The 110053-nt window shown below is 64.5% G+C and carries 111 protein-coding genes, 1 pseudogene and 2 riboswitches; of the genes and pseudogenes, 47 read left to right on the forward strand and 65 right to left on the reverse strand.

Annotation, left to right across the window (positions count from 1 at the left end):
- Positions 1-86: 86 nt before the first annotated feature.
- Positions 87-923 (reverse strand): NUDIX hydrolase, encoded by an 837-nt coding sequence (locus O4220_RS24125; protein ID WP_269608080.1) that lies wholly within the window; start codon positions 921-923, stop codon positions 87-89.
- A gap of 86 nt (positions 924-1009) precedes the next feature.
- Here O4220_RS24125 and O4220_RS24130 point away from each other — a divergent pair, with 86 nt between their 5' ends.
- From O4220_RS24130 to O4220_RS24140, 3 genes are read left to right on the forward strand one after another with little or no spacing between them, the layout of a single operon-like run.
- Positions 1010-2314 (forward strand): hypothetical protein, encoded by a 1305-nt coding sequence (locus O4220_RS24130; RefSeq protein WP_269608081.1) that lies wholly within the window; start codon positions 1010-1012, stop codon positions 2312-2314.
- Positions 2311-3282, forward strand: coding sequence for a glutamate ABC transporter substrate-binding protein (locus tag O4220_RS24135; protein WP_269608082.1), 972 nt, complete (start codon positions 2311-2313; stop codon positions 3280-3282). Before O4220_RS24130 ends, O4220_RS24135 begins: the two co-directional genes overlap by 4 nt.
- Before the next feature lie 7 nt (positions 3283-3289).
- Positions 3290-5728, forward strand: a complete 2439-nt coding sequence (locus tag O4220_RS24140) for a serine/threonine-protein kinase (RefSeq protein ID WP_269608083.1) — start codon at positions 3290-3292, stop codon at positions 5726-5728.
- On the opposite strand, the gene O4220_RS24145 is transcribed toward O4220_RS24140, so the two are convergent.
- Both O4220_RS24145 and pta read right to left on the reverse strand, forming a co-directional pair.
- Positions 5725-6909 (reverse strand): acetate kinase, encoded by a 1185-nt coding sequence (locus tag O4220_RS24145; protein WP_269608084.1) that lies wholly within the window; start codon positions 6907-6909, stop codon positions 5725-5727. The genes O4220_RS24140 and O4220_RS24145 overlap by 4 nt on opposite strands.
- Positions 6906-9032: a phosphate acetyltransferase gene (gene pta / locus O4220_RS24150; protein WP_269608085.1), complete on the reverse strand. Its 2127-nt coding sequence runs from the start codon at positions 9030-9032 to the stop codon at positions 6906-6908. The genes O4220_RS24145 and pta overlap by 4 nt, the downstream gene beginning before the upstream one ends.
- Positions 9033-9093: 61 nt before the next feature.
- Here pta and O4220_RS24155 point away from each other — a divergent pair, with 61 nt between their 5' ends.
- Positions 9094-9606: a nitroreductase/quinone reductase family protein gene (locus O4220_RS24155; RefSeq protein ID WP_269608086.1), complete on the forward strand. Its 513-nt coding sequence runs from the start codon at positions 9094-9096 to the stop codon at positions 9604-9606.
- A 12-nt stretch (positions 9607-9618) separates the two neighbouring features.
- Here the strand turns inward: O4220_RS24155 and fgd are convergent, their stop codons facing one another.
- The 4 genes from fgd to O4220_RS24175 all read right to left on the reverse strand — a co-directional run bounded on the left by fgd (position 9619) and on the right by O4220_RS24175 (position 11751).
- Positions 9619-10632 (reverse strand): glucose-6-phosphate dehydrogenase (coenzyme-F420), encoded by a 1014-nt coding sequence (gene fgd, locus O4220_RS24160; protein WP_032401751.1) that lies wholly within the window; start codon positions 10630-10632, stop codon positions 9619-9621.
- A 64-nt stretch (positions 10633-10696) separates the two neighbouring features.
- Complete coding sequence (locus O4220_RS24165; protein ID WP_082520879.1) at positions 10697-11029, reverse strand: YidH family protein; 333 nt, start codon at positions 11027-11029, stop codon at positions 10697-10699.
- Entirely contained in the window at positions 11026-11148 is a 123-nt protein-coding gene (locus O4220_RS24170; RefSeq protein WP_269608090.1) for a hypothetical protein, read from the reverse strand. The genes O4220_RS24165 and O4220_RS24170 overlap by 4 nt, the downstream gene beginning before the upstream one ends.
- A gap of 114 nt (positions 11149-11262) precedes the next feature.
- A complete protein-coding gene (locus O4220_RS24175) occupies positions 11263-11751 on the reverse strand; it encodes a hypothetical protein (protein WP_269608091.1) in 489 nt (162 codons plus the stop codon).
- A gap of 277 nt (positions 11752-12028) precedes the next feature.
- Between O4220_RS24175 and O4220_RS24180 the strand changes: the two genes are divergently transcribed.
- The 3 genes from O4220_RS24180 (at position 12029) to O4220_RS24190 (ending at position 15506) form a co-directional block, all read left to right on the forward strand.
- A complete protein-coding gene (locus O4220_RS24180; protein WP_420030457.1) occupies positions 12029-12496 on the forward strand; it encodes a DUF1348 family protein in 468 nt (155 codons plus the stop codon).
- A complete protein-coding gene (locus tag O4220_RS24185; RefSeq protein ID WP_269608092.1) occupies positions 12496-13062 on the forward strand; it encodes a TetR/AcrR family transcriptional regulator in 567 nt (188 codons plus the stop codon). The genes O4220_RS24180 and O4220_RS24185 overlap by 1 nt, the downstream gene beginning before the upstream one ends.
- 236 nt (positions 13063-13298) lie before the next feature.
- Complete coding sequence (locus O4220_RS24190; RefSeq protein WP_269608093.1) at positions 13299-15506, forward strand: HNH endonuclease signature motif containing protein; 2208 nt, start codon at positions 13299-13301, stop codon at positions 15504-15506.
- A gap of 11 nt (positions 15507-15517) precedes the next feature.
- Here the strand turns inward: O4220_RS24190 and O4220_RS24195 are convergent, their stop codons facing one another.
- The gene (locus O4220_RS24195; protein ID WP_269608094.1) at positions 15518-16219 is read right to left on the reverse strand and encodes a GNAT family N-acetyltransferase; all 702 of its coding nucleotides are present in this window, start codon (positions 16217-16219) and stop codon (positions 15518-15520) included.
- Between the two features lie 102 nt (positions 16220-16321).
- Between O4220_RS24195 and map the strand changes: the two genes are divergently transcribed.
- Positions 16322-17089, forward strand: a complete 768-nt coding sequence (map, locus tag O4220_RS24200) for a type I methionyl aminopeptidase (RefSeq protein WP_269608096.1) — start codon at positions 16322-16324, stop codon at positions 17087-17089.
- Here the strand turns inward: map and O4220_RS24205 are convergent, their stop codons facing one another.
- Positions 17090-17503, reverse strand: coding sequence for a GNAT family N-acetyltransferase (locus tag O4220_RS24205; protein ID WP_269608187.1), 414 nt, complete (start codon positions 17501-17503; stop codon positions 17090-17092).
- A 262-nt stretch (positions 17504-17765) separates the two neighbouring features.
- Here O4220_RS24205 and O4220_RS24210 point away from each other — a divergent pair, with 262 nt between their 5' ends.
- The gene (locus tag O4220_RS24210) at positions 17766-18245 is read left to right on the forward strand and encodes a winged helix-turn-helix domain-containing protein (RefSeq protein WP_269608097.1); all 480 of its coding nucleotides are present in this window, start codon (positions 17766-17768) and stop codon (positions 18243-18245) included.
- A gap of 3 nt (positions 18246-18248) precedes the next feature.
- Here the strand turns inward: O4220_RS24210 and O4220_RS24215 are convergent, their stop codons facing one another.
- The 3 genes from O4220_RS24215 to O4220_RS24225 all read right to left on the reverse strand — a co-directional run bounded on the left by O4220_RS24215 (position 18249) and on the right by O4220_RS24225 (position 20310).
- Entirely contained in the window at positions 18249-18773 is a 525-nt protein-coding gene (locus tag O4220_RS24215) for a permease (protein ID WP_269608098.1), read from the reverse strand.
- 480 nt (positions 18774-19253) lie between these two features.
- A complete protein-coding gene (locus O4220_RS24220) occupies positions 19254-19676 on the reverse strand; it encodes a nuclear transport factor 2 family protein (protein WP_269608099.1) in 423 nt (140 codons plus the stop codon).
- Between the two features lie 40 nt (positions 19677-19716).
- Entirely contained in the window at positions 19717-20310 is a 594-nt protein-coding gene (locus O4220_RS24225; RefSeq protein ID WP_269608100.1) for a TetR/AcrR family transcriptional regulator, read from the reverse strand.
- A gap of 107 nt (positions 20311-20417) precedes the next feature.
- On the opposite strand from O4220_RS24225, the gene O4220_RS24230 reads away from it, so the two are divergent.
- Positions 20418-21437, forward strand: a complete 1020-nt coding sequence (locus O4220_RS24230) for an aldo/keto reductase (RefSeq protein ID WP_269608101.1) — start codon at positions 20418-20420, stop codon at positions 21435-21437.
- A gap of 1 nt (position 21438) precedes the next feature.
- Positions 21439-22305, forward strand: a complete 867-nt coding sequence (locus tag O4220_RS24235) for an LLM class flavin-dependent oxidoreductase (protein ID WP_269608102.1) — start codon at positions 21439-21441, stop codon at positions 22303-22305.
- 24 nt (positions 22306-22329) lie between these two features.
- Here the strand turns inward: O4220_RS24235 and O4220_RS24240 are convergent, their stop codons facing one another.
- The 9 genes from O4220_RS24240 to O4220_RS24280 are packed head-to-tail and all read right to left on the reverse strand — an operon-like array spanning position 22330 to position 32653.
- Positions 22330-23265, reverse strand: a complete 936-nt coding sequence (locus tag O4220_RS24240) for an NADP-dependent oxidoreductase (RefSeq protein ID WP_269608103.1) — start codon at positions 23263-23265, stop codon at positions 22330-22332.
- Positions 23266-23302: 37 nt separating this feature from the next.
- Positions 23303-24427: an LLM class flavin-dependent oxidoreductase gene (locus O4220_RS24245; RefSeq protein ID WP_269608104.1), complete on the reverse strand. Its 1125-nt coding sequence runs from the start codon at positions 24425-24427 to the stop codon at positions 23303-23305.
- The gene (locus O4220_RS24250; RefSeq protein WP_269608105.1) at positions 24424-25164 is read right to left on the reverse strand and encodes a DUF1684 domain-containing protein; all 741 of its coding nucleotides are present in this window, start codon (positions 25162-25164) and stop codon (positions 24424-24426) included. The genes O4220_RS24245 and O4220_RS24250 overlap by 4 nt, the downstream gene beginning before the upstream one ends.
- On the reverse strand, positions 25161-26516 hold the full coding sequence (locus O4220_RS24255) for an NtaA/DmoA family FMN-dependent monooxygenase (RefSeq protein WP_269608106.1): 1356 nt from the start codon (positions 26514-26516) through the stop codon (positions 25161-25163). Before O4220_RS24255 ends, O4220_RS24250 begins: the two co-directional genes overlap by 4 nt.
- Entirely contained in the window at positions 26513-27589 is a 1077-nt protein-coding gene (locus O4220_RS24260) for an LLM class flavin-dependent oxidoreductase (RefSeq protein ID WP_269608107.1), read from the reverse strand. The genes O4220_RS24255 and O4220_RS24260 overlap by 4 nt, the downstream gene beginning before the upstream one ends.
- The gene (locus O4220_RS24265) at positions 27582-29180 is read right to left on the reverse strand and encodes a dipeptide ABC transporter ATP-binding protein (RefSeq protein ID WP_269608109.1); all 1599 of its coding nucleotides are present in this window, start codon (positions 29178-29180) and stop codon (positions 27582-27584) included. Before O4220_RS24265 ends, O4220_RS24260 begins: the two co-directional genes overlap by 8 nt.
- A complete protein-coding gene (locus O4220_RS24270; RefSeq protein ID WP_269608110.1) occupies positions 29177-30070 on the reverse strand; it encodes an ABC transporter permease in 894 nt (297 codons plus the stop codon). Before O4220_RS24270 ends, O4220_RS24265 begins: the two co-directional genes overlap by 4 nt.
- On the reverse strand, positions 30063-31043 hold the full coding sequence (locus O4220_RS24275) for an ABC transporter permease (protein WP_269608111.1): 981 nt from the start codon (positions 31041-31043) through the stop codon (positions 30063-30065). Before O4220_RS24275 ends, O4220_RS24270 begins: the two co-directional genes overlap by 8 nt.
- Positions 31040-32653 carry an ABC transporter substrate-binding protein gene (locus tag O4220_RS24280; protein WP_420030458.1) on the reverse strand — a complete coding sequence of 538 codons (1614 nt, stop codon included), beginning with the start codon at positions 32651-32653 and terminating at the stop codon, positions 31040-31042. The genes O4220_RS24275 and O4220_RS24280 overlap by 4 nt, the downstream gene beginning before the upstream one ends.
- Before the next feature lie 219 nt (positions 32654-32872).
- Positions 32873-32966, reverse strand: a riboswitch (SAM riboswitch).
- Between the two features lie 79 nt (positions 32967-33045).
- Between O4220_RS24280 and O4220_RS24285 the strand changes: the two genes are divergently transcribed.
- From O4220_RS24285 to O4220_RS24300, 4 genes and pseudogenes are all read left to right on the forward strand, one after another.
- The gene (locus O4220_RS24285; RefSeq protein WP_269608112.1) at positions 33046-34281 is read left to right on the forward strand and encodes a phosphotransferase; all 1236 of its coding nucleotides are present in this window, start codon (positions 33046-33048) and stop codon (positions 34279-34281) included.
- A 614-nt stretch (positions 34282-34895) separates the two neighbouring features.
- Positions 34896-36026, forward strand: a pseudogene (locus O4220_RS24290) (DUF222 domain-containing protein); the annotation flags it as partial.
- 80 nt (positions 36027-36106) lie between these two features.
- Entirely contained in the window at positions 36107-36430 is a 324-nt protein-coding gene (locus O4220_RS24295) for a hypothetical protein (RefSeq protein ID WP_269608113.1), read from the forward strand.
- A gap of 150 nt (positions 36431-36580) precedes the next feature.
- Positions 36581-36919, forward strand: coding sequence for a TfoX/Sxy family protein (locus O4220_RS24300; protein ID WP_269608114.1), 339 nt, complete (start codon positions 36581-36583; stop codon positions 36917-36919).
- A gap of 71 nt (positions 36920-36990) precedes the next feature.
- Here the strand turns inward: O4220_RS24300 and O4220_RS24305 are convergent, their stop codons facing one another.
- From O4220_RS24305 to O4220_RS24330, 6 genes are all read right to left on the reverse strand, one after another.
- Complete coding sequence (locus tag O4220_RS24305) at positions 36991-37515, reverse strand: GNAT family N-acetyltransferase (protein ID WP_269608115.1); 525 nt, start codon at positions 37513-37515, stop codon at positions 36991-36993.
- A 16-nt stretch (positions 37516-37531) separates the two neighbouring features.
- A complete protein-coding gene (locus O4220_RS24310) occupies positions 37532-38560 on the reverse strand; it encodes an FAD-dependent oxidoreductase (protein WP_269608116.1) in 1029 nt (342 codons plus the stop codon).
- A gap of 7 nt (positions 38561-38567) precedes the next feature.
- The gene (locus O4220_RS24315; protein ID WP_269608117.1) at positions 38568-39545 is read right to left on the reverse strand and encodes an ABC transporter substrate-binding protein; all 978 of its coding nucleotides are present in this window, start codon (positions 39543-39545) and stop codon (positions 38568-38570) included.
- Between the two features lie 34 nt (positions 39546-39579).
- Positions 39580-40371 (reverse strand): amino acid ABC transporter ATP-binding protein, encoded by a 792-nt coding sequence (locus O4220_RS24320; RefSeq protein ID WP_269608118.1) that lies wholly within the window; start codon positions 40369-40371, stop codon positions 39580-39582.
- Positions 40368-41333 carry an amino acid ABC transporter permease gene (locus tag O4220_RS24325; protein ID WP_420030459.1) on the reverse strand — a complete coding sequence of 322 codons (966 nt, stop codon included), beginning with the start codon at positions 41331-41333 and terminating at the stop codon, positions 40368-40370. Before O4220_RS24325 ends, O4220_RS24320 begins: the two co-directional genes overlap by 4 nt.
- Before the next feature lie 117 nt (positions 41334-41450).
- Positions 41451-41544: riboswitch (SAM riboswitch) on the reverse strand.
- Between the two features lie 103 nt (positions 41545-41647).
- On the reverse strand, positions 41648-43003 hold the full coding sequence (locus O4220_RS24330; protein ID WP_269608119.1) for an LLM class flavin-dependent oxidoreductase: 1356 nt from the start codon (positions 43001-43003) through the stop codon (positions 41648-41650).
- A 163-nt stretch (positions 43004-43166) separates the two neighbouring features.
- Between O4220_RS24330 and O4220_RS24335 the strand changes: the two genes are divergently transcribed.
- The 4 genes from O4220_RS24335 (at position 43167) to O4220_RS24350 (ending at position 46541) form a co-directional block, all read left to right on the forward strand.
- Positions 43167-43505, forward strand: a complete 339-nt coding sequence (locus O4220_RS24335) for a WhiB family transcriptional regulator (RefSeq protein WP_420030460.1) — start codon at positions 43167-43169, stop codon at positions 43503-43505.
- A 110-nt stretch (positions 43506-43615) separates the two neighbouring features.
- Positions 43616-44374: an HAD-IIA family hydrolase gene (locus tag O4220_RS24340; RefSeq protein ID WP_068053998.1), complete on the forward strand. Its 759-nt coding sequence runs from the start codon at positions 43616-43618 to the stop codon at positions 44372-44374.
- A complete protein-coding gene (locus tag O4220_RS24345) occupies positions 44374-45447 on the forward strand; it encodes an isochorismate synthase (RefSeq protein ID WP_269608120.1) in 1074 nt (357 codons plus the stop codon). The genes O4220_RS24340 and O4220_RS24345 overlap by 1 nt, the downstream gene beginning before the upstream one ends.
- 152 nt (positions 45448-45599) lie before the next feature.
- Positions 45600-46541 carry a TauD/TfdA dioxygenase family protein gene (locus O4220_RS24350; protein WP_269608122.1) on the forward strand — a complete coding sequence of 314 codons (942 nt, stop codon included), beginning with the start codon at positions 45600-45602 and terminating at the stop codon, positions 46539-46541.
- 4 nt (positions 46542-46545) lie between these two features.
- Here the strand turns inward: O4220_RS24350 and O4220_RS24355 are convergent, their stop codons facing one another.
- The 4 genes from O4220_RS24355 to O4220_RS24370 form a co-directional block, all read right to left on the reverse strand.
- Complete coding sequence (locus O4220_RS24355; RefSeq protein WP_420030461.1) at positions 46546-47760, reverse strand: O-succinylhomoserine sulfhydrylase; 1215 nt, start codon at positions 47758-47760, stop codon at positions 46546-46548.
- A 5-nt stretch (positions 47761-47765) separates the two neighbouring features.
- A complete protein-coding gene (locus O4220_RS24360) occupies positions 47766-48179 on the reverse strand; it encodes a rhodanese-like domain-containing protein (protein ID WP_269608124.1) in 414 nt (137 codons plus the stop codon).
- Positions 48180-48254: 75 nt separating this feature from the next.
- Positions 48255-48782 (reverse strand): hypothetical protein, encoded by a 528-nt coding sequence (locus O4220_RS24365; RefSeq protein ID WP_269608125.1) that lies wholly within the window; start codon positions 48780-48782, stop codon positions 48255-48257.
- A gap of 34 nt (positions 48783-48816) precedes the next feature.
- Entirely contained in the window at positions 48817-49677 is an 861-nt protein-coding gene (locus tag O4220_RS24370) for a TauD/TfdA dioxygenase family protein (RefSeq protein ID WP_269608126.1), read from the reverse strand.
- Positions 49678-49972: 295 nt separating this feature from the next.
- On the opposite strand from O4220_RS24370, the gene O4220_RS24375 reads away from it, so the two are divergent.
- Positions 49973-51391 (forward strand): FAD-dependent oxidoreductase, encoded by a 1419-nt coding sequence (locus tag O4220_RS24375; RefSeq protein WP_269608127.1) that lies wholly within the window; start codon positions 49973-49975, stop codon positions 51389-51391.
- Positions 51392-51458: 67 nt separating this feature from the next.
- On the opposite strand, the gene O4220_RS24380 is transcribed toward O4220_RS24375, so the two are convergent.
- Positions 51459-52328 carry an SMP-30/gluconolactonase/LRE family protein gene (locus O4220_RS24380; protein WP_269608128.1) on the reverse strand — a complete coding sequence of 290 codons (870 nt, stop codon included), beginning with the start codon at positions 52326-52328 and terminating at the stop codon, positions 51459-51461.
- Between the two features lie 55 nt (positions 52329-52383).
- On the opposite strand from O4220_RS24380, the gene O4220_RS24385 reads away from it, so the two are divergent.
- Positions 52384-53130: an amidohydrolase family protein gene (locus O4220_RS24385; RefSeq protein WP_269608130.1), complete on the forward strand. Its 747-nt coding sequence runs from the start codon at positions 52384-52386 to the stop codon at positions 53128-53130.
- A gap of 22 nt (positions 53131-53152) precedes the next feature.
- On the opposite strand, the gene O4220_RS24390 is transcribed toward O4220_RS24385, so the two are convergent.
- The gene (locus O4220_RS24390; protein ID WP_269608131.1) at positions 53153-53635 is read right to left on the reverse strand and encodes a DUF456 domain-containing protein; all 483 of its coding nucleotides are present in this window, start codon (positions 53633-53635) and stop codon (positions 53153-53155) included.
- A gap of 24 nt (positions 53636-53659) precedes the next feature.
- A complete protein-coding gene (gene purT / locus O4220_RS24395) occupies positions 53660-54856 on the reverse strand; it encodes a formate-dependent phosphoribosylglycinamide formyltransferase (RefSeq protein WP_269608132.1) in 1197 nt (398 codons plus the stop codon).
- A 95-nt stretch (positions 54857-54951) separates the two neighbouring features.
- Here purT and O4220_RS24400 point away from each other — a divergent pair, with 95 nt between their 5' ends.
- Positions 54952-56028, forward strand: coding sequence for a CaiB/BaiF CoA transferase family protein (locus O4220_RS24400; RefSeq protein WP_269608133.1), 1077 nt, complete (start codon positions 54952-54954; stop codon positions 56026-56028).
- Between the two features lie 81 nt (positions 56029-56109).
- Here the strand turns inward: O4220_RS24400 and O4220_RS24405 are convergent, their stop codons facing one another.
- Positions 56110-57591, reverse strand: coding sequence for a PLP-dependent aminotransferase family protein (locus O4220_RS24405; protein WP_269608134.1), 1482 nt, complete (start codon positions 57589-57591; stop codon positions 56110-56112).
- Between the two features lie 91 nt (positions 57592-57682).
- Here O4220_RS24405 and O4220_RS24410 point away from each other — a divergent pair, with 91 nt between their 5' ends.
- A complete protein-coding gene (locus O4220_RS24410) occupies positions 57683-58207 on the forward strand; it encodes a methylated-DNA--[protein]-cysteine S-methyltransferase (protein ID WP_269608136.1) in 525 nt (174 codons plus the stop codon).
- A gap of 16 nt (positions 58208-58223) precedes the next feature.
- Here O4220_RS24410 and O4220_RS24415 read toward each other — a convergent pair whose 3' ends face one another.
- The 6 genes from O4220_RS24415 to O4220_RS24440 form a co-directional block, all read right to left on the reverse strand.
- On the reverse strand, positions 58224-58709 hold the full coding sequence (locus O4220_RS24415) for a hypothetical protein (RefSeq protein ID WP_269608138.1): 486 nt from the start codon (positions 58707-58709) through the stop codon (positions 58224-58226).
- Between the two features lie 1004 nt (positions 58710-59713).
- A complete protein-coding gene (locus O4220_RS24420) occupies positions 59714-60292 on the reverse strand; it encodes a signal peptidase I (protein WP_269608139.1) in 579 nt (192 codons plus the stop codon).
- Between the two features lie 10 nt (positions 60293-60302).
- The gene (locus O4220_RS24425) at positions 60303-60938 is read right to left on the reverse strand and encodes a hypothetical protein (protein ID WP_269608140.1); all 636 of its coding nucleotides are present in this window, start codon (positions 60936-60938) and stop codon (positions 60303-60305) included.
- Between the two features lie 7 nt (positions 60939-60945).
- Positions 60946-61602: a SipW-dependent-type signal peptide-containing protein gene (locus O4220_RS24430; protein ID WP_269608141.1), complete on the reverse strand. Its 657-nt coding sequence runs from the start codon at positions 61600-61602 to the stop codon at positions 60946-60948.
- A gap of 237 nt (positions 61603-61839) precedes the next feature.
- Positions 61840-62277 carry an LGFP repeat-containing protein gene (locus tag O4220_RS24435; RefSeq protein WP_269608142.1) on the reverse strand — a complete coding sequence of 146 codons (438 nt, stop codon included), beginning with the start codon at positions 62275-62277 and terminating at the stop codon, positions 61840-61842.
- A 188-nt stretch (positions 62278-62465) separates the two neighbouring features.
- Positions 62466-63755: an adenylosuccinate synthase gene (locus tag O4220_RS24440; protein WP_032401538.1), complete on the reverse strand. Its 1290-nt coding sequence runs from the start codon at positions 63753-63755 to the stop codon at positions 62466-62468.
- Between the two features lie 201 nt (positions 63756-63956).
- Between O4220_RS24440 and O4220_RS24445 the strand changes: the two genes are divergently transcribed.
- The 3 genes from O4220_RS24445 to O4220_RS24455 all read left to right on the forward strand — a co-directional run bounded on the left by O4220_RS24445 (position 63957) and on the right by O4220_RS24455 (position 66009).
- Positions 63957-64622, forward strand: coding sequence for a hypothetical protein (locus O4220_RS24445; RefSeq protein WP_269608143.1), 666 nt, complete (start codon positions 63957-63959; stop codon positions 64620-64622).
- A 16-nt stretch (positions 64623-64638) separates the two neighbouring features.
- The gene (locus tag O4220_RS24450; protein ID WP_269608144.1) at positions 64639-65412 is read left to right on the forward strand and encodes a site-2 protease family protein; all 774 of its coding nucleotides are present in this window, start codon (positions 64639-64641) and stop codon (positions 65410-65412) included.
- 129 nt (positions 65413-65541) lie between these two features.
- Positions 65542-66009 (forward strand): pyridoxamine 5'-phosphate oxidase family protein, encoded by a 468-nt coding sequence (locus tag O4220_RS24455; protein ID WP_269608145.1) that lies wholly within the window; start codon positions 65542-65544, stop codon positions 66007-66009.
- Here the strand turns inward: O4220_RS24455 and O4220_RS24460 are convergent.
- The 3 genes from O4220_RS24460 to O4220_RS24470 form a co-directional block, all read right to left on the reverse strand.
- Positions 65999-66928: a cation diffusion facilitator family transporter gene (locus O4220_RS24460; protein ID WP_269608146.1), complete on the reverse strand. Its 930-nt coding sequence runs from the start codon at positions 66926-66928 to the stop codon at positions 65999-66001. The two genes, O4220_RS24455 and O4220_RS24460, sit on opposite strands and share 11 nt — an antisense overlap.
- A 94-nt stretch (positions 66929-67022) precedes the next feature.
- Positions 67023-68117, reverse strand: a complete 1095-nt coding sequence (locus O4220_RS24465; RefSeq protein ID WP_269608147.1) for an FUSC family protein — start codon at positions 68115-68117, stop codon at positions 67023-67025.
- A gap of 37 nt (positions 68118-68154) precedes the next feature.
- Positions 68155-68571, reverse strand: a complete 417-nt coding sequence (locus tag O4220_RS24470) for a DUF3151 domain-containing protein (protein WP_269608148.1) — start codon at positions 68569-68571, stop codon at positions 68155-68157.
- A 148-nt stretch (positions 68572-68719) separates the two neighbouring features.
- On the opposite strand from O4220_RS24470, the gene O4220_RS24475 reads away from it, so the two are divergent.
- Positions 68720-69532: a hypothetical protein gene (locus O4220_RS24475; RefSeq protein ID WP_269608149.1), complete on the forward strand. Its 813-nt coding sequence runs from the start codon at positions 68720-68722 to the stop codon at positions 69530-69532.
- Between the two features lie 98 nt (positions 69533-69630).
- Here O4220_RS24475 and fbaA read toward each other — a convergent pair whose 3' ends face one another.
- On the reverse strand, positions 69631-70671 hold the full coding sequence (gene fbaA, locus O4220_RS24480; protein WP_037190456.1) for a class II fructose-bisphosphate aldolase: 1041 nt from the start codon (positions 70669-70671) through the stop codon (positions 69631-69633).
- A 151-nt stretch (positions 70672-70822) separates the two neighbouring features.
- Here fbaA and O4220_RS24485 point away from each other — a divergent pair, with 151 nt between their 5' ends.
- Both O4220_RS24485 and O4220_RS24490 read left to right on the forward strand, forming a co-directional pair.
- Positions 70823-71563 (forward strand): VTT domain-containing protein, encoded by a 741-nt coding sequence (locus O4220_RS24485; RefSeq protein WP_371828239.1) that lies wholly within the window; start codon positions 70823-70825, stop codon positions 71561-71563.
- A gap of 73 nt (positions 71564-71636) precedes the next feature.
- On the forward strand, positions 71637-72302 hold the full coding sequence (locus tag O4220_RS24490; RefSeq protein ID WP_269608191.1) for a DedA family protein: 666 nt from the start codon (positions 71637-71639) through the stop codon (positions 72300-72302).
- 3 nt (positions 72303-72305) lie between these two features.
- On the opposite strand, the gene O4220_RS24495 is transcribed toward O4220_RS24490, so the two are convergent.
- The 4 genes from O4220_RS24495 to O4220_RS24510 all read right to left on the reverse strand — a co-directional run bounded on the left by O4220_RS24495 (position 72306) and on the right by O4220_RS24510 (position 75719).
- On the reverse strand, positions 72306-73442 hold the full coding sequence (locus O4220_RS24495) for a glycoside hydrolase family 76 protein (RefSeq protein WP_269608151.1): 1137 nt from the start codon (positions 73440-73442) through the stop codon (positions 72306-72308).
- Between the two features lie 62 nt (positions 73443-73504).
- A complete protein-coding gene (locus O4220_RS24500) occupies positions 73505-74185 on the reverse strand; it encodes a TrmH family RNA methyltransferase (RefSeq protein WP_269608153.1) in 681 nt (226 codons plus the stop codon).
- On the reverse strand, positions 74182-74793 hold the full coding sequence (locus O4220_RS24505) for a DUF6636 domain-containing protein (RefSeq protein WP_420030462.1): 612 nt from the start codon (positions 74791-74793) through the stop codon (positions 74182-74184). Before O4220_RS24505 ends, O4220_RS24500 begins: the two co-directional genes overlap by 4 nt.
- Before the next feature lie 137 nt (positions 74794-74930).
- On the reverse strand, positions 74931-75719 hold the full coding sequence (locus O4220_RS24510; protein ID WP_269608154.1) for an SDR family oxidoreductase: 789 nt from the start codon (positions 75717-75719) through the stop codon (positions 74931-74933).
- An 89-nt stretch (positions 75720-75808) separates the two neighbouring features.
- Here O4220_RS24510 and O4220_RS24515 point away from each other — a divergent pair, with 89 nt between their 5' ends.
- Positions 75809-76261: a hypothetical protein gene (locus O4220_RS24515; protein WP_269608155.1), complete on the forward strand. Its 453-nt coding sequence runs from the start codon at positions 75809-75811 to the stop codon at positions 76259-76261.
- Here the strand turns inward: O4220_RS24515 and O4220_RS24520 are convergent.
- Positions 76229-76867, reverse strand: coding sequence for a lysoplasmalogenase family protein (locus O4220_RS24520; protein ID WP_269608156.1), 639 nt, complete (start codon positions 76865-76867; stop codon positions 76229-76231). The two genes, O4220_RS24515 and O4220_RS24520, sit on opposite strands and share 33 nt — an antisense overlap.
- A gap of 131 nt (positions 76868-76998) precedes the next feature.
- Between O4220_RS24520 and O4220_RS24525 the strand changes: the two genes are divergently transcribed.
- From O4220_RS24525 to O4220_RS24545, 5 genes are all read left to right on the forward strand, one after another.
- On the forward strand, positions 76999-77598 hold the full coding sequence (locus O4220_RS24525; protein ID WP_269608157.1) for a hypothetical protein: 600 nt from the start codon (positions 76999-77001) through the stop codon (positions 77596-77598).
- Between the two features lie 82 nt (positions 77599-77680).
- Entirely contained in the window at positions 77681-78142 is a 462-nt protein-coding gene (locus O4220_RS24530; RefSeq protein ID WP_269608158.1) for a MarR family winged helix-turn-helix transcriptional regulator, read from the forward strand.
- Positions 78139-79365, forward strand: a complete 1227-nt coding sequence (locus O4220_RS24535; RefSeq protein ID WP_269608159.1) for an MFS transporter — start codon at positions 78139-78141, stop codon at positions 79363-79365. Before O4220_RS24530 ends, O4220_RS24535 begins: the two co-directional genes overlap by 4 nt.
- 274 nt (positions 79366-79639) lie before the next feature.
- Positions 79640-81490 carry a hypothetical protein gene (locus tag O4220_RS24540; RefSeq protein ID WP_269608160.1) on the forward strand — a complete coding sequence of 617 codons (1851 nt, stop codon included), beginning with the start codon at positions 79640-79642 and terminating at the stop codon, positions 81488-81490.
- The gene (locus tag O4220_RS24545; RefSeq protein ID WP_269608161.1) at positions 81477-82085 is read left to right on the forward strand and encodes a class F sortase; all 609 of its coding nucleotides are present in this window, start codon (positions 81477-81479) and stop codon (positions 82083-82085) included. Before O4220_RS24540 ends, O4220_RS24545 begins: the two co-directional genes overlap by 14 nt.
- Before the next feature lie 20 nt (positions 82086-82105).
- Here O4220_RS24545 and pyrE read toward each other — a convergent pair whose 3' ends face one another.
- The 5 genes from pyrE to clpB form a co-directional block, all read right to left on the reverse strand.
- Positions 82106-82654, reverse strand: a complete 549-nt coding sequence (gene pyrE / locus O4220_RS24550; RefSeq protein WP_032401526.1) for an orotate phosphoribosyltransferase — start codon at positions 82652-82654, stop codon at positions 82106-82108.
- Between the two features lie 105 nt (positions 82655-82759).
- Positions 82760-83338 carry a LemA family protein gene (locus tag O4220_RS24555; RefSeq protein ID WP_269608162.1) on the reverse strand — a complete coding sequence of 193 codons (579 nt, stop codon included), beginning with the start codon at positions 83336-83338 and terminating at the stop codon, positions 82760-82762.
- Positions 83339-83395: 57 nt separating this feature from the next.
- Positions 83396-84388, reverse strand: coding sequence for a hypothetical protein (locus O4220_RS24560; RefSeq protein ID WP_420030463.1), 993 nt, complete (start codon positions 84386-84388; stop codon positions 83396-83398).
- Between the two features lie 94 nt (positions 84389-84482).
- Positions 84483-85364 (reverse strand): DUF5666 domain-containing protein, encoded by an 882-nt coding sequence (locus O4220_RS24565; RefSeq protein ID WP_269608164.1) that lies wholly within the window; start codon positions 85362-85364, stop codon positions 84483-84485.
- A gap of 91 nt (positions 85365-85455) precedes the next feature.
- Positions 85456-88002: an ATP-dependent chaperone ClpB gene (clpB, locus tag O4220_RS24570; RefSeq protein ID WP_269608165.1), complete on the reverse strand. Its 2547-nt coding sequence runs from the start codon at positions 88000-88002 to the stop codon at positions 85456-85458.
- Positions 88003-88202: 200 nt separating this feature from the next.
- Here clpB and O4220_RS24575 point away from each other — a divergent pair, with 200 nt between their 5' ends.
- Positions 88203-89366 (forward strand): globin domain-containing protein, encoded by a 1164-nt coding sequence (locus O4220_RS24575; protein ID WP_269608166.1) that lies wholly within the window; start codon positions 88203-88205, stop codon positions 89364-89366.
- A gap of 17 nt (positions 89367-89383) precedes the next feature.
- Here the strand turns inward: O4220_RS24575 and O4220_RS24580 are convergent, their stop codons facing one another.
- Positions 89384-90055, reverse strand: a complete 672-nt coding sequence (locus O4220_RS24580) for a hypothetical protein (protein ID WP_269608167.1) — start codon at positions 90053-90055, stop codon at positions 89384-89386.
- A gap of 292 nt (positions 90056-90347) precedes the next feature.
- Here O4220_RS24580 and O4220_RS24585 point away from each other — a divergent pair, with 292 nt between their 5' ends.
- The gene (locus O4220_RS24585; protein ID WP_269608168.1) at positions 90348-90767 is read left to right on the forward strand and encodes a helix-turn-helix domain-containing protein; all 420 of its coding nucleotides are present in this window, start codon (positions 90348-90350) and stop codon (positions 90765-90767) included.
- Between the two features lie 14 nt (positions 90768-90781).
- Here O4220_RS24585 and O4220_RS24590 read toward each other — a convergent pair whose 3' ends face one another.
- Positions 90782-91057, reverse strand: a complete 276-nt coding sequence (locus O4220_RS24590; protein ID WP_269608169.1) for a DUF2277 domain-containing protein — start codon at positions 91055-91057, stop codon at positions 90782-90784.
- Positions 91058-91079: 22 nt separating this feature from the next.
- Positions 91080-91655 (reverse strand): TetR/AcrR family transcriptional regulator, encoded by a 576-nt coding sequence (locus O4220_RS24595; RefSeq protein WP_269608170.1) that lies wholly within the window; start codon positions 91653-91655, stop codon positions 91080-91082.
- An 88-nt stretch (positions 91656-91743) separates the two neighbouring features.
- Here O4220_RS24595 and O4220_RS24600 point away from each other — a divergent pair, with 88 nt between their 5' ends.
- Positions 91744-93141 (forward strand): cytochrome P450, encoded by a 1398-nt coding sequence (locus O4220_RS24600; protein ID WP_269608171.1) that lies wholly within the window; start codon positions 91744-91746, stop codon positions 93139-93141.
- Here O4220_RS24600 and dinB read toward each other — a convergent pair whose 3' ends face one another.
- Entirely contained in the window at positions 93142-94329 is a 1188-nt protein-coding gene (gene dinB / locus O4220_RS24605; RefSeq protein WP_269608193.1) for a DNA polymerase IV, read from the reverse strand.
- 167 nt (positions 94330-94496) lie between these two features.
- Here dinB and O4220_RS24610 point away from each other — a divergent pair, with 167 nt between their 5' ends.
- Genes O4220_RS24610 through O4220_RS24620 form a run of 3 tightly spaced genes read left to right on the forward strand, consistent with a single transcriptional unit; the run spans position 94497 to position 98445 of the window.
- Entirely contained in the window at positions 94497-96770 is a 2274-nt protein-coding gene (locus tag O4220_RS24610) for a putative bifunctional diguanylate cyclase/phosphodiesterase (protein ID WP_269608172.1), read from the forward strand.
- Between the two features lie 11 nt (positions 96771-96781).
- Positions 96782-97402 (forward strand): 5,6-dimethylbenzimidazole synthase, encoded by a 621-nt coding sequence (gene bluB, locus O4220_RS24615; protein WP_269608194.1) that lies wholly within the window; start codon positions 96782-96784, stop codon positions 97400-97402.
- On the forward strand, positions 97399-98445 hold the full coding sequence (locus tag O4220_RS24620) for a YncE family protein (protein ID WP_269608173.1): 1047 nt from the start codon (positions 97399-97401) through the stop codon (positions 98443-98445). Before bluB ends, O4220_RS24620 begins: the two co-directional genes overlap by 4 nt.
- Positions 98446-98449: 4 nt before the next feature.
- On the opposite strand, the gene O4220_RS24625 is transcribed toward O4220_RS24620, so the two are convergent.
- The 3 genes from O4220_RS24625 to O4220_RS24635 all read right to left on the reverse strand — a co-directional run bounded on the left by O4220_RS24625 (position 98450) and on the right by O4220_RS24635 (position 100552).
- Complete coding sequence (locus O4220_RS24625) at positions 98450-98962, reverse strand: DUF427 domain-containing protein (RefSeq protein ID WP_032380167.1); 513 nt, start codon at positions 98960-98962, stop codon at positions 98450-98452.
- 22 nt (positions 98963-98984) lie between these two features.
- Positions 98985-99704, reverse strand: a complete 720-nt coding sequence (locus tag O4220_RS24630; RefSeq protein WP_269608175.1) for a DUF2637 domain-containing protein — start codon at positions 99702-99704, stop codon at positions 98985-98987.
- A gap of 113 nt (positions 99705-99817) precedes the next feature.
- Positions 99818-100552, reverse strand: coding sequence for a dienelactone hydrolase family protein (locus O4220_RS24635; RefSeq protein ID WP_269608177.1), 735 nt, complete (start codon positions 100550-100552; stop codon positions 99818-99820).
- Positions 100553-100939: 387 nt separating this feature from the next.
- Between O4220_RS24635 and O4220_RS24640 the strand changes: the two genes are divergently transcribed.
- The gene (locus tag O4220_RS24640) at positions 100940-101347 is read left to right on the forward strand and encodes a GNAT family N-acetyltransferase (RefSeq protein ID WP_269608178.1); all 408 of its coding nucleotides are present in this window, start codon (positions 100940-100942) and stop codon (positions 101345-101347) included.
- Here O4220_RS24640 and O4220_RS24645 read toward each other — a convergent pair.
- Both O4220_RS24645 and O4220_RS24650 read right to left on the reverse strand, forming a co-directional pair.
- Positions 101320-101622: a WhiB family transcriptional regulator gene (locus tag O4220_RS24645; protein WP_080730720.1), complete on the reverse strand. Its 303-nt coding sequence runs from the start codon at positions 101620-101622 to the stop codon at positions 101320-101322. The two genes, O4220_RS24640 and O4220_RS24645, sit on opposite strands and share 28 nt — an antisense overlap.
- 120 nt (positions 101623-101742) lie before the next feature.
- Positions 101743-102303 (reverse strand): gluconokinase, encoded by a 561-nt coding sequence (locus tag O4220_RS24650; RefSeq protein WP_269608179.1) that lies wholly within the window; start codon positions 102301-102303, stop codon positions 101743-101745.
- Positions 102304-102383: 80 nt separating this feature from the next.
- Between O4220_RS24650 and O4220_RS24655 the strand changes: the two genes are divergently transcribed.
- Positions 102384-103127 carry a FadR/GntR family transcriptional regulator gene (locus O4220_RS24655; protein WP_269608180.1) on the forward strand — a complete coding sequence of 248 codons (744 nt, stop codon included), beginning with the start codon at positions 102384-102386 and terminating at the stop codon, positions 103125-103127.
- A gap of 59 nt (positions 103128-103186) precedes the next feature.
- Positions 103187-105739, forward strand: a complete 2553-nt coding sequence (gene otsB, locus O4220_RS24660; protein WP_269608181.1) for a trehalose-phosphatase — start codon at positions 103187-103189, stop codon at positions 105737-105739.
- Positions 105740-105985: 246 nt separating this feature from the next.
- Here the strand turns inward: otsB and O4220_RS24665 are convergent, their stop codons facing one another.
- Positions 105986-107092: a LacI family DNA-binding transcriptional regulator gene (locus tag O4220_RS24665; RefSeq protein WP_269608182.1), complete on the reverse strand. Its 1107-nt coding sequence runs from the start codon at positions 107090-107092 to the stop codon at positions 105986-105988.
- Positions 107093-107234: 142 nt separating this feature from the next.
- Here O4220_RS24665 and O4220_RS24670 point away from each other — a divergent pair, with 142 nt between their 5' ends.
- The 3 genes from O4220_RS24670 to O4220_RS24680 are packed head-to-tail and all read left to right on the forward strand — an operon-like array spanning position 107235 to position 110021.
- Positions 107235-108263, forward strand: coding sequence for a metal ABC transporter solute-binding protein, Zn/Mn family (locus O4220_RS24670; RefSeq protein WP_269608183.1), 1029 nt, complete (start codon positions 107235-107237; stop codon positions 108261-108263).
- Between the two features lie 31 nt (positions 108264-108294).
- The gene (locus tag O4220_RS24675; protein ID WP_269608184.1) at positions 108295-109128 is read left to right on the forward strand and encodes a metal ABC transporter ATP-binding protein; all 834 of its coding nucleotides are present in this window, start codon (positions 108295-108297) and stop codon (positions 109126-109128) included.
- Entirely contained in the window at positions 109125-110021 is an 897-nt protein-coding gene (locus O4220_RS24680; RefSeq protein ID WP_269608185.1) for a metal ABC transporter permease, read from the forward strand. The genes O4220_RS24675 and O4220_RS24680 overlap by 4 nt, the downstream gene beginning before the upstream one ends.
- Positions 110022-110053 lie beyond the last annotated feature (32 nt).

Raw genomic sequence — 110053 nt, forward strand, 5'->3', positions numbered from 1 at the left:
GAGCGGAAACGAGTCACACCTTCCACCTCGACGAACAACTCCAGTATCACTGAGCAGAACCGACAAGCCGGCGAACGCCAGGTTCTCTACAACCAGCCCAGGACGGTCGACGGCGTCAACACCTGCACCGAATCGGGGAGGCGGTCGCGCAGTCCGCGGTCGGCCGTGACCAGCGCCGTCAGATCTCCGTCGAGTCGGGCCTGATCGGCCAAGGTGTCGTCTCCGCTGCCGTTCGCAAGAATCGTCCGGGCACGCGGGTCGTTCACCACCGCTGTGCGGGCCTCGCCTTCGAGGACGGCGTCGATTCGGGTGAGCCAGCCGTACTGGCCGCCGGGCAGTTCGACGGTCCGCGGCAGGGTCTCGGCAATCGAGGTGAGCAGTGCGCCGGTCGATCCGGCGCGATCCTTCCACCAGCCGTTCGGTCGCGAACCGAGCACGTTGGCGGTGTCCAGCAGTACCCGCAGCGGCACGGTACGCAGCGCCGACCAGCTCGATGCGAACCCCGGGTGCAACGGGAGGTCGTCGACGGTCGATTCCGGTACCCAGCGCAGTTCGGTGCTCTCACCGTTGGGCACGGTGGTCAGTGGATGATCGGTATCGGCGACGACGGTGGTGTACGACCAGCCGCTCGCGACACTCGCCGTGACCCGTTCGCTCCGAACGCACAGCTGCTCGGCAGTGATGCCGGCTTCCTCGTGCGCCTCGCGTACGGCCGCGTGCTCGGTGCTCTCGTGAGAGTCACGGGCTCCGCCGGGCAGCGCCCACGTTCCACCCTGGTGGCTCCACAGCGCGCGGTGCTGTAGCAGTACCAGCGGTTCTCCGGTGTTCGACGGTGCGCGGAGCAGCAGTCCGGCGGCCCCGTGCTTTCCCCAGTGGCGAGAACCGTCGTCACCGATCACCCACCCGTCCCCGTCACCTCGCATGCTCACCACCCTAGGGGAACGGTCCGCCGGTAGTGACTGTGCTGTAGTGGCTGCAGTACGGTCCGCCTGCTTATATGCTCGGTGACGTGATCGCGGCCGGCATTACCCCCTCCGCTGCCGTGCCTCCGACAACGGCCACTCCCGTCGGTGCCGTTGCCGGCAAGCCACCGGTTCGCTACACGATGCGTTCGACGCCTGCGCGGTTGGTCGCGATGGGAACCGCGCTCGTGGTGTTGGCATTGACGGTCGGAAATCTGGCGTCCACGGCCGTCACCGAGCGGGTGGACACCTTGGGCACGCTGCTGGTGCGGACCGAACCGTTCGCGAACTCGGCGCAGAATCTGTACGGCGCACTGTCGGTGGCCGATTCCGCTGCCGCAACGGCGTTCATCGCCGGCGGTCTCGAACCGGCCGAGGTACGCGAGCGATACTCGCAGGCGCTCGGCGAGGCGTCGTCCGAACTGATCGCAGCCTCGGCCGGAGTGACCGAGAACGACGAGGCCACCAGCGCGGTACTGACGCAGATCGCCGCCGGACTGCCGGTGTACAGCGGGCTGGTCGAGACGGCCAGGGCCAACAACCGAAGCGGAAACCCTGTGGGCGCGGCCTACCTCGGCGAGGCGTCGACCATGATGCAGACGAGTCTGCTGCCGCTGGCCGAGAAGTTGTACACCGAGCAGGCATCACGGGTGTCCGCCGATCAGGAACGGTTCACCAGCCCGCCGTTCTTCGCGATCGGGTCGGTGGTGTTCCTGCTGATGATGACCGGCCTGGCTCAGTGGTACCTCTCGCGAACCACGCGTCGAACGTTGAACGTCGGATTCCTCGGTGCCACGGCCGCTGTCGTCGGCCTGCTCGGCTGGATGCTGGTGGTGGGACTGATCTCCTCGATCGCTACCGACCGCGCGCTCGATCGCGGTGTCGCTCCGCTCAAGTCGTACACGACGGGTTTCATCATGGCTCAGCAGGCCAGAGCGGACGAGACCCTCGATCTCGCGCGCCGCGGCGGCAGTCAGGATTACGGACAATCGTTCGACGCCAACGTCTCTCGCATGTCGGAGATGTTTCAGGGTGATACCGCGGTGATCGACGCGCTGAACACATGGTCCGGCTCGCATGCCCGAATCGATTCCGCCCTCGAAGTCGGCGACTTCAACGGCGCAGTCGCCATCGCCACCGGAACCTCGGAATCCGATTCGGCCGCCGCCTTCACTGCATTGGACAGTGTTCTGGTCGACGGAATAGAGAATGCACGAGCAGAACTACGGTCCAACATCGACCGCTCCGTTGGGGTGTTGTCCGGCTTGTCCAACGGTGCCTACGTGCTCACCGTCGTCGCCTCGGTGGCGTTCGGCGTCGGCCTGTTCCCGAGGCTGCGTGAGTACCTGTGAAACGTCTGCTCGCCGTCGGCATTCTGGCCACCGCCCTGCTGGTCGGCTGCGCTCCGTCGGAAAGCTTTGCACCGCAGGTCGATACGACGTTTTCCGAACCGCCGCTACCGGACGGCGCATCCGTGGCCGCTCGGCCGACCGAAACCTCGGCCGACGACGAGTGCGCTCGCCCCACCGCCAGCCTGCGTCCGCTTCCGAGCGGCACGGATACTCCGCCGGTACCGCAACCGACCATCGACGCACTGCGCGCGAAGGGCCGCTTGGTCGTCGGACTGGACACGGGCAGCAACCTTTTCAGCTTCCGCGATCCGATGAGCGGGCAGCTGGTCGGGTTCGACGTCGACATCGCGCGGGAGATTTCCCGGGACCTCTTCGGCGATCCGAATCGATTGGACTTTCGCATCCTGACCTCGGCGCAACGGCTGGAGGCCCTGCAGGATTCCTCGGTGGACATCGTGGTGAAGACCATGACAATCACGTGCGCTCGACGCAAGGATGTCCAGTTCTCCACCGTGTATTTCCAGGCGCAGCACCGGATTCTGGTGGTGCAGGGGTCGGGCATCCGCGGCGTCGGCGACTTGGCGGGCAAGCGCGTGTGCGCCGTCGAGGGCACCACCTCACTGCGACGACTGCAGCGAGTGCAACCCGCAGCGACCGTGGTCACGGTGCCGATGTGGTCCGATTGCCTTGTGGTGCTGCAACAACGACAGGTCGACGCGATCAGCACCGACGACGCCATTCTGGCCGGTTTGGCTGCGCAGGACCCGTACCTCGAGATCGTCGGCGACAGCCTGAGCCCGGAGCCGTACGGGGTGGGGATCAACCGAGACAGCGAAGATCTGGTGCGGTTCGTCAACGGAACACTGGCGCGCATTCGCGCCGACGGAACCTGGAATCGCATCTACAACCGGTGGCTGACGGTCCTCGGCCCCTCCCCCGGTCCGCCCACCGCGTCGTATAGCGACTAGGGACATCATGGACGACGACGAACAGCAACCTACTGCCCCAGCGGACAAGACGCAGGCAGTCTTTCGGGGCGAGTCGGGAACCGACGGAATCGAACGCACCCAAGCAGTGTCGAGAAACCCGGGTGCCCCGCGGACGACGATCGAAGATCGGACCGCACGGACGCCGGGACCCGTTTCTCCGGATGCCGGCTCGACCGAACGCGGAACAGCGAAATCGGCTGCAACACAGGCCGCGTCCACCCGCGCCAGGACGGGTAGGTCGAGATCCGGTCGATCGCGCAGCACCGGCATTCGACGTCGACTCGGCGGCGGGCTGGTCGACGTACCCCGGGTGGAGCCGGTCGATCCCGAAACTGCGGTGATGCCGGATCCTACGGTGCCGCAGCACAAGCGGTTCTGTTGGAAGTGCAACGCCAAGGTCGGCCGCAGCGAGCCGGGCGAGCCCGACATCGCCAAAGGTGTGTGCCCGCACTGCGGCACGACGTTCGACTTCACGCCCCTGCTCGAGCCGGGCGATCGAGTGGTCGGCCAGTACGACGTGCAGGGCTGTATCGCGCACGGCGGCCTGGGCTGGATCTACCTCGCCATCGACCGCAACGTCAGCGACCGCTGGGTGGTGCTCAAGGGACTACTGCACTTCGGCGACGAGGAGGCCCACGCGGTCGCGGTCGCGGAGCGTCAGTTCTTGGCCGAGGTAGCGCATCCCGGCGTCGTCAAGATCTACAACTTCGTCGAGCAACCCCGCAGCGACGGGTCGACCGTCGGCTTCATCGTCATGGAGTACGTCGGTGGACGGTCGCTGCGCGACATTCTCGGTACGTGCGACGGGGGAAGGATGCCCGTCGAGCAGGCACTCGCCTACGTCCTGGAAGTGCTGCCGGCACTGGGCTACCTACATTCGATCGGCCTGGTCTACAACGACCTCAAACCCGAGAACATCATGGTCTCCGACGACCAGATCAAACTGATCGACCTCGGCGCGGTCGCGGGTATCGAGGACTACGGCTACCTGTACGGCACGGTGGGCTACCAGGCACCGGAGATCGTCAAGACAGGACCGACGGTGGCGTCGGACATCTTCACGGTGGGCCGCACGCTCGCGGTACTGACGCTGGACATGCCCTCGAAGAACGGAAAGTATCTCGAAGGCCTTCCGTCGGTCGAAGATTCCGAAGTACTGCAGCAATTTCCGTCACTGCACCGACTGCTGCTGCGCGCGACGCACGAGAACCCCGCTCGACGGTTTCGATCAGCGGACGAATTCACGGGGCAGGCTACCGGGGTGCTGCGCGAGATTCTGGCCATCCGAACCGGCGTCGAGCGCCCCGGCCTGTCGACGGTGTTCAGCCCGCCCCGTACCACCTTCGGAACCGAGCAGTCGGTGGGTCGTACCGACACCTACGTGGACGGCACGGTGCGCCACGAACGAATGACCGCAGCCGAAGTTGTTGCAGCGCTGCCCGTTCCGCTGGTAGACCCCAACGATCCGAGCGCGCCCCTGCTCGCGGCGGCGGTACACGTCGAGCCTCGCCAGACCCTGGACTCACTGCAGCACGCCAAACGCAACGGCATCGAACGCGTCACTGCAGGCGCGGACAAGCCCAAGGAGTCCACGACTTCCTCGTCTCCTGTCGACCTGGGGGTCGAGATCACCCTCGCCGAGGTCAAAGCCAATCTGGATCTGGGAAACGTCGTCGAGGCCACCGAGATTCTGGCCAAGGTGCAGTCCGAGGACCACGCCGCCGATCCGTGGCGGGTGCAGTGGTACGCGGGCCTGATCGCCCTGCTGCATCACGAATACGACTCTGCGTACACCAGTTTCGACAACGTACTCGGCGCGATGCCCGGAGAGCTGGCCCCCAAGCTCGCTCTCGGTGCCACCTCGGAATTACTCGGTCATGTTGCGGCGGGTAAAGCCGACGAAGCCGAGAAGTGGCGGGCACGGGCCGAGGGCCTCTATCGAGCGGTCTGGCGAACCAACCGCGGCATCGTGAGCTCGGCGTTCGGATTGGCCCGTCAGTTGCAGCGGCGCGGCGATCAGACCGGGGCCATCGCCGCTCTCGACCAGGTACCGATCAGTTCACGGCACTACTCGATGGCGCGCATGACCAGTGTGCTGACGCTGCTGATGGACCGCTCGCGAGCCGAACTGTCCGAGGCCGACTTCCGTTCCGCCGCCCGCCGAGTTGCATTGCTACCCAAGGCGGAGAGTCGGGCGCTGCAGATGCGGACGCTGGTGCTCGCGATGGCGCTGGACTGGATCGTCTCCGGCCACGCCGCCACGGCCGAACGGGAGCCGATTCTCAGCGTCCCCTTCACCGAGGACGGATTGCGGCGTGGCACCGAGAAGGGGCTGCGGGCATTGGCCCGCAACGCCACCGATCGCGCGCATCGCTTCTCACTGGTTGACCTGGCGAACGCTATCCGGCCCCGTTCACTGTTCTAGTCGCGAACCAGATCGTCCGTCGCCCGAGCGATCGCCAGTTCCTCGTTGGTCGGCACCACCAATACGGCCACGGTCGACGCATCGGTCGAGATGACCCGAGCCTGCTTGCTGCGCACCGCATTACGCTCCGGGTCGATCTCGATTCCGAATCCCTCGAGGTTCGCCAGCGCGTCGGCACGCACGGCGGCCGCGTTCTCGCCGACACCCGCGGTGAACGTGACGACATCGAGTCGGCCGAGTCCGAGCATGTACGCGCCGATGTACTTGCGCAGGCGATGGATGTAGACGTCGTAGGCCAGCCGCGCGGAGGCGTCGCCGTCGTCGATCCGTTGCTGCAGTTGCCTGAAGTCGTTGACCCCGGACAAGCCGATCAGTCCGGAACGACGGTTCAGCAGGGCATCGATGTCGTCGACGCTCATGCCTGCGCTGCGGCGCAGGTGCATGATGACGCCGGGGTCGATGTCGCCGCTGCGAGTCCCCATGACCAGCCCCTCGAGCGGGGTCAGGCCCATCGAGGTGTCGACTGCCTTGCCACCGGAGACCGCCGAGGCCGAGGCTCCGTTGCCCAGGTGCAATACGATCTGGTTCAGTTCCGCGAGATCGCGTCCGAGGAACTGCGCCACCTGGTCGGAGACGTAGTGGTGCGAGGTGCCGTGGAAGCCGTAGCGCCTGATGTCGTGCTCAGCGGCGACGGCCGCATCGATGGCATAGGTCGCGGCTGCCTCGGGCAGCGAATGGAAGAAGGCCGTGTCGAACACCGCCACATGCGGGACATCCGGCAGCTGCTCCCTGGCGACCTCGATGCCCAGTACGTTCGGCGGATTATGAAGCGGCGCAAGGCTACTGAGATCGGATATCTGCTGCACGACAGCGTCGTCGATAATCGTCGGACGGTAGAACACCGTACCGCCGTGGACGACACGGTGCCCGACGGCGGTGACGTCGGCGCCCAATTCGACCCCGGCGTCGGCGAGCATCTCGAACGCCAGGGCCAGACCGGCTCCGTGGTCGTCGATGTGCTGGATTCGCTCGACACTCTCGCCCCGGTAGTCGAGTTCGACTCGACCGTCGGATTCACCGATCCGCTCGACGAGCCCGCTGGCCAGCGACTCGCCGGATCCGGGATCGACCAGTTGGAACTTGACCGACGACGATCCGGAGTTGACGACGAGGATGCTCACGATTCGCTGTTCTCCTTGGCTGCGTTGGCAATGCCCTGTGCCTGAATAGCCGTGATGGCAACGGTATTGACGATGTCCTCGACGAGTGCGCCGCGCGAGAGGTCGTTGACGGGCTTGCGCAGGCCCTGCAGAACCGGCCCGACGGCGACGGCACCGGCGCTGCGCTGGACGGCCTTGTAGGTGTTGTTGCCGGTATTGAGATCCGGGAAGATGAACACCGTTGCACGGCCGGCCACCTCGGAGTCGGGCAGCTTCGACGCGGCGACGGACGGCTCGATCGCCGCGTCGTACTGGATCGGACCTTCCACGAGCAGTTCCGGATTTCGTTCGCGCACAATCGCAGTAGCTTGTCGGACCTTGTCCACGTCGGCCCCGGAACCGGATTCTCCGGTGGAGTAGGACAGCATCGCCACCCGCGGCTCGATGCCGAACTGGGCCGCCGTCTGTGCCGAGGACACGGCGATGTCGGCGAGCTGCTCGGCCGTCGGGTCCGGCACGACGGCGCAGTCGCCGTAGGCGAGTACACGATCGGACAGGCACATCAGGAAGATCGACGACACCGTCGACACGCCCTCGGTGGTCTTGATGATCTCGAACGACGGCTTGATGGTGTGCGCGGTGGTGTGCGCCGCGCCCGAGACCATGCCGTCGGCGATTCCCTTGTGCACCATCATCGTTCCGAAGTACGAGATGTCGGCCATGATCTCGCGGGCGCGCTCGATCGTCATGCCCTTGTGCTTGCGCAGTTCGGTGTATTCGACCGCGAAATCCTCGGTGTACTCGCAGTTGTTGGGATCGAGCACAGTGGCTTTGTCCAGGTCGACACCCAGTTCCGACGCGCGTCGGCGAACAGGACCCTCCTCGCCGAGGATCGTGAGGTCCGCAACCTGACGCTGCAGCAGTCGGCCGGCAGCCCGAAGGATGCGATCGTCGCCGCCCTCGGGCAGGACGATGTGCTTGCGGTCGGCGCGTGCCCGGTGGATCAGCTGGTACTCGAACATCTGCGGGGTCGTGATGGTGGGGATGGCGATGTCGAGCCGTCCCAGAAGGGTTTTCGCGTCCACTCGCTGTTCCATCAACCCCAGTGCGGTGTCGACCTTGCGTTGCGATCCCACCGCGACACGGCCCCTGGTCTGCGCCGCGGCGGAGGCGGTGTCGAAGGTGCCGAGATCGGTGGTGAGGATCGGTAGCCGGGGGCCGAGTCCCGCCACCAGACGTGCGATGGCCGGATGGGGCTCGATGCCGCCGTTCATGATGATGCCGGCCAGCGACGGAAAGCCTTCGGCCTCATGGGCATTGACCAGTGCGAGAAGTACGTCCGATCGGTCCGCAGGCGCGATGACGACGACGCCTTCGGTGAGGCGCTCGAGGATGTGCTCGGCTGTCATACCACCTACCATGACCCGCAACGCTTCTCGCTGCAGCAGCGACGAGTCACCACTATAGAGGGTGCCGTCGACGGCGTCGAGCAGCTCGGCCATGGTCGGGGCGACGAGGAGAGGGATCTCCGGCAGGCTCCACGCAGGCACCCCGACCGAGGCCAACGCATCGGTGACCGCATCGAGATCGTCGGGGGCACAACGGTTTGCTACGATCGCGGCCAGATGAGCGTGATGCTGGCGTAGTTCGGCCTGGCACAGGGCAGCCAACTGCGCGATCTCGTCGGGTGTGCGGTCGGATCCACGCAGTGCGAGCAGCACCGGGGCACCGAGATTGACGGCGATTCGGGCGTTGAAGCCGAGCTCACTGGGGCTGCCGACATCGGTGTAGTCGCTGCCCACGATCACCACGGCGTCGCACTGAGCAGCAACCTCGTGATAGCGATTGACGATCTCGCTGAGCGCTGCATCCTGATCGGTGTGCACCTGCTCGTACGTGACGCCGAGCGACTGCTCGTACGTCAGATCTGCGGTGGTGTGCTCGACGAGAAGTTCCAGAATGTAATCGGGCTCGTCCGTGGAGCGAGCGATGGGCCGAAACACCCCAACCCGGGCGGCCGTCGCGGCGAGCATCTGCAGCACACCCAACGCAATGGTGGACTTGCCGGAGTCTCCTTCCGGTGACGCGACATAGATGCTGGAGGGATACATGTCCGACGCGTCGGTGCCGCTGGGCTCAGCCATGCCCGCCAGCCTAGTGGGTTGGGGTGTTGACACCGGGCGCGGTCGGGTTGTCCTATGAACCATGGCCGATTCACCGTTCCCGGACGTGCGCTGGGGCAGCGAGACCTCGTTCATCCGCAAGCCCGCCGTCAAGTTCGCGTCGACCAAGCCCGGTTCCTGGGTGATCAGGAATCTCGCGGGCGTCGACCGCTGGTTGTTGACCAAATCCGACGGCCGGTTCACCGTCCTCGGACCCATTGCGGCACCGGTGGTGTTGTTGACCACCACCGGCCGCAAATCCGGCAAGCCTAGGACGAGCCCGCTGCTCTACTACCGGGAGCGCGACAAGATCTATGTCGTCGGATCCAATTTCGGTCAGCAACATCACCCGGCATGGACGTCCAACCTCCTCGCCGATCCGAAGGCCGTGGTGGCCATCGGCGGCAAGAAGATTCCGGTGACGGCCACCAGAATCACCGGAGACGAAAAGGCTCGCATCTACCGGCAGTTCGACGCGATGGTCGAGGTGTACGGAGAGTACGAGACCAGGACCGACCGCGACATGCGACTGTTCGCACTCGCGGCCGATCTCTAGCCTCTCGGGAAATCAGCCGAGCTTGCGCAGGCGCGGCGCAAGGTCTTTCTCGAAGAGTTCGAGGAACCGCTTCTGATCGTGACCCGGAGCGTGGAACACCAAGTGGTTCAGGCCGGCGTCGGTGTACTGCTTGACCTTCTCCACGGCCTCGTCCGGGTCCGACGCGACGATCCACCGCTTGGCGACCTGCTCGATAGGCAGCTCGTCGGCTGCTTTCTCCATCTCGATCGGGTCGTCGATCGAATGCTTCTGCTCGGGCGTCAGCGACAACGGGGCCCAGAAGCGGCAATTCTCCAGCGCCAGTTCGGGATCGGTGTCGTAGCTGATCTTGATCTCGATCATCTTGTCGATCTCACCGGCGTCGCGCTCGGCCTTGCCCGCGCCCTCTTCCACGGCCGGAAGCAGCTTGTCGGTGTAGAGCTCCATGCCCTTGCCCGAGGTGCAGATGAAACCGTCGCCCGCGCGTCCTGCATACCGCGCGACGACGGGTCCGCCGGCCGCAATGTAGACGGGAATGCCACCTTCGGGGACGTCGTAGATCGACGCTCCCTTGGTGGTGTAGTACTCGCCCTCGAAGTCGACGCGGTCGCCGAGCCAGAGCTCGCGCATCAAGCGCACCGACTCCCGCAGCCGCGCAAATCGTTCCTTGAACTCCGGCCATTCGCCGGTGAACCCGGTCGCGATCTCGTTGAGCGCCTCGCCGGTACCGACACCCAGCATGATGCGTCCGGGATACAGGCAGCCCATCGTCGCGAATGCCTGGGCGATGACCGACGGGTTGTAGCGGAACGTCGGCGTGAGCACCGAGGTACCGAGCTGAATCGTGTTCGTCCGCTCACCGACGGCAGTCATCCAGGCGAGCGAGAACGGCGCATGCCCGCCCTCGTGCCGCCACGGCTGGAAATGGTCGCTGACCGTCGCGGAGTCCATTCCGTGCTGCTCGGCGAGAACACCGAGCTCCACCAACTCGCGCGGCCCGAACTGCTCCGCCGATGCCTTGTATCCGAGCTTGAGACCCTGCGCCACGCCGAACTCCTGTCGTTGGTCGTCCTAGTTCTTCGATTGTGCACCCGAGGTGGATGGCCTCGCGCTACTGGATCCCCAGAACTGTGACGACCGCAGCGAGTACAGCCACCGCACCGATACCGATCGCGAAGATCCACAGGTCTCGAGACTCCGGCATCGGTGCACCGTTCTCGAGGGCATCGCGAACACGCATCCAGCGCCGCAGGCCGATGATCGGTGCCGCGGCGGCGAGTGCGATCAGAATCAGACCGAGTGCCGTGCGAACCCACCCGGTACTGAAATCGGGAACCAGATGGACGATCGCGATACCGCCGGCCAGGAGCCCGAGTGAGGTCCGCAGCCACGCGAGAAAGGTGCGTTCGCTGGCGAGCGTGAACCGCTCGTCGGGGCGCGTCACTGCCGTGCGGCCATGCGCTCGCGAATCAGATGGGCAACCAGTTCAGGATCATCGGGGGTGAAAACCGGCGAGATGCGGCGGATAGTCAGCACCACTGCAGTGTCCTTCTTGGGACGCATCACGTCCAGCGGAAGCCACTGATCTACTGTCGACGCGCCCCACAGCCGCCACCGACCGTTCCAGTTGCCGGGAACGCTAGGTGTAGCCAGATATGCCCTGCCGGGGGTTCCGGGTCAGAATCCGAAGAATGAGCCGGTGGGGAGGCAGACGGAACCGGTGCAGCCCGGCGCTTCTGGTACGACCGGGACGACGAGTGTTGTCGGTTCGCGGTAGCTGTCGTCTCCGGTGTTGAACTTCGTGCCGTCCAGAACGCCGCCCGAGTTCTGAAAGCAGACCCAGTCGATGGTGTAGGTGCCGGCAGGCACGGTCGTGTCCACGACCGTGATGGTGTTGGGTGTGGCGGTCGATGCGTAGGCGCTGCCGACCAGTACGAAGTTGCCTTCACTGACGACGCTGTTGTCGACCATCATGCAGTAAGCCGGCGCGGTTTCTCCCGTGGCGGTGAAGGTTCCAGTGACGGTACTGCTCCCGCCGCCGGGGTTGGGTGTCGTAACGAACACGGCGGTGACGTCACCGGGTGCCGCTGAGGCCGGCGCGGCGGCGAGTAGAACGAGGGGTATCGCGGATGCCACGGCGAGGGCTGCGGTCAAAGATCTGCGCATCTGATCGGCTGCTTTCCGGTTCGTACGGTCCCCGACCGTCGGGGCTGATTTTGTCAGACGCGCCGGCGGTGGGGTGCGGTTTTCGCAAGCGATTCGCCGGTTGTTCGCCAGGTCGCGAGAAGGTGGACGGAGCGGGCGAGTGTCGTTCAGTGGGGGCAGCACTGCCTGTCGAGGTCGGGTGTGACAGGTCGCGGCTTAAGCTGTACCTTTCGGTACAGACTGTACCTATCAGTACAACTTGAGCCGTTCGGTACACATCTGCCCTCGAGGAGCCCTGATGTCTCGTCCTCCGCTTCCGCCGTTCACCGAGGCCACGGCCATCCAGAAGGTCCGCGCCGCCGAAGATGCCTGGAACACCCGCGACCCCGAGCGCATCTCCCTCGCGTACAGCGGAGACAGCTGGTGGCGTAATCGCTCGACCTTCGTTCACGGCCGCGCCGCGATCGTCGAGTTCCTCACCGACAAGTGGGACCGTGAACTCGACTACCGGCTCATCAAAGAGCTATGGGCGTACACAGGCGACGTCATCGCCGTCCGCTTTGCCTACGAGTATCGCGACGTCGTCGGCCAATGGTTCCGCGCCTATGGCAACGAGAACTGGCAGTTCGACAAAGACGGCCTGATGACCCACCGCCACGCGAGCATCAACGACGTCGCGATCGCGGAGTCCGATCGCAAGTTCCTCTGGGGCGCACCCGGCCCCCGTCCGGCCGACCACCCCGGCCTGAGCGACCTCGGACTGTAGTGGCCCGAACTGTCCTCGAGCGCTCGGATGCGGTTCGCGCCCTCGCCGATGTGTTCCGCAAGCGAGGTTTCGAAGGCGGCTCGCTGTCGGTCATCCAGCAGGAGACCGGGCTCGGCCGCGGCAGCCTCTACCACTTCTTTCCCGAGGGAAAGACGGACATGGCCCGCGCAGTCCTCGACCAGGTGGCCGAGTGGTTCGAGGAACAGGTCTTCGAACCACTGCGCACCACCGAGAACGCCACGAACGCGGTAGAGGCGATGTCGCGAAAGGTGGCCGACTACTTCATGTCCCGCGAAAGCGTGTGCCTGTTCGCGGCAATCACTCTTGGCCAGGAGAAGGAAACCTTCGCCGACGCGGTCCGAGGCTACTTCACGGACTGGGTCGACGCTCTCGCCGACGTACTGCAACGCGGCGGGCTCTCTACCCAGGAGGCGACAGACCGTGCTCTCGACGCGGTTGCGGCGATCCAGGGCGGGCTGATCCTGGCCCGTGCCTTCGGCGACGACTCGATCATCCTGCGGATTATCGACCGCACCCAGCAGCACCTGCTCGCCCCCGCTCCCTGAGCGGGCTCCAGCGGTAGACCCACCCGCCGTCCCCGCGGACACTCCGCGCGACCGATCGCCGGCATCGCCGCGTTCGGCGAACCGTCGTGGCCGAGCCGTCCACTCCTACCGACAGGCAAAGATCAATCGCCGGTGTCGCCGTTCGTAATGGCGGGTTTCAGAACTTGTCGGCACCCTCCGATACTGTTCTTTCAGTTCGAACATGCGTTCTTGTTTCGGCTCACCGGGGGGTGAAAATGGGTGCAGTACCGACCGTGTCGCTGGAGGCGTTGACCGCTGCCGCACAGGCAGAGAATCGACTTGCGTCTCGTAAGATTTCCGCCTGCTACGACGTCCATCGGAGCTGGATCACCCACGACACCAAGTACAAGCACTACAGCCGGTACGGGCGCACCGAGATGGCAGTGGCGTTGGGATGTTCGGCGACGGTCGCCGAGGCGTATGTCTCCGTGGGCGTCGCCTTGCATACCCGACTTCCACTGCTGCGGGCAGCATTCGAGTCCGGGGAGATCGACCTCCCCCGAGTCCGGACGGTGTGCCGGATCCTCGACAACCTTTCCGACCAGATCGTGAACCTGGTCGAGAACGAGATCGTCGAAGCAGCCCGCAGGTCGTCACCGGGCCCCCTGGAGAAGGAGATCTGGGACATCCTGCTGCGGGTCGCCCCGGAGGAAGCAGCAGCACTGCGGGAGTTCGCGAAACGATTCCGCACTGTCACCTACAGCCCCGCCGGGGAACTGGCCCGCATCCGAGCGGAATTGACTGCCCCCGAGGCCGCGGCGGCATGGCAGCTCCTCGAGGAGATGGCCGACACCCTCTGCCCGAAAGACCCTCGCGGTAAGCAGGATCGTTTGTGTGATGCGTTCATGGCCCGCATGCACGGTGAACCCCACCTGGCATGTCTGTGCCACCGTGATGACTGCCCGAAAAAAGATGCGGCATTGCCGGATCGTCGGGTGCCGTTGACGATGGTCACCGTCGATATCGCCACCCTCATCGGGTTGCTGGCGAACCCGGCGTATCTGGCCGGGCACGGATCGATCGACCCCGACCTCGCGCGTGAGTTGGCACGCAACAGTCAGTGGCAGATCCTGCTCACCGACGCAGTCACCCTCGCCGAGAAGTTGGGCCTGGCCGTGCAGAACCCGGAAACCGGGGAATGGGAGCGACGCTCGGACAGCGAGAAGGCAGGGGCTGCAACGAGACCCGAAGCGAGGGCTGGGACGGACACCGACGCGGCCGCTGATTCCGATACTGATAGTGAGGCCGGGTCGGCCACGAATTCGGGTAGGGCTGATTCCTCGACCGAACCGACTTCGGCCAGTGCACCTGCACCGGTACCGGGGAACACCTCGGCACCGGCACCAGAGCCACTGGTAGATGAGACCGGCGAGACCGGCGACGCCGAGGCGAACGACGAGTCCGGCGAGTCCACACCGATACCTGCAGCCGACCCGTCGGCAACTCCCGACCCAGGTGCCGCCGATCCCGTCCGTAAGCACGCAGCAACAGGCGCTCCGGCAGCTGCGCCTTCTGAACCCGCGCCAGCTTCACCATCACCTGCGGACCAGGCCTCGCGAGCGACTGACCCTGCACGGGCCACTTCTCAATCACACACGTACACAACACCATCCGGCTCGGCAACATCCGGTCCGACGTCAGCCGAAAGCCCAGCGCCAGGAACAGCCCCCACTGCCGCTACCGCCAGCAACGACCAACGCCGCCGTCGCCTGGGATCACTGACCTCCGCCGCGGCCTTGTTCTGCACCCACACACCAGTAGGCAAAGGACTACGGCACAGCTCTGCCCTCGACCTGTCCGGCTTGACTCTCCGAGGTGGCACGCTTGTTGGCCGTGAACTCGAAGTCCTCACAAGTCTTGCCTCACGGGGCATCTACCTCGGGAACGCCTCCCTCGCCGCAGCTCTCGAAGCCGCGATCGCCGCCGACCCCACCCTCGGAAAATCCGTCGCACGCGACCCACTGACCGACCGCGCCCTGATCTACCGACCCGACACCCTCACCACCGCCGCCGTACGCCTCCGCGACCGACACTGCCGCTTCCCCGACTGCCACCGCCCCGCCGCACACTGCCAACTCGACCACTTCATCGCGTTCGATCACGCCAACCCCCTCGGCGGCGGCTGGACGACGGTCAACAACCTCCAATGCCTCTGCGAGTTCCACCACACCGTCAAAACCGCCGGCTACTGGACAGCCGTCATGCTCCCCGGCGGCGCGATCCTGTGGACCTCCACCTCCAAGACCACCCGAATCACTCTGCCCGCCAACGGCACAGCCGTCCCCGTCATCGGCAACGACCTGAGGCCACACATCCCCACCAAACCCAGACGATCCGGCATCATCACCTACCCCCACCCACCCGGCAACCCCGAGCCGGAATCGGACGCGACGTCCGAAGACACCGACGACCCACCCTTCTAGGTCTGCGCTCTTCAGTCGGCATCCCCCGCGTTCGGTGCAGGCGTTCTCACCAACGTCAGGTGGGAGGTCCGACGCAGCTCGAATCCGATGGACAGGTAGAGGTCGATGGCGCGCACATTCGCAGCCGATGCATGCAGGAACGGCTCTTCGCCGCGGGCACGGATACCGTGACCGACCGCGCGCACCAGGTCCGTGGCCAGACCCTGCCCGCGGAATTCCGGGTCGGTGCACACCGCGCTGATTTCCGTCCACCCCGGTGGGTGCATGCGCTCCCCGGCCATCGCGATCAACGCCCCGTCGCGTCGAACACCGAGGTATGTGCCGAGTTCGATCGTTCGGGGCAGGAACGGCCCGGGCTCGGTGCGGCCGACCAGATCGAGCATCTCCGGGACGTCTGCTGCCGTGAGCGGGAGGGCATCGGCGAAAGGACGCGTCTCGAGGTGCGTGCCGACGAGTTGCACCAAACCGAAGGTCTCCACATGCGACCACCCCTCGGGCAATGCGCGTTCCGGTCCGTTCAGCGCCACCACAGTTCGGGGGCCGAACAGGGCCGCGATGTCGTCCCAGTCCTGCGGATCGAGAACGTCAGGGTGCACCAGAAACGGAGAAACTTCGGGATCCGCCCGCATGACCCGTCCGCGCCGGACCGCAAAGCACGAGAGTGCGCCGTCGAGGGAATTGCGGACGGGGTCGTCGAGTGGATGAGCAGACACAGCAAATAGAGTCGCACGAACGGTCTACGGTCGACGCACCGTCAAGCCCGACACCAATACTTATACCGGTATAGTTATTCGTCAGACGACGAAAGGCATCACATGATCGAAATTCTCCCACCCAGCAAAATCCCCCTCGCACGCAAATCGGGCGCGTTGGTCGCCGAGATTCTCGAGACCGTCCGCGAGCGCGCCACCGTCGGCACCAACCTGCTCGAGATCGACGAGTGGACCAAAGAGATCATCCTCGGGGCCGGGGCAACGTCCTGCTACGTCGACTACGCGCCGTCCTTCGGCCGCGGTCCGTTCGGCCACTACATTTGCACCTCCGTCAACGATGCTGTGCTGCATGGCCTTCCGCACGACTACGCGTTGACCGACGGCGATCTGCTGACTCTCGATCTCGCCGTGGTCCTCGGCGGAGTCGCCGCGGACTCTGCCATCAGCTTCGTCGTCGGCGAGCCCCGAAAAGAAGACACCGCCATGATCGACGCCACCGAACGGGCTCTGGCTGCGGGGATCGCAGCGGCACGGCCGGGAAACAAGATCGGCGACATCTCGCATGCCATCGGCACCGTCCTCGGCGAGGCGGGCTACCCGATCAACATGCAGTTCGGCGGCCACGGTATCGGGTCCACCATGCATCAGGACCCACATGTGTCCAATAACGGGCGGCCAGGCCGCGGCTACGGCCTTCGCCCCGGCCTGATGCTGGCACTCGAGCCCTGGATCATGGAAGACACCGACGAGCTCGTCACCGACGACGACGGATGGACTCTGCGCAGTACGACGGGATGCCGCACCGCGCACAGCGAGCACACGGTGGTCATCACCGACGACGGAGCCGAGATCATGACCCTGCGGGCCTGACTACAGGCGCTTCTCGAAGGTGTTCGAGAACGGCAGGACCTCGTAGGGAGGAAACACCGGGATTCGGGTGTAACCGCTCTTCTCGTACAGCCGAACTGCGTCGGGCTGCCTGTCCCCGGTCTGCAATATCAGCCGAGACAGGCCCTGGTCGCGGGCGGCATTCTCCGACGCCTCCAACAGGGCAGCCGATACTCCCGTGCCGCGATGGTCGGGATGAACGAACATGCGCTTGAGCTCGAGGTCGGGTCCGTTCCACCGCAGCGCTGCGTGTCCGACGGCGCGCTCGACCCCTTCCGAGTCACGGCGATACACGACGTACGTCCGATGAACAGTGCTCTCGTCGACGGCGTTCGCCTGGGTCTTCGACATCAGAGCCGCCCGGTCCGCATAGCGGGGACCCACCTCGGCTGCCATCGCCGCGCGCAGCGCTTCGGCGTCGGGATGATCCCAATCGACGGCACGGGTGAACAGGACAGCGCGGGGTCGGCATACATCGGTCACGCCCGATCGCAACACTTCGTCGGTCACCGGTCAACTGTTCCGATCACGATGAGCAGATCCCTGGCGCACGAGCCCGCCCTCGATCACCCTGTGACGGTGAACAAGAACTGTCGCTGCCCACGCTGACCAACTGCCCGGTATCCGCAGCACACCCTTGTCTCAGGAGCTCCCCGCCATGACCACCGAAGCGACCGTCGTTGTCCACATCTCCGATTCCGGCACATCATCCCTTCAGGGATTGACCCGACCGCAGTTGCACGCACTTGCCGACGCGCTTCGCAGCGCCGCCAAAAGCTATGCGCCGCATGCAAAGATCCTCACGCGATTCGATGTACGGGTCAACGATCTGAACGCTCCCCTCGTCATCGACATCCCCGCCCGTGACGTGATCCTCGGCGGCAAGAGCGTGCGGCTCAGTCACACCGAGTTCGAGATTTTCGCATATCTGGCGCAGCATCCACGCGTCGTCGTTGCGAGATCCGAACTCAACACATCCGACGGCGGACGCAGCGTCGACGTCCACCTTTCCCGAGTGCGAACCAAACTCGGGCACTTCGGTCGGCTGATCACCACGGTCCGGGGGACGGGATATCGCTTCGACCCGGAACCCGGCATCCGCGTCATCACCCAACCGACGGTATTGCGAAGCGCTTGACCGTTATTGCGGCAGAGCAGCAGTTCTGCGGCGACGGTTTCGCCGGACCACCACGAACACGAGCAGAGCAACGAGAACGACGGCGATGATCGCACCGAGTGCTGTCGCGCCGCGGAAGCCCGGCGCACTGGTGTCGAGGGTGCGTTCACCTGCGTGGGCCGCGTTGCTGGTACCGAGGACGATCGTGAGCGTCAACAGGTTCGGGATGGCGGTGACCACAGCCAGGATCACGGATCCGATGGCCAATGGCTTGCCCGCTCGACCCTTCCGGACCGACCAGGCGCTCCAGAAGAACACCAGCGGTGCGAAGGTACAGACGATGCCGAACAACAGGCCCCACAGAATGCCCTTGGTGAACGTACGGTCGGCCAGTTCTTCGACCCGAAGGCTCCACCAGCGCGGAAGAAACGCCGCCAGGACGAAGTACGCGATCAACAACAGGACGATGCCGGCTCCGACGAGGATGCCCCGCCTCTTCCAGTTCGCCGAGCTCGTCGACGGTGCGGGCGTGGTCGGATCGGCAGTCATGAGGACATCGTAGATCGTGCAGAGCGGTACCCCACTCGAGTCGATACCTGATCGTTAGCTGGACTGTCCGCAGAGACGAACAGCGTTGGGCTTCGCTGCTCCACGGGACCGCGCCGGGACCCTCGCGTGGTTGCACGGGTCGTCCTCATTCAGCTCAGGTCTGGTTCGAGACCGACGTACTGGAGGGAAACGCTCGAAGTGGCTGACACTGATCGGAACCCGAGTGCGGACGTGGTGGGATTCCTACTACCGCTGATCGTGCCTGCGTGCGGCATGCAGTGACCGACTACATCAGTTTCGACGCCTCCCAGATCACCCGCGGATGCCGAATTCGACAGCAGCATGTGTGCAGGCGGACTGCGTTCCGAGGCGATCGATGATCGCCGTCAGTCGTGTTCTGAGCCAGGTCATGGACGCGACGCTAGGCTCGCCGCCCACATAGTGCACCCGTTTCGATCACGCTGATTCGAAGGCCAGGCGCTACCGATCCTGTTTCGTCGACCTCCAGGAAGATCCGGTCTCCCGCTCGAAAGCCGGTCGCACCTCAACGGTGTCGTACACGATCGACAGTGTTGTGATGCGACCGTCGTCGTCGAGTTCGGCGACATCGACGACGTCGAACGGGGCAGCCACCCCGGAGGGTAGCCGCCAGTCGAAATGGAACCAGAAGGTGACGAGCCGTGTTCCTGCCGAGGTACGTCCCTCGGCCACACCCTTCGATGTCAGGTCGGCGCTTGCGGTATCGGTGAACAATGCCCGATAGAAGTCGAGTGCACGCATAGGACCGTACAACGGCGAATGCACGACGGCACCGGGCGCGAACAGACTCACGATCGCATCGCGGTCGGCTCGATGCAGGGCGTCGAGATACTTGTTCACCAGGTCGTCGGTGGCCGAGTTCATGTGCCCCACGCTATCCGATCGCAGCGAAAGTATCCGTCCGTCAACCGATCCCGGCAGGCTCCGTCGTGATATGCAGTCCTGCAACCAACACCCGCGCCATCTTTCGCGGGTCGTAGCGGGGATCTGTGGCACCGATACACAGGTTGCCGACCGCGCGCATCAGCTCCAGGGCGGTCTGCCCCGGTGCAATCTCCCCCGAGTCCGCAGCGGCGTCGAGCAGTGACTCGCACACGGGGATCAGCCGATCCAGGAAGTAGCTGTGCAAGGTTTCGAATCCGGCGCTGTCCGACTGCATTGCCTCGGCCAGACCATGTTTGGTGACCAGGAAGTCGACGAACCGGTCGATCCAGAGCACCAACGCGGCGTGCGGTGATTCGCGGCCCGCGAGAAGCTCCTGACCCGCGACAGCGCACGCCTCCACCTGATGCCGGAAGACGGCAACGACGAGATCACCACGCGTTGGGAAGTGCCGATAGATGGTGCCCACGCCGACGCCGGCCCGACGGGCAATCTCGCGCACCGGTACCTCTATCCCCGAGTCGACGAACGCAGTTGCAGCCGCGTCGAGCAACGTCGCTTCGTTCCGCCTCGCATCCGCTCGCTTCCTGGGCTGCTCGGATTCGGCCTCGGTCACTGTCCCTCCAGGCATCGACAAACGGAACGATGTTCCGTATGTTGGGTTACGGAACGTTGTTCCGCTTACTCACACAGTAGCCCCATAACGGCCAAGAGGAGATCACCATGCAGTACCGCACACTGGGACGAACCGGCGTCCAGGTCAGCACGCTCTCGCTCGGCGCGATGAACTTCGGAGCTATCGGGCGCACCACGCAGGACGAGGCCACCGCAATCGTCGATGCTGCACTGGAGGGCGGCATCAACCTCATCGACACCGCGGACATGTACAGCCAGGGGCAGTCCGAGGAGATGGTCGGCAAGGCGATCGCAGGTCGGCGGGAGAACGTCGTGATGGCCACCAAAGTCTTCAACCCGATGGGCGACGAACGCAATCATCAGGGCAGCTCCCGCCGCTGGATCGTCACCGAACTCGAAAACAGCCTGCGCCGACTCGACACCGATCACGTCGATCTTTACCAGATACACCGCTGGGATCCCACGACGAGTGACGAGGAAACCCTCTCCGCCCTGACGGATCTGCAGCGAGCCGGGAAGATTCGCTACTTCGGCTCCTCCACCTATCCGGCTTACCGAACCGTGCAGGCGCAGTGGGCCGCGAAGGAACACCATCTCGCACGGTTCGTCACCGAGCAGCCGCCGTACTCGATCCTGCAGCGCGGCATCGAATCTCATGTCCTTCCCGTCGCCCAGGAATACGGAATGGGCGTACTCGTGTGGAGCCCCCTGGCCGGCGGCTTCCTCTCCGGTGCCATCCGCGCAGGACAAGCCGCCACCTCGAACCGCGCAATGATGATGCCCGAGCGCTTCGGAACCGACACTCCCACCGGCCAGGCCAAACTCGACGCTGTGGAGAAACTTGTCGCTGTCGCCGACGATGCCGGGCTGACGTTGATCCAACTCGCGCTCGGTTTCGTGACGGCCCATCCAGGAGTCACCAGTGCACTCGTCGGGCCGCGTACTGTAGCCCACCTACACTCGCAACTCGCTGCTGCGGACACCGTCCTGACCGGCGATGTCCTCGACAGGATCGACGAGATCGTAGCGCCCGGTGTCGATCTCGCTCCCGGCGACAAGTTCGACACCCCACCCGCGCTGCTCGACGCATCACTGCGGAGACGCTGACATGGCCAGTTTCGGGATCATGACCCCGCCGCAGAACGTCTCCTACACCGACCTTCTCCGGGTGTGGCGAGAGTCAGACAGCATTGCGGAGATAGAGCACGCGTGGCTGTTCGATCACCTCATGCCCATCGGGGGAGACCTCGACGGCCCGATCTTCGAAGGCTGGACCATGCTGTCCGCGCGGGCCGCTCAGACCGAGCGAATGAGACTCGGAATCATGGTCACCAGCAACCGCATTCGTCCACCGGCAATCCTCGCAAAGATCGCCACTACGGTCGACGCGGTCTCGAACGGGCGGCTCGACTTCGGAATCGGTGCCGGGTCACGGCCGAGCGTGCCGATGGCGCGACGGGAGTACGACGGCAGCGGTTTGCCCTACAGCAACGCCGCGGAAGCCGTGGCGCGCTTGGGTGAATCGCTCACCGTCATTCGCAGGCTCTGGACCGAGGACGAACCCTTCGACTTTCACGGTACTCACGTCGACCTCGTCGGGGCGTTCCAGAACCCGAAACCTGTTCAGCGACCCGGCCCACCGATCGTGATCGGTGGCCGAGCAGCAGGCGTGCTGCGTCTCGTCGCCGCGCACGCCGACACGTGGAACATCCCCGGCGGCGACCTCGACGACGCACTGGACCGAGCGAGACTGCTCGACCGGTTCTGTGCCGAGATCGGGCGCGATCCGGCGACCATCACCCGATCGGTCGCTCTCGGAGTGTCGTTCGAGGAACCCGAGAAGACGAGGAACGACATCGGTGACGCCGTGGCTGCGGGATTCGACCATGTCGTTCTCATCCTCCCGGGCCCCTACCCCGACGGCATCGCGCACCGAGTGACCGAGGAGTTCATCAGACCCAGCGGGAACTCGTGAGACCCACTGCGCCCGGACTTTTCGTTACGGAATCAGGACGAACTTTCCGCGCGGGTGCGTCGATTGCAGTTCAACATGTGCCACGGCAGCCTCGGTGAGCGGAAAGCTCTTGGCGACCGTCACTTCGAACACACCTGCACCTGCCTGCTCCAGCAACACCGGTGATGCGAGGCGTCGACGCTCCATGCTCGCCGGCCCGCCGACGGTGAGGAACCCGTCTGCAGATGCCCGACCGAAGGCTGCCGTGCTGACCAATCGCGCTCTGTCCCTCAGTAATTCGAGAGACACATCGACGGCCTCATCGGTGCCCACCGTGTCGATTGCCGCATCGACCCCATTGGGTGCGGCTGCTCGTACACGGTCGATCAGTCCGTCGCCGTATTCGACGGGCTCGACACCGTAGGCCCGCAGTGCATCGTGGTTCTGTCGGCGCGCAGTACCGATGACGGTGGCTCCGCGCTCCCGAGCGAGCTGAGCCACCACCGACCCGACGCCGCCTGCCGCTCCGTGCACAAGAACAGTGTCTCCGCTCTCGAGACCGACGGATTCCAGTGCGTCGTAGGCAGTTCCAGCCACGGCGAGCACACCCGCAGCAACGTTCCAGTCCAGTGCTTCCGGCTTCGAGAACACGAACCGCGCGGCAACCAGAATCCGCTCGGCGTAAGTACCGTTCTGGCCCGACACGACAACCGCGTCGCCGACGGCGATAGGCCCGCTCGGGCCCTCGACGGTTCCGCCGACCGCCACCACGATGCCCGACGCCTCGCTGCCCAGCGCAATCGGAAGCTTCGACGCGTCCGTGCCGAACGCACCGCTGTAGCTCTTGTAGTCGAAGGGATTGACGCCGATTGCCCTGACCTCGACCAGAACCTCACCTTCGGACGGTTCGGGCAGCTCTCGTTCGACGATCTCGATCGCGTCCGGTCCACCGTAGGACGCTGCAACTGCAACTCGTGTCATGCGCGGTACAACGGTCACGACGACGCAAATGTTCCGCTCAGACCCGCAAGCGCGGCAGTCCCCATTCCTTACCGAGCAGTTCGTACGAGCGCAGCCGGTCCGCGTGGTCGTGCGTCGCCGAGGTGATCACCAGTTCGTCCGCGCCGGTTGCTTCCTGCAGCGCCTCCAACTTGGCCGACACCGTTGCCGCGGATCCGACGATCTGCGTGTCCACCCGATCGGCGACGAGCCGATGCTGCTCGTCGGTCAGCGGGGCGACACTCGTCGGATCCGGATACTCGATCGCACCTCGACCGCTGCGAATGCTGTGTACCCATTGTGGGAAAGACGCTGCCACCTCTCGGGCCTGCGAATCGACCTCTGCAACAACCACATCGGCCGACACCGCCACATACGGCGAGGACAGCCGAGCCGACGGCACGAAAGCACGGCGATACTCGTCGATCGCCTCGAGAGTCGTCCCCGGGCTGAAGTGATAGCTCGCCGCGAACGGCAGACCGCGGGCACCGGCCTCACGGGCCGTCGGCCCAGCGCTGCTGCCAAACAGCCACACCGCCACGTCGGCCCCGACACCCGGGCGTGCCGTCAACGGCACCCCGTCGCGCTCGTAACTACCGGCAAGCAGCGCAACAAGGTCGTCGAGTTGATCGACGAATTCCGGGGACTGAGCGTGCGGCTGCTGCAGTGCAGCCAGAGACGCAGCCAGCAGCGGGGTCTTGCGCGGGGCCGCCGCAGCGGGGGCAACCGGGAACAGTCCACCGGGCTCCGAAGCCACCGCGCGTTCGGGCGCAGCCTGCTGCGCACCGGCCAGGGCTGCTGCTCTGCGCTGCCCGGACCTACCGACACCCAGATCGATGCGTCCCGGATACAGGGCGTCGACTGTCCCGAAGGATTCGACGACGGCAGCAGCCGTAGTGAAACCGAGCTGGACCGCAGCCGACCCGACACGAATCCGGTTGGTGGCAGCGGCAATCAAACCGATCAACACTGCGGGTGAAGAACTGGCCGCCGCCACGAAGTGGTGCTCGGCCACCCAGTAGCGCTCGTAGCCCCACTCCTCGGTCTGGCGTGCAAGGTCGACCGTGTTTCGCAGCGCTTGCTGGACGGTCGACCCCTCGCTGATCGGGGACAGATCGAGAACGGACAACGGAACTCGCGTCATCTCGGGTTCTTCTCCCCTGCCTCGACGGCGACGGTCAGTCTGTTCTCGGCAGGCGCGACCGGGCACGTGGCGTAGTCGGTGAACGCACACGGAAGGTTGGATGCCCGGTTGAAATCGAGGACGACGGTGCCGTCCACCGGAGCGGGCACTGCCAGGATCCGCGCAGCCGGATAGGTGGTCACCCCGCTCGTGGCGTCGGTGAACAGGACCTTCAGACCATTACCGGTTCCGCCGAACGCAATCAGTTGCGCAGCGGTACCGGCCAACTCGAAGTCGAGAGTGCCCACGGCCGAGTGATGGTGTTCGAGACCTTCCACCACAGCCCCGGTGGTCACGGTGACCGGTGCGTCATAGGGAGTGAACGTGCCGGTAGCGACGAACTTCTCGCTCGGCTCGTAGGCGGGAATACCGTTGTAGGACTGCAGGGTCTGCGCTTCGGGGTCGTGTACCCGCAGCGCGACCGAAGCGGTGCGACGGATCACCTCGATTCGCCGATCTCCGTCCTCGACCAGGATGCCCGGGGCACCCTCCACCGGATTCAGCGTCGTCACGCCGTCGAACCCCTCGACAGTCACCGAATCGGCGTCGGCCTTCCAACGACCGGGAAGGTCTGCGACGGTCTCGAATTCATCGGTCAACCAATACAAACCGGTCAAGGACACCCAACCGAGGGGATCACCGTAGGACGCCTCTCGGTCGGCATGCCACTGCTTCCAGTCCTGCTCGAAATCACTCATGATGCTCGCACTCCTTCACGCTGTTCGTACGGGTGCCGCAGACCGAGGTGGTCCCGCAAGGTGGTTCCGGCGTATTCGGTGCGGAAGCTGCCGCGATCCTGAAGTTCCGGAATCACTCTATCGACGAATTCATCGAGGCCGGCTGGGGTGATGTGCGGGACGAGAATGAAGCCGTCGCTCGCGTTGTTCTGCACGTAGCTGTCGATTTCCTCGGCCACGTGCGCAGGGGTTCCGACGAACTGCTGCCGCGTCGTCATCGCGATGATCAGTTCACGAATGCTCAGGTTGTCTGCTTCGGCGCGCTCGCGGTACTGCTGAGCGATGGTTCTGGGGTCGCCGTGTCTCGCACGACCCCGGGTGATGGACACGTCGCCGCTGGGTTCGATGTCGGGTAACGGACCGTCCGGGTCGTACGCGGACAGGTCCTGTCCCCACACCTGCTCGAGGAACGAAATAGCCGTCTTACCGCTGACCTGCTGATGCCGAATGTGATCCGCCTTCTCGACCGCGTCCTGTGCAGAATCGCCGAGCACGAACGTCGCCGCGGGCAGCACCTTCAGGTCGTCGTGCTCGCGGCCGTACTTGGCGAGCCGACCCTTGACGTCGGAGTAGAACTTCTGACCGGCCTCGAGCGTGCCGTGGATGGTGAAGATGGCGTCGGCCTTCGCTGCACCGAACTCTCGGCCCTCGTCGGAGTCGCCCGCCTGCAACAGAACCGGATGACCCTGCGGACTGCGCGGCAGTGTGAAGCGGCCCTCGACATCGAATTGCGGCCCGGCATGCCGCACGGTTCGGATCTCGGACTCGCGACCGAAGATTCCCCGCTCCCGATCGACGACTAACGCGTCGGACTGCCAAGAATCCCAGAGCTTTCGCGCGACGTCGATGATCTCGTTGGCCCGCACGTAACGGTCGGCACGATCGAGATAGCCGCCCCGGCGAAAATTCTCGCCGGTGAACGCGTCCGAGGACGTCACCATGTTCCATGCCGCCCTACCGTCGGACAGGTGGTCGAGCGACGAGAATTGTTTGGCGAGCTCGAACGGTTCGTTGAACGTGGTGTTGATTGTTCCGGCAAGTCCGAGCTTGGTCGTCACCGACGCAAGAGCGTTGAGGACGGTGAGCGTATCCGGTCGACCGACCACGTCTAGATCGTGGATCTTGTTGCGGTGCTCACGCAGTCGCAGTCCCTCGGCGAGGAAGAAGAAGTCGAACAGACCGCGTTCGGCCGATTCGGCGAGGTGCACGAACGAGTCGAACTCGATCTGGCTCTTCGATTCCGGATCGGCCCAGACAGTCGTGTTGTTGACGCCGGGGAAATGGGCACCCAGATGTATCTGCTTCTTCGTCACAGGCTCCTCCCTTCGAGTGCAAAGCGATTGACGGGACGCGTCAGGCCGAGACGCTCGCGCAGAGTCGATCCGCTGCGAGTGTCCGTGGCCGGGAGAGCTGCTACTCCCGACGGCAACGCGAGCGGTACCAGAGTCACACCGTCCAGGCCGGCCGCTTCGATGGAACCGAGCAGGAGATGCAAGCCTGCCAGGTCACCGACATGCGACACGCTCCCAGCGGCTCTGACGTGCCCCGCCCAGTTGTCGAGCTGAGCGAGTTCTTCAGCGGCAGAATCGGATACCAAGGTCTCCACGTCCAACAGGACGAATACCTCGGCCGGGTCACGACCTTCGGCAACGACGGCCCGTCGAATGCGGGCGGCGGTCGTTGCCGCCTCCTCGACCGTGTCGGCGACGATTCGGACGATGTCGGCACGCGCGGCGGCCACCGATACGGACTCCGCGGAGTCGCCGCGAATCACGACGAGCGGCTTCCCCTGAGGAGACCTCGGAGTGATCGACGGACCCTTGACCGAGAAGTTCTCACCCTCGAAGTCGATGTAGTGCAGCTTGTCTCGGTCGATGAACCGCCCCGACTCGACATCGCGGATCTCCGCGTCATCTTCCCAGCTGTCCCAGAGCCTGGTGACGACCTCGATTGCCTCGTCCGCCTCGCGCCACAGGCTGCCGTTGTCCTGCTCCGCTTTCCGGCCGAACAGCGCTGCCTGCTCGGCACCCGGACTCACCTCGACCTGCCATCCGGCCCGGCCGTGGGAAGCGAAATCGAGGCTCGCGATCTGCTTCGAGATGTGAAACGGCTCGGTGTGCGTGACGGTGATCGTGGGCACCAGCCCGATCTTCTCGGTGACGGCGGCTGCCCGTGCCGCGATGGCTGCGGCCTCGAGCGTCCGAGTGGCGAACGAATCGCCCAGGAACGCCAGATCGATACCCGCTCGGTCTGCGGCCTGGAGTTGGTCGATCCAGAACCCCGCTGTGAACAGGTCTTCGGCGCGAGAATCGGGACGGCGCCAGGCCTGCGGATGTGCGCCGGTGCCTTTCAGCTCTATCGCAGTCAGGAACAGCTTGTCAGACACTGGTGCTCGCTTTCTCGTGCGCGCTTCCGGGAATGGCCCCGAGTAGCTCGCGGGTGTAGTCCTGCTGTGGATTGTCGAACAGTGCTGCGGTGTCGCCGTATTCCACGATGACGCCGGATTGCATGACTGCCACGGTGTCGCTGATCTGACGGACCACGGCAAGATCGTGCGAGATGAAGAGGTAGCTCAGACCCAGCTCGGACTGCAGATCGTCGAGCAGCGTCAGGATCTGTGCTTGAACCGATACGTCGAGGGCCGAGACCGGCTCGTCGAGCACCACCAGTTCCGGCGCGAGAGCCAACGCTCGGGCGATGGCGACGCGCTGGCGCTGCCCACCCGACAGCTCGGCAGGCCGGCGGGCCAGGTAGTCGCTGGTGAGTGCTACCTGATCCAGCAACGTCCGGGCACGCTCGGAACGCTCACGCGAGGAACCGACCTTGAACGCGTCCAACGGTTCTCGTACGATCTCGCCGACGCGCAGCTTCGGGTTCAGTGACGCGTACGGGTTCTGATAGACGATCTGAACACGTCGCCGCAGTTCACGCCTGGCCTTGCCACGCAGACCTGTGATGTCCACGCCGTCGAACGTGACCGAACCCGACGACGCGGTCTCGAGACCGATCGCGATGCGCGCCAACGTGGACTTGCCGGACCCGGACTCGCCGACGAGCGAGACCGTCCGCCCGCGTTCGACGGTCAACGTGGCTCCCTTGACCGCATCGAGGTGGATGCCGCGGCCTATGGTGAACCGCTTCGAGACGTTGCTGACCGTGAGGATCGGTTCGGTTGCCGTGGTGCGCGCGGGTCGTACGGTCGTATTCAGCGACGGCGCAGCGGCCAACAGTTGACGTGTGTACGCGTGCGTCGGATTCGCCAGTACCTCTGCGGTGGGGCCGGTTTCGACAATCCGACCCGCGCTCATGACAATCAGGCGATCGGCTCTGTCCGCAGCCACGCCCAGGTCATGAGTGATCAGCAGGACAGCGGCACCGGTTTCGGCGATCCTGGCGTCGAGATGGTCGAGGATGCGTCGCTGCACGGTGACGTCGAGGGCGCTGGTCGGCTCGTCGGCGATCACCAGTTCCGGGCGGCACGCGAGAGCGATTCCGATCAGTACGCGCTGACGCTGCCCACCGGACAGGTCCTGCGGATACTGCCGCGCCCGCACTTCGGGGTTGTCCAAACCGGCTTCGGTGAGGATGCGAATCGCCTCGACCTTCGCGGAGCGTCGATCGGCCAGACCGTGCACCCGCAGCACCTCGGCAACCTGATCGCCGACGCGAACCACCGGGTTCAGCGAGGTGGTCGGGTCCTGCGGGACGAGCCCGATATGGCGGCCGCGCAACCGGTTCAACGTCTTGTCCGAGGCTGTGTCGAGCCGCTGCCCGTCGAACGTCACCGATCCGCCAACGATGCGGCCGGAACCCGAGAGCAGACCGATGAGGGCGTGGGCAGTCGTCGACTTTCCGGAACCCGACTCACCGACCACGGCCACCACTTCACCGCGGTCGACGGTGAACCCGATGCCGGAGACGGCGGTCGTCTCACCGTAATTGACGTGCAGATTCTCTACTTCGAGAATGGGGCTCATTGTGATCGCCTCTCGAGTGCGTGCCCTAGGCGGTGCGCGGACACGACGACGGCCACGATCACCAAGCCCGGCAGTGTGGTCATCCACCAGGCGGTGGCCAGGAAGTTGCGGCCCTCGGAAATCAGCGATCCCCACTCCGGGGTGGGCGGAGCGGCGCCGAAGCCGAGGAAGCTCAGCGCCGATACCGCGAGAACTGCCATACCGAATTCGACTGCAGCGAGGGCGATCACAGGGCCGTACGAGTTTCTGAGGATGTGCCTGCGGAACACATCGAACCACCGCACACCCGAGGCGTAGGCCGCTTCGACGTACAGTGATCTGCGCACCCGCAGCACCTCCGAGCGCATGACTCTCGCGAAATTCGCGATCAATGTCACACCGACGGCGATAGCGACGTTGACGGTGCCGAAGCCCAGAGCGGTCACCAGCGCCAGCGAGAGCAACAGCGTCGGAATCGACAGCAGCACATCGACGATGCGCATCAGCACCGCGTCGACTACTCCGCCGACGGCCCCCGAGACCAGACCGATGATCGAGCCGACCACCAGGGCGATGCCGACTGCCAACAGCGTTGCCGTGAGAGACAGTCCGGAACCGTGGACCACTCGGGTGAAGACGTCGCGGCCGATGTTGTCGGTGCCGAACCAGTGCGACGCGCTGGGTGCCTGGAGCTTGTCGGCCGGTGTACCGACCAGCGGGTCGCCGCTCGCGAAAACGGACGGGAACAGCGCGAACCCGAGAGCCAGCAACAGCACGATCACGGAGGCACCGAGCCAGATGTGCTTCAGCACGTCCCGCGGACCCCGGCGCCGCGTGGGTGCCGGTGCTTCGTCACCTGCCACGGGAATTGCCGAATAGACGGCAGGTTCACGAATCAATATGTCAGACATGCGCTTTCTCCGGTTCTGCACTGGCCTGCGAGGGCCGGTATTCGCGCACGATGCGCGGATCGATCAGCGGATAGAGCAGGTCGACTGCGAGATTGACCAGGACGAAGACCAGCGATGTGAGAACGACGATGCCTTGCACCACCGGAATGTCCTGGGCCAGCACCGATGTCTGGGTCAGCCGTCCGACTCCGGCGCGCGAGAACACCGTCTCGACCACCACCGATCCGGCCAGCAGGGTGCCCACCAAGACCCCGGCAATCGTGAAGGCGGGGATCGAGGACAGTCGCAGAACGTGTCGCGTCTGCACCCGAAGGCGTGAGACCCCCCTGGCCCGAGCCACATCCACGAACGGCTGCTTCCACGTGGTGGCCATGCTGGTAGCCAGGACCTGCGCGATGACAGCACCGGTCGGCAATGCCAGTGTCACCGCAGGCAGCACCAACGACGCTGCGCCTGCGTCACCGAACGCAGGGAACCAGCGCAGTCGGAACGAGAACAGTTGCAGCAGCAGTAGTCCTACCCAGAACGTCGGCACCGCCACCCCGAGCGGCGGGAGTGCGAGCAGCAGGTTCTTCAGCCATACGATCTGGGTGTACGTGGCTGCGTAGGCCACCGCGGATCCGAATACGACGGCCAGCACCAGGGCCGTCCCCGCCAAGCCGAGCGTGCTGGGCACCGCGTCGAGAATGGCCGTCGTCACCGGCTGGCCGGTGGCGATGGACAATCCGAAGTCGCCCTGCACGGCCCCCACCAGCGAGTGCCAGTACTGCACCAGCACCGGCTGATCGAGACCGTAGCGGGCCTGGAGTTCAGCGATGGCCGCAGCGTCGGCCGGGGTGCCCGAGCCGGCCGAGTCCACGGCAAGACTGACCGGGTCCGAGGGAAGGAGGAAGAGCACGATGAACGAGATGGTGAACGCAGCCCACAGCACTGCCAGTGCCTGCAGTACTCGCTGTCCGATGTAGCGGGTCATGCGCTCAGCCAGGTGTCGAAGAACTGGAGGCGAGCGGAGGCCTCGAATTTCAGATCCTGCACTGTCGACGCCGCGCCGACGGCCTGCGAGAGCTCGATCGTCGGAATCCACAGTCCGTTGTCGAGCACCTGCTGCTGCGCGGTTGCGAGGATCTCGTTGCGGGCCGCAACGTCGGTGGTCGAGAGCTGATCGGTCAACGAGGCGTCCAGATCCGGAATCGGGCCGCGCGCGTTCAAGTTCCGTCCGTCCACGGCAAACGAGGTGCGCAGAATGTCGCCGTCGGCGCGGGTGCTGTTGTAGTAGGTGGAGTCGTAGTCCTTGGTGCCTTGCCGTGCCGTCGCCTCCGAAGTGGAGACCAGTTCGAGCTGTAGGTCGACGCCCACGGCACGCAGCTGCTGTTGGGTCAGCTCCAGAATCGCCTGGTTGCCGGCGAACACCGCTGAATACATGACCTTGAAACTCAGCTTCTGCCCGTCCTTTTCACGGATGCCGTCTCCACCGGGAGCCCAGCCTGCGGCGTCGAGCAGCGACTTAGACTTCTCGGGATCGTAGGTGACATCGGCGAGCTCGACGTACCCCGGGGTGGCGCTGGCCAAAGTGCTTGTCGCTGTGCGGAAGTCCGGTCCCAGGACCGTGTCGACGAGTTCCTGACGGTTGATCGCCGGCACCAAGGCCGTCCGGACGGCGGGGTCCTGTAGCGCACCGCGAGTGACGTTGGGCTGAATGCCGAACGGAACACCCGGGTTGGATGCCGTCAGGATCCGGCCACCGGTCGCCTCGATCTGTGGAGCATCCTGCGGTAGCGCGTCGCTGACGGCGTCGAGCTGGTCGGAGGAAAGACTACCGGTACGTACACCCGACTCGGGCACGATGGTGAACTCGATGCGGTCCAGGTACGCCTCGCCCTCGTGTCCGAATACCGCAGAGCCCCAGTTGTATCCGCTTCGCTTGGCCAAAGCGACGGAACGGTCCTGTTGATAGTCCGCGTAGGTGAACGGTCCCGATCCGATGTTGGTGCCCAAGCACCGCGACTCGGCCGACTGTGCCGACGTCGCGGTGGCCTGGATGCCGAGCTGTGGTGTCGAACTCGCTTGCAGGAACTGCGCATTGGGTGCCGAGAAGTCGATGCGGACCGTGAGCGGGTCGACGACCGTGGCACCTTGATATCCGGTCAGGTAACTCGCAGCCAGCGGTGCCTTGGCAGCACCGAGAGTGCCGGTGATGGCATCGAAATTGTCCTTCACGGCGGTGGCATCGAGCGCCGTGCCGTCACTGAACGTCACACCGTCCTTCAGCTGGAAGGTGAAGGACTTCGCGTCGGCACCGACCTCCCAACTCTCGGCCAACCATGGCTCGACCTCTCCGGTTTCGGGGTTCTGGTCGGTAAGCGAATCGACCACCTGCCGGGTGACGTAGATGGTTTGATTTGTACCCGCCTGAGCCGGGTCGGAGCAGGTAGGAGCCCCGGACAGGCCGTAACGCAGCGTCCCTCCGGACTGGGGTGGGCCCGCGTCGGCAGCCGAGGTGGTGGCGCTACCTGCGCACCCGGCGAGCAATGTGGCGGTGGCGGCGATTACTCCGGCCACCAAAAGAACAGGGCGAGTGGACACGTGGGTGTCTCCGGTATCTGGTCGATCGCACGAGAACTCCCGCGTCCGAGCCACGTGTGCCCAGGAAGGAGTTCGTGCAGATGATGAGGTGTGGTGTCGAAAAGTGCGGTGCCGAAATGTCAGCTAAGACAGGTCGAACCGTTCAGACGGCACAGATCGACATGGATCCGACGGCATCCGTCGACGAAACCTGAGGCGACTCGGGTGTTCACGTGCATTCCTCCATCGGTCCCGGCGGTAGCACCCTCACCCGACAAGCGGGGGGTTGCTGCGACGTCATAGAGCCAGGTCTCTCGGTCGCTCTGGATGGTCCTACGTTCTCGATACTACGAGAGGTTCGGCGCAGTTGCCAACCGGGGTGGGAATTCCGCACGATGTGAGACCGTAGAAGCATGAACGACGAGACGGAGATCCCGTTGCCCGGAGGGAACAGGACCGTCGTGCATCGGGTAGGCGAGACGGTACGTCGAGCAACGGGAGACCACTCGGCTGCCGTACACGATCTCCTGAAGGAGTTGGAGCGCATGGGTTTTCCCTACGCTCCGCGCTTCCTGGGAATAGATGATCGGGGCCGGGAGATACTCACGTACCGCCATGGGACTGCCGGCAACTACCCGATGCCGGCCGCAATTCGCAGCGTCGAAGCTCTGGAGAGCGCTGCCAGGATTCTACGTCGACTACACGACCTCACCGTCGGGTTTCGACTGCCCGACGGCCATGCCCGACACCTACCCGACGGCGTCGACCCCGAGGTGATCTGCCACTGGGATGCAGCTCCGTACAACTTCGTCTTCGAGGGTTCCGCAGCCGTCGCCTTGATCGATTTCGACGAAGCCGGGCCGGGGCGACGCATCGACGATCTGGCCTACTTCGCCTATCGATTCGCGCCACTGTGCAGTGCCGACAACTTCCCCGACGGAGGATGGTCCCCGGACACCGATCGATGGGACAGGCTGCGCCGAATCTTCAGGATCTATCCCGACCCTCGGGCTGCCGAACTCCCAGACATCGTCATCGCCAGACTCGCGGCAATGAAACTCGCAGTCAGGGACGGGCCGAACCACGAGCACGGTGCCCTGTATTCGCGAGATCAAATGTTCGTCGATCGGAACCGAGACCGCATTGTCGACGCCATTACCTCCGCGGCGAAAGCTGCCCCAGGACAACGAGACGAGGAGGCCGCGCCTCCCAGTCGAACGGCTACCGACAGTTCAGCGCTCTCGCTGCCGTCGAGACCTGAATCATTATGCTGCCCAGCTAAATTCGACTCACATCTGTTCACATACTCAACCCAATACGCGAGCGTGTCGCCATCGACGGCAAACCTGTCCAGCACATCCATGCACAGCCAGGTCGCGACCGAGAAGTCCTCTTCCACCCCGTCGAGCCCGATCAGTGCCAACTCGTCGCCCACGGCGATGACAGCGCGATCGACACCGGAACTACTACGCTCGAGCCATCCCAACGCCCGCCGGAGATACTCCCAGTCGGCCGCGGGCACAGACTCGGTCGCCGATTGCCTGCACAGTTCCGCCGTCGCACCGAGTGCGTCCACAACCGGTGTCGACAGTGCACCGTCGAGTTCGACGAGTAAGCCCCGATCGGAATCTATGAGGTCGGCCATGTAGCGCCAACGGGCCGGAAGGGCGACGTCCTCTGGCCACACGTCCGTCGTACCGAACTGAAGCCGGGTGATCAGTTCCTTCGGTGAACTGCAGGAAGCGGCAAAACGAAATGCGTCGTTCATGTCGATCATCCCCACTGGGTCTTAACACAACATCGAACACCGGCTCGACACTCGAGTTCGGAGACACTGCCAAGCGGTGGCTTTCGTCACCGATGCAAGCAACGCTGCCGTGGTCGTTACGTCCGCCTTGGGGATATTGAACGCCGCCACCAGCATCTACGCGACTCTTCGTTACCTAAAGTCGACAACGTCACACTTGTGGCCGATGTGTAATCCGCCACATAGTGCAGAGGTTCGACTTGGCATCCCGACAGCCGAGCGCGAGTAGGAACGCATGTTCGAAAGTCTGTCGGTGGGTCGCGATAGATTCTGTTCATGCTTTCGGGGGACGGCGGATCAGGGGTGGACGGCATCGAGACGGTGCCGCCTCCCTCGGTCGTGTCCGATCCCGGACTGTCGATGCTGGTGGATCGGGTCGAGTCCGCTGTGGCGGAGTTGGCCGGGCAGGGGTCGGTGTCGTGGACCAATGCCGACCGGCGTGCGGTGATCCAACGCATGGAAACACTCACCCGATCGGTGACGGCGTATTCGTACACCTGGCTGAACGAGCTGATCGCTCAGCGCGGCCTGGATGCGTATCCGGGGTCGGTGCCGTGCTCGGTGGCGTGGATGCTGCGGATCACCCCACGCGCCGCCGGTGCACGAGTACGCCTGGCTGCGGAGTTGGGTGACCGCACCGCACTGTCCGGTGAGGCACTGCCGCCGTTGCTGCCGCACACCGCGGAAGCGCTAAGGGCGGGGTTGCTCGATGCCAAGCATGTGCAGATGATCCGCGAATTCTTCCGACATCTGCCCGCGAGTGTCGATCCGCAGACCCGCGACTTCGCCGAAGAGCAGTTGGTGGGCTTGGCCTCGACCAGACGGCCCGACGACTTCGCGCCGTTGGTCGCGCACCTGGACTCGATCCTCGACCCTGACGGCGACTTCGACGAGGACGAAGACGAGGACAAGAACGCGAAGCCGAGGCCACGCAAGCGACGCGATGCCTTCTTCTACCTCGGTGAACAGGGTTCCGACGGTATGTCGGAAGGGAAGTTCTGTGTCGACCCCGAACTACGGGCCTACCTCGAAGCTTTGTTCTCGAAAGCTGCGAAACCGGGAGTCAACAACCCGGCCGATCCGACATCGGTCGTCCACGACGATGAAGATGGCGAGAACGACAGTGCCACAGCGCCGCAGCCCGAGCCGACCACCCACGAAGCAAACTCCCGCGATGCCGGGTCCAGTAATGAAGGCCTGCGGGATGAGACGAACAGCGACGATGAATTCGATGGCACTGCTGAATCAGACAACTCGCCTGGGTCCGATGCCGGCGGCGACGATGCAGGTCCGGACACCGCTAAGCGGGATGCTGCCGCCGCCCGGGATCGACGCACCCAGAACGAACGCCGTCACGACGCCTTGAAGATGGCACTGCGGCACACCCTCGCATCCGGGACCCTCGGCACCCACCGCGGACTGCCCGTCACCGCCATCGTCACCATGAGTTTGAAAGATCTGAACGCCGGCTGCGGATACGCCATGACCGGCACTGGATCCCGAGTGTCGATCCGCGATGCGATCCGCATGGCTTCGCACGCCCACCACTACCTGACCATCTTCGACGACCACGGCAGAGCCCTCTACCTCGGCCGATCCAAACGCATCGCCTCCGCCGACCAACGCATCGTCCTCATCGCCCGCGACCGCGGCTGCAGCTTCCCCTCGTGCACCCGCCCGCGACCTGGTGTCAGTCCCACCACGTCGACGACTGGGTCGACGGCGGGCCCACCGACATCGACGCCCTCACCTTCGGATGCGACATGCACCACGCACTCGTCGGCACCGGCCCCGGCAAGTGGGCGACCACCAAAACCACCGCAGCACATCGCTATCCGGGCCGCACCCTCTGGCACCCACCAACCGGAATGGACCCAACACGCCGCGGGCTCATCAACCACGCACACCACCCCGAAGAAGTCCTCTACCCACCCGACCACCACCACGACACAGGCGATGCCGGCGACGAGGAACCACGACAACCCGCATGACGACCCACCCAAGCGTCACGGCACAGCTCTGCTTGCTGCACAGACATGCGTCCGAGCCAACGGCATTTCACACGGCGGGAGACCCACGGTTGCGCCCACTACCGATCAGGTCTTCGATGAGGGCAACGACCATCGGAGGGGTACGAGCACATGGCGTACGACGAGCTTCTTGCAGCTCGCATCCGCGACATCCTCTCGGGCCAGGAAAGCCTGCGCGAGCAGAAGATGTTCGGCGGTCTGGCGTTCCTGGTGCGAGACAAGATGGTGGTGTGCGTCGGCACCGGAAATCGTGCTCTGCTGGTTCGGGTGGATGGAGTTCGCGAACCCGAATACCTCCAGCGCGACGGAGCCCACCACGCTGTCATGGGCCGAGACCGCTCGATGGGCAAAGGGTGGATCACCGTCGACGCAGACGCGCTCACAAGCGAAAAGGCACTGGAATTCTGGATCGCCGCGGCGCTCGAACACAACACCAACGCGACCGGCTGACAGGCATCGAAACAGTCCTCGCCAGTACCGGACCAACCTACGGAGTAAGCCGGGCACTCACTGCCGCGGACTCATTCGAGACTCTTCTCGAAGGGATGTGACCCGACAGTCCTGGACGGCAAGTTCCGGTCGTACAGCGGGGTGTATCCGGCTGCCAGGTACAGGGCAACTGCTTCGGGCTGATTCCAACCGGTCGTCAGATACACCCGACGATATCCGCGATCGCGTGCGCTGCGTTCCAACTCAGCCACGACGAGTTTGCCGAACCCCTTGCCACGGTGCTCTTTCGAGGTCCAGATACGTTTGAGCTCTGCGGTGGTCGAGTCGTACTGCCGGTACGCGCCGCCGGCAACCGGAACACCGTCGTCCAACGCCATCACCAGCACACCGCCCGGTGGGGCGAACTCTCGAGCGGGATAGGACTTCAATTCTTGATATTGAACGCCGGGACTGCGGCCGTACCTGGACGCGTACTCGATCGCCAGCTCCTGCAGCAGAGGCGTCGCAAGTGGATCGTCCTGATCGACTTCGACGAAGTTCAGCCGTACTGGACTGGTGTCGCCAGTGCGAGTGTTCAGATCGAACGTTGCGCTCATGTGCTTCCTGTCTCGATTATCCGTCGACCAGATCTGCGACCAATTCTCCGACCGCAGGGGCGAACTTGAATCCGTGTCCCGAGAATCCCGCAGCGACAACGGTGTTGCCACTGCGTCCGATGGCGAAGTTGGAATCGGGAGTACTGGTGTACAGACACGTCAGCGGGTCGGCCGTATAGGCGTTCACTCCCGGGAGCCACGTGCTCGCGTACTCGATCAGGCGATCGACTCCCGCGGGATCGGCCACGAAGTCGCGGGTGTGCGGATCGACGACCGGCCCGGTGGCATGCTCGCCGATCTTGACGCCGTCTGGCGAAGACAATCCATAGATGCCTGCAGTATCGAGAAGTGCACCGGGATGGTGGATGAAGCTCGGCCACTGTGCGTCTGGGCGCAATGGTGCGAAATGCGCCGGTTGTTCCTGGGTGGTGACCAGCGGCGGAGTTGCACCGTGCGGTGCGAACTCGGCCGTCCATGCTCCCGCCGCGAGAACGACCACGTCGGCCACGTAGGTGCGGGTGTCCGTCACCACGTCCGAGCCGGAGATCTCACGCACCGGAGTTTCGTATTCGACCGTCGTACCGCGAGAGCGAGCGGCCGCTATTGCTGCGGCGACGCTGCGATCGGCGTGAAGCCGCCCGGCCGCAGCATGGAACAGCACTGTGGTGTCGAATCGAAGTCCGGGCCACCGCAGCTGCGCAGCAACAGGTTCGAGAACCTCGAACTCCAGGCCTGCTCGCTTCAGTGCACCGATCCTCGGATTCACCGTCGCCGGATCTCCATGATCGACTGCTCCCGTGATATCCAACAATGCTGTGGCGGTGGTGGTTTCGAGATCACGCCAGAGCGCGTGTGCCCTGGCAGCCAGTGAAACGTAGTAGTCGTCGGCGTACGCGTGCCGAAATATCCGCGAACTGCCATGCGAGGCACCGTTCTTGTGCCCCGGCTCGAATTGCTCGAGCAGAGTGACATCATGTCCACGTTGGGCGATCTGCCAGGCGGACGACGCGCCGATGATGCCGCCGCCGACGACTACTACTTTCACTGCGCTCCTACGCTGCAGGCTTGCGAGGAAGCCCGGGCGGGTTGATGACGGACTCGGACACGGCCTCGGACTGCAGGCCCCACCGATCGATGACCCGCTGGTAGCTGCCGTCGTCGATGGCATGTTGGAGCGCCTCGCGGATGGCCTCGATGAGACCGTTGTCCTTCTTGGTCAAGACCGCGATCTCACCCTGCAACGCATCGCCGGCCCCGGAGAACGTCCCGACAACCTTCGATTCCCCACTGGTTGCCGCGTGGTAGATGGCAGAGGGGTTCGGGCCGAGATAGCCGTCGATTCGCTTCGATCCCAGCGCCAGGTAGTAATCGGACGTGTTCTGGTAGTAGGCCAGCTCTGCCGGCGCGAGACCCTCGGCCACGTTCGCCTCGTTCCAGTCCACCAACAGCTGTTCCTGGTTGGTACCGGACCCGACGCCGATCTTCTTGCCGGCGATGTCCTGACGCTTCTCCACCTTCCAGTCGGTGTCCTTCTGGGTCTCGAAGGCAAGATTGTCGAGCCGGTAGGTGGCGAAGTCGTATTTGTCTTTTCGCTCCTCGGTCACCGTGACGTTGGAGATGAACACATCGTTCTCGCCGGAATCGATCTTGACGAAGTTCTGCGACCAGTCCGCAACCTGCAGATCGACGTCCAGCCCGAGAATATCGCCGACGAGGTAAGAGAAGTCGACCTCGGATCCGACGATGGTGGTGTCGTCGGTGGCGTAGAACCGCAGCGGCGGCGCAGTTCCGCCCGCGCCGGTGACGATCAGCGTGCCTCGATCTCGAATGGCCTGTGGCACTTTTGCGGCGATCTCGTCGACCTTGTCGACTCGGACTCTTTCGGTCTGCTCGGGCGTGAGGTCGAAGCTTTGCCCGTCCTCGGTGACGACCTGAGACTCGGCCTCGGGGTCGCTGCAGGCGGTCGCGGTGAGCGCCACGATGGCCAAAGCTGCGGCGACGACCGTCAGCCTGCGTGATGGTTTCGACATGAGTGTTGTCCGTCTTTCGCTGAAGTGAGGTGGTTTACAGAACGTGGGAGAGGAAAGCTTTGGTCCGCTCGTGCTGTGGCGAATCGAGAAGTGCTGCAGGAGATCCCTGTTCGACGATGACGCCGGAATCCATGAAGACCACCGTGTCGGCGATTTCGCGGGCGAATCCGACCTCGTGCGTGACGATCACCAGCGTGGCACCATCGCGTGCAAGTCCGCGGATGACTTCCAGCACCTCGCCGACGAGCTCCGGATCGAGCGCCGAGGTGGGCTCGTCGAACAGAATTACTTTGGGACGCAACGCCAGTGCCCGCGCGATGGCCACTCGCTGCTGCTGTCCCCCGGATAGCCGACGCGGGTAGTCGTGCACCTTCGCGCCGACACCGACCCGCTCGAGCAGCGCAAGGGCCTCGGGCTCGACGTCGACGCGTTTGCGCTTCTGCGCCGAGATCGGTGCCTCGATGACGTTCTCGAGTACCGTCAGGTGCGGAAACAGGTTGAAGTTCTGGAACACGAACCCGATCTGCGAACGCTGACGCAGAATCTCACGGTTGCTGAGCTCGTGCAGCTTGGCACCCTTGCGTTTGTAGCCCACCAGATCGCCGTCGACCCGGACAGTCCCCTGGTCGACTTTCTCGAGGTGGTTGATGATGCGCAGCAGGGTCGATTTACCGGATCCGGACGGGCCGATGACTGCGGTGACCTCCCCGGGCCGGACGGTGAGGTCGACGCCTTTGAGCACTTCGAGGGCACCGTAGGACTTGTGTACGCCGCGCACCTCGACGGCGTAGGTCTTCGCAGACATCGTGGCATCGAGCGTCGTCATCGTGTTGCTCCTCGCGGGGCGAGGGTGATTTCGGCCAGTTTCTTCCGTAGCTTCTGGATCGGCGTCAGCTCGATGTTGCGGACAGCCCCCTTGGCGTAGTGCCGCTCTACGTAGTACTGCACCACCGACAGAATCGAGGTGAGAATGATGTACCAGACGGTGGCCACCATGAGCAGCGGTACCACTCGGCCGCTTCGGCCGTAGATGACCTGAACCTGGTAGAACAGCTCGGCGATCGCCATGACGGAGACGATCGAGGTGCCCTTGAACAGGCTGATCACCTCGTTGGCCGCATTGGGCAAGATCCCCCGCATCGCTTGCGGAAGAATGATCTCGAAGAACTCTCGCCTTTTCGGAATACCCAGTGCCGCAGACGCTTCCAGCTGTCCCTGATCTACCGAGATGATACCGGCGCGGACGATCTCAGCGGAGTATGCAGCCTGATGCAGAGCGAGTCCGACGATCGCTGCCGTCGACCCGCTGATGACGTTGTTGACGTCGAACTCGAAGAAGCTGGGCCCGAACGGAATTCCTACCGACAGGGTTTGGTAGAGATACGCGATGTTGAACCAGAACAGCAGCTGCACGATCAGGGGAATGGATCGGAACGCCCAGATGTAGAACCACGAGATGATCTGCAGCACCGGATTGTTCGACAGTCTGGCCACCGCGAGTGCGATGCCGAGCGCGAAGCCGATCAGGGTGCCCCAGAACGTGAGCTGGATGGTGAGCCACAAGGCCGACAGCACCGATTGCGCGGTGAAGTACTGAGCGAACGTGCCCCAGTCCCATCCCGGATTGGTGGCGAAGCCGTGCAGGAACTGGGCAACAACGACCAGGGTGGCGATGCTGATCACCCACCGCCACGGATGCCACTTCCGTGCTACGACCAGCTGCTCGTCGGGGACCTGCGCATCGTCACCCGGGTTCGAGGCCGCAGGTCGAGCTTGTAGTTGAGTCACCGGAACCGCCGGGTCGGATGGGCAGCGATCATCGCCGTGTTGCCTTTCGGAGAATTCGAGCTGTGGGTACGCGAATCGGTCAAGCGTGCGTACAGGTACAGATGTTCATCAGGCGTGCCTCCATCGGTCCTGGCGGTAGCACCCACACGCCATAAGGCGGGGTTGCTGCGACGTCATCGAGCCAAGGTCTCTCGGTCGCTCTGGATGGTGACAGGAATGTATAGAACTTCAGATTGAAAAGTCAAGTGCGAGTGCTACTTCGGGTTGAGATCACGATGATTCGAACCCTTGCCACGTATCCGACCGGGCTGGCGTCAGCTGAATGCACCCCGGTATCGGGCCGCCGGATGCGACGCGGGCAGCCTGTCCCGTCCGGTGAGTTTGCGTCGGACGGTGCCCTCTTCGTACTCGCGTTGCGCAAGACCGCGGCGTTGAAGAACAGGCGTCACGTGCTCGATGAACTCCACGTAGCTACCAGGGATCGTCGAGTTGATGACGTTGATCCCGTCGACCCCGACGCCGCGCCACTGCTCGAGCCGATCTGCTATGGATTCCGGAGTTCCCACCACACGGCCGCTACGACTACGCATCCGGGCGAGATCTCGGACGGTGGGTTCCCGGTCGGGTATGGCCTCTCGGAGCCACTGCAATGTACTCAGTGAACCTTGCGCCTCCACTTCCCCGATCGGCGTATCGAGATCGTAGAAACCGAGGTCCACGCCGATCCCGCCTGCCGCGTGCGCGATGATCGTGGACTCGTCGACGTACTCGTCCAGTTCGGCGGCTTTACGTGCCGCTTCGGCCTCGGTGCTCCCGATGACGAACGACAGACCCTGGAAGAATTCGAGGTCCCCCGCGGACCTACCGGCCTCGACGACCAGACGGCGTGTGTCGGAGATGAGCGAGCGCGCAGCCTCGGGTGTCGGAGAAGCAATGAACTGGGCCTCGGCGTTACGCGCGGCGAAGCGTCGGCCCGTCGGAGATGAACCGGCCTGGAACAACAACGGCGTCCGCTGCGGAGTCGGAGCCACGAGATGCGGGCCCTCGACGCTGTAGCGCGCGCCGACGTGATCGATCTTGTGCACCTTCGAGAAATCGCCGTGCCGACCGGATACTTTGTCCTGCAACAGCGCTCCGTCGTCCCACGAACCTTCCCACAGCTTGTACACAACATCGACGTACTCGTCCGCCCAGGCATATCGATCCTCGTGGAGAGCCATATCTCCGAAACCGAAGTTGCGCCAGGCGTTGGGCGACAGACTCGTCACGATGTTCCAGGCGATGCGGCCGTCCGACGCGTGATCGAGCGTGGACATCTTGCGCGCGAAGTTGAACGGATGCTCTTGCAGAATCGAGGACGTCAGCGCGATCCCGAGATGCTCTGTCGCATAGGCGATCGCCGACGCGATCACGGTGGGATCGTTGCTGGGAATCTGCAATCCGGATTCGACGAACTTCTCCCACGAACCCTGATAGTCGTCGTACAGTCCCACGACATCGGCGAAGAATATGAAATCGAACTTGCCGCGCTCGAGTTCTTTCGCCAACGACACCCAATGCTCCAACGAGGAGAAATCGGTCTGCTCCGCCTCCGGCTTGCGCCACGCACCGTGCACGATATGAGACGTGGTGTTCATGACGAATGCGGAAAACCTGAGCGGCCGAGTCATACCGCCACCATGCCACGAACTCAGCGCACTGAGCAGAGCCCCTCGAATCACCCTGATTTCAACCATTGCGTCGCGCCCTCGACGCGGCGAGCCTTTTCGGTAGCGAATCGTTCTGTGCGGGCTGGGTCTCGCGCAGCGTCGACGAAAGGAATGGGTCGCCACGATGCCGAACAGCTCTACCACGTCGAAGAACACCGCAATCGCCATGATCGAACGCAGAATCTCCTCCACCGCCGAATCCTGGGACTGGCAGATCGATGCACTGTGCCGAGGTCAGGACTCGGAGATCTTCTTTTCCCCGTCGGGTGAGGGGCGAACGGCGCGTCGCCAGCGTGAGGATCGCGCCAAGCAGGTGTGCGCCGGCTGCGGAGTGCTCGACGCATGCAAGCGGTTCGCGTTGGCAGCCAACGAACCGTTCGGAGTGTGGGGCGGCACCACTGCCCGCGAACGCCAGGTGCTCAGAGCCACCTCTCGACGTGCCGAAGAACGGCAGGCGAGTTAGTAGCAGGGCGGAACGACCCGATAGTTCAGCGGTCCAGCCTGCGCGCGACCGGCGTAGTTCACAATGGACGGGTGAGCGAAACCGAGAAGCCCCAGCAGTGGACATATCTGATGGACATGGACGGTGTCCTCGTGCACGAGGATCACCTGATTCCCGGTGCCGACACGTTCCTCGCCGAACTGCAGGCCAACGAGATTCCGTTCATCGTGCTGACGAACAACTCGATCCGCACCCCACGTGACCTGCGCGCACGTCTCGCATTCACCGGTTTGGACATTCCGGAGAAGTCCATCTGGACCTCTGCTCTGGCCACCGCGACGTTCCTCGGTAATCAGCGCCCCGGGGGCAGCGCCTATGTCGTCGGCGAGTCGGGGCTGACGACCGCCCTGCACGACATCGGCTACACCCTGACCGACTCCAGCCCCGACTACGTGGTGCTCGGCGAGACCAGGACGTACTCGTTCGAGGCCATCACCACCGCCATTCGTCTCGTCGAGAAGGGTTCGCGCTTCATCGCCACCAACCCCGACGCCACCGGACCGTCCCGTGAGGGTTCGCTGCCGGCGACCGGTTCGGTCGCCGCGCTCATCACCAAGGCGACGGGCAAGGAGCCGTACTACGTGGGCAAGCCCAACGCGTTGATGATGCGTTCGGCCTTGCGTGCGATCGGAGGGCATTCCGAGAACACGCTGATGATCGGCGATCGGATGGACACCGACGTGCTCTCCGGTCTCGAAGCCGGGCTGCAGACCATCCTGGTCCTCACCGGAATCTCGACGGTCCAATCCGTCGAGCAGTATCCGTACCGACCGACCAAAGTCCTCGATTCCGTCGCCGACCTGGTGGGCCGCACTCAGAACCCGTTCTGATGACACTCGAATTCGTACTCTCCCGGCAGGATCACCATGTCGTCGGACTGGGCGTCCGGCACGCATTTCCCGATGTCGCCGACGCGGTGGCCGCGGTCCGCAAGGGCCGAAATGTCGTCGGCGCGCTGCCTTTCGACATGTCCGACGCCACCGCGCTGATCGAACCGGAGGAGTTCTACCGACTCGACGGACCCTGGTCGACACCGGACGAACTGCCGCCGCTACCGGCGGTCACCGTCGCGCGACAGATTCCCGATCCAGACGTCCATGTGCAGCGAGTGCGCGATGTCGTCGAGCAATTGAAAGCCGGTGTGGCCGAGAAGATCGTGCTCGCACGCTCCATCGAAGTGACCGCGGATGCACCGATCGATCCCGCCTCCGTGTTGAGCGCGCTGGTCACACGAGATCCGATGGGCAACGGCTTTCTTGCGGATCTGTCGCCCGCAGGTAAGACCGGCACGCACATCGTCGGCGCGAGTCCGGAACTGTTGGTTCGCAAGCGCGGCAACGTCGTCACCTGCCATCCGTTTGCCGGAACGGCTGCGCGTTCCACCGATCCAGACGAAGAAGCACGCATCTCCGCGGCCTTGGCGGCCAGCGCCAAGGATCAGGCCGAACATCGCTTCGTCGTCGACGAGATCCGCGCTGCGTTGGAGCCGTTCTGCGAGACGCTCGAGGTGCCCGAGTCACCCCAACTCAGCAGCACTCCACAGCTGTGGCACCTGTCGACACCCATCGTCGGCACCTTGGCCGATCCCGCGACTTCGGCGCTCGATCTCGCGCTGGCACTGCATCCCACCGCTGCCGTCGCCGGCGTTCCCCGAGCCGCGGCCATGGCTGCGATCGCAGACGTCGAGGGCTCCCGCGGCTTCTACGCCGGAGCCGTCGGGTGGACCGACGGCAGCGGCGACGGCGAATGGATGGTCACGATCCGCTGCATCGAACTCGCCGCGGACGGACTTTCCGGAACGGCCACAGCGGGCGGCGGCATCGTCGCAGATTCCGACCCCGACGCCGAGCTGGACGAAACCACGGCCAAGTTCCGCACGGTACTCAGCGTTTTCGAGCACTGACGTCGCTCCGGACACCGCTACCGATCGCCCGTCGTGTTGAGATCACCGTGAATCGAACTGTGTACATCGACGATCGACAATGGTCAGCTTGTTGAATTCCGCACTGCACCGCCGCAATTCGGGCAGTTCTTCAACCAGCGAAAGGTACCGACATGTCGGTGGACACTCTTGTCGAGAATGACACAGCTCTGCGTGCGATCAAGATCGGCGGCAATCTCGGTGCCCGCATCGAAGGCGTGCGACTCGGTGGCGACCTCGATGCCGGCACCGTCGAGTTCGTTCGGCGCGCTCTGCTCGAGCACAAAGTCATCTTCTTCAGCGGGCAGCACCACCTCGACGACGAAGGCCAGTACGCGTTCGCGGAACTACTCGGATCACCGACCACTCCGCACCCCACGGTCACCTCTCGCGGCACCCGAACACTGTCCATCGACTCCGATTACGGCAAGGCCAACAGCTGGCATTCGGATGTGACCTTCGTCGACCGCATCCCGAAGGCCTCGATCCTGCGTGCGGTCAGCCTCCCCGAATACGGTGGGAACACCACGTGGGCGTCACAGACCGCCGCCTACGCGCAGTTACCGGATTCGTTGAAGGCGTTGGTGGACAACCTCTGGGCCACGCACTCGAACTCCTACGACTATGCGGCGACCGCGGCGGAGAAGATTCAGAACTCGAAGACTGCGGAGTACCGGAAGGAATTCCAGTCCACCTACTTCGAGACCGAACACCCGGTGGTCCGAGTACACCCCGAGACCGGCGAGAAGACCCTGGTTCTCGGCCACTTCGTGAAGAACTTCATCGGGTTGTCGACCAAGGAGTCGCAGACCCTGTTCGATCTCCTACAGAATCGAGTGACCAAGCTGGAGAACACTGTTCGCTGGACGTGGAACCTCGGCGACGTCGCCATCTGGGACAACCGTGCCACCCAGCACTACGCTGTCGCGGACTGGGACGATCAGTACCGTCGCCTCGAACGCATCACCCTGGCGGGCGACGTACCGGTACACCCCAACGGAGAGAAGAGCCGAGTGGTCGCCGGCGATGCCGCGCACTACTCGCTCATCGACAAGCCGGTACCGGTGACACTCTGACCCGCTACTTCAGTGCCTGATCCAGGTCTCCGATCAGATCCTCGGTGTCTTCGAGGCCGATGGAAATGCGCACCACGCCGTCGGTGATGCCCACTGCTGCACGACCTTCCGGCCCCATCGCGCGGTGCGTGGTGGTGGCCGGGTGAGTGATGAGCGACTTCGAGTCGCCCAGGTTGTTGGAGATGTCGACGATACGCAACGCGTCGAGCACCTCGAAGGCGCGCTTCTTGCCCTCTCCCTCGGGGGCATCGAGCTCGAAGGTCACGACGGTACCCCCGCCCGACATCTGCGACTTCGCCAGTTCGTACTGCGGATGTGATTGCAGGAAGGGGTATTTCACCCAGCGCACCGCCGGGTGAGCTTCGAGGAACTCGGCGATCTGCAGCGCGGAGTTCACCGAATGGCGCACCCGCACCGGCATCGTCTCCAGACCCTTGAGCAGCGTCCAGGCGTTGAACGGACTCAGTGCAGGGCCGGTGTGCCGCATCAGAGTCTGCACCGGCCCTTCGATGTACTCCTTCGATCCCAGGATGGCACCGCCGAGCACCCGCCCCTGACCGTCGATGTGTTTGGTGCCCGAGTACACGACCACGTCGGCCCCGAGCTCGAGGCTGCGCTGCAGCAGTGGCGTCGCGAACACGTTGTCCAGCACCACCGTTGCTCCGGCCGCATGTGCCAGCTCGGAGACGCGCCTGACATCGACCAACGACTGCATCGGGTTGGACGGGGTCTCGAAGAACACCGCCGTCGTCGGCACCGACAACGCCTGCTCCCACTGCTCGAGGTCTTCGCCGTCGACGAAGACGGTTTCGACACCCCAGCGCGGCAGAATCTCGTTGCAGACCACGAAGCACGACCCGAAAAGGCTACGCGCAGCGACCAATCGGTCGCCGGCCTTCAGCAGCGCACCGAGCGCGGTGAACACCGCGGACATGCCGCTGGACGTCCCGAAGCATGCCTCGGCACCCTCGATCAACCGCAGTCGCTCCTCGAACATCTTCACTGTCGGGTTGCCGTAGCGCGAGTACACGAAATGATCGATGTCGCCGGTGAAGGCCTGCTCGGCAGCGCCGGCACTCTCGTACACGAAACCCGAAGAGAGATAGAGCGCTTCGGCGTTCTCGTCGAACCCGGATCGCATCAGGCCGCCGCGAACTCCCAGCGTGGCCTGACCCACGCCCTCGGGCAAGGGCTTGTCGAATCCGCCGCCTTTGGGCATGTTCGTCACGACTGCCTCCAGGGCAACCCGACCGCACGCCAACCCGTGGCTCCGCGGTGGCCGTCGGCGTCGGTGGCGCCTTCGAAACCGTCGAGCACGTTGTAGGACGGACCGATGCCCGCTGCCGTCGCGGCTTCGGCGGCACCGATGGACCGCTGACCGGAGCGGCACAGGAACACCACCGGCCGATCGCCGTCCACGCCTGCGGCTTTCAGGTCGTCGACGAAGTTGGTGTTCCGGGCACCATCGGGGAAGCTGACCCACTCGATCAGGTGCGTAGGACGGTCGATACCGGACGTGTCCGGGACACCGACGTACTGCCACTCGGCGCGCGTCCGAACATCCACGAGCACGGCCTCGGGGTTGCTCTGCAACAACTCCCAGGCCGCTTCCGGGGTTATGTCACCTGCGTAGGTCACTGGATCAGCCTTCCGTCACTTGCCGTTACATCACACATACCGAGATCAGACATACCAAGATCAGACATACCAAGATCAGACATTGCACACCAGCCACTTGTCGTCGACGCGGACGAACTTCCACTCGTCGTCGGTCTGCACTCCGGATTTCGCTTCCTTCAGCGGGACGGTCACCCTGCCGCGGTCGCCGTTGACCTCGTACTCCGACGGCACCCCGTCGATCGACGTCTCGCCGTTGCGCTCGACCTCGCCTGCTCGATCGGTTCGGTATTGCGCATCGTCGCCGGGGACGAGGAGGGCGACCTGGTCGAAGCACGTGTTCTCGCGCAGGAGATCTGCGTCGCCGGAGTTCTGTGCCTCGAGGAATCCGTCGACGGCGTCGGTCAGCAGCTGCGCCTGCGTCACGTTGTCCTCCGCGGGGGCGAACTTCGACGCAGCGAAGATGCCGACGAGCAGAACCACGACGATGCCCGCGGCGATGATGAACGGCCACGCGTTGGGCGGACGCTGCTCACCGGAGTCTGCGGCCGCTTCGGAAGCGTTGTTGCGCGCTTCCTCACGACTGTCGACCCACTGCTGCCTACGTTCACTCCACGACGCCATGCGCCCAATCTTCCTCGATCCGACGGGCCCGGCACTATCGGGGTCCGACGGGAATGTCTCCTCGCAACGTGATGCGGTGCATCTTGCGGTGCTCGGTGCCGTAATCGCGATTGGCGTAGTGCGAGGTGCTCCGGTTGTCCCACAGCACCAGATCGCCGAGACGCCAGCGGTGCCGCACGACGTGCTCGGGCTTGGTGAGGTGCGCGTAGAGCAAGTCCAGAATTCCGCGGCTCTCGGCCTCCGAGACGCCCACGATGTGCGAGGTGAAGCCAGGATTGACGAACAGCCCCTTGCGGCCGGTTTCCGGATGCACCCGCACGACGGGGTGTTCGACGGGGACCAGCGCGGTCACTTCCTTGCCGTCCCACACGTTGCCCTTACCGCCGCGCTTCTGCGCGAGGTAGTAGCCGAACTCCCGGTTGCCGTCGTGAATTGCTGTGAGCCCATCGATCATTCGGCGAACGGGCGCGGACAGTGACTCGTAGGCGAGTTGGCTGTCGGCCCAGTTGGTGTCGCCGCCGTGCGGTGGCAGGACGACGGGCCGCAGGATCGAACCCATCGGCGGACGTTCCATGAACGTGACGTCGGTGTGCCAGACGTCGGCGAACCCGTTGTCCTGACTGTCGAGCGCATAGACCTCGGGGGCGACGTGGCCACTGTCGTGTACCGGATGGCCGGCCGTGAGGTCACCGAGACGACGGCCGAATTCGACGTGTGCCGCGTCGTCGAGCGTCTGCCCGCGCAGCACCAGAACCTTGTGCTCGACGAGGGCTCGACGCACCGCGTGGATCTGCGCGTCGGACGCCGACGCGACATCGAGGCCGATGACTTCGGCACCGAACGACGGGCCGAGCTTGTCGAGCGCGAGGGTGATGGTCTGTTCCAGGGTGGTCATGTGTCCTCGAATCTGTGCACGGCGAAAGGGCTGATTCAGGCAGCGCTGCCGTCGAGAGAGGGATCCCGTCCTGTTCGAGGAGGGGAAGGGCGTCGGGTCAGGTCACCGACAACACATGTTGGTGCAGGTACGACAGAAGTCGACGGTGAACCGTCGGACCAGGTATGTCGTGTGCACAGAGCAATTCCTACCGGAAACCGGGAAATACGGCAAGTTGCCCTCTGCCCCAGCTCAGGTAATGCTTAATTTATGCTGGGGTGTCCGCACTTCCCTCGAAGAAGGTAGCTCGCTGCACATGACTGATCAGACTCGTCCACTCCGCGTCGCCATCGTCGGTGCCGGACCGGCAGGCATCTACGCCGCCGACGCGCTCATGAAGTCCGACCACAATGTCAGCGGACCGGGCGTGAGCATCGATCTCTTCGAGCGGATGCCTGCACCGTTCGGGCTCATTCGCTACGGCGTGGCCCCCGACCACCCGCGCATCAAAGGCATCATCACCGCACTGCACAAAGTCCTCGACAAACCCCAGGTACGCCTGCTCGGCAACATCGACTACGGCACCGACATCGACCTCGACGACCTACGCCGCTTCTACGACGCCGTCATCTTCTCCACCGGAGCCAACGCGGACCGCGCGCTGAACATCCCCGGCATCGATCTCGACGGCAGCTACGGCGCCGCAGACTTCGTTTCCTGGTACGACGGCCACCCCGACGTGCCGCGTACCTGGCCGCTCGAGGCCGAGAAGGTCGCCGTCCTCGGCGTCGGAAACGTCGCCCTCGACGTCGCACGCGTTCTCGCCAAGACCGGCGACGAACTGCTCCCCACCGAAATCCCCGCCAACGTCTACGAGGGTCTCAAGGCCAACAAAGCCCTCGAGGTGCACGTCTTCGGTCGCCGCGGACCGGCTCAGGCCAAGTTCACCCCGTTGGAGCTGCGCGAGCTCGACCACTCGCCGAACATCGAGGTCATCGTCGCCCCCGAGGACATCGACTACGACGAAGGTTCCGAGCAGGCCCGACGCAACTCCAAGCAGGTCGACATGGTCGCCAACACCCTGCAGGACTGGGCCATCCGCGATGTCGGCAGCCGCCCGCACAAACTGTTCCTGCACTTCTTCGAAAGCCCCACCGAAATCCTCGGCGAGAACGGCAAAGTCGTCGGACTGCGCACCGAACGCACCGAACTCGACGGCACCGGCAACGTCCGCGGCACCGGCACATACAACGACTGGGACGTCCAAGCGGTCTACCGCGCCGTCGGCTACCTCAGCCAAAACATCAGCGCCCTGCCCTTCGACGAACAAGCAGGCACCATCCCCAACGAAGCCGGACGAGTCGTCGGCCCTGCTGATGGTCATTCCGCAGGCTCCACTCCAGACCCGTCCTCCACCACACCGGTGCCCGCCACTTACGTCACCGGTTGGATCAAGCGCGGACCCGTCGGCCTCATCGGTCACACCAAGGGCGACGCCAACGAGACCGTCGCGAACCTGCTCGAGGATGCGCCGAGCTTCACCGGTGCAACCGAACCCGACCTCGACGCCGTCACCTCGTTCCTCGAAGGCAAGCAGGTTCCCTTCACCACCTGGGACGGTTGGTACCGCCTCGACGCGCACGAGCGTTCACTCGGTGAGCCCGAGGGTCGCGAGCGCGTGAAGGTCGTCGAGCGTGAGGACATGCTGAAGGCTTCCGAGCCCGACAAGGCCTGAGTGCCTGCGGCAGTGGTGTGGTTGAGTGCCCCCTGCGGCACATAACCACACCACTGCGCGCAGCGCACTACACCCGAACCGCCAGCAGCTTTCCCTCGGTTTCTACCTTGCGCTGATGCTCGTTGAAATCCGGTGCAGCGCAGACGAACAGCGTGCGGCCGTCGGATCCGCCGAGTCCGCAGGCGAAGACCCCGAGATCGAAGTCGAGCTGGTCGAGAACCTCTCCACCCTGCGCGACGTGCAGCACCCGCTGACCCAGCGCATCGGCGATCCACATCGTGCCGTCGGTGTCGATGCAACATCCGTCGGCAGCCACTTTCACCTCGCCCAGGGCCGTCGCCATGTCCGTCGACGACGGCAGCTCACCGAACGTCGCCCAGTCACGCCGCTCCCCCAGTGACCCGTCCTCGGCGATGTCGAACGCACTGACCCGGTTACCGACCGTCTCGTCGACGAGCAGTTCACCCGAACCGGTGAACGCCATCCCGTTGGGGAAATACAGGTCCGATGCCACGACGTGTGCAGAACCGTCGGGGTCGACGCGAATCAGATCGGCCGTTTCGACGGGAGCGAAGTTCATCAGGTCGAACCCGAAATTCCCGATGTAGGCGCGTCCCTGCGCGTCCACGATCATGTCGTTCAGGTTCGCGGACACGTACGTCGACAGGTCGGCGTGGACGGTCAGCGAACCGTCGTGTTCGCGCAGCAGCAGTTTGTGGTCGCGCATCGACACGATCAGCAGTCGGCCGTCGGGCAGCCAACCGAGCCCCGACGGCTGATTCGGCACCTCGGCCTCCACCCGCACGTCGGATCCGTCCTCTAGAGCAGATGCGACGCGGTGCGAATAGAAGTCCGATACCCAGATCCTCCCTTCGTGCCAGCGCGGACATTCGAAATAGGTGTAGCCGTCGAGAACGACAGTGGTCTCCGGTTTCATGTTTCGCATTCAAACACCGCGACACCGGGCCGCGACGGCGAATCCGCGAGCTGGCATGCTGAGACCCGTGTTCGACGCCCACCTGCACATCATCGACCCCCGTTTTCCGCTGATCGAGAACCACGGATTCTTGCCCGATCCCTACACCGTCTCGAACTACCTGTACGACGTGGACGGGCTCGGTATCACCGGCGGCGCGGTGGTGTCGGGATCGTTCCAGGGCACCGACCAGAGCTACCTGCTCGCTGCGTTGGAGGCCCTCGGGCGCGGTTGGGTCGGCGTCACCCAGATCGATCCGGAATGCTCCGACGAGGACGTCGTCGCGCTCGACGCCGCGGGCGTGCGCGGTATGCGGTTCAACCTCAAGCGCGGCGAGACGGATGTCGAAATGCTGACCACCCAGGCACGTCGCGTGCACGAACTGGTCGGGTGGCATGCCGAGCTGTACGTCGATGCGTCCCTGCTGCTCTCGCTCGAACCCATCCTTGCGAAGTTGCCGGCGGTGAGCATCGATCACCTGGGCTTGTCCACTCAGGGTCTGCCGTACCTTCTGAACCTCGTCGACCGCGGAGTACGCGTCAAGGCAACCGGATTCGGCCGAGTGGATCTCGACATCGCCGACACACTGCAGCAGATCCATCGAGTCAACCCCGCGGCGTTGATGTTCGGCACCGATCTACCCGGCACCCGTGCCCCACGCCCGTTCTCGGAGAACGACATCGACATCATCACCCACGCCGTCGGTGGCGACCTACCCGCCGTGCTCGACGGTAATGCCCGGGCTTGGTATCGGGTCTCTTGAATCAGCAGGGCCCTTAGTGCCCTCAGACGAGTACGGCTCCCCCGAGCCACACCGCTGAGGCGAGCAACGCGCCGAACAGTTCCACCAGGATCGATAGCCCCGCGGCCTTGGTGGCGTGCACGGTCGATCGCCAGGCCTCGGAGTGATTTCGGTGCCTGGGTACTTCGGCCACGTAGACGCCTGCGATGAAACCGACGAACAGCCCGACGACGGGGATGACGAAGAATCCGACGATGCCGAGCAGGCCGCCGACCATGAGCGACCGCATCGGCACGCCCGCCTCCCGCATCCGACGGCCCGGCCAGGTGTATTTCACTACCCCGCTCAGAACCAGCAACACCGTCGCGATCGCGAACACCGTCCACGCGGCCGCTCCTCCGGTGATCCACGCCCACACTGCGACTGCCGCGAAGATCAGGATGGTGCCGGGCAGAATCGGGACGACGATGCCGACCAGGCCGACCAGAATCACCAGGCCGACCAGAACTTCTCCGAGCGCGCTCATGAGCTCAGTGTGCCCTGTGCCGGGTCAGACGACAGGACGAACCTTGCCTGCCGCCTCGCGGGCCCGGCTCCGCGCGGTCTCGATGTCCGACGCGGTCGACACCGCGACACCCATCCGGCGCCGGACGAAACTCGTCGGCTTGCCGAACAGGCGCAGGTCGGTCTCGGGAACCGCCAACGCATCGGCGACGCCTTCGAAGGAAATGCCGTCCGCATCGACACCGCCGTAGATCACGGCCGACGCACCCGGCGAAAGCAGGGTCGTGTCGATCGGCAAACCGAGTACGGCCCGGGCATGCAGCTCGAACTCCGAGAACCGTTGCGTGCGAAGCGTTACCAGACCCGTATCGTGCGGCCTGGGGCTGACCTCGGAGAAGTACACGGTGTCACCCTGAACGAACAACTCGACGCCGAACAGCCCGCGCCCACCGAGCGCCGTCGTGATGCGCTCCGCGACGTCGCGGGCACCGGCGAGGGCCGCGTCGGACATCGGCTGCGGCTGCCAGGATTCGATGTAGTCGCCGGATTCCTGCAGGTGGCCGATAGGCTCGCAGAAGAACGTTCCGTCGACGGCCCGAACGGTGAGAAGTGTTATCTCGTAATCGAAGTCGACGAATCCTTCGACGATGACGCGACCGAGGTCGACGCGGCCACCCTTCAGTGCGTACTCCCAGGCCGCCTCGACATGGGCGTCGCCGCGAACAACGGACTGCCCCTTGCCCGACGAAGACATGACCGGCTTGATGACGGCCGGAAAACCTATGGTGGACAATGCTTGTCGAACGTCGTCCAGCGAATCGGCGAAAGCGTAGGGCGAGGTCGGCAGCCCGAGTTCCTCGGCTGCCAATCGCCTGATGCCCTCGCGGTTCATCGTCAACTGCGTCGCCCGAGCCGTGGGAATCACCACGCTTCGGCCTCGGGCCTCCACCTCGGCGAGGGCATCGGTGGCAATGGCCTCGATCTCCGGGACCACGAAATCGGGCTGCTGTGAATCGATCAGCGCCAGAAGCTCTTCCGGGTCGCTCATGTCGATGGTGAACGCATGATGGGCCACCTGATGGCCGGGAGCATTGTCGTAGCGATCGACGGCGATCACCTCGACACCGAGGCGTTGGAACGCGATGATGACTTCTTTGCCCAGCTCACCCGAGCCGAGCAGCATGACCCGGGTCGCGCCGGGAGTCAGTGGAGTACCGATGCGGACGGGATCTGGGGCAGTCACAGCCCTATTATCCACACCCACATCACTAGGACGCCCTAGTACAAGTTAGTCTCCATTCACTATCGCAGCTGACGAGTCGGAACGAGGCAACAAACGTGGCTAACACTGGTGGACCGCTCGCAGGACTGCGCGTCGTCGAACTCGCAGGCATCGGCCCCGGCCCGCACGCCGCACTGCTGCTGGCCGACCTCGGCGCAGACGTCGTGCGCGTGCAACGCGCCGGACAGATCTCTCCCCACGACCACCAGCTGCGCAGTCGCACCATCGTCGAGGCGAACCTCAAGGACCCCGCCGACATCGAGAAGGTTCTCGGTCTCGTCGAGCGCGCCGACGTGCTGATCGAGGGATTTCGCCCCGGTGTCACCGAGCGACTCGGACTCGGACCCGACGACGCCTTGGCCCGCAACCCGCGCCTGGTGTACGGCCGCATGACCGGCTGGGGCCAGGAGGGCCCCTGGGCACAGACCGCCGGCCACGACATCAACTACATCTCCGTCACCGGCGTCCTCAACGCCATCGGCCGTGACGGCGAACGGCCGGTGCCGCCGCTGAACATGGTCGGCGACTTCGGCGGCGGCTCGATGTTCCTCGTCTTCGGCATCATGGCAGCGCTCTACGAGCGACAGAACTCCGGGCAGGGCCAGGTGGTCGACGCAGCCATGGTCGACGGCACCGCCGCACTCTCGCACATGATCTGGGCCTGGCGTGGCGTCGGAGCGTGGAGCGATGACCGTGGCACCAACCTCCTCGATACCGGCGCACCGTTCTACGACACCTACGAGACCTCCGACGGCCAATACATGGCAGTCGGCTCACTCGAGCCGCAGTTCTACGCGCAGCTGCTCACCGGACTCGGTCTCTCCGAGGCCGACCTACCGTCGCAGATGGACAAGTCGCGCTGGCCGGAACTGCGCGAGAAGTTCACCTCGACATTCCTGACCAAGACGCGGGACGAATGGGCCGCGATCTTCGACGGCACCGACGCGTGCGTATCGCCGGTTCTCACCTTCGCCGAGGCCCCGAACCACCCGCACATGAAGGATAGAGACTCGCTCATCGACGTCGGCGGCGTCACCCAGCACCGTCCGGCACCGCGGTTCTCGCGCACCGAAAACGGAGTCCCGACGCCACCGCCGTCCACCGCAACCGACATCGCGTCGGTCTGGAGCTGACGTGTGCCGAACTCGAAGTTGCGGACGGTTTTCGGCTGATTTCCGTCCGTAACTTCGAGTTCGCCGTCAGCACGCAGCCGCTCAGAACACCAGGGCCGGCTGTTCCGCTTCGGCGCTCGGGGCCAAGGCTCGATATGCCGCCGCCGTCGCCGCAACTGCGGCCCGAAGTTCTTGCGGCTCACGGGTGTACGGCAGCCTGAGGTAGCGCTCGAAGGCACCCTCCACGCCGAATCGTGGTCCTGCTGCCAGCACCGCTCCAAATGCGGGAGCCGTGGCGGCCAGCGCACTCGATACCGGCGCGGGCAGCTGCAACCACAGCGACATGCCGCCCTCGGAACGGCGATAGCGCCAGTCCGGAACATGTTCGGCCAGAGCATCTTCGAGAACGTCTCGACGCTCACGCAGTTGGGACCGACGCAGGTCGAGGGCCGGTTCCGCGTCCTGAAGCAGAAATGACGACGCCAACTGGTCCATGATCGAGGTACCGAGGTCGTGTGCTGCCCGCGATCCTGCGAGCTGCGAGACCAACGACGGGTGCGCCCTGATCCACCCGATGCGGAGGCCACCCCAGAACGACTTGGACGCCGAACCGATCGTGACGATATCCGAACCGGAGACCCGCCCGAACGATGCGACCGGCGGTGGCGGCGGCGCGTCGAGCCACAGATCCACCATGGTCTCATCGACGATGAGTGTCATCCGGGTGTCGCGGGTGATGCGCGCGAGTTCGGCTCTCCCCTCGGCACCGAGCACCTGACCGGTCGGGTTGTGGAAGTCCGGAATCAGGTATGCCACCTTGGCTGCTGTCTGCCTTGCGGCACTGCGAATTCCGTCGAGATCCCAGTCGCCGTCCGCGGGGCGCACCGGCACCGGCACGGGCCGGGCCCCCACCCGCCTGATCGCCTCGAGGGCGTTGGGATAGGTCGGATGATCGATCAGCACACGGTCGCCGGGCGAGGTCAGTGTGCCCAGCAGTAGTCGAACTGCTTGCTGCGCACCGGACGTCACCATGATCTGGTCCGCAGTTGTCGGTAGGCCACGTTCGATGAAGCGCTGTGCGATGGCCTCGCGCAGCATCGCCAAACCGATGGGCTCCATACCGTGCGTCGGGAGATACGCCGGAAGTGCTTGCAGCGCAGACTCGTACGCGGCCGTCATGGTGCCGTCCGCGGCCGACATCGCCGCGTGAGACATGTCCACTACCGGACCCGAAGGCGACGTCGACTGGATCAACATGCCATTGGGCGTCGGCGCGGAAGGCAACGCGACCGTACTGCGCGAGCCCTGTTTACTGATCAGGTATCCCTCGTCGCGCAACACCGAATACGAGGAGGTGATCGTCGTGCGACTCAGATCGAGTGCCGCCGACAGATCGCGTTCGCTCGGCAGCCCCACACCGAGCGGAATTCGGCCGTCGTGAATGAGCAGACGGACGCCGTCTGCCAACGCCCGATACGTCGGACGCGAGGCCTTGCGCTTACCGGATCCATCCGCGGTCGCGTCGGCGCGCCAGCTACCCAAATCACGGGCCAGTGACGTTGCATTGAGAACTCTCGAGGCCATGCTCCCCAGTATTCGCGCACTGGCATCGAACATTCAAGTCCATTCAGCGATCAACTGGACTGCTCTGCCACAACGGGTGGATACTGGAGCCATGCCGAGCAGCACGCTCTTCGACACCGCCATCGGACGCTGCGGTGTCGCGTGGACCGATGAGGGGATAGTCGCGGTTGCCTTGCCGGAACCTTCGGACGAGGCAATGGACGACTACCTGGCCAGCTTCGGCGCGGCGCACGGGCAGGTGGACGCACTCGCCGCCGATGCGATCGACCGGATAGTCGGCCTGCTCGACGGACGGGCCGTCGACATGAGATCGATTCCGCTGGTTCTGGACGTCTCCGAGTTCGACGCTTCGGTGTACACGGTGTGCAGCGAGATTCCCCGAGGCTCGACGCTTACGTACGGCGACATCGCTCGCCGACTCGGCCATCCCGGTGCGGCCCAAGCAGTCGGCGGAGCGCTCGGTCGAAACCCCGTGCCGATCATTGTCCCGTGCCACCGAGTACTCGGCGCGGGCACCGAGGTGGGCGGATTCTCGGCACCGGGTGGGGCGAACACCAAACAGCTAATTCTCGGCATAGAGGGAGTGCCGGGGTTCGGCGAGCCGACGTTGTTCTGACCCAGTTTCGGCAGCGCTACCGGCGCGTCGCTGCAACTACAGTTGTCGCCTGCCCCTCCGGAGTCAGCACCGGCACCCACACTCCGTCCACTGTCGACGTAGCAACGCCGGCTGATGTCAGCGCAGAGCCCATCGCACCGATAGAAGTCCCGTCGTCACAGGCCAATTCGACGGTCCCCGAGTAGTCCGCGTCCACGGGTGCGCGGCAGACGACACCGCCCTTCAGCGTCAGTGCTTCCACATTTCCGTCGGCCGGTCCCGTGAACACCGTCGGCAGGTCCGGTGGTTGGGTCGTCGTAGTCGGCGGGGTTGTAGTCGTTGTCGGCAGGGCTGTGGTCTGCGTCGGATTGTCTGTCGTCGCGGGAGGCGTTGTCTCTTCGACCTCGGGCACGACCGGAATTTCCGGCTCGTCGGACGCAGTTTCGGGCGCCGTCGTTTGTGGAGCCGTCGTGCCGGAAGCAGTGGTCTCAGGGGCCACTGGTTCGGCAATTTCGGCGGGCATGGGAGGTGCTTCGGAGGAGCTTGCCGGAAGAACAGAATCTGGCTGAGCCACTCCCCGCGCTAGGGGCTGCACCGTGGCAGCGGACGCCGGCACTGACCCTGGCCCACACTGAGCTGAAACCAGATCTACGTTGAACGTCAGCGGAAGAAGTCCTGAATTCAGCAGGCTAACCGTGCCCGTGAGGTTCAGTTTGGTGAAACCGGTCGACGAAGAAGGGGCAGAGGCCGAGCTTTCGAGACTGACGTTCGAATATCCCAACAACAGCCGGTCGCTATAACTCACGGGAGGTGTGGGCCCAACGTTCGCATTCGGAATCGCGATCGACCGCCCTCCCACGACAACGGAACCGTTGCCAGTTCCCGTCCCCGCTTTCGGCTGTGCAAACGTGTTGGTACCTGCGACGAGGTCACAGCTGACCGACGTGGTGAGCGCCTGCGTCGAACCATTGATGTTGACGATATTCGTGTTCACGAGGCCGACAAGCTCGACGAGACTCAGCACACTTCCGAGCAACAGCATGGATGTGACGCTTGCTGACGCACTGGCCGTGGGAGTTCCGGTGGTGCAGTATGTCGGAGTGCCGACGACCCCAACGACATAGGATCCACAAGCGCTTGCACCCACAGCCGACGTGTTAGAAGTTGCGCTCGACATGGCAAGCCGATTGACGCCGGCCACCGCCGACGACGCAAATGGCCCACTGCCAGTTACAGTTACGGTTCCCGGGTTCGTCGAGTCGCGCCCTACCCGAGCGCCATTCCACGGCAGGGGCGTCGGATTCGAGGGAAGTATCGACACTCCTCCCGCGCTATTGACGCGTGATGCGCTGCCGAGTCCGTACCCGCTGGTCGGCCACGTTCCCGACGTCACGGTTGCCGACGTGTGCTCTGGGTCCGTCCAGACCGCCTCGGTTTCCCCGATAATTCCGCGTGATTGGCCGAGTGATGCTGCAGCGAGCAACGCAATGCCCAGTATCAAGGCTGACCTACGCCTCGTGTTTTGCATCAGTGCCGCTCGATCTCGAGCTCATCGTCCGCGAAGGATTCCTCGTGCTCGTCGCCGTCTTTTCCCCGCGGCCAGAACACACCCACCACGAGAGCTGCCATGGCTAGCGTGATCCCGCCCAGGACATAAGGATTGGAGAAGTACACGATCACTCGTGCTAGGCCAGGCACCGACCACAGTACCTTTCGTACCTCGTCGACCTGGTACAGACCCTGGTCGGCGTATTCGTTGGCGTCGCCCTTGAGTTCGAGATACATTGCGCCGGAATCCGGTAGCGCGTTCGTGGTGACTACTCGGTGGGTGACCGGAAGTTCGCCAGGCCTGTCGACGGTCACCACGTCACCCACCTGCACCGAGTCCGCTGAGACTTTTTGCACGACGGCCAGTGATCCAGTCGGAATTGCCGGTGACATGGACCCGGTCTTGAACATGATGAGGGTGATGTTGAACGCGAAGGCACAGATGACCAGAGCTATGCAGACAACTCCGCCGACAGCCAAGATGTTCAAGAGCCAATCGCCGGCTCTCGACCACAGCGAACGCTTCGCTTCGGCGTTTCCGTGTCGCGCTTGTGTCATGGTGTCTTTCCTAGGAAGTGCCGACGAAAGCCCAGTCGGGGGTTGCAGTTTTTCCTTGCAGCGCTGAATTGGTCCAGTTGGCGGGAGTGGCAGGCAAGCTGATCTCGAAGCACACCGTGGTTGCTGCGCCTTCACTTGCCGTAGTGGCGGCAGCAAGTGTGAAGACGTTCGGGGCTGAGCCGGTCGTCAAACTCACTGCGCCGGCACTACCGACGACCCACGAGGGTGTACCGGTGAAAGCCGCACTGGTACAGGGTGACCCAGCTGTTTCAAGCTTGACCGCACGATATACAAGCGCACCTCCGAGCGCCGCATCGCCCGACAGTTGCGCACCGCCGAGCTGGATCTTCGCAGCGAGCGAACCCACGTCGGTCCGTAGCCGAATGGGCGCGTAGGAGACCACACCAGGAACCACTGCGCTCACGGTAGGGGTGAACGACAACTGATTGTTGGTGCCGGTGACCGGGTGCGAGCTCCACGTCACCCCATTGTCGACGCTGGACTGGATACCGAAACGCCCCGACTGGAAGTTGGCGAAGCCCAGTACGTTGTCGGTCCAGCTGGCGGCAACGAGAACAGCCCCGAAACCCAGGACTATTCCCCCTGCCGCCAGTGCTCGACGCTGCCTCGAACGAACAGTCGACACCGAAGAGCTACGCGGTCGATGTGCCGGCGAAGTCCCAGACGAGCTGGCCCGTGCTCTGGCCCGACACCGCGTTCGTCGTACCGGCCGGCAAGGTCACCACGAAGCACAGCTCAACAGGCGTTCCGGCAATAGCCGGTGCGCCACTGGGCAACACGATCGGAGCTGTTGTGCCGGTACCCAATGGCGAGTTGGGTGCCACGACCGTTGTCGAGCCCAGATTGCCTGCGACGCAGTCTGTTGCGGTGACGCCGGAGTAGACCGTGTAGCGAAGCGCGGTGGCAAACGTGGTCGTTGCCGGGGGAACGGGCGCAGGAATGGTAGGACCGGTCAATGTGATGCTCGCACCCAATGCTTGCCCGGGTTCGAGCCTCAAACCGACAGGCGCACGGACGACGTCTCCGGGGGTCATGTTGTCCTTGAGCGGAATCGCGAACTGCAGACCGCCGCCTGGGGAGACGTCGTACTCGTCCCAAACGGCGGCCCCCGTCGCGAAGTTTCCCTGCAGATTCCACGGTTCGTCGCCGGAGGCGAACTCGGCATTACCGAACACGTTGTCGGACCACGCAGCCAACGTCACCGCCGCCCCGATACCGAGGACGAGACCACCTGCGAGTAATGCGCGGACTTTACGCTTACGGTTGGAATTCTGAATGCTCTCGGACATGGCCCCGGCTCTTTTCTGAGGGTGTGGTGGTGAATGCCGTTTGCACTCACTGCACCAGATGTCGAAGCATAGGGCACGCGCGTTACACGTTTTCATAAAACGTAAAAGCAAGATTTTCGAAGGTCCTTCACGACGCTTATCTATTCGCCGACAAAGAAACCGAGACCTTTTGTATCGTGACCGCAACCGGGAACAAATAAAGCGAACTCGCTCTATTTGTACCGGAGGTTCGTGAGGTCACGCGAAAGCGGAACTGGTGTCCACCCCTGCTGTCAGGACGGCGGCTTGCGCACCGGGTCCGGGCGAAACCTCGTCTCGCTCAGGCCTACCGCCAATGACGAACGCCCCTGTCTCCGGAAGCCAACCCAACGCCCCCCGCTGAAACAGGTTGTAGCGGCCAAAGCCCGTCGGCGTCGGCCGTTCGTCGCTGATTGGATAGCCGAGAGTGCCATACGGCCCTCCGTGCGCCAGGTACCACTCGAGAATTGGACCGTGCACCTCGTGCGCTCCGCCCTCGGGAAGTGCGAACACCGTTGCATTCCGGTACTCGAGCATGCCGCCCCCGCCCGGGCCGAGCATGAACTCACCGACCTGCTCGCCGATCCAAGAATGTTCGTACGCAAAGCGATCGAATTGATAGGCAAACACTTCGAGACCGTTGTACGGAGCGGACATGAGCAGCGCCTCCCTTACTTACACAACGTCGAGTATCCCTCGATTCCTCGCTTTCGATACGGAAATTCGGGCACATCGGCCCAATTCGGATGTTGCAAACCGCGCGATCGAACCGGGCGGCATAAAAAAACAGCGCAAAAAAGCCCCGCACTCCGGAAAGTGCGGGGCTTTCGAGTCGATTGACCCGATTACCGCAGGATGTCCCGGCGAACGATGGTTTCGTCGCGTCCCGGTCCGACGCCGATGCACGACATGTACGCACCCGACAGTTCCTCGAGACGCAGGACGTAGTTCTGCGCGTTGATCGGCAGTTCCTCGAACGTGCGGGCACCGGAGATGTCTTCCCACCAACCGGGCATCTCTTCGTAGATCGGCTTCGCGTGATGGAAGCCGGTCTGTGTCATCGGCATTTCGTCGTGCCGCACACCGTCCACGTCGTAGGCGACACAGATCGGCACCGTGTCCAAGCTGGACAGCACGTCCAGCTTGGTCAGGAAGTAGTCGGTGATGCCGTTGACACGGGTGGCGTATCGCGCGATGACGGCATCGAACCAACCGGTGCGCCTGGCACGACCGGTGGTGACGCCCACCTCGCCGCCCTGCTTGGCCAAGTACTCGCCGTAGTTGTCGAACAGCTCCGTCGGGAACGGACCCGAGCCGACACGCGTCGTGTAGGCCTTGAGGATGCCGAGCACAGTCCCGATCTTGTTGGGGCCGATACCGGAGCCGACGGACGCGCCGCCCGCGGTCGGGTTCGAGGACGTGACGTAGGGATACGTGCCGTGATCGACGTCGAGCAGCGTGCCCTGCGAGCCCTCGAGCAGAATGGTTTCACCGCGCTCGAGGGCCAGGTTGAGCTGCAACCTGGTGTCGGTGATGCGATGCTTGAATCCCTCGGCCTGCTCGAGCACCTCGTCCACGACCTGCTGCGAATCCAGCGCACGCCGGTTGTAGATCTTCGAGAGCACCTGATTCTTGAATTCCAGTGCAGCCTCGACCTTTTGGGTCAGAATTTTCTCGTCGAGCACATCGGCCGCTCGGACTCCGACGCGGGCGATCTTGTCCTGGTAGCAGGGCCCGATTCCGCGTCCGGTGGTGCCGATCTTCTTGGCACCGAGGAAGCGCTCGGTCACCTTATCGATGGCCACGTGGTACGGCATGATGAGATGCGCATCTGCGCTGAGCAGCAGGTTCGACGTGTCGACGTCGCGCTTCTCGAGGCCGTCGAGCTCGGTCAGCAACACACCGGGATCGACGACGACGCCGTTGCCGATGACGTTCTTGACGCCCGGCGTGAGGATTCCCGACGGAATCAAGTGCAGAGCGAACTTGTCTCCATTGGGAAGAACCACGGTGTGGCCGGCGTTGTTGCCGCCCTGGTAACGAACCACCCACTGGAGGCGTTCGCCGAAAAGGTCGGTGGCTTTGCCTTTGCCCTCGTCGCCCCACTGGGCGCCGATCAGGACTATCGCCGGCATGTGCTCTCCTACGTTGCTTTCGTGCGAGGACGTGCTGCAGATTTGCTCGAACGAATGCAGCAGTCACCATTTGTCGCAGGCGCGACAGTGGCCGGGAGAACAGTCTAGCCGAGGCGGTGAGCTGGCCCGCATGCCGCTACGGTCGGCGACAAACGAGGGCACTATGGTTTGACGAGGATTCATCGCAGACCTAGGAGCGCCGTGACACCGTTCGTTCTGCAGTGCGGCAACCCGCTGCTGCCGATCACGCTGACCGACGTCCCACTGCGCAGCGCCGACGCAGTACCAACCGACGACGACTGCAGCGCGATCTTCTCCGACATCGAATCCGCTCCCGCACCCCGCATCATCGTCCTGGGCGACGATGCCTCCCTGGCCGCAGTGCTGACCCGGTTGATGCGTACCGACCGCCTGCACGTCGAAGTCGCGTTCGTACCGGAGACCGCGACCAACGCAGCTCACATCTACAAACTCGGCACCGGATCACGCGCCGCCAAGGTGGCGCTCACCGGGACGGCGTCGAGCACACCCCTGATTCGAGACGACGCAGGCAAGGCCGTCGTCGGTCGGGCGCTACTCGGCGGTGCCGCCGGCGCGGAACTCGAGGGCGAGGCCTATGTCGACGACACCCGCCTGTTCTCCGGCGTCGTACCCGGCGTCGAGGTGGCACCGACCCCCGAGCTGCCGGGCCTGCGCGCGCGAGTGATCGGCCGTCGACGTCTGCTGCCCCGCCGCTGGGTGAGCGGGCGCGCGATGCAACTCGGCTCTCCCGCAGCTCAACTACTGCGCGACGGCATCGCCGGCGACAGAACGGTGAAGAGATCCACGTTCTACCGCCACGATCAGGAGTGGTTGCTGGTTCGATGACCGTCCCACTGATCCGATGACCGTTCCGCTGCGACGCAGTCCCGTTCTGCCGAGCCCGGTGTTCGTTGCCGTTCTGGCTGTCGCAGGAGTGGGCGGCGCGCTCGCCTGGACGGCCGAGGACGTCACGTCGTTCACGGCGCGGCTCGGGGTGTTCGTTCTGGTCCTCGCCGGCTGGATCGCCTCGGTGTGCCTGCACGAGTTCGGCCACGCCTTCACCGCTTTTCGCGCCGGAGATCGCGAAGTCGAGCTCCGGGGCTACCTGACGCTCAACCCGCTGAAGTACACCCATCCGTTGCTCTCGATCGTCCTACCGGTGGTGTTCATCGCGATCGGCGGGATCGGACTACCGGGCGGTGCTGTGTACCTGCGCACCGGCCAGTTTCCTGCATCTACACAACGGCGCATCGCCCTCGCAGGTCCGTTCGCCAATGCCGTTGTCGCCGTGGCACTTCTGGTCGTCATCAGACTGTTCGGCACCGACGGCACGCACCCCGCATTCTGGTACGGGCTCAGCTTCCTGGCGTTCTTGCAGATCATGGCCACCATCCTCAACCTGATTCCGGTACCGGGACTCGACGGATACGCCGCGCTGGAGCCCTCGCTTTCGCACTCCACCCGAGCATCGCTGAACCAATTCAAGGGATACGGAATTCTCGTACTCGTTGCGCTGCTCTTCGTACCCGCCGTCAATGCCGCTTTCTTCGGAGCGATCTATACCCTGTTCGGGCTGTCCGGCGTTCCCGAGTTCTTCGCCGGCAACGGCAACTACCTGATGCGATTCTGGGCCTGACTCGTCGTTCGGTCGCAGTTGAGGGAAGCAGTGCACGGTATCGAGCGCGATCGACGGGATTCCGAAGGTTCGGACTGGTTGCGTGCAGTCTTTCCCAACAGTGTCGGTGCCGGATCGCATAATCGACTCATGACGACGTGGGACGAGTTCTCGACGGCAGCCCCGAACCTGGCATCGGCGGTACGGGCCAGATTCACCGCCCACAAGCACCATGTTCTTGCGACGCTACGAGTGGACGGCTCACCGCGCGTGAGCGGAACCGAGGTGGAGTTCGACGCCAGCGGTGTACTGCGCCTCGGATCGATGCTCGGTGCCGTCAAGTCGCGGGACCTGCAGCGCGACGGACGGTTCGCGCTGCACAGCAACCCTGGGCATCATTCGATGGAGGGCGGTGACGCGAAGATCGGCGGAGTTGCCGTCGAAATCACCGATCCCACTGTGCTGCAACCGATATTCGACGCCGCGCCGGGCGAACTGGTGCCGTACCACGTGTTCGATCTCGATATCAACGAGATTGTGCTGACGTCCCTGGTGGACGATCACATGCAGATCGACATCTGGCGTCCGGGCACCGAGGTTCGCACCATCACCAGGTGATCTCTTCCTTGCACGTTCGCCCGTGTGCGGCAGGTTCGACCTGCACTGTGGCGTGGTCGAGACCGTAGGTGGACAACAACGACTTGGCTCGATCGAGCACCATCGACGACGACCCCTCGCACTCGAGATGCACGGTGGCCACATCCATTCCGGTGGTGAGCGTCCACACGTGCAGGTCGTGCACTCCCGTCACTCCGGGAAGTGCGCTCAGGTCCCCGGTCAACGCGTCCACGTCGACGTCGGCCGGACTGGCCTGGGTGAGAATACGCAGCGCCGAGCCGGCCAGCTTGATCGCTCGCGGAATCACCCACAGGGAAATCAGCACACCCACAACGATGTCCACCCAGGTCCACTGGAACAGCAGCATCAGCACACCGCCGACGAGCACCCCGACACTGCCGACCGCGTCGGCCAGGACTTCCATGTATGCGCCGCGGACCGCGAGCGAATCCTTGGCGTCGCCGCGAATGAGCAGCATGACAACGATATTGGCCGCGAGACCGGCCGCCGCAGTAAGAATGAGCGGTAGGCCCGGGATTTCGGGAGCGTCACCGATCCGCGATATTGCCTCGTACATGATGAAGGCCGCAACACCCAGCAGCAGAACAGCATTGGCGATGGCGGTCAACACTTCGGCGCGGTGCCAGCCGAAAGTTCTTGCTGCGGCAGCGCTTCCCTTGCGTGCCAGCAGAAGTGCAATCAATCCCATGGACATACCGAGTACGTCGGTGAGCATGTGGCCGGCATCGGCGAGCAGTCCGAGCGAACCGATCGCCAGCGCAACGGTTGCCTCGACGACGAGGAACACCACCAGAATCGCCAGCGCCACGACCATCTTGCGAACGCGAGACTTGGGTGGACCCGCCCCTGCGGGCGAATGACCGCCCACACCGTGACTGTGTCCGTGACCGGCGCCCATGACTCCCCCTTGCGTACCTGTAGCTGCTTCCGGCAGTCACCATATGCGTACATACGCATATATGCAATGGTGTCGTGTGCCTACAGGCCCTGGTTCACACCTCCGGTGGAACGTGCGGATTCTTCACCGTCGGCGGCAGGGTCGCCAGTGCCGAAATGCGCTTGAGGCCCGCGACCTGCAACAGATCGACGATGATCGACCGCAATTGAGCAAGCACCACGGTCGCCGACAGGCCGGCATTCGAGATCAACTCGGGCTTGGCACCGGCGGCAACCGAACGCAGCACCCGAGCAGCCTCCGCCGCATCCGGCTTCTGTCCCGGATCGGCGAGAACCATCTGACGTAGGACTTCCACCGCATGCGCCAGCTTCTCGACCTCGTCGACGACACGTGGATCGAGAATCTCGTCGTCTCGCACCAGCGTCAGCGACCGCCGAGCGAGCACCCGAATGTTGCGGACGGCATTGTCGATGGGATCGGCCGTTGCCGCGAGCGCGGCCAAACGATTGCGGTGATTCCAGTACATCGGCGAGATCCGGGCAATTTCCCGGCCGCCCTTGAGATCGGTCCGCAGAGCGTCGATACCCGACTGCGTTGCGCGCGCCTTACGCAACGCCTCCTCGATCGGTTTGGGATCGTTCGCCACCAAACCGTCGGCCACCTTCTGCAACACACTGGCAGCCGTGGCCAGGACGTTCGCCGCATCCTTGCGCGCACGCCACACCGGATGCGTGGGAATCAACGCCACGATCGCGATGCCCACCAGACCGCCGACCAACGCGTCGACCATGCGGTTGGGGCCACCCATGTTGCCCGGCGGGATCAGGGTCGCCACCAGCACCGCGGACGATCCGGCCTGCATCGCGATGATGGGACCGCCGTCGAGGAACACCGCAGCCGACATCGCCAACACGACCACCAGCGCGATCTGCCAGGGCCCACTACCGATCAGCGAGATCAACAGATCGCCGACGCCGATACCGACCGTCACGCCGGCCACCAGCTCGGCCGATCGACGCAACCGCGCCCCGAGGGACACACCGAGCGACACGACGGCCGCGATGGGGGCGAAGAACGGTCGTTCGTGACCGACGAGATCCGTGGCGACGAACCATGCGACCCCGGCCGCCAACGCGCACTGCACGATGGGCAACAGCGACAACCGCAAGCGCTCGGTGCCCGCCTTCATCCGGGTCCGGCCACGCGAGCGGCTGGCGCGGGCTCGATCAGCCCAGGCCGAGCGCTTCTGCTGCCTTGGGGTCACAGTCTTCGAGGAGGTCGAGGCAACGGGCGTACTCGTCGTTCTCGTTGATGTCGCGGGCAGCTTTGGCGAGGACTGCGACGCATCGGAGGAATCCGCGGTTGGGCTCATGGCTGTACGGGACCGGCCCGAATCCCTTCCATCCATTACGACGCAACTGGTCCAGACCTCGGTGATATCCGGTACGTGCATAGGCGTATGCGGTAATTGTGGCACCCGACTCGAGGGAAGCCTCGGCGAGATACGCCCACGCAATGGACGCCGTCGGATGCGCAGCTGCGACGGTTTCGGGGGCCTCGTGGTTGAGCAGTGAGGATTCGGCCTCGTCGTCGCCGGGCAACAGTGTGGGTTGGGGTCCGAGCAGATCACCGAAAGAAGTCATGGCGCTCATTGTGCCCCTACGTCACCGAATCGTGTCCGAACACCCCCGCAACGCTCGCGTCCGGCCGCGGACCCGGTCGATAGGCTGCCAGCTGACGAAATTTCAGCCATACCGCTCTTGCAAGAATTCGGTGGACGAGGGAGAACGCATGCCGGACGAGAAGAAGAATGCACCCTCCGAGGCCGACGCCGCCACCGAGAAAATCGATCTGGGCAAGAAGAAGCGTGTCGACGAGTCCTCCGACACTCCGACCGAGAAGATCGCCACTGGTCCAACCGAGGTACCGGCAGCATCGGAAGCGAAGCCTGTCGCGAAGCCGACCGCGGCACCGCGTCGTATTCCGCCGCGAAACACCGCAGCTGGTTCCTCGAAAGCTGTTGCGGCAGTTGATAAATCTGTTTCGGCAGACAGGAAAGCGCCGGCAGCGGTGCCGCCACCGGTCGGGCCCCGCAAGATCGAGCCACAGCAGGTCGGTGCCAAGCAGGCAGTTCCTCAGCGCGTGGGAGCGCCGCCCGCGGAGCCGGAGAAGCCGAGCCACAAGAAGTGGTGGGCGGCGCTGGTGGCCGCGGTGGTGGTGATCGCAGCGGTTGCCGCTGGGGCGTATCTACTGATCGACCGCACCAGCGAGGACAACTCACCGGAGGCGCAGATCCGGTCGACGGTCGAATCGTTCACCAGCGCGTTGGCCGGCGGTGACCTGGCTACGCTTCGCAGCACCTCGTGTGGGGATCTGGCGACGTTCTACCGCGATATCCCGGACACCGAGTTCGCCGACGTCCACCGCGTCTCCGTAGAGCAGGGCAGCATTCCGACCGTCGACAGCATCGACGCCATTCAGGTCACCGACACCACGAACGCGATCGCTCAGGTGATCGCGCACACCGACGCCAACCCGAACGATCGGTCGCCGCGCACCTTCGACCTACGCCTGGAAGGCGATCAGTGGAAGGTGTGCAGCTGACGCTGCATGTGCACGGCGGAGCCTGCGGGTCGTTCCGCAGGCTCCACTCCTACCTCGTAGCAGGCTACGAGTTTCCGTGCACATGCGGGCTCGCCCGCTCAGCCTGCGGATACGCTGCGGCCGGCGGACTTGAGGTCGTTGCACGCCTCGACGACACGGGCCGTCATGCCGGCCTCGGCCTTCTTGAGGTAGCTGCGCGGGTCGTAGGCCTTCTTGTTGCCGACCTCGCCGTCCACCTTCAGCACACCGTCGTAGTTGGAGAAGAAGTGTCCGGCAATGGGACGGCTGAACGCGTACTGGGTGTCGGTGTCGACGTTCATCTTCACGACGCCGTACTCGAGAGCCTCTTCGATCTCGCTCTTCGCCGAGCCCGATCCGCCGTGGAAGACGAAATCGAACGGCTTGGAACCCGATGCCAGACCGAGCTTCTCCGTCGCGACCTTCTGGCCGTCGGCGAGCACGGAAGGCTTGAGCTTGACGTTGCCCGGCTTGTACACACCGTGCACGTTGCCGAAGGTCGCGGCCAGCAGGTACCGCGAGCCCGCGTCGCCTGCACCGAGCGCCTCGACGGTCTTGAGGAAGTCTTCGTTCGAGGTGTAGAGCTTGTCGTTGATCTCGGCCTCGACGCCATCTTCTTCGCCGCCGACCACACCGATCTCGACCTCGAGAATGATGTTGGCTGCCGCAGCGCGGGCGAGCAGATCCTTGGCGATCTCGAGGTTCTCGTCGATCGGGATGGCCGAGCCGTCCCACATGTGCGACTGGAACAGCGGGTTCTTACCTGCGTCGACGCGTTCCTGCGAGATCGCGATCAGCGGACGCACGTACGTGTCCAGCTTGTCCTTGGGGCAATGGTCGGTGTGCAGAGCGATGGTGACGTCGTACTTGGCGGCGATCACATGCGCGAACTCGGCGAGCGCAACGGCACCGACGACCATGTCCTTGATACCGAGCCCGGAGCCGAACTCGGCACCACCGGTCGAGAACTGGATGATGCCGTCGCTACCCGCGTCGGCGAATCCCTTGATGGCGGCGTTGATGGACTCGGAACCCACACAGTTGATTGCCGGAAAAGCGAACTTGTGTTCCTTCGCCCGGCCCAGCATCTCGGCGTAGACCTCGGGAGTTGCGATAGGCACGGCGTCATTCCTCCATTGAAAGTTCGATTGTGTCTTGTGCAGTATGGCAACTACCGGGCCCGCTGTCGTGCATACCCGCTGAGGGAAGCGTCGTTCGGATCATGGTCGCGCGTCACCAACTGTTCAGGAGTTACCAGTTTCGGCCGGTAGTGTGGGCGCGGTGAGTCTTCTAGCTGCCTCGGAATCGGTGACGACCAATCTGGCCCTGTTACCTGGATTCCTCGACCCGGTGAACCTGCTCAACTCTTTCGGACACTGGGTGCTCATCGGGCTTCTACTGGTGGTGTTCATCGAGTCGGGCCTGCTGTTCCCGCTGCTGCCCGGCGATTCCTTGCTCTTCACGGCCGGGTTGATCGCAGCGTCGAAGTCCACCGAGATCGAGCCGTTCGCTTCGATCTGGACGCTCGTCATCCTCATTCCGATCGCGGCGATTCTCGGCGATCAGGTCGGCTTCCTCATCGGCACCAAGGGCGGTGCCGCTCTCTTCAAGAGCAACGACGCTCGATTCTTCAAGAAGAAGTACATCGACGAATCGCATCTGTTCTTCGAGAAGCACGGTCCGATCACCATCATCCTCGCGCGCTTCGTTCCGATCGTGCGGACGTTCGCGCCGGTCGTCGCCGGTGCGTCGCACATGAAGTACTCGCTGTTCCTCACCTACAACGTCGTCGGCGGCATCCTCTGGGGCGCGGGCGTGACGGTGCTGGGGTACCTGCTCGGGCAGATCGCCTTCATCCGCGAGCACGTCGACATCATCTTCCTGATCATCGTGGCCGTCTCCGTCCTGCCCATCGTCATCGAGGTCGGCAAGCGAATGATCAAGGCCCGTAAGACTCCGCTCGGCGAGGCAACCGACGCGATCGAGGCCGACGCCCCGGACACCAAGTCCTGATAGAGATCTTCCGAAAGTGATCGAGCCTGTGCATTCGATTACCACCGCTCTGAGCGCAACGGCGCTGCAGGACGTGTCCACGCAAGCAGCCGGTAGCTTCGGTCCCCTACAGACGGCGGGCCCCCTCGTCGTCTGGGCCGTAGTGATGGCATTCGTGTTCATCGAGTGTGCGGTGATCATCGGCTTGTTCCTACCCGGCGATTCGATGCTGATCACGGCGGGAATCGTGATGGCGACCCACGCGTCGGGCACCGGGCACATCTGGGCGCTGTCGGTCGGTGCGATGGTTGCCGCCATTGCCGGCAACCAGGTGGGATACATGATCGGCCATCGAACAGGCTCGACCCTGGTGGCACGCAAGAACGGTAAATACCTCAACACCAAGAACCTGCACAAGGTCAATCTGTTGCTCGAGAAGCACGGATTCTGGGCGGTGCTCGTCGCGCGCTGGATCCCCTGGGTGCGCACCTTGTGCCCCATGGTGGCCGGGGCCGCCAAGATGGATCACCGCCGCTACACCATCGCCAGCACTCTGGGCGCGATCATCTGGGCACCGGTGCTGCTGCTGATCGGGTTCTACTTCGGTTCGTTCATCCAGAACATCCCGTGGCTGATGCCCGCCGTCCTCATCAGCATGATCGTGCTGCTGGTCGTCGGAACGGGTCTGGGCATCTGGCAATACCGCAAGGAAATGGCCCGACCCGAGGAAACCATCGAGGTCGACGAGGTCGTCGAGTAGGCCCTAAAAACCTGCTGCGCTGACGCGGTAAGCCGCTTCCATCAGCATCCAGCCGCCGAGTTGGACCGACAGATCTCGCTCGGGTACGTCGGACGGTCGCACAGTGCCTTCGGTGAAGGTAGCGATGTGCAGTCCCTGTCCCGGGAATCGCGCTTCGCGGGTCCAGTCGGCTCCGAACAGCGGGTTGTCTTCCACTTCGAGTCGGTTTTCCCACGCGGCCTCGGCCGAGTTCAGCACGATCGCTGCGGCGAGTTCGCGGGCACGATTGTCGGCGTCGGAGTCTCCGGGTAGCTCGACCGCAACCACGGCCAGGTAGCGCGCGAGAATGGAGTTGAACAGGCCGCCGTCTCCCCCGCCGCCGCCGGTGATCACGAGGTTGCGGGTCAGGTGGTTCTCTACCGCATCGACCAGCGTGTGGACCCGCTTCGCATGCCTGGGCTCGCCGAGTCGAACTGCGAGTTCGGTTTCGAGGCCGAGCGTGACTCCCTGGCAGTAGCTGTAGATCGCGCGTTCCACCTCGGCCTGTTTGCCAGCGCCGACAAGTGCGCGGGTCGAGTGCACTCCGTCGACGATCAAGCCGGTTCGAGGGTCCCGCAGGGTCCGGTTCATCCAGTCCGACATTTCCTGGGCACGCCACAGTCGTCCGGTTCGCGCGAGCATTATCGCGGCCGGACCGTTTGCCGGAGCGTTGTAGAAGTCGTCCTTCTTGCGCCACGGAATACCACCGCCCTCGGCCGGAGCCCAGGCGTCGAACAGTTCCATCTCGATCTGCTGGATGCCACCCCGGTTGCCGACGAAGTGCTGTCGCTGGGCACGTTCGAGTGCCAGCCCGAGCCAGGCCATATCGTCGTAGTAGTTGTTGGTCCATCTGCCGAGGTTGCGGGTGCGGTGCGCCCGGGTGACCTTGTTCAATCGCCGACGGCGCTTGGGGGTGAGTTCGCGATCGGCGGCGTCGACCGCGCAGTCGAGCAGATGGGCCTGCCACCAGTAGTGCCAACGCAGGAACAGCCGTTCACGGCGAACCGGTGGCCAGGCCACGACTCCGAGCGTCGTGCCCGGCAGCCCCCACAGCCGACGCATGTGCCGCGCGGCGACGGCACCCTCCGCAGCGTCCGCACGCTGCGACCACAACTCCTGCATACCGAAGATCCTGCCACTACCGTTGCTGATTCGTTACATCACGCTCCGGATCATTCGCGCTGTCACCATGCGGTGTCGAGGTCGGCATGCTGCCGAATCCACGCATGCATGGCAATCCCAGCGGCGACGCCTGCATTGATGCTGCGCGTGGATCCGAACTGAGCGATCGATACCGTCATCGACGCCGATTCGCGGGCACCGTCGGTGACGCCCGGTCCCTCTTGGCCGAACAGCAGCAGGCACTCTCGCGGCAGCTCGGCAGTCTCGATCGGCACCGATCCCGGGGTGTTGTCCACGGCGACGACCACCAGGCCCTGCTCGGCGGCGAACGCCATCAGAGCCTCCACCGAATCGTGGTGATGGAGATGCTGGTAACGATCGGTGACCATGGCACCGCGGCGGTTCCATCGACGTCGCCCGACGATATGCACAGCCTGTGCGGCGAAGGCATTCGCGGTGCGCACGACCGTGCCGATGTTGGCGTCGTTGGTGAAGTTCTCGATAGCGACGTGCAGCGAGTGTCGTCGCGTGTCGATGTCTTCGACGATGGCCTCGCGACGCCAGTAGCGGTAGGCGTCGACGACGTTGCGGCGGTCACCACCGGCGAGAAGCTCGGGATCGAACCGAGGATCGTCGGGTGGTGGTTCGGAGTGAGTATCGGCCCAGGGGCCGACGCCGTTGGGATTGTCTCCCCACTCGGTGGGCCCGATGTCCTCCGACCGAGAATTGCCGTCGTCGCTCAATAGACTTCGTTGCTGTCAGGTGCGATGCGGAATCCGTGGCCGGTTGCGTCGTCGACGCACGAAATGCCGTTCTCGGCGGATGTGCAGGTGAAGCCGGCCTCGGCGATGGTAGCGCCCACAGCCAACGGGGGATCGATCGTTTCGCCGCCCGAGGTGTACACCACCCCACCCGAGCACATGAATCCCGCGGGGCCCTCGTTGGTGACTCGAATTCCGTTGCCCCAGTTGATCATACAATCGTCAGGCCGTGGTGGAACCGGAGTGGTGGTGCCCTGACACCCGGCCTCGGTACGGCTCGCCAGCGGGACGATGCCGCACTGGAACAGACCGTCGGGAGAACTGAAGTAGTACGCACCGCCGATGGCGGCGTACGTCGTCTGCGGCTCGGCGGTTGGCGGCGGTTCTACCGGCGGCGGAGGAGGAGGTAGCGGAAGCTCGGTTGTCGTCGGCGGAGCGACGGTGGTGGTGGGCGCGGTTGTCGCCGTCGGCGCAGGTGTTGTGGTCGACGTCGGCGGTGGGGGCTGAGCGGCGGACTCACCGCTACAACCGGAGAGAACGAGAGCGGTGGCCGCCCCGATTCCGACCAGCCAACCTCGCACCGAACGAATTTTCCTGGACCTGCTCGAACCCAGCCTGCTCGAACCACACGTGCTCAGCATGTAGAAACCCCGACCCACCTTTCGACACCGATTGCTCGAAAGACCGACGATACCGGCGCGCCGCCGGCATCGTTCGGCGAGAAGTCCTAGGTGTGGCTCAGGCGCCGGTTGACCTCACGAGTGAGCCACGCGGGTGAGAAGCGTGACCCGAGCGAGAGCGCCTTGGAAGGCAGGCCGACCGGGAAATGCACCTTGTGCAACCGACGCTTCACCGGACGGGTCGCGTCGAAGATCGCGTCGGACACATCTTTCACGGTGAGCTTGATACCCAACGAACTCGTGGTGCCCGTCGAGACGCCCTTGGTCATCGCCGTCTGGACGAACAGCGGCCACATGGCCTTGACCGAGATGTCGTACTTGCTCCACTCGAGATCCAACGCCTCGGTGATGCCGCGCACCGCGAACTTGGATGCGCCGTAGGTCACCAGCTCGGGCTGGCCGTAGATGGCCGACGCGGAGCACAGGTTGACGACCTGCGCACCTGCAGTGTCCTTGAGGTAGGGGAAGGCCGCGAGGGTGCCGTAGATGACCCCGTTGACGTTGATGTCGATCTGACGACGGTGCACCGACAGCGGCATGTCCTCGAAGGCACCCGCGGCCAGAATTCCGGCGTTGTTGATCAGGATGTCGAGTCGACCGTCGCCCTCCCCGACGAACTCCTTCAACCGGGTTTCCCACTGGTCGGAGTTGGTTACATCCAAGATGCCGGTAACGACACGACCGCTGAGCGAGGCAGCTTCCTTGCCGAGCGACGCCAAGCCGGTCTCGTCGATGTCGTACGCACCGACGAGGTAGCCACTGGCTGCGAACTTGAGAGCAGTTGCGCGGCCGATACCTGCTGCTGCGCCTGAGATGAAGACAGTTGGTCGAGTCACATCGAACACCGTACATGTAACCCTACTTACCGGTAACCCCCTATCGTCGAATATCGAACCACCGCTGCAGGCGGCCCAGGAGGCTCGAAGTGAACAACGCGAGAATCGTGCGTGCCGTCGTCATCGTGACGATCGTGTACGCGGTCGTGCTGGCGGTCTGGATCGGCTGGCTGAACCCTCGAACACCGCCCGGAACGCTTCCGTACCAGCTCGCTGCCCTGGTCGCCGGATTCGGTGCGGCTCTCGGTCTGGCGATGATGATCGCCGGACGCCCGACGCGTGAGCAGAAGCAACTGATCGAGCACGGCGTCGAAGGGTGGGCGACGGTGGATGCCATTCGCCGGATCGACGACGCCACTGCCGAGCTGGACCTCGAATTCACCGTGCCGGGCTCGAGCAGCTACTTCGGCAAGATCGTCTACGACATCCCCGATTCCGACACCGCCCGGTTCGAGCCGGGCACCGTGATCGCGGTCCGTGTCGACCCGGCCCATCGCGAACGAGTGCTGCTATTGCCCCGACCGCAAAGCTTCGACGAGTAGGACCTGCGCCGCTACGTACGTCGCCAGGATGATCGCCTCCGCGCTCCGCCGCTGACGGTCCTCGGTCAGGAACAGCCGACGGAACACGATCAGCGCATCGGATGCAGTGAACAACACGCCGCCGATCACGAGCCGTCGATCGCCGCCGCGCGCCGGGGAAACAGCGGAGAGCGTCGACGTGGTTGCCAGCACAGCTCCGTACGCCGACAGGGTCGACGCCACCGCCGGCTGCCGTCCGGCCAGCAGCACCGCCGCGGCCGCCCATCCGGCGTACCTCGGAATCGCGTCGATCGGCGTCGGGCGTGCACCCCGACGAAGCAGCAGGTAGGTATAGCTTCCCTGCATCACGGCAAATGCACGCGCGCCCCATTCCAGAGCGGAATCGTCGTCGGGGTCGATCAACAGAACATCACCTGCCGTCGCCGCGGCGAGTCCGGCCAACAACACTCGGTCGCGAGCCGGATCGAGCCCGGTAGCCAGCGCAGGAACGATCAAGGGCTTGGCGATGCGCTGCAGCGGCGTCGAGCCGGTCCAGGCTCCGACCACCGTCGCGGCCCCGGCGATGAGAGCAGCAACGCGGGCACGCCGCACTCGGTCGACAGTCATCGCACTCCTTCCACCGAACCCATCACAACCGACATCACATGTGACGCTGACCCCTCCTGCTTGATACTCGCAGGTCGCGTAGTCATCGTGGAAAGGTCGGTCGGAATCATTTCGAAGTAGTGGGGACCATCATGCGCCGCAAACTCACCGGGCAGGCCCGCTCGGCACACAGCGACTTCTCGGGATACCCGAACCCGCTGCTCCGCGACTGTGACGTCCGCCAGGCCCGCATCAAGCACTGGGTCACCGCGCTGCTGATCGTCATGATTCCGGTGTCGCTGTGGATCGGTCTGAGCGCCCATGCCGATCAGCAACAGCGCATGAACGATCAAGCCAGCTCGATTCATCAGGTCACCGCGACCACGACGGCCACGGCGGAGACGACCTCCGTCGCATCGACCGAGTTCGGCTCGTCCGGTGCGGCAGCTGCCACTGCCGTCGATTCGCGGTGGGTATACCGGGGCGTCGAGCACACCGGGCGCGTCAGCGTCGACACCGGTTCTCCGTCCGGCACCACCACCCCGATTTGGGTCGACAACAGCGGCAACCTGACCTTGCGGCCACTGACGTCATCGGACGTCGTCGCAGCGGCCGTATTCAACGCGATCGGTAGCTGGGTGCTGGCCGCGGTACTTCTCATCGGCCTGTACCACCTGATGTGCTTCCGATACGACGGTCGACGTAATGCGGAGTGGGATCGCGACATCGCCGATCTCCTGAGCCGACACTGAACTCACCCCGGGCTCCCTGGGTCTCCCCGGGGGGGTCAGGCCCACGTTGCGATAGATAGTTAGTGTATGCAACAATAAATCCGTGAGCCATTCCGACGAAGACATCCGGGACCTCCTCTCGCAGCTGGTCACCAGTTCGTCGCGCTTCGTCCGATTGGCCGCCCGGTTCGGCAGCGACGAATGGCCGCGGGCATGGATGCGAGCCCTGTCGCTGCTGGAGGAGTATCAGCCACTGCGCATCAGCACCTTCGCCGAGCTGGACAGATGCTCCCAACCATCGGCGACCGCATTGCTCGCCAAGCTGAGCAACGCCGAACTCGTCACCAGGCGATCCGACCCCGACGACTCGCGCGCCGTGCTCGTCGAGATGACCGAGGCCGGCCACCGCTGGCTTGCCGACGGTCGACGCCACCTCGTAGACGGACTGGTCCCGTACCTGTCCGACCTCGACCCAGAACAGATCCAGAAACTGACCGACGGCTTGGGCGAGCTTCGCAGCATCCTCGAGCCCGTCGATCACGGAATGAGAGGAACTCTTTCGTGACCACCAGCACCTCATCCGACAGCCTCCTGAAGCAACCGCGCGCAGTATGGGCTGTTGCCTTCGCCAGCGTCATCGCGTTCATGGGCATCGGCCTCGTGGACCCCATCCTCAAGCCCATCGGTGAGCAACTCGATGCCTCGCCGTCCCAGGTGTCGCTGCTGTTCACCAGCTACATGCTCGTCACCGGCGTCGCGATGCTGATCACCGGAGTGGTGTCCAGCCGCTTCGGCCCGAAGCGCACATTGCTGGTTGGCCTGGCGATAATCGTCGTCTTCGCCGCTCTGGCCGGCACGTCCGGATCGGTCGGCGAGATCATCGGTTTCCGGGCAGGCTGGGGACTGGGCAACGCGCTGTTCATTGCCACCGCGCTGTCGACCATCGTCGGCGCGGCGTCCGGCGGCGTTGCTCGCGCGATCATCCTCTACGAGGCTGCGCTGGGTATCGGCATCGCGACCGGCCCCCTCGTCGGCGGCGTACTGGGCGGATTCAGCTGGCGTGGGCCGTTCTTCGGCGTCGCGGCACTGATGGCCGTCGCGTTCATCCTGCTCGTCGTGATGCTCCCGGACACCCCCAAGCCCGCCCACACCACGTCGATTCTCGATCCGTTTCGGGCACTGCGGCACCGCGGCCTGCTGACCGTCGGCATCACGGCACTGCTCTACAACTACGGCTTCTTCACCCTGCTCGCATACACGCCGTTTCCGCTGGACATGGGTACCTACTCGATCGGTTTCATCTTTTTCGGCTGGGGCCTGTGCCTGGCCGTGGCGTCGGTGTTCGTCGCGCCGAAACTACAGCGGGCATTCGGAACGCTGAACATGATGATGCTCGCGCTACTGCTGTTCGCCGTCGATCTGGGCGTCATGGCGATGTTCACCGAGAACAAGACCGTGCTGATCGTGGGAACCGTCGTGGCCGGGTTGTTCCTCGGCGTCAACAACACCCTGATCACCGAGACCGTCATGATCTCGGCCCCGGTGGAGCGTTCGACGGCGTCGGCGGCGTACAGCTTCGTACGCTTCACCGGCGGAGCAGCGGCACCCTACCTGGCAGGCAAGCTGGGCGAGTCGAACATGCACGTTCCATTCTGGGTGGGTGCCGCGTGCACTGCGCTGGCGATCGTCGTTCTTGCCACCGGCCGGAAGGTGCTCGCCCACGTCGACGACCACGAACCTGCACCGCACAGCATCGACGAGGCCCGGGCAGTGACGGTCGGCGACTGAATTACGTTCATCCGAAAGCCTTTTCGCGACGGTCGAGATCTTGCATCTCGGCCGTCGCGTCGTATCTGTGGCCCCAATCGTCACACTGACCTCATCCGTAACACTTTCATAACCAAACCACTGGTAAAGCGCTTTTTCGTAGGCTGGACCGGACGGTTGGTTTACGGTTCCCCCATCACGGTTGTTCGTGTGACTCACCAACAACACTCGTTCCGCGTGGGAGGACGGGTGCGCGCAGCACGATGCTGCCACTGACCGAAGGGCCACAATCTCCATGTCGCAGAAGTCGATCGCCAGGTCCAAGAAGGCGCGCCTCGCCGCTGCCGGGGCCGCCATGGCACTGTCCCTCTCCATCGTTGCACCGGGAATTGCCAGTGCACAGGAGCCGACGACCCCCGAAAGCTCCGCCGTCGAGCAGCCGGCCACCGAGGGCGGCACCGAATCCGGAGCCCCCGCCGCCGGAGAGGGCGCAGGCGTGGACGGATCGGGCACAGCCTCCGTCGACGGGCAGCTCCAAGCCCCCGCCCCCGCTGTCACCCCCGAGGATGCAGCCGCGGCAGCCGCAGCCGCAGCCGCAGCTGTCCCACCCCCCGCGGCCCCCTCCGACATCCGTCCGCTCCCACAGATCGTGCCCGGCATCGTCATGAACGACGACGGCACCGCGACGGTCAGTCTCGATATCATCCCGCAGCTCTCGGACGCCGAGAAGAAGGCCATCGCCGACGCCGAGGCGGCAAGCAAGGTAGCCGCCGAAGCATCGGCCGCAGCCCAGGTACGTCTCGACAAGGCCAATGCCGACAACACCGCAGCGAGCACCGACGCCACCAAGGCCGAGGTTGCTGCCGCCGAGGCCGATGTCAAGGCAAAGGCCGCCGTGACCGCTGCCGCTGCCGCGAAAGTCCAGAGCCAGGCTGCCAGTGCGGCAGTCACCGCAGCCAAGAACACTGCTGCCGAACTGCAGACCAAGGCAAACGAGACCAAAGCGGCCGCGGACAGCGCAGCCACCGCGGCAGCGACCGCCGAAGCCACGGCCAAAGATTTGGAAGCCAAGGCCGCAGCGGGCGACCCCGAAGCTGCGGCGGCAGCGGCTGAAGCCCGCATCGATGCCGATGCAAAGGCCCAGCTTGCCGCCGAAGCCAAGGTCGAGGCCGATGCGTCGACCAAGGCGCTCGAAGCCTCGGTCCAGGCCGTTCAGGATTCGTTCAAGAATTTCAACCTCGCCAAGGTGACGGCAGCGGTGCAGGCTGCAGCCGCTACGGCGGCGAAGTCGCTGGCTCTGCACATCGAGGCCCAGAGCGCCGCTGCAGTGGCCGCAATGGCCGAGCAGAACGCGGTGAATCTGAAGGCCGCGGCCGATGCGGCTGCGGGTGAAGACACCGAGGCAGGCAAGGCAGCGGCAGATGCTCGCGACAAGGCCGATGCGGCGAAGGTCGATTCGGACGCGAAGGCCGCGGCGGCAGCAGCTGCTCAGGCAGCACTCGACGAAGCGCCGTCCGGTGCCGACATCGCAGCGTTGCAGGCCGAGGCAGACAGGGCCGCGCAGGCAGTGCTGGACGCTGAGGCCGCCGTGACAACTACGGCGGCCGAGGCACAGCTCAAGGCCGACGCGGCAGCCAGTGCGAAGGCCAAGGCCACCGATGCCGCGGCACAGCTGAAGGTCGCTCAGGACGCAGCAGCAACGGCCAAGGCCAACTCCGATGCCAAGGCCAAGGTCGAGGCCGATCTCAAGGCCGAGGCAGCCGAATTGGCTGCCAGCGGACCCAAGTTCAGCTGGACCATCAACCTCGGCAACACCGTCCGCGAGGACGTTCCGGTGACCGAGGTCGACGAGAACACCGTCGTCGTCGACAAGACCGGTGTCTCTCTGGTCGGCGTCAAGAACGAGGACGGATCGTTCACCGTCGCGGATTACTTCACCACCGATGAGAACGGTGTCGTCACCGTCGCCGGCGATCTGCCGCCGGTCGATCTCGCACTCGGCGATTCCTCGAACGAGGCGTCGGGCGGATCGGACAGCTCGTCCAACACCCCGGTGATTCTGGCCGGAGTGGGCGTGGTCGTAGTAGCGGCAGCGGGTGGAGCGTTCTACCTGCGTCGCCGCAACTCTTCCGATGCCACCTCGTAGTACCCGCTGGCTGTGGACGGCGATCCTGACCCTCGTTCTACTCGTATCAGGTTGTGCGAGTGACGAAGTCGGGGTCGCCGCGCCCGATCGCTCGCCGGTGCAGTCACAGATTTCGGTGGCTGCGCCGGCGGGCGACATCGCTCCTGCCCAGCCGGAGTACATCCAGCTTCGATCTTCGGACGGCACCACCTATCTGAGCAGCCCCATCCATCCCGATCCGCTCTACCGCGGCGGCGAGAGCGGCCAGGTACTGAACCCGGTGGACGAACTGCCGGCCTGGTGGGCCGAGAGCGGCATGCCGGGAACCTCGACCGAACAAACGGTAGTTGTTGCCGGACATAACTATTCGAAACGGGACGCCCCGTTCAAGGCCTTGCGAGTGGTGACCCCTGGCGACACGGTCGTGCTGCGTACGGCAAGCGGCACTCTGGAGTACGCCGTCGAATCGGTCGGTCCCCTACCGAAGGGATCTCTGTTGGCCGACAACGAACTCAGGCGTTCGGTGCCAGGACGATTGATTCTGGCCAACTGCGACGTCCAGGGCGGCGAACCCACCGACGACAACTTCGTGGTCGTCGCGCAATTGGTTCGCTAGCAGGCCGATTGGGGCCGGGGCTACAGGCCGAGGTCTGCCAAGCCGAGCAGGGATCGATATTCGAGCCCCTCTGCAGCAATGACCTCGTCCGCCCCGGTCGCCCGGTCCACCACCGTGGCCACCCCGACGACCGTCGCGCCTGCGTCCCGCAGAGCTTTGACGGCGGTGAGCGGCGAATTACCGGTCGTCGTCGTATCTTCCACCACCAGAACACGTTTGCCGACGATGTCCGGTCCCTCGATCTGACGTTGCATGCCGTGCGCCTTCGCAGCCTTGCGCACCACGAACGCGTCGATCGGACGACCCTGGGCATGCATGATCGACATCGCTACCGGGTCCGCGCCCATGGTCAGCCCACCGACGGACACGAAATCCCAATCGGAGACCAAGTCACGCATCAGCGAGCCGATCAGCGCGCCCGCCCGATGATGCAGCGTCGCCCGACGCAGATCCACGTAGTAATCGGCTTCCTTGCCGGAGGACAACGTGACCTTCCCATGCACGACGGCAAGCTCTTTCACCAGATCGGCCAGTTCTTGCCGGTCCGAATTCGCGGCACTCTCGGCCATGTCGGGATTCCTCTCGTCGCACCAGGGATGTTCGAAGGTCGCTACGAACTTACCCACAACGAACTGGGTCGTTCCTGGCGGCTCGCCACTCCCGCTGCTCCACCCCTACGCAGCGACCTGGGCCGACAATTGCTCGTCGAGCACGTCCCTCGTCTCCACGAACGGTTCGGGTGCGGTCATCGAACGAGACTTGGCAACGATGGACGACGGGAAGGCACCGATCGCCTGCGACAGTCGGTAGGCGGTGTCGTTGTACACCCGCACCGCGCCCGCAATTCGACGTTCGGTCACGGCCAGCTCCCCGGCCGGTCCTTGAAACGCCCAGTTGCCCAACACGTTCCGACCTGTGTCGGCCTCGGCGAGAACCGCATGAAATGCGGCGGACAGCGCATTCTCGGCTGCAGCCTGTGCCGACAGCCCCAGGCCGCGGTCGCGCACGGCCCTGGACCACGAGCGGGCTCCGCCGAGCTGGCGCACTGCATCGGCCGACATCCCCGAAGCCTCTGCGGCCTCGAGGAACGGCACCAGCTGCTGGTGTCGCCGCTCGAGCTCCACGTCGACCAGCCGCAGGCTCTGCTCGGTCTGCTCGCTGTACCTACCCAGCCGACGCACCGTGCTCGCGACGTAACCGACCAGCAACAGGACTACGACAACCACGATGGTCACAACCACGAAAACCGTCACGAGGTACGAATTTAGCCGCGTCTGCACTCCCGAGCCCGTAAACACGCCCGAAAGAAATCAGGGCTGATTGCGCCGGCGCTCCGCATCGAAGGGAATCGGGCGCGACGTAGGCGGACGCGGTACCGATCGCGACGGATTTGCCGGACGTACGGCCTGCGGGCCTGCCGCATCGGGCCTGGGTGGACCCGGCCTGCGACCCGGTTCCTGAGGACGAGACTCGTGGTCCCGGGGTTCCTGAAGACGGGGTTCCTGAGGACGGGGTTCTCGAGGTCGCACTGTCTGGGGGCGAGCTACCTGAGGTCGAACCTGCGACTCGGGTGTCCGCGCACCGGCCTGCTGCGGCTGCGCGCCGCGATCCTGCTGGGCACGATCCTCCTGAACCAGAGGACGGCCCGGATTGCCCCGATCACGGCCGGGCTCGCCTGCCCGCGCACCGTAGACCGCGCTGCCGCGCACGGGTGGCAACACGTGCAGCATGCCCGACAGTCGTGCAACTGCGTCGATGGCCGCGTCCCAATCGCGGCCCGAACTTCCGAGCGGCAGCGATCCGAGCGTCCAGTCCTTCTCGCTCCAGAGCAGCTGAAGATTTGCGGGAACGGATTCGGCGAAGGCCGCCATTCGCTGGTCGCACACCCGACGAGCGATATCGACGTCGGTGGCGAACACCACGCGCGGGCCGATGGATCCGAGCAGTTCCATGTCTTCGTCGCGCGGCGGTGGCGTCGAGCGGGGCCGTAGGTCTATGTCGACATCGGAACCGACCGAGCGCTGCACGGCCACGATGGTGCCCGTTTCTTCGACGTCGAAGAGAACGAACTCCTCACCCCGTCTGACGCCGGTCACTACGCCGAGAGCGACGTCGAATTCGGGCTTGGACAGGGCCGCGCGGGAGAACCGGGTGACCAGTTCGTCATCGTGCGGTCGATACTCGTACCCCTGCGCCTTGGCCCACATCTGCCGCAGCCGCCCGGACTGATCTCGCTTGGACCTGTCGATGTAGAGCAGGGCCACTGCACCTATCAGTGCAATCGCCGCCAGGCCGAACCACATTGCCGTCATCGCGAACCACCTTAATCGACATCCACGCCACCACCGCCCACCACCGCCGGGTCCTGTGAACGATCCCTACGACACTGCGGGTTTGCTATCCGCCGAGCTTCGGCGTCTCGATGATGACGTTCGCTCGAATCGTGCCGTCCTCGACGGCTTCTCCCTGCACAACGACGAAAGCACCGACGGTCAACGACGCCAGATCTGGACCGGACAACGAGATTATCTGGGTCTGCGGTGTCGTCTGAATCGTCACCGGAGCACCGTCGAGACCGTTGATCGTGAGCGTCGAACCGTCGTTGGCAGTGATCGTTCCCACCGACGAGCCGAGTTGACCGAGTATCTCGGGAATACCGCCCGGGATGAGTTCGGGCGTAGTCGTCGCACCCGATTCCGTGGGACGAGGCGTGGTCGTGGGCGCACTCGACGGCGTGGGGCGAATGGACGTCGACGGCGCGGCAGCAGTGGTGTTCGACTCGTCCGATCCACCGCTGAGGAAGGAGATTCCGAAAACCACGACGATGGCGAGGACAACGAGTCCGATCAGCGCCAGAACCCACGGACGGGGGCCTTTGCCACCCGAATCGGCGGCGACGGGTTCCGCAGGGGGCGGCCCTCCGAACTGCTGGGGTCGGCCGAACTGCTGAGTCTCGTAACCCTGTCCCTGGCCGTAGGGCGGTTGGCCGTACTGCTGAGTCTGGCCGTACTGCGGTTGGCCGTACTGCTGGGCCTGGCCGTAGGCCTGGTTTGCTGCTGCCTGTTGATCGGGGTCGTACGGCGGTAGCGCCTGCGTGGGCTGATACCCCGGCGGATACGCCTGTGGATCTGGGTTCTGCTGAACCGGATTCTGGTACCCCGGACTTCCGTACGCCTGAGTCGGATATGCCTCTGTGGGTTGAGCGGCATCGGGTCGGTTGTGCTCTGCCGCATCCTGGTCGCGCTCCCGCGGTGACCGTGGGTCGTCCGGATTCGTCATTCCACGAGGGTACCTACCCGGCAGTACGCAGGTGACGACGCAGAACGGGCCCGCACGAACAGTGCTCGTGCGGGCCCGTCTCGTAGACCTGCTAACCCAGGATGAGGCGTTCGCCGTCCGGGCTTGCATTGACCGACACCACGTCGCCGTCGTGGACATCCCCGGCGAGCAGCAGCTTCGCCAGTTGATCGCCGATGGCCTGCTGGATCAAACGCCGCAGCGGCCGAGCGCCGTAGAGCGGGTCGTAGCCTCTGGCCGCCAGCCACATCTTCGCCGGCGAGGACACCTCGAGCGTCAGACGTCGAGCGGCCAGACGCTTGGTGAGGAAGCCGAGCTGGATGTCGACGATCGACTCGAGCTGGTCCTCGGACAGAGCGTCGAACACCACGACGTCGTCGAGGCGGTTGACGAACTCGGGCTTGAACGAGCGACGCACCGCGTCCATGACCTGCTCCTTGGTACCGCCGGCACCGAGGTTGGAGGTGAGGATCAGGATCGTGTTGCGGAAGTCGACGGTCCGGCCCTGACCGTCGGTGAGCCGACCTTCGTCGAGCACGGCGAGCAAGATGTCGAACACATCGGGGTGCGCTTTCTCGACCTCGTCGAACAGCACCACGGTGTACGGACGCCTGCGCACCGCCTCGGTCAACTGACCGCCGGCCTCGTAGCCCACATAGCCCGGAGGTGCACCGACGAGCCGAGCGACAGCGTGCTTCTCGCTGTACTCGCTCATGTCGATGCGCACCATCGCGCGTTCGTCGTCGAAGAGGAACTCCGCCAACGCTTTCGCGAGCTCGGTCTTACCCACACCGGTGGGACCCAGGAACAGGAACGATCCCGTCGGACGGTTGGGGTCGGCCACGCCTGCGCGCGCTCGCCGGACGGCATCGGACACCGCCTGCACCGCATCCTTCTGTCCGACGACTCGCTTACCGAGTTCGTCTTCCATGCGGAGCAGTTTGGCGGTCTCGCCTTCGAGCATCCGGCCTGCCGGGATTCCGGTCCAGGCCGCCACCACATCGGCGACGTCGTCCGGCCCCACCTCCTCCTTGAGCATCACGTCACCCTGCGCGGGCGACGCCTCGGTCTTGACGGCGAGTTCTTTCTCGAGTGTCGGGATGCGTCCGTACCGAAGCTCGGCGGCCTTGCCGAGATCGCCGTCGCGTTCGGCGCGATCGGATTCGCCACGCAAATTCTCGAGTTCTTCCTTGAGCACTCGTACCGAGTCGATGGCGTTCTTCTCGTTCTGCCAACGCGTGCTGAGACCGGCCAGCTTCTCCTGGAGGTCGGCGAGTTCCTGACGCAGCTTGTCCAGGCGGGCCTTCGACGCGTCGTCGGTCTCCTTGGCCAGTGCCATCTCCTCGATCTCGAGGCGACGGACGGCTCGTTCCACCTCGTCGATCTCGACGGGGCGCGAGTCGATCTCCATGCGCAGCCGCGACGCAGCCTCGTCTACGAGGTCGATCGCCTTGTCGGGCAAGAACCTGGCCGTGATGTACCGGTCGCTCAGGGTTGCCGCGGCGACCAGGGCAGAGTCCGTGATCCGGACACCGTGGTGCACCTCGTAGCGTTCCTTGAGCCCGCGCAGGATGCCGACGGTGTCCTCGACCGAGGGCTCACCGACGTAGACCTGCTGGAAGCGACGTTCGAGGGCGGCGTCCTTCTCGATGTACTTGCGATACTCCTCGAGGGTCGTCGCACCGACGAGACGCAGTTCGCCACGAGCGAGCATCGGCTTGATCATGTTGCCCGCGTCCATCGCGGATTCGCCGGACGCGCCGGCTCCCACGATGGTGTGCAGCTCGTCGATGAAGGTGATGACCTGGCCTGCGGAGTTCTTGATGTCGTCGAGCACGGCCTTGAGCCGCTCCTCGAACTCACCGCGGAACTTCGCGCCCGCGACCATCGAACCGAGGTCGAGCGAGACGACGGTCTTGCCGCGCAGGCTTTCGGGAACGTCGCCGGCGATGACGCGCTGCGCGAGTCCTTCGACGATGGCGGTCTTGCCGACGCCGGGCTCACCGATGAGCACCGGGTTGTTCTTGGTTCGCCGTGAAAGAACCTGCACGACGCGCCTGATCTCGGTGTCACGACCGATGACGGGATCGAGCTTGCCTTCTCGGGCCAGCGCGGTCAGGTCGGTGCTGTACTTCTCCAGCGCCTGGTAGGTGTTCTCGGGATCTGCGCTGGTGACCCGAGCACTCCCGCGAACGGCTTGGAAGGCGTCGCGCAGCTCGTTGGGTCCGGCTCCGTGCCCGGTCAACAGCTTGCCGACGTCGTCGCTGCCGGTCGCCAGGCCCACCATGATGTGTTCGGTGGAGACGAACTCGTCGTCGAGTTCGGTGGCCAGGTGCTGCGCTGCGGTGATCGCGGCGAGGGTTTCACGGCCGAGTTGCGGAGTGGTGGTCGAGCCGGATGCCGAGGGCAGGCGATCGACGAGATTCTGCGCTTCTCGACGCACCGTTGCGGGGTCGACGCCGACGGCCTTCAGCAGTGGAGTGGCGATGCCGTCGGTCTGATCGAGCAACGCCACCAACAAATGTGCCGGACGGATATCCGGGTTGCCGGCCGCGGATGCGGCCTGCAGAGCAGCAGAAAGCGCTGCCTGCGACTTCGTGGTGGGAGTGAAACTGTCCACCGGTCACCTTCTTTCTCGGATCGGTTCTTGCGTGTCGATGGGTACAACCATAGACAAGTTGAGTCTGTTCCGCTCAACCTTGAATTTCTCGTGCGCCCTCTCGCGCGAAAGTCTCGATCGGTCTACTTTGGTGACGGTCGACAGTGGCTGTGTCATCGGTGGCGAACTCGGTGGCGAATCGGTGGGGTGGAGGTTGATCGATGCTCGACGCACGAACGATCTCCTTGGTCCGTACCGGTTTCAAGGCCGTCGTCGCGTCGCCCGACGGCCCTGCCCGCCTCTCCAGGTCCTTCTACGCACACCTCTTCGCCGAGTACCCCGACTTCCGATCCCTGTTTCCCGCCTCGATGGATTCGCTTCGCGAACACTTCGTGCTGGCGCTCGGCTACGTCTTCGAGCATCTCGACGACACCGACCGCGTCGAACCCTTTCTCGAGCAACTCGGCCGGGACCATCGCAAGCACGGCATCTCGGGCGCACACTTCCGTGCGGGCAGCTCGGCTCTGATCAGTGCGTTCCGCACCTTCGCGGGCACCGAGATGTGGACCGACGAGGTCGAAACGGCCTGGCACGACGCCCTCACCGTGGTGAGCAACGCGATGGCCGCCGCCGCAGACAACGACGAACTGCCGCCGTTCTGGAGTGCCACCGTCGTCGAACACCAACGGCTACTCGACGACCTCGCGGTGGTGCGATTGAAGACCGACGGCGAGATCCCCTACTTCCCCGGGCAGTACGTCAGCGTGCAGATCCCGCAGCGACCCAAGTTGTGGCGATACCTGTCCCCGGCCATTCCGAGCAACCCGTACGGCGAGATCGAGTTCCATGTTCGACGCGTATCCGGTGGCTGGGTGTCGCCGGCGATGGTCACCGAGACAGTCGTAGGCGACCGCTGGTCCATCAGTCCGCCACTGGGCGGGATGCACGTCGATCGCGCGATTCGCGAGGACGTGTTGATGATCGCGGGAGGCACCGGCCTTGCTCCGTTGCGTGCTCAGGTGATGGAGATGGCTCAGCGCAGCAACAATCCGCGGGTGCATCTGTTCGTGAGCGGGACGTATCCGTGCGATCTCTACGATCTGGACACCCTGTGGCAGCTGTCGCTGTCGAATCCGTGGCTGACCGTTGTTCCGGTGACCGAGGAGTTGGAGGATCCGTGGTGGTACTCCGGACCGCCTCGCGAGCTCCCGTGGGGAATGCATCATCGACTGCACGGTGCGGTGGGCAAGGTCGTCACCCGATTCGGCTCGTGGGCCGATCGGCAGATTCAGATCTGTGGGTCGCCATCGATGGTGCGCACCACGTTGTACGCACTACGCAAGGTCGGTACACCGATGGAACACATTCAGCACGATCCGTTTTGACTGTGCCGCAACGCTTTTCAGCTGGACAGCGATTTCGGCGGCGTGTCGTCGACAACCCCGCCTGCCACCAGCCGTGGAGTCCAGGCCTCGGTGACGAGTCGGCCGTCTCCGGTGATGATGGCATCGGGATCGGGATCGATCAGGATGGGGTACCCGGTATCCGCGGTAGCTCCGACGTTCTGCACCAGCAGGCCGTTCTCGATGGTGTAGTGGACGTGCACCGACTGTAGATCGCCGTCGAAAGCCCATGGCCGGCCGATGAAGATCACGGCAGTGCCGACCTCGTCCAGTACCGACACCGAGCCGTCGTGCTCGAGCCGCAGACTCCACAGGGGCGGCATCGACGTCGCGAACTCGAATCTGTGCGGTGCGTACGGAGCCAGAAGATGGATCATCAGCAGCGCACCGTCGTGCGGATCACGCTGCGGCACAATAACTTCGTAGGATCCACACTCGTAGAACCTGGATCCGAACGGTCCGGGGATTCCCGCGCCGAGATCGCCCGCAATGGCAAGTTCGAGCCGAATGCAGCCGGAGCCGTTCTCGGCTCGGAGGGTGATTCCCTCGGAAGGATGCGGCGTGGGCGACTCGTCTCGCGGCGCGTACGACAGAACCGCGCGCAGCAGCGGTTCGACCACCTCAGCGTCACCGTCTCGTGAATCGAACGTTCGTCGTCGTCGATCGGCCATCTCCACCCCCTTCGCCTGGCAATCCAGTGTGCCACCGAGGTGCCGATCGTGCGACGAATTCTGCCCGAAAACCATCTGTTCGATCGAGACGGCACACGATCGAAGCATCCTGGCCGCGTCGGTGCGCCCGCACGGATCAGGAAACCGATCAGTACTGTTTCCGGCTAAGTTTCTGCAGGTCAGCCATGGTTCAGCGAACCTACGGTACCGGCTACTATCAACCGGTTCGGTCCGCGGCGGATCGATCTGCCCGGTGGGCAGCGGCCGTGTCAGGAAGGCAAACACATCCCCGATGTCCGCTGAGTTCGCCGCACGCCTGAACCATCTGTTCTCCACGATCCATCCGCCGGGACGCAAGCCACACACCAACGCCGAGGTGGCCGACACTCTCGCCCTGCGCGGGCACCAGATCTCCAAGCCGTACATCTCGCAACTGCGATCGGGGCAACGCACCAACCCGTCCGCCGACACCGTGACGGCGTTGGCCGCCTTCTTCAAGGTCAAGCCCGACTACTTCTTCGACAACATCTACGCAGCGAAGGTCGATCACGACCTCGAACTACTGGGCCGACTCCAGGGATACGGCCTCCGCCGCCTGTCTGCCCGGGCGTTCGACCTGTCCGAGGAATCCCAGAACCTGCTCAGTTCGATGGCCGAGAAGCTCCGTGTGAGCGAGGGACTCCCCGCGGTGCCACCGGACAGCACCCGTTAGACCGGCACGCGCATTCAGGCACCCGCCTTGGCGGCAATCCTCGCCTGCACTTCGGGACGCCGCAGCGGCGGCACCGTGGGCGGTGGCTGACGCCGCTCCGGCAGTGCATCGAGGAGCCGATGCGTCGTTGCCGTCACCTCGGCGACGGCCAACTCGAAGGCGTCGCGCGTGGCGTCGGATGTTTTCTGCACGCCACTGATCTTGCGGACGTACTGTCGTGCGGCAGCTTCGATCTCGTCGTCGGTTGCGTGCGGTTCCAACCCCCGCAAGGTGGTGATGTTTCGGCACATACCTCGACGATAGCCCCGCACGTCACACCTCGAGAAGACCCGACAGTGCGCGTAGGCACAGTTCGCGGACCTGCACCCGATCGAGAGTTCTGCGCTCCACCCAGTCCAGGCACACCGCTCGCACGAATGCGATCCAGCCGAGCAGAGCTGTTCGTACCGTCTCGTCGTCTGCGAATGCCGCGGGCAGCGCGGCGAGGATCCGCTCCTGCTGAACGGCGAACTCCCGCGTGAGGATGTCGTTGATTCGATGGTCGCCGAGCAACGCGCCCCGATTGACGGCCTGGAGGCCGTGCGCGTGTTCGTCGGAGTAGGCGATGTATGCGTCGAGACCGGCTGCGACCTGCTCGAAGACCGAAAGCGAGGTGTCCGGCGCAGTGACGTCGAGGTTGCGCTCGGATTCTGTTCGCACGATCTCGACGAAGAACTCCCGCTTCGACGGAAAGTAGTGGTACATCAGCCCGCGTGAGACACCCGCGCGGTCTGCGACCTCCTCGATCCACACATCCTCGTACGGCCGCTCTGCGAACAATGCGGAGCCGATCTCGAGTAATTGCGCGCGACGCTGCGCCGGCGTCATGCGCTTGCGGGGTGTGGTCATGGGCTTCGAATGTTACTTGACACGAGTTCAACAGTGAGTACGGTCACTATTGCACATCGATTCAACAAACCGAGACCATGGAGTGGCGATGTCGACACAGTTCGCGGTGCGCAACGGCTCGCTACCGCATCCCCCCTACCGGCTTCCCGTCCTCGGCGACGTCGTCGGCGTCGATCCCCGCACCCCGATTCAGGACTCGACCGTCCTGGCCGGCCGACTCGGCCCGATGTTCGAGCGCGAAATTCTCGGGCGACGCTTCGTCTTCGCCTCCGGTGCCGACGTGGTGGGCGAGCTGTGCGACGAAAAGCGCTTCGAGAAGTTCCTGCCCCCTGGAGTCGAGAATCTACGGGACATCGGGGTGGACGGACTGTTCACCGCCTACAACCACGAGCCGAACTGGCAACGCGCCCATGACCTTCTGCGTCCGGCCTTCACCGCAAGTGCCATGCGCGGGTACCACGAGATCATGGTCGATGTCGCAGATGACCTGATCGAGCACTGGGAGGGCCGCTCTCGTAGCGGTGCCGACACCGACGTCTCTTCGGACATGACGAAACTGACACTCGAGACCATCGGACGCACCGGCTTCAGTTACAGCTTCGGCTCGTTCGCACGCGCCGAGCCGCACCCCTTCGTGGCTGCCATGGTCGGTGCACTGACCTACAACCAGCGGCGGTCGCTGCTGTCGATCCCCGCGTTCGCAAAGCCGTTGTTCGCCCGGTCCGATCGCAGATACGCCCACAACAAGCAGTACTTGGCCGATGTTCTCGCAGATGTCGTCAGAACCCGCCGCCGATCGACCGAGGACTTCAGCGACCTGCTGCAGATCATGATGGATGCCGCGAAAGATGCCGACAATCCGAATGCACTGAGCGAGGCCAACATCGGATACCAGATCCTGACGTTCCTGATCGCCGGGCACGAGACCACCTCGGGTGCACTGTCTTTCGCGCTGTACTACCTGGCGAACCACCCCGAGGTGTTCGAGCGCGCCCGCGCCGAGGTCGACGAGGTGTGGGGCACGAGTAAGCCGGAGTTCGGTCAGGTCCCCAAACTGCGGTACGTCCGCCGAGTCCTCGACGAATCACTGCGCCTGTGGCCGACGGTTCCCGCGTTCGGACGCGGCGCACGGGCAGAGACCGTCATCGGCGACGACTACCGCATGGCACCCGGCGACTGGGCTGTAGTTCTGGTGACGGCCTTGCATCGCGATCCGGTGTGGGGTGAGCGTCCGAACGACTTCGATCCCGACAATTTTCTGCCCGATCGCATCAAGGCCCGCCCCGCGCACGTGTACAAACCTTTCGGCACCGGTGAACGTGCCTGCATCGGAAGGCAATTCGCAATCCACGAAGCAGTTCTGGTGCTCGGGACCATTCTGCAGCGCTTCGATCTGCAGGCCGACCCGTCGTATCGACTGAAGGTCCAGGAACGACTGACCATGATGCCCGAAGGCTTTCGGGTGCAACCGACAGCTCGACGGTAGTCAGTCCGGCAGAAGTGGGACCGAGATTCCCGGGTCTCGGCCGAGCAGCACCCCACGCGTCAACGACGTGGAGCCGAACTTCTTGTGCACCCCGTCGAGCGCACGGTCGAGAGCCGATGCCTCCGGGGGCTTGCGCACCTGCGGCGCGTCGAACTGCAGTTCCAATTGCTCCGCGCCGCCCTTGTCGATACTCGAAACGGTGACGCCGACCAAGGTGATGCCCTTCTCCGCGATCATCGGTGCCGCGTCGTGCAGCAATTCCAACGCGGCGTCGAGAATATCTCGGGTGTCGGCGGTTGCTCGATCGAGTGTGTGCGACCTGGTGGCGCGGGTGAAGTCCGCAAAACGCAAGCGCAACATAACAGTTCGCCCGGTTCGATCCGCTGCGCGCATACGGCGAGTGACGCGATCGACGAGCCCGATCAACGATGCCTCCACCTCGGCTGCATCGTGCCTACCGCGCCCGAGCGCCCGCTGTGCGCCGATGGAACTCCGTGACTTTCCGGGCTGAACACGTCGAGGATCCCGGCCCATGGCCAGCGCATACAGATGCGCGCCCGCACCCTTGCCCAGCACCGAGGCCAACGACCGCTCACCGTAGGCCGCGATGTCGCCGACGGTTCTGATGTCGAGAACGTGCAGCTTCTCGGCGGTCACTTTCCCTACGCCCCAAAGTCTTTCGATGTTCAGTGGGTGCAGGAACTCGAGTTCGCCGCCGGGCGGTACGAGCAGCAGACCGTCCGGCTTGGCGAACGCACTGGCGACCTTCGCCAGGAACTTCGTGGTCGCGATTCCGACGGTGATGGGCAGCCCCACCTGCTCGGCGACGTCCCGCCGCAGTTGCCGGCCGATCTCCGTCGCACTGCCCGCGATCTTCTGCAACCCGCCGACGTCGAGGAAAGCCTCGTCGATGGAGATGCCCTCCACCAGAGGGGTGGTGTCGTGAAAGACGTCGAACACGTCCTTGCTCGCCTGCGAGTACGCCTCCATGCGCGGCGGCACCACGATGGCCTGCGGGCACACGGCCCTGGCCTGACCGCCACTCATTGCGGTGCGCACCCCGAACGCTTTGGCCTCGTAGCTGGCGGCGAGCACCACTCCCCCGCCGACGATGACCGGCTTTCCGCGGAGCCGGGGGTCGTCGCGTTGCTCCACCGAGGCATAGAAGGAGTCGAGGTCGGCATGCATGATGCTCGCCAGGTTCGGGTTGTTCGACTCCACGAATCCATGCTCGCACGGGCTACCGACATCCTCGGAGTGCACAACCAGAGCAATCGGGACAGCCGAAGTGACCCAGATCACCGAGTGTGCCATTGTTGAAGTCGTCGGATCGGCGTGAACGGCTGGAGAGAATCGTGACGGCCTGGTGGCGGTGGTACGCAGCCCTCGGCGTACTCGGCTGCGTCGCCTACTTCGCGGTTCCGAGCATCGTCTGGGCCCAGTCGATCTTCGTTGTCGTCGGCGCGTCGGCCGTTGCGGCCACCGTGATCGGCACCAGAATGCACCGGCCGCGCAATCGCACTGCGTGGCTGATCATCGCGTCGGGCACCGGGCTCTGGGTCGTCGGCGACATCGTGTTCCAGTGGATCGACGTCACGAGGGGCAGCGTTCCCGAGCCGTCGCTTGCCGACGCGGTATATCTGATGGCCTACCCGATCTACGGGTTCGGCCTGTTTCTGCTGGTCCGGCACAAATGGCGCGCGAGCGAGCGCGGTCACGTCGCGAACAGTGCCATCGTCATGGTCGCGTTCGGATTGCTCACCTGGGTGTTCGCCGTGCAGCCGTCGCTCGGAGACGACGGCATTTCGGGGACAGCCGGCCTGGTCGATGTGGCGTATCCCGCCATGGACATCTTCCTACTGGGTTTGCTGGCCCACTTCGTCGGCTCACGACAATGGCGCACTCTGTCCTACCGGTTGCTGACGGCTGCAGTATTGCTTCTGGTCGTCACCGACATCGTCAACAATTTCTCGATCGTTTCGGAGCCGTCGGCGGAGCGTTCGCTGATCGACGTCGGTTGGACCATGTCGTACGTCCTCATCGGCGTCGCCGCCCTGCATCCGTCCATGCGGCGAATAACGAGCCCGAACATCGAACCCGAAGCACACCTGATGGCGTCGTTCACTACCCCCACGGTCGTCGTCTTGACCGCCGCCACCCTGACTGCTCCGACGGTCATGTTCATCGAGGTGATTCGCGACGAGCCGATCGCGCAATGGGGCTGGGCAGTACTGCTGTGTGCGTCGGCTTTGGTAATTCTGGTGATACTCCGCATCACCGATCTGCTGCGCTTGCTCCACACCCAAACCGTGCGGCTCCGCGCCGCCGCCGACACCGATCGCCTCACCGGTCTCGCCAACCTCCGCGCTCTCGAGCACAGGATCTGGCAGAACGCGGGCGACACGACCCTACTGACGGTCGATATCGACCGATTCAAAGAAATCAACGACACTTTCGGACGCGGCCTGGGCGATCAGGTTCTCGTGGCGGTCACCGACAGACTGCGAAGTGTCGTCGACGATTCGATCATGTTGGCGCGCTTGGCAGGTGACGAGTTCGCACTGTGCGGGACGGCCGATTCCATGGATCCGACTGCGCTGGCACACGAGATTCAGCGCCGGTTCGCTGCGCCGTTCGATGTGGGCACCATGACGCTGCTGATCGAAGCGAGTGTGGGTGTGGCATCGAGCCTTCCCACTGCCGAGGGCGAGGACGAGGCCACCCCGGATCGCCTGGTGCAGCGCGCCGATCTCGCCGTGCAGGCCGCGAAGGCGACGCAGTCGCGCGTCGCCTTCTACGACCGCTCCATGGACAGAGACACGAGCGCGCAACTGATCATGCTCGGCGAGTTGACCACCGCACTCGAATCCGACCAGCTCGAGCTGCTGTATCAACCTCAGGTCGATCTCGAGTCGATGACGGTCGTCGGCGTCGAGGCATTGCTGCGGTGGCATCATCCGAACGGGACACTGCTTGCGCCCAGTGCTTTTCTACCCACCGCCGAACGTACCGGGCTCATTCGGCCGCTGACGAGCTACGTGCTCACCCGCGCGCTCGCCCAACGTAGCCGCTGGGCAATGGACGGACTGGATCTGCAGATTGCCGTCAACATCTCGACCCGCAACCTGTTCGACGACACCCTGATCGCGCAAGTGCGCACCGCACTGCGGGAATTCCGCTGCCCTGCCGAACGATTGACATTGGAAGTGACCGAGACGTCGGCCATGACCGATCCGGTGGGTGCAACCGAGATGCTGTCGATTCTGCATGCGATGGGCGTACAGGTCGCCATCGACGACTACGGCACGGGCTACAGTTCGCTCGCCTACATCGAACGTCTGCCGGTGCAGGAGCTCAAGATGGATCGAGCTTTCATCGGCGGGATGACCCACGATCCCGCGCACGCCGCCATCGTGCGATCGACCGTCGAGCTCGCCCGTACGCTGGGGCTGTCGGTGACTGCAGAGGGCGTGGAGGACGAGATGACGATGACCGCGCTACGCGAACTGCGATGCGGGCGCGCCCAGGGGTACCACCTCGGCAGACCCACCCCATCGGATCTGCTACCCGCCCTCGTCACCGAACTGAACACTCGTCTCGAAATTACTACAGGAGAACGGATACCATGACCGAGGCAGCCTTGTCGGTGTACGCCGCGATTCGATCTCGACGCGATGTCCGTGCCGAGTTCGACGGAACCGTCGTGAACGACGACACGCTGCGCCGCATTCTCGGTGCGGCGCATCAAGCGCCGAGCGTCGGCAACACCCAGCCCTGGGACTTCGTCGTGGTCCGCAAGCCCGACACCCTGAGCACATTTGCCGCCCACGTCGCGGGCTGCCGACAGGACTTCGCCGACAAGCTCGATGCCGAACGCCGAAAGACGTTCGACCCCATACGGATCGAGGGAATCGAGACGAGCGGGACCGGAGTGGTGGTCACCTACGATCCGAACCGTGGAGGACGGCACGTCCTGGGCCGCGACACCGTCGACGACACCGGGTTGTTCTCTGCTGTACTCGCGATCGAGAACCTCTGGCTCGCAGCGATTGCCGAGAACGTCGGAGTCGGCTGGGTCTCGTTCTACGACGAGGCGTACCTCACCGAATTGCTCGACATCCCCGCTCCGGTCCGTCCCATCGCATGGCTGTGCGTAGGCCCGGTCGAGTCGTTCCAGGAGGTCCCGGATCTGGAGCGTTTCGGTTGGCGCTCTCGGCGTCCCCTCGACGACGCCCTGCACTTCGAGCAGTACCGCCGATGATGCGAGCGCGCCTGGTTGCGGTGGCTACTGCCTGCCTGCTCGTAGTCGGCTGCTCTGCAGCCGAGTCCCCTACCGAACCGTCCACTCCGGCAACGACTCCGGCAGCCGAGCCCGCACAGGCTCCGGATTCGGCCGACCCGATCGGCACCGTCGTCCCCTTCCCCGGCGCACCCGAGGGTGTCGTGGTCGGGACGTCCGGGATCGCTGCCGCAGCGGTACGAGAGCCCGACGGTGTGGTGTTGTTCGACGCAGCAACAGGTGTCGTGCGACAGATGGTCCAGACGACCGGAGCACCACGACACCTCTCGCTCGCCGGCCCCGACGGCCCGGTGCTGGCACCGCTCGAAGGCAGCGACGAGCTGGTCGAGGTCTCACTCGACGACGGCGCGATCCTGTCGACAGCCACCGGTGTGGGCCGTCAGCCGCACGATGCCGTGTCGACCTCCGACGGCACGATCGTGGCCACCAACGAAATGGGTGGCGGAGTGATCTTCTTGCGCGACGGCTCGGTGCTGTCGGAACTACCGCCGGGCCCCGTCCAACCCGGTGGAGTAGCAGCTCTCGGGCCGTACGCAGCCGTCGCCGACGTGCAGGGCAACGGCGTGTGGGTCTACGAAGGCGCGACACAACGCGAGGTGGCGCAGGCCCCGATCGGCGTCAAGCTCACGCACGCAGTGACGGTGAACGAGACGACGGCCGGATTCGCCGACACCGACGGCGGAGCAGTCCTGCTCACATCGGTCGACACAGCTGGGGGCATTCGTCAGATCGCATCGATCGACGCACCCGGCAACCCGTACGGGCTTGCCGTGGACCCCGACCGTCAGCTGCTGTTCGTGACGTTGACCGCGTCGAACCTCCTGCGGGTGGTCGACGTGTCGGATCCCGCTGCGCCTCGCATACTGGGCGACGTCCCGACGGTGACGCAGGCCAATTCGGTCGCGGTCGATCCGCGCACCGGGAACGTGCTCGTGACCGGCAGCGACCCCGGTACGGCGAGTTCGATTCAGATCATCGCCCGCGCCGAGTTGCCCGCGGAGTGAGTCGTCACCAGCCGTAGGAGCCCGGAATTCCCTTGAACGGGCCGACGACGTCGTCGGTGATCCAGCCCTCGTAGAAACCGCCTTCCTGAGGTCGGACCGCTTCTCCATCGATTTCGCACTGCAGACGGCTGGGTGAGAACGCCAGGTAACCCGCAATCGCGGCGAACCGCGGCGTGGGGTTCTCGTAACTCCACCCGGCCGCCTCTGCGACGGCGTCTCCGCCGTGCACGTCCCAGTACGTTGCCGCGCCTTTCCACTCGCAGTGCGTCGAGCGCGCCGCCGAAGGGGTCAACGCACCCGGAACGACGTCCGCCGGCGAGATGTACCAGGTGGGCGGATGGCTCGTCTCGAGTACGCGGTAGGCGGCGGTGGTGCGGGCGACCACCTCTCCTCCGAGTCGAACGACGAGCGAGCGGTTCGAGGACTCGAGGCTCGGCGGTCGGGGGTAATCCCAAACGGATTCCTGGCCGGGCTTCGGCTTCTCGGGAACGACGGATCTCGGCAATTGTGGACTCATCCTTCGATGGTGCCACCGGCCGTCACGGGGCGTCGACGGGATAGAGATCGTCCACCCGTTCTTCGTCGAGAATCCAGCGATCGACTTCGTCGAGAGGTTCGACGACGCGCACCGGGGATTCGATCGTCGGTTGCTCCGGGCGGATGTCTTCGATGGTGCGGATGTCCTCGAGGGGGTCGGGATCCGGCAGCGGAACCGACTGGACCGGCACGGCGGGAGCAGGTGTGCGGATTTCCGGTCGCGGCTGTTCGGCTGGTTGTGTCGACTCTGCTATCGGAACGACTGCGATGGGCTCGTCGGTATCCGTGGTGGTTGCGGTCTTGGGCAGCTCTGCCGGGATACGCACCAGGATGCCGAGCCCGTGCGTCGCGGCCAACAGACTCACTGGGGCGACGGTCGCAATGGCCGCCGACAGAGCGGGATGCAGCGTGCCGGCGTCGGAGATGAAGGCGTGCATGGCATTTGCGCCGATGCTCACCAGAGCTGCGGTGATCAACACACCCCAGAAGAAGCGTCGACCACTGCGTTGATCCTCGAATTGGGCGAGCGCGATCACGGAGATGGTGGCCTGGAGAATGGTGCCGTCGACGATGACCGGCCACAGCCATGACAGCGAGCGCGGGACGCCTGCCATCGTGGCGAGATCCCACAGAGCGGCGAAACTCAGCACGAACGACGCAATTCCGATGACGGTGGTGATGACGACCGCACTGACGAGCGTCGCACGCAGGACCTTGTTCATGGGTCGTCATGAAACACGAGACCACCGACAAGTTCGTCGAGCCGACGACGGTCAGCCCGCGAAGCAGGTGCGAACGATGGTGTCGTCACCGCGGATATCGATCGGACCGAGACTCAGGTTGTCGTCAGTGCACTGTCCAACAGGGCAAACAGTTGCTCCCAGTGCCGCTCGGACCCGACTGCATCGAAGGCGTCCGTGTCGGCCATGGTGAAGCCGTGAATCGTGCCCGGGTAGATCTCCGAGGTGTAATCCAACCGAGCCGCATCGAGCGCTGCGTTCAAATCTTTCAACGCTTGTGGAGTCAGGTCGCTTGCGGCGTGGCCGAAGTGAACGCGACCGGTGATCTTCGCGAACTCGTCGGTTCCGTCTGCGCCCACCGGACCGTGAAAGGCGGCGATGGCCGCTACCCGGCCACCGAAGGCGGCGGCTGTCCGCGTGGCCAGCAGACCGCCTATGCAGTATCCGACCACCCCGGCCGGGCCGTCCTTCACTTCGGGCTGTCCGGCAAGGAATCGAAGGTAGGCGTCGGCGTCGCCCACGACGCGCTCAGCAGTGTGTCGATGAATCAAGGGCATCAATTCATCGACGATTGCAGGCCTGGCTTCCTCGCCGATGTGAGCAGGAAGCGCGACAAGCGGTGCTCGACCGTGTCGGTAGAAGATGTTGGGTACGAGCACGTAGTAGCCATGGGCGGCAAGCTTCTCCACCATGTCTCGGAGCACGGGACGGATACCGAAGGCATCCGGATACACGAGAACACCGGGGACCGGCCCTCGGTGTTCGGGAAAGGCGGCGAAGACGTCGGCCAGACCATCCGCCATTGGGATGTGAAAAGTTTTGGTAGGCATGAACTCCCCTGTCGTAGTTGACTATTCGAGAGATGAATATCAACACGACGAGGCGGATCCCGCGCGCCCGTCAAAACAAGGCCGGGTCACCGATCCGTGCGTGGCGCAATGCCGTCCCGGTGATCATTGCGAAAGACCAACGCGTCCGGACCCACCGACACCAGGCTCTCGGAGATCGGTCATGAACGAGCAGCATCGTGGCAGGCTGTCGGGATGACGGTGACGAGCGCTCCCTGGTGCCACCCCCGGCCTGGGCAGTCACGACTTCACTTGGATGCAATTCCCGCAGACGTTGTGCACGCATTGGCAGCCGGCGAATCGATTCCCGTTGCACACCAACATTTTTCGCCCTATATTGCGGGGATCGAATGCCGCAGCCTGTGGCGGATGAGAAGCAAGCAGATCATCGACATCCCCGGTGATGCACCGTGGATCACGCGACTGATGGTCGACCCGGACGTCGCGACGCCGGTCGGCGTGGCCGGCTTCCACGGAGCTCCCGACGAGACGGGAATGGTGGAGATCGGGTATCGAGTCGACCCGAGGTTTCGTCGACGGGGCTATGCCCGGCGTTCCGTGGAAATCCTTCTCGACGTTGCGCGACGCCACCTGGACGTACATACCGTCCGCGCTACCGTCACACCGGACAACACGCCGTCTTCGACCCTCATCGAGAGCTTCGGGTTCGTCGAGGTGGGTGAGCAGTGGGATGACGAGGACGGCCTGGAGATCGTCTACGAAGTCTCCACAGCAGCGGTACAGCAGAATCAGGCGGTACGAACGGCCCCGCGGTAGACGTCGGCGCGGTCGTGCGCAGACATTCCGCCCCACACGCCGTACGGCTCGTTCGCTTCGAGTGCATGCCTGCGGCATTGGTCGAGGACCGGGCAGCGACCGCAGACCTGCTTGGCGGCCTTTTCACGCGAGGAGCGGGCGCGGCCCCGTTCACCCTCTGGGTGGAAGAACACGGACGAGTCCAGTCCACGACACAGGCCGTCGAGTTGCCAGTCCCATACATCTGCGTTGGGGACGGGAAGTTGGACCGGCCTGGCGGGTGCGCCTCGCACCATGAGATGTCTCCTCACAGAAAAGTGAACAAGCTCACCTTCTCTCATTCATCGTACTTTTACAAGTTCTTTTGTTCATTCGTAGTACTTAAAAGCAAGCGCGCTTGCTTGGAAACGATGCGCTCAGTGACTCTCCGACATTCCCGCGCGCTTCTCGAGCTCGACGAGGACCTGTCCGGCGATCTTGGTCGGCGGCGGGCCGATGTCGACGACGATGGCGTTCTCGTCCTCACCGAGCGGCTCGAGTGTCGAAATCTGGGTATCGAGCAAGGAGGACGGCATGAAGTGGTCCATTCGAGCATTGAGGCGTCCGCTGATCCGATCCTTGGTCCCGGCCAGATGCACGAATATCACCGGGGCTCCGTCCCTGGCTCCCGCGCTGAGCACGTCCCGATACGAGCGCTTGAGTGCCGAGCACGTCACGATTCCCGACCGGCCCGTCGTGGTGTGGTCGGTGATCCACTCCGCGATCACGTCCAACCACGGCCACCTGTCCTCGTCGGTCAACGGCTGCCCCGACGCCATCTTCGCCACGTTGGCGTCCGGGTGCAGGTCGTCGCCCTCCTGCAGGTCCCATTTCAATGCTCCGGCGAGGATTCCCGCCACCGTGGATTTACCCGATCCGGACACTCCCATCACCACGAGAACCGGATGATGCGCTCTGCCTGTCGTCTGCGATGCCATCCCTCGATACTGCTGCATCGAGCTCGTTCGGATCGGACAGACGCGAGAAACCGGGCCACCCGTGGGACGATCGATCGGACATGACCGAGACCAGCGATTTCCGCCAACTGCACGATTCGGTTCTCGACGAGCTCGGTCGCGACATCGTGAGCGGCGCGATCCCGGGAGGAACCCGAATCTCGGCCGACGACGTCGCCGTGCGGTTCACCGTCTCGCGGACGGTCGTACGGGAAGTGGTCCGGGTTCTCGAGTCGCTGGGGTTGCTGACCGTGCGGCGGCGCGTCGGGATCACCGTGCAGGGTTCCGAGAACTGGAACTCGCTGGATCCAGTGGTGATCCGCTGGCAGCTGGCCGGCCCCGCTCGCGCCGAACAACTATTACTGCTCAGCGAATTGCGTTCGGGCATCGAGCCTTTGGCAGCCAAGCTCGCAGCTCACCGAGCGACGCCCGAGCAGTGCGGCGCACTGACAGCCGCCGTCATCGGGATGTCGTCGACGTCCCGCGCGGCCGACTCCGAGGCGTACCTCGAACACGACTGCAACTTTCATCGGACGTTGCTCGCCGCGTCGGGCAATCCGATGTTGCGGTCGATGTCCGACATCGTGGTGGAGGTGCTCGCCGGACGCACCCGGCACGCTCTGATGTCGAGGCAGGCAGACCCGGAGGCCATCCGCCTGCACGGGGTGGTCGCCTCGTCGATCCAGTCCGGCGACGGCGATGCCGCACAGCGAGCCATGTTGGCCATCGTCACCAAGTCCGCCGCATCGATGTCGGCGGCCTCGGGTGTGACGCCGTCGCCCGGTCTGGTGCCCGACCAGCAGTGATGCACCGAGCGCACGAAGCCAGGTGCGCCGACCCGAGGTTCATCGCCTAGATTCGACGCGTGACTGCTCTCGAATTGCCGCTCGAACTTCGCCGCGCGCTCGTCGGAGTAGCGAGGACCCCGCGCCTGCTCGTCGCGTCCGATTACGACGGCACCATGGCTCCGATCGTCTCCGACCCGCAGAAGGCCTTCCCACATCCGGAGTCGGTCAGCGCCATGCGCGGGCTCGCCTCACTGGCCGGCACCAACGCCGCCGTCATCTCCGGGCGCGCCCTCCGCGATCTCGCGATTCTCTCGCGTCTGCCGTCCGAGGTGCAGCTGGTGGGCAGCCACGGCAGCGAGTTCGACGCCGGGTTCGTCAACGCCATCGACGACGACGCCAAGAAGCTCCTCACCGTCATCACCGGAGAACTGCAGAACATTGCCGACGCCCATCCCGGTGTCAGTATCGAGACCAAGCCGGCCAGCGTCGCGCTGCACGTGCGCAACGCCGAGACTGCCGCCGGCGACGAGGCGCTAGCCGCTGTGCGTTCCGGCGCGGCAGCACGCGACGGCGTTCAGGTCACCGAGGGCAAGTCCGTCATCGAGTTGGCGGTCATCGTCACCGACAAGGGCGTCGCCCTCGACATTCTTCGTCACCAGGAAGCAGCCACTGCCGCAGTCTTTTTCGGCGACGACGTCACCGACGAGAAAGCCTTCGGGCACCTGCACGGCCCCGACATCGGGGTCAAGATCGGGCCGGGCGACACCCTCGCAGAATTCCGTATCGACAGCACCGAACAGGTCGCGTTGGCCTTGGCGTTCCTGTTGGAGGAGCGTCGGCAGTGGCTGTCCGGAGCCGATGCGCCACGCATCGAACGACTGACGATGTTGGCCAGTCCCAATGCCGTTGCCCTGCTTACCCCCGACGCCGATGTCACCTGGCTGTGTCACCCCGAGCCGGATTCAGCGGCAGTGTTCGCGCACCTGCTCGGCGGCGATCAGGCCGGTCACTTCAGCGTCGGACCCACCCGCGCATCGCTGCCGCTGAGCCAGCAGTACGTGGACGGCACGATGACGGTGCAGACCAAGTGGGCCAGCCTGCAGGTCACCGACTACCTGCCGCACGACATCGGTCAAGGCCAGACCGCGTTGACTCGCGTCATCACCGGCAGGGCGACTGCCGTGGTGACGTTCGCCCCGCGTCCGGAATTCGGAAAAGCATGGGCATCGCTGGAACCCGACGCCGACGGCCTGCGCATTCTCGGCACGGCCGACCCGATGGTGCTGCGTAGCCCAGGCGTCACCTGGAACATCGTCTCCGACGGGTCGCAGCAAACCGCGCATGCCGAGGTCGATCCCTCCAACGGGCCGATCGTCCTCGAATTGCGTCTCGGCACAGACGATCTGAGCGAGCACCCCTGGGCCGAGGTCGAGCGTCGCCGCGCCGCCGAGGCCTACTGGAAGGACTGGGCCGACGGGCTCGACCTGCCTCCGCTCAAGCGCGATCTGATGAAAAGATCCGCCCTGACTCTGCGCGGCCTGGTGCACGCCGAGTCCGGTTCGATCATGGCCGCCGCCACTACTTCACTGCCCGAAGATATCGGCGGAGTGCGCAACTGGGACTACCGCTACTGCTGGCTGCGCGATGCGGCACTCACCGCTACCGCCCTGGTGGACGTCGGGTCCATGGCCGAGGCCGAGAACTATCTCTCCTGGATCCACGGAGTACTGGAATCGGTGTCCGGCCCCGAGCGGTTGCACCCGCTGTACACCATCTGGGGCCTCGGACTCCCGCCCGAGGCCGTCATCGACGAACTGCCCGGGTACGCCGGATCACGGCCGGTGCGCGTGGGAAATGCTGCGAACCAACAGGTTCAGCTGGACGTCTTCGGACCCATCGTCGAATTGGTGTCCGCCCTCGCCCACGCGCGCAAGACCGCAGGCTCGGAGAACGGCCTGTCCGACGACGACTGGGAACTCGTCCGCGCCATGGTCGAAGCCGTCGAACGACGCTGGTTCGAGCCCGATCACGGCATCTGGGAGATCCGCGACAATCCCCGTCACCACGTCTACTCGAAGGTGATGGGGTGGATCACCGTCGACCGCGCCATCGGTTTGGCCGAAACCTTCGGCCGCACAGCCGAACCGAGCTGGGCACCCCTGCGCGAGACAATCCGCGAGGAAGTGCTCGCCAACGGCTGGAACGACGAGGTGCAGTCCTTCACCGCCGCCTACGACGGGACCGACCTCGATGCCGCGACGCTGTACATCGGCCTGTCCGGACTGATCGATCCGGTAGACCCCCGCTTCGCGGCCACCGTCACCGCCACCGAGGCCGAACTGCGGAGCGGATCGACCGTCTACCGCTACCGTCACGACGACGGTCTGCCCGGTGGAGAAGGCGGATTCCACCTGTGCGCTGCCTGGCTCGTCGAGGCATACCTGTTGGTGGGACAGCGCGCCGAAGCCGAGGCCCTGTTCGCCCAACTCGTCAGTGCCGCAGGCCCCACCGGACTGCTCAGCGAGGAATACGACCCCATCGCCGAACGGTCACTCGGCAACCATCCGCAGGCCTACAGTCACCTCGGTCTGCTGCGCTGCGCGAGATTGCTCAGCGCCCAACCTGCCTGACACCCACCCCCCATTCGCGTCCCCGCCCGACCCCCGGTTCACGCCTCCCCAGTTGGGATCAATGCGCCTTTGTTGCACTCAGACTGACTGAAACCCACATTCATCCCGAACGGGGTTCCGGCCGACACTGAATGAATGCGGCTTTGTTGCACTCTGACTGACTGAAATCCACATTGATCCCAGGTGGGCGGGCGGGCGAGAGAGGGGGCGGGCGAATGGGGGGACGGGAACGGGCGACGACAGAGGTCAAGCAATAGCGGGCGGTTGATCCGGCGGAGGTCCTGCGGTTCGTCCACGGAAGAGTTCGGTCGGCAGGGTTTCCGCGGCGACGATGCCCGAGTGCGAGGACGAGAGCACCAGTTTCCCGGCTCGACGGCCTTTTTCCTCGGCGTCCTGGCGCACGGTGGTGAGGTTCTCGCGGATCGCGTCGGAGATGCCGTCGAATCCGGTCACCGAAAGTTGGCTCGGCACATCGATTCCGGAGACCCTCGCGAAGTTGAGTGCACCGAGCGCGATGACGTCGGTGGTGCAGAGCAGCGCAGTGGTTTCGCGATTGGCTTGCAGGGCCTGGGCCGCGGCGGAGTGGCCGGAGCGAACGGTGTGGTCGAAGCGTTCGACGACCGTGAGGGTGTCGGGATCGAGTCCGGCGTCGATCATCGCGGCCTGAACTCCGGCAATCCGTTCACGTTGGACGTGGAAGTGACTGTCCGCCAGCCGCCCCGGGGGTACGACGCCATCGCGGCGGTCGCGTCCGAGCCGCATGCACAGCACCGCAAGATGCTCATGACCGAGCGAGATGAGATGTGCGGCAAGCATTTTCATAGCGACACGGTCGTCGATGGCAACGAGGGCCGCCTCGGGGATGTTGCGGGGCTGGTCGCACACGACGATCGGGAGGTGGCGTTCACGCACTGCAGCAAGGTAGGGGTCGTCGTCGGCAACGGAGTACACGACGAATCCGTCGACTCCCGCCTGTTGCACCACGGCCGCGGCCTGGACGTCGTCGCGTTCGGCACCGGCGGGAATCAGCAGCAGACCTTGCCCTGCGGCCTCGCAGGATTCGGCGAGGCCGGCGAGGAAGCTCATGGCGGCCGGGTCACGGAAGGAATAGCTCAGAGCCTCGGTGAGGAGCAGCCCGATGGCTCCGGCCTTGCGGGTACGCAGCGATCTGGCGACGGGATCGGGGCCGGCGTAGCCACGCCGTTTGGCCGCCTGCAGAACGCGTTCGCGTAGTTCGGGAGAGAGCTGATCCGGTCGGTTGTAGGCGTTCGAGACAGTGGTGCGCGATACCTTCAGCTCGGCAGCAATCGATGCCAACGTCGCTTGACGTCGCGGTTCGCTCGACCTGACCATTACCGGGACGTTAGTCCCACAACGCACTCCCGGGAAATTCGAGGTCGCCTTCGTCCGATTCGATCGAGAGGCCCGGTGAGCGCTAGAGTACAACGGTAACGGTTTCCATTAGCGTCAAGCATTGCTCGTCAGGAGTACATCGATGTCGTCCACTCATCGCGCGTCCCGGACCAAGCTCATGGCTGCACTGGGCCTGACCTGCGCCGCAGCTCTCACATTGAGCGCATGCAGCTCCAGTGATCCCACGAGCACCGAGTCCGCCCCCGCCACCCCCGTCGACGGGCCGATCACGATCGTCGCGTCCACCAACGTCTGGGGAAGCGTCGCCGAGGCGGTTGCCGGTGACCTCGCGACAGTGACGTCGATCATCTCCGATCCCTCTGCGGACCCGCATTCCTACGAGGCGAGCCCGGCCGACGCGGCTGCCGTCTCCGAGGCATCGCTCGTGGTCTACAACGGGGGTGGCTACGACCAGTTCATCGAGGACATCCTCGGCTCCGAGGGCAAGAATGTGCCGTCGGTCGACGCCTTCACCCTGTTGGACGAAAGCCACGATCACGACTCCGCAACCACGTCGGAAGCAGAAGCCACGTCGGAAGCAGAGGCCGAACCGACGACGGACGACGGTCATTCACACGGCGAGGTCAACGAACACGTCTGGTACAACGCCGAGGTGGCAGCGCACACCGCCGAGGAGATCGCAGACAAGCTCGGTCAGCTCGATCCCGACAACGCCGCGCAGTACACCGCCAACGCCGAGACGTTCCACGAGCAGGTCCACGCCATCACCGACGTGACCGCACAGATTGCCGCCGATTTCCCGAATGCGCCGGTCGCACAGACCGAACCGATCGCGCACTACTTGATCGAGGAGTCCGATCTCGACGATCGCACCCCCGAGGACTTCAAGGATTCGATCGAAGAAGGCAACGATCCGTCGCCCGCCTCCATCGCCGCGACGCGAGATCTGTTCACGTCCAAGTCCGTTCGCGCGCTGGTCTACAACATCCAGACCGAGGATGCCGTCACCCAGGACATTCGCTCCACCAGCGAGGCAGCAGGCATCCCCGTCGTCGAGGTCACCGAAACGCTGCCCGCAGGCATGACGTACATCGAGTGGCAGACCAAGGCTGCGACGGATCTGCAGGCCGCCCTCACCACCGCCTCCTGACCCGAACCGGCGTGATGGAAAGCTGTAGTACATGCCTGCTGTAGATCTGCGCGATGCCGGACTGGCGTTCGGCGAGCGCACGCTGTGGCAGAACCTGGACCTGGCGGTCGAGAAGGGCGAATTCGTCGCCGTTCTCGGCCCCAACGGGTCGGGTAAGACGTCGCTGCTCAAGGTGTTGCTCGGCCAGAATCAGCTCACCTCCGGCACGGCCGCGATCGACGGCAATCCCGTCCATCGCGGCCAGTCGGGAGTCGGCTACGTCCCCCAGCAACGCAACATCGACGACGATCTGCCGCTACGCGGACGCGATCTCGTGGGCCTGGGCTGGGACGGCCACAAATGGGGCATGGGATTGCGCGGCATGCGGCAGCGCAAGGAAACGGTGCAGCGAGCGATCGATCAGGTCGACGCCGACTCCTTCGCGGGCGCGCCCGTGGGCTCGATGTCCGGCGGGGAGCAGCAGCGACTGCGCATTGCCCAGGCACTCGTCGGGGACCCCTCGGTCCTGCTGTGCGACGAGCCCCTGCTCAGCCTCGACCTCGCCAACCAATCACTGGTCTCGAGCCTCATCGATCGTCGACGGCGTGAGCACGAGACAGCCGTTCTGTTCGTCACTCACGAGATCAACCCGATCCTCCCGCTCGTCGACCGCATCGTCTACATCGTCGACGGCCGGTTCCGCATCGGAACTCCCAACGACGTCATGACCACCGAAGTGCTGTCCGAGCTCTACGGCACCGAGGTCGAGGTGTTGAAAGTTCGCGGACGACTCGTGGTCGTCGGGACCGGCGACTCCATCGATGCGCTCGGCTCCGCCGGCGCTCACCATCCACCCGTGCCGCACGACAGAGAAGACAAGGCATGAACGAGAAGGTTCTCGACGCATTCTCGAAGATGCTCGACTTCGACACCACCGCCAACCTGCTGACCTACGACTTCGTGCAGCAGGCGCTGATCGCGGCCGCGATTCTCGGGCTCCTCGCAGGCGCACTCGGCCCGCTGATCGTCAGCCGCCAGTGGGCTTTCGCGGTGCACGGATCCAGCGAACTCTCGCTCACCGGGGCATCCGCTGCCCTGCTGGTCGGTATCACCGTCGGTCTCGGCGCCATCGTCGGTTCGGTCGTCGCGGCGGTGATGTTCGCACTGCTCGGCAACAAAGCCCGCGACCGCGACTCGGTCATCGGCGTCATCATGTCGTTCGGGCTCGGCCTGTCGGTGCTGTTCATCTGGCTCTACCCGGGCCGAACCGGCACCAGCTTCTCGCTGCTCATCGGCCAGATCGTCGGCGTCGGGCAGAGCGGAATCCAGCTGCTGCTGGTGTGCGCCGTGCTGGTGTTGATCGTCCTCGCGGTGGTCTACCGGCCGCTGCTGTTCGCCAGTACCGATCCCGAGGTGGCGCTGGCCCGTGGCGTCCCCGTCCGTGCACTCTCGGTCGTGTTCGCCGTTCTTGTCGGCGTGGCGTGTGCACTGGGCGTTCAGATCGTCGGAGCCCTGCTGGTGCTCTCGCTGCTCATCACTCCCGCCGCGGCTGCCGCGCGGGTCACGGCCAGCCCGCTCAAGGCGACGCTGCTGTCCATCCTGTTCGCCGAGATCGCCGCAGTCGGTGGCATCTTGCTCTCCCTCGCTCCCGGACTTCCCGTCTCGACGTTTGTCACGACCATCTCGTTCGTCATCTACCTGCTCTGCCGCGCTGTGGGTGCGACGCGCAAGGCCAACTCCGGACGGCTCGTCGCCGCCCTAGACATCCCAGGTCCGTAACTTGTCAAGCTGCGGCGGGTTGTGGCGCTGTT

It is taken from the genome of Rhodococcus ruber (assembly GCF_027270735.1).
Taxonomy (GTDB): Bacteria; Actinomycetota; Actinomycetes; order Mycobacteriales; family Mycobacteriaceae; genus Rhodococcoides; species Rhodococcoides rubrum_A.

Bases quoted from the DNA above. Each gene is read 5' to 3' on its own strand.
- O4220_RS24220 (WP_269608099.1), bottom strand. From the start codon at position 19,676: ATGAACTCGGCCACCGACGACCTGGTGAACAAGTATCTCGACGCCCTG.
- O4220_RS24415 (WP_269608138.1), bottom strand. From the start codon at position 58,709: ATGCCCGCCGAAATTGCCGAACCAGTGGCCCCTGAGACCACTGCTTCC.
- O4220_RS24380 (WP_269608128.1), bottom strand. From the start codon at position 52,328: ATGAAACCGGAGACCACTGTCGTTCTCGACGGCTACACCTATTTCGAA.
- O4220_RS24590 (WP_269608169.1), bottom strand. From the start codon at position 91,057: ATGTGCCGAAACATCACCACCTTGCGGGGGTTGGAACCGCACGCAACC.
- O4220_RS24560 (WP_420030463.1), bottom strand. From the start codon at position 84,388: ATGTGGTTCGGCCTGGCGGCGATTGCACTGATAGGTGCAGTGGCCCTG.
- O4220_RS24475 (WP_269608149.1), top strand. From the start codon at position 68,720: ATGCCGGACGAGAAGAAGAATGCACCCTCCGAGGCCGACGCCGCCACC.
- O4220_RS24600 (WP_269608171.1), top strand. From the start codon at position 91,744: ATGTCGACACAGTTCGCGGTGCGCAACGGCTCGCTACCGCATCCCCCC.
- O4220_RS24155 (WP_269608086.1), top strand. From the start codon at position 9,094: ATGGCCGATTCACCGTTCCCGGACGTGCGCTGGGGCAGCGAGACCTCG.
- O4220_RS24405 (WP_269608134.1), bottom strand. From the start codon at position 57,591: ATGGCCTCGAGAGTTCTCAATGCAACGTCACTGGCCCGTGATTTGGGT.
- O4220_RS24525 (WP_269608157.1), top strand. From the start codon at position 76,999: ATGCGCCGCAAACTCACCGGGCAGGCCCGCTCGGCACACAGCGACTTC.
- O4220_RS24625 (WP_032380167.1), bottom strand. From the start codon at position 98,962: ATGAGTCCACAATTGCCGAGATCCGTCGTTCCCGAGAAGCCGAAGCCC.
- O4220_RS24670 (WP_269608183.1), top strand. From the start codon at position 107,235: ATGTCGTCCACTCATCGCGCGTCCCGGACCAAGCTCATGGCTGCACTG.
- O4220_RS24565 (WP_269608164.1), bottom strand. From the start codon at position 85,364: ATGACGAATCCGGACGACCCACGGTCACCGCGGGAGCGCGACCAGGAT.
- O4220_RS24655 (WP_269608180.1), top strand. From the start codon at position 102,384: ATGACCGAGACCAGCGATTTCCGCCAACTGCACGATTCGGTTCTCGAC.
- O4220_RS24270 (WP_269608110.1), bottom strand. From the start codon at position 30,070: ATGTCTGACATATTGATTCGTGAACCTGCCGTCTATTCGGCAATTCCC.
- map (WP_269608096.1), top strand. From the start codon at position 16,322: ATGATCGAAATTCTCCCACCCAGCAAAATCCCCCTCGCACGCAAATCG.
- O4220_RS24340 (WP_068053998.1), top strand. From the start codon at position 43,616: ATGGACATGGACGGTGTCCTCGTGCACGAGGATCACCTGATTCCCGGT.
- O4220_RS24620 (WP_269608173.1), top strand. From the start codon at position 97,399: ATGATGCGAGCGCGCCTGGTTGCGGTGGCTACTGCCTGCCTGCTCGTA.
- dinB (WP_269608193.1), bottom strand. From the start codon at position 94,329: ATGCATGCCGACCTCGACTCCTTCTATGCCTCGGTGGAGCAACGCGAC.
- O4220_RS24335 (WP_420030460.1), top strand. From the start codon at position 43,167: ATGCCGAACAGCTCTACCACGTCGAAGAACACCGCAATCGCCATGATC.
- O4220_RS24575 (WP_269608166.1), top strand. From the start codon at position 88,203: ATGCTCGACGCACGAACGATCTCCTTGGTCCGTACCGGTTTCAAGGCC.
- O4220_RS24450 (WP_269608144.1), top strand. From the start codon at position 64,639: ATGACCGTTCCGCTGCGACGCAGTCCCGTTCTGCCGAGCCCGGTGTTC.
- pta (WP_269608085.1), bottom strand. From the start codon at position 9,032: ATGGCTGAGCCCAGCGGCACCGACGCGTCGGACATGTATCCCTCCAGC.
- O4220_RS24315 (WP_269608117.1), bottom strand. From the start codon at position 39,545: ATGTCGAAACCATCACGCAGGCTGACGGTCGTCGCCGCAGCTTTGGCC.
- O4220_RS24205 (WP_269608187.1), bottom strand. From the start codon at position 17,503: ATGGCAGCCGAGGTGGGTCCCCGCTATGCGGACCGGGCGGCTCTGATG.
- O4220_RS24265 (WP_269608109.1), bottom strand. From the start codon at position 29,180: ATGAGCCCCATTCTCGAAGTAGAGAATCTGCACGTCAATTACGGTGAG.
- O4220_RS24545 (WP_269608161.1), top strand. From the start codon at position 81,477: ATGCCACCTCGTAGTACCCGCTGGCTGTGGACGGCGATCCTGACCCTC.
- O4220_RS24365 (WP_269608125.1), bottom strand. From the start codon at position 48,782: ATGGCGTCGTGGAGTGAACGTAGGCAGCAGTGGGTCGACAGTCGTGAG.
- O4220_RS24250 (WP_269608105.1), bottom strand. From the start codon at position 25,164: ATGAGTGATTTCGAGCAGGACTGGAAGCAGTGGCATGCCGACCGAGAG.
- O4220_RS24460 (WP_269608146.1), bottom strand. From the start codon at position 66,928: ATGGGCGCCGGTCACGGACACAGTCACGGTGTGGGCGGTCATTCGCCC.
- O4220_RS24520 (WP_269608156.1), bottom strand. From the start codon at position 76,867: ATGACTGTCGACCGAGTGCGGCGTGCCCGCGTTGCTGCTCTCATCGCC.
- O4220_RS24640 (WP_269608178.1), top strand. From the start codon at position 100,940: ATGAGAAGCAAGCAGATCATCGACATCCCCGGTGATGCACCGTGGATC.
- O4220_RS24585 (WP_269608168.1), top strand. From the start codon at position 90,348: ATGTCCGCTGAGTTCGCCGCACGCCTGAACCATCTGTTCTCCACGATC.
- O4220_RS24375 (WP_269608127.1), top strand. From the start codon at position 49,973: ATGACTGATCAGACTCGTCCACTCCGCGTCGCCATCGTCGGTGCCGGA.
- O4220_RS24635 (WP_269608177.1), bottom strand. From the start codon at position 100,552: ATGCCTACCAAAACTTTTCACATCCCAATGGCGGATGGTCTGGCCGAC.
- pyrE (WP_032401526.1), bottom strand. From the start codon at position 82,654: ATGGCCGAGAGTGCCGCGAATTCGGACCGGCAAGAACTGGCCGATCTG.
- O4220_RS24190 (WP_269608093.1), top strand. From the start codon at position 13,299: ATGGGTGCAGTACCGACCGTGTCGCTGGAGGCGTTGACCGCTGCCGCA.
- O4220_RS24580 (WP_269608167.1), bottom strand. From the start codon at position 90,055: ATGGCCGATCGACGACGACGAACGTTCGATTCACGAGACGGTGACGCT.
- O4220_RS24170 (WP_269608090.1), bottom strand. From the start codon at position 11,148: ATGCGTCCCAAGAAGGACACTGCAGTGGTGCTGACTATCCGCCGCATC.
- O4220_RS24390 (WP_269608131.1), bottom strand. From the start codon at position 53,635: ATGAGCGCGCTCGGAGAAGTTCTGGTCGGCCTGGTGATTCTGGTCGGC.
- O4220_RS24230 (WP_269608101.1), top strand. From the start codon at position 20,418: ATGCAGTACCGCACACTGGGACGAACCGGCGTCCAGGTCAGCACGCTC.
- O4220_RS24140 (WP_269608083.1), top strand. From the start codon at position 3,290: ATGGACGACGACGAACAGCAACCTACTGCCCCAGCGGACAAGACGCAG.
- O4220_RS24275 (WP_269608111.1), bottom strand. From the start codon at position 31,043: ATGACCCGCTACATCGGACAGCGAGTACTGCAGGCACTGGCAGTGCTG.
- O4220_RS24305 (WP_269608115.1), bottom strand. From the start codon at position 37,515: ATGAGCGCAACGTTCGATCTGAACACTCGCACTGGCGACACCAGTCCA.
- O4220_RS24680 (WP_269608185.1), top strand. From the start codon at position 109,125: ATGAACGAGAAGGTTCTCGACGCATTCTCGAAGATGCTCGACTTCGAC.
- O4220_RS24630 (WP_269608175.1), bottom strand. From the start codon at position 99,704: ATGAACAAGGTCCTGCGTGCGACGCTCGTCAGTGCGGTCGTCATCACC.
- O4220_RS24665 (WP_269608182.1), bottom strand. From the start codon at position 107,092: ATGGTCAGGTCGAGCGAACCGCGACGTCAAGCGACGTTGGCATCGATT.
- O4220_RS24240 (WP_269608103.1), bottom strand. From the start codon at position 23,265: ATGACACGAGTTGCAGTTGCAGCGTCCTACGGTGGACCGGACGCGATC.
- O4220_RS24300 (WP_269608114.1), top strand. From the start codon at position 36,581: ATGGCGTACGACGAGCTTCTTGCAGCTCGCATCCGCGACATCCTCTCG.
- O4220_RS24175 (WP_269608091.1), bottom strand. From the start codon at position 11,751: ATGCGCAGATCTTTGACCGCAGCCCTCGCCGTGGCATCCGCGATACCC.
- O4220_RS24430 (WP_269608141.1), bottom strand. From the start codon at position 61,602: ATGTCCGAGAGCATTCAGAATTCCAACCGTAAGCGTAAAGTCCGCGCA.
- O4220_RS24215 (WP_269608098.1), bottom strand. From the start codon at position 18,773: ATGACTGCCGATCCGACCACGCCCGCACCGTCGACGAGCTCGGCGAAC.
- O4220_RS24650 (WP_269608179.1), bottom strand. From the start codon at position 102,303: ATGGCATCGCAGACGACAGGCAGAGCGCATCATCCGGTTCTCGTGGTG.
- O4220_RS24465 (WP_269608147.1), bottom strand. From the start codon at position 68,117: ATGAAGGCGGGCACCGAGCGCTTGCGGTTGTCGCTGTTGCCCATCGTG.
- O4220_RS24440 (WP_032401538.1), bottom strand. From the start codon at position 63,755: ATGCCGGCGATAGTCCTGATCGGCGCCCAGTGGGGCGACGAGGGCAAA.
- O4220_RS24235 (WP_269608102.1), top strand. From the start codon at position 21,439: ATGGCCAGTTTCGGGATCATGACCCCGCCGCAGAACGTCTCCTACACC.
- O4220_RS24245 (WP_269608104.1), bottom strand. From the start codon at position 24,427: ATGACGCGAGTTCCGTTGTCCGTTCTCGATCTGTCCCCGATCAGCGAG.
- O4220_RS24675 (WP_269608184.1), top strand. From the start codon at position 108,295: ATGCCTGCTGTAGATCTGCGCGATGCCGGACTGGCGTTCGGCGAGCGC.
- O4220_RS24345 (WP_269608120.1), top strand. From the start codon at position 44,374: ATGACACTCGAATTCGTACTCTCCCGGCAGGATCACCATGTCGTCGGA.
- O4220_RS24330 (WP_269608119.1), bottom strand. From the start codon at position 43,003: ATGACTCGGCCGCTCAGGTTTTCCGCATTCGTCATGAACACCACGTCT.
- O4220_RS24355 (WP_420030461.1), bottom strand. From the start codon at position 47,760: ATGCCCAAAGGCGGCGGATTCGACAAGCCCTTGCCCGAGGGCGTGGGT.
- O4220_RS24180 (WP_420030457.1), top strand. From the start codon at position 12,029: ATGTCTCGTCCTCCGCTTCCGCCGTTCACCGAGGCCACGGCCATCCAG.
- O4220_RS24595 (WP_269608170.1), bottom strand. From the start codon at position 91,655: ATGACCACACCCCGCAAGCGCATGACGCCGGCGCAGCGTCGCGCGCAA.
- O4220_RS24420 (WP_269608139.1), bottom strand. From the start codon at position 60,292: ATGACACAAGCGCGACACGGAAACGCCGAAGCGAAGCGTTCGCTGTGG.
- O4220_RS24350 (WP_269608122.1), top strand. From the start codon at position 45,600: ATGTCGGTGGACACTCTTGTCGAGAATGACACAGCTCTGCGTGCGATC.
- O4220_RS24370 (WP_269608126.1), bottom strand. From the start codon at position 49,677: ATGACCACCCTGGAACAGACCATCACCCTCGCGCTCGACAAGCTCGGC.
- O4220_RS24210 (WP_269608097.1), top strand. From the start codon at position 17,766: ATGACCACCGAAGCGACCGTCGTTGTCCACATCTCCGATTCCGGCACA.
- O4220_RS24495 (WP_269608151.1), bottom strand. From the start codon at position 73,442: ATGCAGGAGTTGTGGTCGCAGCGTGCGGACGCTGCGGAGGGTGCCGTC.
- O4220_RS24645 (WP_080730720.1), bottom strand. From the start codon at position 101,622: ATGGTGCGAGGCGCACCCGCCAGGCCGGTCCAACTTCCCGTCCCCAAC.
- O4220_RS24285 (WP_269608112.1), top strand. From the start codon at position 33,046: ATGAACGACGAGACGGAGATCCCGTTGCCCGGAGGGAACAGGACCGTC.
- O4220_RS24435 (WP_269608142.1), bottom strand. From the start codon at position 62,277: ATGTCCGCTCCGTACAACGGTCTCGAAGTGTTTGCCTATCAATTCGAT.
- O4220_RS24455 (WP_269608145.1), top strand. From the start codon at position 65,542: ATGACGACGTGGGACGAGTTCTCGACGGCAGCCCCGAACCTGGCATCG.
- O4220_RS24385 (WP_269608130.1), top strand. From the start codon at position 52,384: ATGCTGAGACCCGTGTTCGACGCCCACCTGCACATCATCGACCCCCGT.
- O4220_RS24320 (WP_269608118.1), bottom strand. From the start codon at position 40,371: ATGACGACGCTCGATGCCACGATGTCTGCGAAGACCTACGCCGTCGAG.
- O4220_RS24540 (WP_269608160.1), top strand. From the start codon at position 79,640: ATGTCGCAGAAGTCGATCGCCAGGTCCAAGAAGGCGCGCCTCGCCGCT.
- O4220_RS24410 (WP_269608136.1), top strand. From the start codon at position 57,683: ATGCCGAGCAGCACGCTCTTCGACACCGCCATCGGACGCTGCGGTGTC.
- O4220_RS24125 (WP_269608080.1), bottom strand. From the start codon at position 923: ATGCGAGGTGACGGGGACGGGTGGGTGATCGGTGACGACGGTTCTCGC.
- O4220_RS24470 (WP_269608148.1), bottom strand. From the start codon at position 68,571: ATGACTTCTTTCGGTGATCTGCTCGGACCCCAACCCACACTGTTGCCC.